97 protein-coding genes, 1 pseudogene and 1 riboswitch (1 of these 99 running past the window's edge) are annotated in these 103,415 nt (G+C 74.7%); of the genes and pseudogenes, 42 read left to right on the forward strand and 56 right to left on the reverse strand.

The window, feature by feature from the left end:
* The 3 genes in view from BMZ50_RS02285 to BMZ50_RS02295 are tightly spaced (at most 14 nt apart) and all read left to right on the forward strand, a layout consistent with a single transcriptional unit that may run on beyond the window.
* Positions 1 to 388: the 3' portion of an ABC transporter substrate-binding protein gene (locus BMZ50_RS02285; RefSeq protein WP_218146053.1), read on the forward strand. The gene continues 500 nt to the left of window position 1, outside the view; only the last 388 of its 888 coding nucleotides appear in the window; the start codon falls outside the window, past its left edge; the stop codon is at positions 386 to 388.
* Between the two features lie 14 nt (positions 389 to 402).
* A complete protein-coding gene (locus BMZ50_RS02290; RefSeq protein ID WP_091320775.1) occupies positions 403 to 1,374 on the forward strand; it encodes an amino acid ABC transporter permease in 972 nt (323 codons plus the stop codon).
* The gene (locus BMZ50_RS02295; protein WP_425431984.1) at positions 1,371 to 2,168 is read left to right on the forward strand and encodes an amino acid ABC transporter ATP-binding protein; all 798 of its coding nucleotides are present in this window, start codon (positions 1,371 to 1,373) and stop codon (positions 2,166 to 2,168) included. The genes BMZ50_RS02290 and BMZ50_RS02295 overlap by 4 nt, the downstream gene beginning before the upstream one ends.
* A 28-nt stretch (positions 2,169 to 2,196) precedes the next feature.
* Here BMZ50_RS02295 and BMZ50_RS02300 read toward each other — a convergent pair whose 3' ends face one another.
* Positions 2,197 to 3,228, reverse strand: a complete 1,032-nt coding sequence (locus BMZ50_RS02300; protein ID WP_091320778.1) for a zinc-binding dehydrogenase — start codon at positions 3,226 to 3,228, stop codon at positions 2,197 to 2,199.
* 1,130 nt (positions 3,229 to 4,358) lie between these two features.
* On the opposite strand from BMZ50_RS02300, the gene BMZ50_RS02310 reads away from it, so the two are divergent.
* The 5 genes from BMZ50_RS02310 to metX all read left to right on the forward strand — a co-directional run bounded on the left by BMZ50_RS02310 (position 4,359) and on the right by metX (position 9,600).
* On the forward strand, positions 4,359 to 5,186 hold the full coding sequence (locus BMZ50_RS02310) for an ICP22 family protein (RefSeq protein ID WP_091320782.1): 828 nt from the start codon (positions 4,359 to 4,361) through the stop codon (positions 5,184 to 5,186).
* Between the two features lie 114 nt (positions 5,187 to 5,300).
* A complete protein-coding gene (locus BMZ50_RS02315; RefSeq protein WP_091320784.1) occupies positions 5,301 to 6,290 on the forward strand; it encodes an iron-siderophore ABC transporter substrate-binding protein in 990 nt (329 codons plus the stop codon).
* 23 nt (positions 6,291 to 6,313) lie between these two features.
* Complete coding sequence (locus BMZ50_RS02320; RefSeq protein ID WP_091320785.1) at positions 6,314 to 7,006, forward strand: hypothetical protein; 693 nt, start codon at positions 6,314 to 6,316, stop codon at positions 7,004 to 7,006.
* A gap of 54 nt (positions 7,007 to 7,060) precedes the next feature.
* A riboswitch (SAM riboswitch) is annotated at positions 7,061 to 7,175 on the forward strand.
* A gap of 44 nt (positions 7,176 to 7,219) precedes the next feature.
* Entirely contained in the window at positions 7,220 to 8,512 is a 1,293-nt protein-coding gene (locus tag BMZ50_RS02325) for a bifunctional o-acetylhomoserine/o-acetylserine sulfhydrylase (RefSeq protein ID WP_091320787.1), read from the forward strand.
* Positions 8,513 to 8,523: 11 nt separating this feature from the next.
* A complete protein-coding gene (gene metX / locus BMZ50_RS02330) occupies positions 8,524 to 9,600 on the forward strand; it encodes a homoserine O-acetyltransferase MetX (RefSeq protein WP_091320788.1) in 1,077 nt (358 codons plus the stop codon).
* Positions 9,601 to 9,672: 72 nt separating this feature from the next.
* On the opposite strand, the gene BMZ50_RS02335 is transcribed toward metX, so the two are convergent.
* The gene (locus BMZ50_RS02335; protein WP_091320790.1) at positions 9,673 to 10,251 is read right to left on the reverse strand and encodes a gamma carbonic anhydrase family protein; all 579 of its coding nucleotides are present in this window, start codon (positions 10,249 to 10,251) and stop codon (positions 9,673 to 9,675) included.
* Between the two features lie 56 nt (positions 10,252 to 10,307).
* On the opposite strand from BMZ50_RS02335, the gene BMZ50_RS02340 reads away from it, so the two are divergent.
* Both BMZ50_RS02340 and BMZ50_RS02345 read left to right on the forward strand, forming a co-directional pair.
* Positions 10,308 to 11,342 (forward strand): uroporphyrinogen decarboxylase family protein, encoded by a 1,035-nt coding sequence (locus BMZ50_RS02340; RefSeq protein ID WP_091320792.1) that lies wholly within the window; start codon positions 10,308 to 10,310, stop codon positions 11,340 to 11,342.
* Between the two features lie 61 nt (positions 11,343 to 11,403).
* Positions 11,404 to 12,387 (forward strand): glycoside hydrolase family 26 protein, encoded by a 984-nt coding sequence (locus tag BMZ50_RS02345; protein ID WP_218146054.1) that lies wholly within the window; start codon positions 11,404 to 11,406, stop codon positions 12,385 to 12,387.
* 94 nt (positions 12,388 to 12,481) lie between these two features.
* On the opposite strand, the gene gdhA is transcribed toward BMZ50_RS02345, so the two are convergent.
* From gdhA to BMZ50_RS02370, 5 genes are all read right to left on the reverse strand, one after another.
* A complete protein-coding gene (gdhA, locus tag BMZ50_RS02350) occupies positions 12,482 to 13,831 on the reverse strand; it encodes an NADP-specific glutamate dehydrogenase (RefSeq protein WP_245753266.1) in 1,350 nt (449 codons plus the stop codon).
* Between the two features lie 175 nt (positions 13,832 to 14,006).
* Positions 14,007 to 15,005, reverse strand: coding sequence for a C40 family peptidase (locus tag BMZ50_RS02355; RefSeq protein WP_091320797.1), 999 nt, complete (start codon positions 15,003 to 15,005; stop codon positions 14,007 to 14,009).
* 200 nt (positions 15,006 to 15,205) lie between these two features.
* Positions 15,206 to 15,508, reverse strand: a complete 303-nt coding sequence (locus BMZ50_RS02360; RefSeq protein WP_091320799.1) for a hypothetical protein — start codon at positions 15,506 to 15,508, stop codon at positions 15,206 to 15,208.
* A 266-nt stretch (positions 15,509 to 15,774) separates the two neighbouring features.
* A complete protein-coding gene (locus BMZ50_RS02365; RefSeq protein WP_091320801.1) occupies positions 15,775 to 17,163 on the reverse strand; it encodes a TldD/PmbA family protein in 1,389 nt (462 codons plus the stop codon).
* Between the two features lie 67 nt (positions 17,164 to 17,230).
* Complete coding sequence (locus BMZ50_RS02370; RefSeq protein WP_091320804.1) at positions 17,231 to 18,745, reverse strand: TldD/PmbA family protein; 1,515 nt, start codon at positions 18,743 to 18,745, stop codon at positions 17,231 to 17,233.
* 92 nt (positions 18,746 to 18,837) lie between these two features.
* Between BMZ50_RS02370 and BMZ50_RS02375 the strand changes: the two genes are divergently transcribed.
* The gene (locus BMZ50_RS02375) at positions 18,838 to 19,653 is read left to right on the forward strand and encodes an MBL fold metallo-hydrolase (RefSeq protein WP_091320807.1); all 816 of its coding nucleotides are present in this window, start codon (positions 18,838 to 18,840) and stop codon (positions 19,651 to 19,653) included.
* A gap of 42 nt (positions 19,654 to 19,695) precedes the next feature.
* Here the strand turns inward: BMZ50_RS02375 and BMZ50_RS02380 are convergent, their stop codons facing one another.
* Positions 19,696 to 20,994 (reverse strand): amidohydrolase family protein, encoded by a 1,299-nt coding sequence (locus BMZ50_RS02380; protein WP_091320809.1) that lies wholly within the window; start codon positions 20,992 to 20,994, stop codon positions 19,696 to 19,698.
* Positions 20,995 to 21,058: 64 nt separating this feature from the next.
* On the opposite strand from BMZ50_RS02380, the gene BMZ50_RS02385 reads away from it, so the two are divergent.
* The 3 genes from BMZ50_RS02385 to BMZ50_RS02395 are packed head-to-tail and all read left to right on the forward strand — an operon-like array spanning position 21,059 to position 23,036.
* The gene (locus tag BMZ50_RS02385) at positions 21,059 to 21,745 is read left to right on the forward strand and encodes a DedA family protein (protein WP_091320812.1); all 687 of its coding nucleotides are present in this window, start codon (positions 21,059 to 21,061) and stop codon (positions 21,743 to 21,745) included.
* Positions 21,742 to 22,413 (forward strand): HAD-IA family hydrolase, encoded by a 672-nt coding sequence (locus tag BMZ50_RS02390; protein WP_091320814.1) that lies wholly within the window; start codon positions 21,742 to 21,744, stop codon positions 22,411 to 22,413. The genes BMZ50_RS02385 and BMZ50_RS02390 overlap by 4 nt, the downstream gene beginning before the upstream one ends.
* Positions 22,410 to 23,036 (forward strand): alpha/beta hydrolase family protein, encoded by a 627-nt coding sequence (locus BMZ50_RS02395; RefSeq protein WP_091320816.1) that lies wholly within the window; start codon positions 22,410 to 22,412, stop codon positions 23,034 to 23,036. The genes BMZ50_RS02390 and BMZ50_RS02395 overlap by 4 nt, the downstream gene beginning before the upstream one ends.
* 27 nt (positions 23,037 to 23,063) lie before the next feature.
* Here the strand turns inward: BMZ50_RS02395 and BMZ50_RS24935 are convergent, their stop codons facing one another.
* From BMZ50_RS24935 to BMZ50_RS02415, 4 genes are all read right to left on the reverse strand, one after another.
* Positions 23,064 to 24,017: an SRPBCC family protein gene (locus BMZ50_RS24935; RefSeq protein WP_091320818.1), complete on the reverse strand. Its 954-nt coding sequence runs from the start codon at positions 24,015 to 24,017 to the stop codon at positions 23,064 to 23,066.
* A 97-nt stretch (positions 24,018 to 24,114) separates the two neighbouring features.
* On the reverse strand, positions 24,115 to 24,972 hold the full coding sequence (locus tag BMZ50_RS02405; RefSeq protein ID WP_091320820.1) for an FAD binding domain-containing protein: 858 nt from the start codon (positions 24,970 to 24,972) through the stop codon (positions 24,115 to 24,117).
* Entirely contained in the window at positions 24,969 to 27,464 is a 2,496-nt protein-coding gene (locus BMZ50_RS02410; protein ID WP_091320822.1) for a xanthine dehydrogenase family protein molybdopterin-binding subunit, read from the reverse strand. The genes BMZ50_RS02405 and BMZ50_RS02410 overlap by 4 nt, the downstream gene beginning before the upstream one ends.
* The gene (locus BMZ50_RS02415; RefSeq protein ID WP_091320824.1) at positions 27,461 to 27,955 is read right to left on the reverse strand and encodes a (2Fe-2S)-binding protein; all 495 of its coding nucleotides are present in this window, start codon (positions 27,953 to 27,955) and stop codon (positions 27,461 to 27,463) included. The genes BMZ50_RS02410 and BMZ50_RS02415 overlap by 4 nt, the downstream gene beginning before the upstream one ends.
* Before the next feature lie 333 nt (positions 27,956 to 28,288).
* Here BMZ50_RS02415 and BMZ50_RS02420 point away from each other — a divergent pair, with 333 nt between their 5' ends.
* A complete protein-coding gene (locus BMZ50_RS02420; protein ID WP_091320826.1) occupies positions 28,289 to 29,287 on the forward strand; it encodes an iron-siderophore ABC transporter substrate-binding protein in 999 nt (332 codons plus the stop codon).
* A gap of 3 nt (positions 29,288 to 29,290) precedes the next feature.
* Here the strand turns inward: BMZ50_RS02420 and BMZ50_RS02425 are convergent, their stop codons facing one another.
* The 3 genes from BMZ50_RS02425 to BMZ50_RS02435 all read right to left on the reverse strand — a co-directional run bounded on the left by BMZ50_RS02425 (position 29,291) and on the right by BMZ50_RS02435 (position 32,715).
* On the reverse strand, positions 29,291 to 30,523 hold the full coding sequence (locus BMZ50_RS02425; RefSeq protein WP_091320828.1) for an MFS transporter: 1,233 nt from the start codon (positions 30,521 to 30,523) through the stop codon (positions 29,291 to 29,293).
* A 129-nt stretch (positions 30,524 to 30,652) separates the two neighbouring features.
* On the reverse strand, positions 30,653 to 32,152 hold the full coding sequence (gene mftF, locus BMZ50_RS02430; RefSeq protein ID WP_245753268.1) for a mycofactocin biosynthesis glycosyltransferase MftF: 1,500 nt from the start codon (positions 32,150 to 32,152) through the stop codon (positions 30,653 to 30,655).
* 20 nt (positions 32,153 to 32,172) lie between these two features.
* Positions 32,173 to 32,715 carry a cysteine hydrolase family protein gene (locus tag BMZ50_RS02435; RefSeq protein WP_091320831.1) on the reverse strand — a complete coding sequence of 181 codons (543 nt, stop codon included), beginning with the start codon at positions 32,713 to 32,715 and terminating at the stop codon, positions 32,173 to 32,175.
* Positions 32,716 to 32,765: 50 nt separating this feature from the next.
* On the opposite strand from BMZ50_RS02435, the gene BMZ50_RS02440 reads away from it, so the two are divergent.
* Positions 32,766 to 33,533, forward strand: a complete 768-nt coding sequence (locus BMZ50_RS02440) for a DUF427 domain-containing protein (protein ID WP_091320833.1) — start codon at positions 32,766 to 32,768, stop codon at positions 33,531 to 33,533.
* A gap of 9 nt (positions 33,534 to 33,542) precedes the next feature.
* Here the strand turns inward: BMZ50_RS02440 and mftE are convergent, their stop codons facing one another.
* Both mftE and BMZ50_RS02450 read right to left on the reverse strand, forming a co-directional pair.
* The gene (mftE, locus tag BMZ50_RS02445) at positions 33,543 to 34,238 is read right to left on the reverse strand and encodes a mycofactocin biosynthesis peptidyl-dipeptidase MftE (protein ID WP_091320835.1); all 696 of its coding nucleotides are present in this window, start codon (positions 34,236 to 34,238) and stop codon (positions 33,543 to 33,545) included.
* Between the two features lie 14 nt (positions 34,239 to 34,252).
* The gene (locus BMZ50_RS02450; RefSeq protein ID WP_091320837.1) at positions 34,253 to 36,196 is read right to left on the reverse strand and encodes a mycofactocin system FadH/OYE family oxidoreductase 2; all 1,944 of its coding nucleotides are present in this window, start codon (positions 36,194 to 36,196) and stop codon (positions 34,253 to 34,255) included.
* A gap of 45 nt (positions 36,197 to 36,241) precedes the next feature.
* On the opposite strand from BMZ50_RS02450, the gene BMZ50_RS02455 reads away from it, so the two are divergent.
* The gene (locus BMZ50_RS02455; protein ID WP_091320838.1) at positions 36,242 to 36,622 is read left to right on the forward strand and encodes a YchJ family protein; all 381 of its coding nucleotides are present in this window, start codon (positions 36,242 to 36,244) and stop codon (positions 36,620 to 36,622) included.
* Positions 36,623 to 36,695: 73 nt separating this feature from the next.
* Here BMZ50_RS02455 and BMZ50_RS02460 read toward each other — a convergent pair whose 3' ends face one another.
* From BMZ50_RS02460 to mftA, 5 genes are all read right to left on the reverse strand, one after another.
* The gene (locus BMZ50_RS02460; RefSeq protein WP_091320840.1) at positions 36,696 to 37,532 is read right to left on the reverse strand and encodes a mycofactocin-coupled SDR family oxidoreductase; all 837 of its coding nucleotides are present in this window, start codon (positions 37,530 to 37,532) and stop codon (positions 36,696 to 36,698) included.
* Between the two features lie 130 nt (positions 37,533 to 37,662).
* Positions 37,663 to 39,609, reverse strand: a complete 1,947-nt coding sequence (locus tag BMZ50_RS02465) for a mycofactocin system FadH/OYE family oxidoreductase 1 (protein WP_342708004.1) — start codon at positions 39,607 to 39,609, stop codon at positions 37,663 to 37,665.
* Entirely contained in the window at positions 39,570 to 40,814 is a 1,245-nt protein-coding gene (gene mftC / locus BMZ50_RS02470) for a mycofactocin radical SAM maturase (RefSeq protein ID WP_091320842.1), read from the reverse strand. The genes BMZ50_RS02465 and mftC overlap by 40 nt, the downstream gene beginning before the upstream one ends.
* A complete protein-coding gene (gene mftB / locus BMZ50_RS02475) occupies positions 40,811 to 41,209 on the reverse strand; it encodes a mycofactocin biosynthesis chaperone MftB (RefSeq protein ID WP_245753271.1) in 399 nt (132 codons plus the stop codon). Before mftB ends, mftC begins: the two co-directional genes overlap by 4 nt.
* The gene (mftA, locus tag BMZ50_RS02480) at positions 41,194 to 41,310 is read right to left on the reverse strand and encodes a mycofactocin precursor MftA (protein ID WP_091320844.1); all 117 of its coding nucleotides are present in this window, start codon (positions 41,308 to 41,310) and stop codon (positions 41,194 to 41,196) included. Before mftA ends, mftB begins: the two co-directional genes overlap by 16 nt.
* A gap of 35 nt (positions 41,311 to 41,345) precedes the next feature.
* Here mftA and mftR point away from each other — a divergent pair, with 35 nt between their 5' ends.
* Positions 41,346 to 42,032 (forward strand): mycofactocin system transcriptional regulator, encoded by a 687-nt coding sequence (gene mftR, locus BMZ50_RS02485; protein WP_245753273.1) that lies wholly within the window; start codon positions 41,346 to 41,348, stop codon positions 42,030 to 42,032.
* A gap of 36 nt (positions 42,033 to 42,068) precedes the next feature.
* Here the strand turns inward: mftR and BMZ50_RS02490 are convergent, their stop codons facing one another.
* The 3 genes from BMZ50_RS02490 to BMZ50_RS02500 all read right to left on the reverse strand — a co-directional run bounded on the left by BMZ50_RS02490 (position 42,069) and on the right by BMZ50_RS02500 (position 46,634).
* Entirely contained in the window at positions 42,069 to 43,733 is a 1,665-nt protein-coding gene (locus BMZ50_RS02490) for a multicopper oxidase family protein (protein WP_218146055.1), read from the reverse strand.
* A 194-nt stretch (positions 43,734 to 43,927) separates the two neighbouring features.
* Positions 43,928 to 45,130 carry a cysteine desulfurase-like protein gene (locus BMZ50_RS02495; protein WP_091320846.1) on the reverse strand — a complete coding sequence of 401 codons (1,203 nt, stop codon included), beginning with the start codon at positions 45,128 to 45,130 and terminating at the stop codon, positions 43,928 to 43,930.
* A 49-nt stretch (positions 45,131 to 45,179) separates the two neighbouring features.
* Positions 45,180 to 46,634, reverse strand: a complete 1,455-nt coding sequence (locus tag BMZ50_RS02500) for a bifunctional 3-(3-hydroxy-phenyl)propionate/3-hydroxycinnamic acid hydroxylase (RefSeq protein WP_091320848.1) — start codon at positions 46,632 to 46,634, stop codon at positions 45,180 to 45,182.
* A gap of 150 nt (positions 46,635 to 46,784) precedes the next feature.
* On the opposite strand from BMZ50_RS02500, the gene BMZ50_RS02505 reads away from it, so the two are divergent.
* The 3 genes from BMZ50_RS02505 to BMZ50_RS02515 all read left to right on the forward strand — a co-directional run bounded on the left by BMZ50_RS02505 (position 46,785) and on the right by BMZ50_RS02515 (position 49,966).
* Positions 46,785 to 47,912: an NDMA-dependent alcohol dehydrogenase gene (locus tag BMZ50_RS02505; protein ID WP_218146056.1), complete on the forward strand. Its 1,128-nt coding sequence runs from the start codon at positions 46,785 to 46,787 to the stop codon at positions 47,910 to 47,912.
* Between the two features lie 129 nt (positions 47,913 to 48,041).
* A complete protein-coding gene (locus BMZ50_RS02510) occupies positions 48,042 to 48,935 on the forward strand; it encodes an AAA family ATPase (protein WP_091320852.1) in 894 nt (297 codons plus the stop codon).
* 230 nt (positions 48,936 to 49,165) lie between these two features.
* Positions 49,166 to 49,966, forward strand: a complete 801-nt coding sequence (locus BMZ50_RS02515; protein WP_245753275.1) for a vWA domain-containing protein — start codon at positions 49,166 to 49,168, stop codon at positions 49,964 to 49,966.
* Between the two features lie 104 nt (positions 49,967 to 50,070).
* Here BMZ50_RS02515 and BMZ50_RS02520 read toward each other — a convergent pair whose 3' ends face one another.
* From BMZ50_RS02520 to BMZ50_RS02540, 5 genes are all read right to left on the reverse strand, one after another.
* The gene (locus BMZ50_RS02520; RefSeq protein WP_091320854.1) at positions 50,071 to 50,754 is read right to left on the reverse strand and encodes a ClpP family protease; all 684 of its coding nucleotides are present in this window, start codon (positions 50,752 to 50,754) and stop codon (positions 50,071 to 50,073) included.
* Positions 50,754 to 51,020: a helix-turn-helix domain-containing protein gene (locus BMZ50_RS02525; protein WP_091320856.1), complete on the reverse strand. Its 267-nt coding sequence runs from the start codon at positions 51,018 to 51,020 to the stop codon at positions 50,754 to 50,756. The genes BMZ50_RS02520 and BMZ50_RS02525 overlap by 1 nt, the downstream gene beginning before the upstream one ends.
* Before the next feature lie 79 nt (positions 51,021 to 51,099).
* Entirely contained in the window at positions 51,100 to 52,221 is a 1,122-nt protein-coding gene (locus BMZ50_RS02530; RefSeq protein WP_091320858.1) for an XdhC family protein, read from the reverse strand.
* 65 nt (positions 52,222 to 52,286) lie between these two features.
* Positions 52,287 to 53,390, reverse strand: coding sequence for a vWA domain-containing protein (locus BMZ50_RS02535; protein WP_177212599.1), 1,104 nt, complete (start codon positions 53,388 to 53,390; stop codon positions 52,287 to 52,289).
* 58 nt (positions 53,391 to 53,448) lie between these two features.
* The gene (locus tag BMZ50_RS02540) at positions 53,449 to 54,363 is read right to left on the reverse strand and encodes an AAA family ATPase (protein ID WP_245753277.1); all 915 of its coding nucleotides are present in this window, start codon (positions 54,361 to 54,363) and stop codon (positions 53,449 to 53,451) included.
* Positions 54,364 to 54,515: 152 nt separating this feature from the next.
* On the opposite strand from BMZ50_RS02540, the gene BMZ50_RS02545 reads away from it, so the two are divergent.
* A complete protein-coding gene (locus tag BMZ50_RS02545; protein WP_091321051.1) occupies positions 54,516 to 55,325 on the forward strand; it encodes a DUF3097 domain-containing protein in 810 nt (269 codons plus the stop codon).
* 49 nt (positions 55,326 to 55,374) lie between these two features.
* Here BMZ50_RS02545 and BMZ50_RS02550 read toward each other — a convergent pair whose 3' ends face one another.
* Both BMZ50_RS02550 and BMZ50_RS02555 read right to left on the reverse strand, forming a co-directional pair.
* Positions 55,375 to 56,202 carry an aldo/keto reductase gene (locus tag BMZ50_RS02550; protein ID WP_425431985.1) on the reverse strand — a complete coding sequence of 276 codons (828 nt, stop codon included), beginning with the start codon at positions 56,200 to 56,202 and terminating at the stop codon, positions 55,375 to 55,377.
* 73 nt (positions 56,203 to 56,275) lie between these two features.
* Positions 56,276 to 57,535 carry an MFS transporter gene (locus BMZ50_RS02555; RefSeq protein WP_245753279.1) on the reverse strand — a complete coding sequence of 420 codons (1,260 nt, stop codon included), beginning with the start codon at positions 57,533 to 57,535 and terminating at the stop codon, positions 56,276 to 56,278.
* A 168-nt stretch (positions 57,536 to 57,703) separates the two neighbouring features.
* Here BMZ50_RS02555 and moaA point away from each other — a divergent pair, with 168 nt between their 5' ends.
* From moaA to BMZ50_RS02570, 3 genes are all read left to right on the forward strand, one after another.
* A complete protein-coding gene (moaA, locus tag BMZ50_RS02560; RefSeq protein WP_218146057.1) occupies positions 57,704 to 58,756 on the forward strand; it encodes a GTP 3',8-cyclase MoaA in 1,053 nt (350 codons plus the stop codon).
* A gap of 1 nt (position 58,757) precedes the next feature.
* On the forward strand, positions 58,758 to 59,027 hold the full coding sequence (locus BMZ50_RS02565; protein WP_091320864.1) for a MoaD/ThiS family protein: 270 nt from the start codon (positions 58,758 to 58,760) through the stop codon (positions 59,025 to 59,027).
* 80 nt (positions 59,028 to 59,107) lie between these two features.
* A complete protein-coding gene (locus tag BMZ50_RS02570; RefSeq protein ID WP_091320866.1) occupies positions 59,108 to 59,338 on the forward strand; it encodes a hypothetical protein in 231 nt (76 codons plus the stop codon).
* 45 nt (positions 59,339 to 59,383) lie between these two features.
* On the opposite strand, the gene BMZ50_RS02575 is transcribed toward BMZ50_RS02570, so the two are convergent.
* From BMZ50_RS02575 to BMZ50_RS02600, 7 genes and pseudogenes are all read right to left on the reverse strand, one after another.
* Positions 59,384 to 59,806 (reverse strand): molybdenum cofactor biosynthesis protein MoaE, encoded by a 423-nt coding sequence (locus BMZ50_RS02575; RefSeq protein ID WP_218146058.1) that lies wholly within the window; start codon positions 59,804 to 59,806, stop codon positions 59,384 to 59,386.
* Positions 59,803 to 60,384, reverse strand: a complete 582-nt coding sequence (locus BMZ50_RS02580; RefSeq protein ID WP_091320868.1) for a nucleotidyltransferase family protein — start codon at positions 60,382 to 60,384, stop codon at positions 59,803 to 59,805. The genes BMZ50_RS02575 and BMZ50_RS02580 overlap by 4 nt, the downstream gene beginning before the upstream one ends.
* Positions 60,385 to 60,461: 77 nt before the next feature.
* Positions 60,462 to 60,917: a TOBE domain-containing protein gene (locus BMZ50_RS25180; RefSeq protein WP_425431987.1), complete on the reverse strand. Its 456-nt coding sequence runs from the start codon at positions 60,915 to 60,917 to the stop codon at positions 60,462 to 60,464.
* 120 nt (positions 60,918 to 61,037) lie between these two features.
* Positions 61,038 to 61,460 (reverse strand): annotated as a pseudogene (locus BMZ50_RS25185) (ATP-binding cassette domain-containing protein); the annotation flags it as partial.
* Between the two features lie 53 nt (positions 61,461 to 61,513).
* Positions 61,514 to 62,314 carry an ABC transporter permease gene (locus BMZ50_RS02590; RefSeq protein WP_245753280.1) on the reverse strand — a complete coding sequence of 267 codons (801 nt, stop codon included), beginning with the start codon at positions 62,312 to 62,314 and terminating at the stop codon, positions 61,514 to 61,516.
* 11 nt (positions 62,315 to 62,325) lie between these two features.
* The gene (gene modA, locus BMZ50_RS02595) at positions 62,326 to 63,123 is read right to left on the reverse strand and encodes a molybdate ABC transporter substrate-binding protein (protein WP_091320872.1); all 798 of its coding nucleotides are present in this window, start codon (positions 63,121 to 63,123) and stop codon (positions 62,326 to 62,328) included.
* A gap of 99 nt (positions 63,124 to 63,222) precedes the next feature.
* Complete coding sequence (locus BMZ50_RS02600; RefSeq protein WP_091320874.1) at positions 63,223 to 63,618, reverse strand: TOBE domain-containing protein; 396 nt, start codon at positions 63,616 to 63,618, stop codon at positions 63,223 to 63,225.
* Between the two features lie 284 nt (positions 63,619 to 63,902).
* Here BMZ50_RS02600 and BMZ50_RS02605 point away from each other — a divergent pair, with 284 nt between their 5' ends.
* From BMZ50_RS02605 to BMZ50_RS02630, 6 genes are all read left to right on the forward strand, one after another.
* Positions 63,903 to 64,112, forward strand: coding sequence for a hypothetical protein (locus BMZ50_RS02605; RefSeq protein WP_091320876.1), 210 nt, complete (start codon positions 63,903 to 63,905; stop codon positions 64,110 to 64,112).
* Positions 64,113 to 64,197: 85 nt separating this feature from the next.
* Positions 64,198 to 65,424: a DUF2786 domain-containing protein gene (locus BMZ50_RS02610; RefSeq protein ID WP_218146059.1), complete on the forward strand. Its 1,227-nt coding sequence runs from the start codon at positions 64,198 to 64,200 to the stop codon at positions 65,422 to 65,424.
* Positions 65,425 to 65,486: 62 nt separating this feature from the next.
* Positions 65,487 to 67,232, forward strand: a complete 1,746-nt coding sequence (locus BMZ50_RS02615) for a RecQ family ATP-dependent DNA helicase (protein ID WP_091320878.1) — start codon at positions 65,487 to 65,489, stop codon at positions 67,230 to 67,232.
* A gap of 103 nt (positions 67,233 to 67,335) precedes the next feature.
* The gene (locus BMZ50_RS02620; protein ID WP_091320880.1) at positions 67,336 to 68,979 is read left to right on the forward strand and encodes a carbamoyltransferase family protein; all 1,644 of its coding nucleotides are present in this window, start codon (positions 67,336 to 67,338) and stop codon (positions 68,977 to 68,979) included.
* A gap of 149 nt (positions 68,980 to 69,128) precedes the next feature.
* A complete protein-coding gene (locus BMZ50_RS23555) occupies positions 69,129 to 69,440 on the forward strand; it encodes a hypothetical protein (protein WP_143087057.1) in 312 nt (103 codons plus the stop codon).
* A 69-nt stretch (positions 69,441 to 69,509) separates the two neighbouring features.
* On the forward strand, positions 69,510 to 70,721 hold the full coding sequence (locus tag BMZ50_RS02630; RefSeq protein ID WP_091320884.1) for an acyl-CoA dehydrogenase family protein: 1,212 nt from the start codon (positions 69,510 to 69,512) through the stop codon (positions 70,719 to 70,721).
* 22 nt (positions 70,722 to 70,743) lie between these two features.
* Here BMZ50_RS02630 and BMZ50_RS02635 read toward each other — a convergent pair whose 3' ends face one another.
* Together BMZ50_RS02635 and BMZ50_RS02640 are read right to left on the reverse strand one after the other, a co-directional pair.
* A complete protein-coding gene (locus tag BMZ50_RS02635) occupies positions 70,744 to 70,944 on the reverse strand; it encodes a hypothetical protein (RefSeq protein WP_091320886.1) in 201 nt (66 codons plus the stop codon).
* A gap of 168 nt (positions 70,945 to 71,112) precedes the next feature.
* The gene (locus tag BMZ50_RS02640; RefSeq protein WP_091320888.1) at positions 71,113 to 71,304 is read right to left on the reverse strand and encodes a hypothetical protein; all 192 of its coding nucleotides are present in this window, start codon (positions 71,302 to 71,304) and stop codon (positions 71,113 to 71,115) included.
* Positions 71,305 to 71,358: 54 nt separating this feature from the next.
* Here BMZ50_RS02640 and BMZ50_RS02645 point away from each other — a divergent pair, with 54 nt between their 5' ends.
* A complete protein-coding gene (locus BMZ50_RS02645; RefSeq protein WP_091320890.1) occupies positions 71,359 to 71,625 on the forward strand; it encodes an ArsR/SmtB family transcription factor in 267 nt (88 codons plus the stop codon).
* Between the two features lie 32 nt (positions 71,626 to 71,657).
* The gene (locus tag BMZ50_RS02650) at positions 71,658 to 72,041 is read left to right on the forward strand and encodes a VOC family protein (protein ID WP_091320892.1); all 384 of its coding nucleotides are present in this window, start codon (positions 71,658 to 71,660) and stop codon (positions 72,039 to 72,041) included.
* A gap of 16 nt (positions 72,042 to 72,057) precedes the next feature.
* Here BMZ50_RS02650 and BMZ50_RS02655 read toward each other — a convergent pair whose 3' ends face one another.
* On the reverse strand, positions 72,058 to 73,527 hold the full coding sequence (locus BMZ50_RS02655; protein WP_245753282.1) for an LCP family protein: 1,470 nt from the start codon (positions 73,525 to 73,527) through the stop codon (positions 72,058 to 72,060).
* A 352-nt stretch (positions 73,528 to 73,879) separates the two neighbouring features.
* On the opposite strand from BMZ50_RS02655, the gene BMZ50_RS02660 reads away from it, so the two are divergent.
* Both BMZ50_RS02660 and BMZ50_RS02665 read left to right on the forward strand, forming a co-directional pair.
* Positions 73,880 to 74,815: an acyl-ACP desaturase gene (locus BMZ50_RS02660; protein WP_091320895.1), complete on the forward strand. Its 936-nt coding sequence runs from the start codon at positions 73,880 to 73,882 to the stop codon at positions 74,813 to 74,815.
* Between the two features lie 55 nt (positions 74,816 to 74,870).
* The gene (locus BMZ50_RS02665) at positions 74,871 to 75,662 is read left to right on the forward strand and encodes an exodeoxyribonuclease III (RefSeq protein ID WP_091321061.1); all 792 of its coding nucleotides are present in this window, start codon (positions 74,871 to 74,873) and stop codon (positions 75,660 to 75,662) included.
* Positions 75,663 to 75,683: 21 nt separating this feature from the next.
* On the opposite strand, the gene fdhA is transcribed toward BMZ50_RS02665, so the two are convergent.
* A complete protein-coding gene (gene fdhA, locus BMZ50_RS02670) occupies positions 75,684 to 76,907 on the reverse strand; it encodes a formaldehyde dehydrogenase, glutathione-independent (RefSeq protein WP_245753284.1) in 1,224 nt (407 codons plus the stop codon).
* Positions 76,908 to 77,124: 217 nt separating this feature from the next.
* On the opposite strand from fdhA, the gene yaaA reads away from it, so the two are divergent.
* From yaaA to BMZ50_RS02685, 3 genes are all read left to right on the forward strand, one after another.
* The gene (gene yaaA, locus BMZ50_RS02675; RefSeq protein ID WP_091320899.1) at positions 77,125 to 77,883 is read left to right on the forward strand and encodes a peroxide stress protein YaaA; all 759 of its coding nucleotides are present in this window, start codon (positions 77,125 to 77,127) and stop codon (positions 77,881 to 77,883) included.
* 99 nt (positions 77,884 to 77,982) lie between these two features.
* On the forward strand, positions 77,983 to 80,640 hold the full coding sequence (locus BMZ50_RS02680) for a SpoIIE family protein phosphatase (RefSeq protein WP_091320902.1): 2,658 nt from the start codon (positions 77,983 to 77,985) through the stop codon (positions 80,638 to 80,640).
* Positions 80,641 to 80,718: 78 nt separating this feature from the next.
* A complete protein-coding gene (locus BMZ50_RS02685; RefSeq protein ID WP_091320904.1) occupies positions 80,719 to 82,140 on the forward strand; it encodes an amidase in 1,422 nt (473 codons plus the stop codon).
* A 75-nt stretch (positions 82,141 to 82,215) separates the two neighbouring features.
* Here BMZ50_RS02685 and BMZ50_RS02690 read toward each other — a convergent pair whose 3' ends face one another.
* Both BMZ50_RS02690 and BMZ50_RS02695 read right to left on the reverse strand, forming a co-directional pair.
* Positions 82,216 to 87,189 carry an NAD-glutamate dehydrogenase gene (locus BMZ50_RS02690; protein ID WP_091320906.1) on the reverse strand — a complete coding sequence of 1,658 codons (4,974 nt, stop codon included), beginning with the start codon at positions 87,187 to 87,189 and terminating at the stop codon, positions 82,216 to 82,218.
* 54 nt (positions 87,190 to 87,243) lie between these two features.
* Positions 87,244 to 87,612, reverse strand: coding sequence for a phage holin family protein (locus BMZ50_RS02695; protein ID WP_177212600.1), 369 nt, complete (start codon positions 87,610 to 87,612; stop codon positions 87,244 to 87,246).
* 192 nt (positions 87,613 to 87,804) lie between these two features.
* Here BMZ50_RS02695 and BMZ50_RS02700 point away from each other — a divergent pair, with 192 nt between their 5' ends.
* Both BMZ50_RS02700 and BMZ50_RS02705 read left to right on the forward strand, forming a co-directional pair.
* Complete coding sequence (locus tag BMZ50_RS02700; RefSeq protein WP_091320907.1) at positions 87,805 to 88,989, forward strand: ATP-binding protein; 1,185 nt, start codon at positions 87,805 to 87,807, stop codon at positions 88,987 to 88,989.
* A 58-nt stretch (positions 88,990 to 89,047) separates the two neighbouring features.
* Positions 89,048 to 89,983 (forward strand): alpha/beta fold hydrolase, encoded by a 936-nt coding sequence (locus BMZ50_RS02705; protein WP_091320909.1) that lies wholly within the window; start codon positions 89,048 to 89,050, stop codon positions 89,981 to 89,983.
* 3 nt (positions 89,984 to 89,986) lie between these two features.
* On the opposite strand, the gene BMZ50_RS23560 is transcribed toward BMZ50_RS02705, so the two are convergent.
* Positions 89,987 to 91,762, reverse strand: coding sequence for a SpoIIE family protein phosphatase (locus tag BMZ50_RS23560; protein WP_143087058.1), 1,776 nt, complete (start codon positions 91,760 to 91,762; stop codon positions 89,987 to 89,989).
* Between the two features lie 232 nt (positions 91,763 to 91,994).
* Here BMZ50_RS23560 and BMZ50_RS02725 point away from each other — a divergent pair, with 232 nt between their 5' ends.
* Together BMZ50_RS02725 and BMZ50_RS02730 are read left to right on the forward strand one after the other, a co-directional pair.
* Positions 91,995 to 93,695, forward strand: coding sequence for a SpoIIE family protein phosphatase (locus tag BMZ50_RS02725; protein ID WP_091320910.1), 1,701 nt, complete (start codon positions 91,995 to 91,997; stop codon positions 93,693 to 93,695).
* Positions 93,696 to 93,774: 79 nt separating this feature from the next.
* A complete protein-coding gene (locus tag BMZ50_RS02730) occupies positions 93,775 to 94,233 on the forward strand; it encodes an ATP-binding protein (protein WP_091320912.1) in 459 nt (152 codons plus the stop codon).
* Between the two features lie 146 nt (positions 94,234 to 94,379).
* On the opposite strand, the gene BMZ50_RS02735 is transcribed toward BMZ50_RS02730, so the two are convergent.
* From BMZ50_RS02735 to BMZ50_RS02780, 10 genes are all read right to left on the reverse strand, one after another.
* On the reverse strand, positions 94,380 to 94,880 hold the full coding sequence (locus BMZ50_RS02735; protein WP_091320914.1) for a hypothetical protein: 501 nt from the start codon (positions 94,878 to 94,880) through the stop codon (positions 94,380 to 94,382).
* Positions 94,877 to 95,239 carry a response regulator gene (locus BMZ50_RS02740; RefSeq protein ID WP_091320916.1) on the reverse strand — a complete coding sequence of 121 codons (363 nt, stop codon included), beginning with the start codon at positions 95,237 to 95,239 and terminating at the stop codon, positions 94,877 to 94,879. Before BMZ50_RS02740 ends, BMZ50_RS02735 begins: the two co-directional genes overlap by 4 nt.
* Positions 95,236 to 95,745, reverse strand: coding sequence for a chemotaxis protein CheX (locus tag BMZ50_RS02745; RefSeq protein ID WP_091320919.1), 510 nt, complete (start codon positions 95,743 to 95,745; stop codon positions 95,236 to 95,238). The genes BMZ50_RS02740 and BMZ50_RS02745 overlap by 4 nt, the downstream gene beginning before the upstream one ends.
* Positions 95,742 to 96,125 carry a response regulator gene (locus BMZ50_RS02750; RefSeq protein ID WP_091320921.1) on the reverse strand — a complete coding sequence of 128 codons (384 nt, stop codon included), beginning with the start codon at positions 96,123 to 96,125 and terminating at the stop codon, positions 95,742 to 95,744. Before BMZ50_RS02750 ends, BMZ50_RS02745 begins: the two co-directional genes overlap by 4 nt.
* 1 nt (position 96,126) lies before the next feature.
* On the reverse strand, positions 96,127 to 96,951 hold the full coding sequence (locus BMZ50_RS02755) for a CheR family methyltransferase (protein ID WP_091320923.1): 825 nt from the start codon (positions 96,949 to 96,951) through the stop codon (positions 96,127 to 96,129).
* Positions 96,948 to 98,060, reverse strand: a complete 1,113-nt coding sequence (locus BMZ50_RS02760; RefSeq protein WP_091320925.1) for a protein-glutamate methylesterase/protein-glutamine glutaminase — start codon at positions 98,058 to 98,060, stop codon at positions 96,948 to 96,950. Before BMZ50_RS02760 ends, BMZ50_RS02755 begins: the two co-directional genes overlap by 4 nt.
* A 385-nt stretch (positions 98,061 to 98,445) precedes the next feature.
* Positions 98,446 to 99,330, reverse strand: a complete 885-nt coding sequence (locus BMZ50_RS02765) for a hypothetical protein (RefSeq protein ID WP_245753288.1) — start codon at positions 99,328 to 99,330, stop codon at positions 98,446 to 98,448.
* A gap of 329 nt (positions 99,331 to 99,659) precedes the next feature.
* The gene (locus tag BMZ50_RS02770) at positions 99,660 to 100,112 is read right to left on the reverse strand and encodes a chemotaxis protein CheW (RefSeq protein ID WP_218146060.1); all 453 of its coding nucleotides are present in this window, start codon (positions 100,110 to 100,112) and stop codon (positions 99,660 to 99,662) included.
* A 1-nt stretch (position 100,113) separates the two neighbouring features.
* Complete coding sequence (locus tag BMZ50_RS02775; RefSeq protein WP_091320929.1) at positions 100,114 to 102,477, reverse strand: chemotaxis protein CheW; 2,364 nt, start codon at positions 102,475 to 102,477, stop codon at positions 100,114 to 100,116.
* A 386-nt stretch (positions 102,478 to 102,863) separates the two neighbouring features.
* Positions 102,864 to 103,415, reverse strand: a 552-nt coding sequence (locus BMZ50_RS02780; RefSeq protein WP_245753290.1) for a methyl-accepting chemotaxis protein, incomplete at its 5' end; no start/stop codon positions are given.

A 103,415-nucleotide genomic window follows, 5' to 3' on the forward strand; every position in this document is an offset into this window, starting at 1 on the left:
GGGCACCGTGCAGGTCGACGACATCACCGCCCGCTCGGAGGCCTGCACGGCCGCCGGCAACGAGGCGATCACGATCGACCAGTACGACGCGCAGAGCGACGCCACCGCCGCGGTCGTCTCCGGCCGCAACGTCGCCGTGCTGGCCGACTCCCCGGTCATGGCCTACGCCGTCCAGCAGACCCGCGGCCAGCTCGAGCTGCTCGGTGACATCTACGACTCGGCCCCCTACGGGTACGTGATCCGGCAGGACCAGCCCGAGTTCGCCGCGGCCGTCCGCGACGCCGTCCAGTCGCTCATCGACGACGGCACCTACACCGAGGTGCTGCAGCGCTGGGGCGTGGAGGACGGCGCGATCACCGACCCCGCGGTGAACCCCACCGTCGGCTGACCCCACCCGCGGCCATGGCCTCCCCGCCCGGAAGCACCGACACGGCGACCCGGCCGGCACCGCCCGAGCAGATCAAGGCGGTGCCGGTCCGGCACCCCGGCCGCTGGGTCGCCACCGCGATCATCGCGGTGCTGGCGGCGATGTTCGTCCACATGCTGGTCACGAACCCGGTGTTCCAGTGGGACTTCATGCTCGACAACATGTTCACCCCCGCGGTCCTCCGCGGCGCGCGAACGACGTTGATCATGACCATCCTGGCCATGGTGCTGGGCGTGCTGCTGGGCATCGTCCTCGCGGTGATGCGCCTGTCGCCCAACCCGATCGTCTCGGGTTCGGCGTGGACCTACATCTGGTTCTTCCGCGCGATCCCCCGGATCGTGCTGCTGTTCTTCATCGCCAACCTGGGCGCCCTCTACGCCAGCTACGACCTGGGCATCCCGTTCGACCAGCAGCTGATGGACTTCTTCGGCTTCGAGGCGGACTGGCGCTTCCTCAGCCTGAACGGGAACCAGATCTTCGCCGGGTTCACCGCCGGGCTGCTCGGGCTGGCGCTGTCCGAGGGCGCCTACATGGCCGAGATCGTGCGGGCCGGCATCCAGTCGGTGGACCCCGGTCAGGCGGAGGCGGCCAGCGCCCTGGGGCTGAGCCGCGGCAAGACGATGCGCCGGATCGTGCTGCCCCAGGCGATGCGGGTGATCATCCCGCCGACGGGCAACGAGACGATCGCGATGCTCAAGGACACCTCGCTGCTCATCGCGGTGCCGGTGACCACCGAGCTGAACTTCCAGCTGCGGGCGATCGGCAGCCGGACGTTCCAGATCATCCCGATGGCCGTCGCCTCGATCCTCTGGTACCTCGCGTTGACCAGCCTGCTGATGATCGGGCAGTACTTCCTGGAGAAGCGGTTCAGCCGCGGGGTCGGCACCCGCGAGACCCGGGCGCAGCGGGCCGCGCGGCGGGCCCGCGGGGTGGGGGGGTCCACGTGAGCGAAGCCGTCCCGTCCCCCTTCCCCCTGTCCACCACGCCGATGGTGCGCGCCGAGGCGGTCTGCAAGTCCTTCGGCCACGTCGACGTCCTCAAGGGCATCGACCTGGAGGTCGCCGCCGGCGAGGTGGTGTGCGTCATCGGCCCCTCCGGCTCCGGGAAGTCGACGTTCCTGCGCTGCATCAACCACCTCGAGAAGATCAACGCCGGCCGGCTGTGGGTGGACGGCCGGCTGGTCGGCTACCGCGAGCGCGGCGGCAAGCTGCACGAGCTGCGCGACCGGGACGTCGCCGCGCAGCGGCGGGACATCGGCATGGTGTTCCAGCGGTTCAACCTCTTCCCGCACATGACCGCGCTGGAGAACGTCGTCGAGGCGCCGACCCAGGTGAAGGGCGTGCGCAAGGACGCCGCCCGGGCGCGCGGGGTCGAACTGCTGGAGCGCGTGGGCCTCGCCGAGCGCGTGCACTCCTACCCGAATCAGCTCTCCGGCGGGCAGCAGCAGCGGGTGGCGATCGCCCGGGCGCTGGCCATGGAGCCCAAGCTGATGCTCTTCGACGAGCCGACGTCGGCGCTGGACCCCGAGCTGGTCGGCGAGGTGCTCGACGTGATGCGCGGCCTGGCCGAGTCCGGGATGACGATGATCGTGGTGACCCACGAGATGGGCTTCGCCCGGGAGGTCGGCGACACCCTGGTGTTCATGGACGACGGAGTGATCGTGGAGTCCGGCGACCCGCGCCGCGTGCTCAGCGACCCCCAGCACGCGCGCACCCAGGCGTTCCTCTCCAAGGTGCTCTAGCAGCACGGTCCTCTCGCAGCACCGCGCTCTAGAAGCTGGTCACCACCGCGATGCCCGGCGTCCGGCCGACGTCGGCCAGCGCGGCGCCGGCCTCGTCGAGGCCCAGCTCCCGCGTGACCAGCTCCTGCGGCCGCAGCCGCCCGGCGGCGATCAGCCCGAGCAGCTCCGGGTAGGCGTGCGCGGCCATGCCGTGGCTGCCCAGCACCTGCAGCTCCAGGGCGATCACCCGCTCCATCGGCACCGCCGGCCGCCCCTGGGCCGGGGGCAGTAGCCCGACCTGCACGTGCCGGCCGCGCGGGCGCAGGCTGCGGACGGAGTTCTCGCAGGTCGCGGCGGCACCCAGCGCATCGAGGGAGACGTGCGCGCCACCGCCGGTCAGCTCGGTGACCCGATCCGCCACCCCGTCGCCTCCGCCGGCCACCGTGTGCTCGGCGCCGAACTGCCGGGCCAGCGCCAGTGCGCCCTCGGCGACGTCGACGGCGACCACCCGGGCGCCGGCCGCCGCCGCGATCTGCACCGCCGACAGCCCGACCCCGCCGCAGCCGTGGACGGCAACCCACTCACCGGCCTGCACGCGGGCGATCTGCACCACGGCACGGAAGGCGGTGGCGAACCGGCACCCCAGGGCCGCCGCGGTCGCGAGGCCCAGCTCGTCGGGCAGCGCGACGAGGTTGACGTCGGCGGCGTCGAGGGCGACGAACTCGGCCAGCGAGCCCCAGTGGGTGAAGCCAGGCTGGGTCTGGTGCGGACAGACCTGGGGATCGCCGGCCGCGCACTGCGCGCAGGCCCCACAGGCGTTGACGAAGGGCACGGTGACCCGGTCCCCCACCCGCCACCGCCGGACGTCGCGTCCCACCGCGGTCACCGTGCCGGCCAGCTCGTGCCCGGGGACGTGCGGCACGACGACGTCGGGGTCGTGCCCCTGCCAGGCGTGCCAGTCGCTCCGGCAGATCCCGCTGGCCCCGACTCGCACGACGACCCCGCCGGGCGCCGGATCGGGCGCGGGCACCTCCCTCACGGTCAGCGGGCCGCCGAAGGTCTCGAACACCAGTGCGCGCACACCCGCAGCCTCTCCCACGGCATCCGGTGACCGAGCGTCACCCTCCGGCCACGTCTCCACCCCATCGGAGGACCCGTTTGGCGCTGCGGGCTGCGCGCGCCTCCCTTTCCATCGGAAGGAGGGACCGCGAGCCGGGAAGGGGGACGCGATGTCCGACGGCGCGATGTCCGACGGCGCGACGGCGGACGACGTCCGCCCCGGTCACCGGCGCGCACGCCTGGCGCGACTCACCGCACGGTCCCTCGCCGTCGCGGGCCTGGGGGCGGGGCTCTGGCTGGCGGGCCAGGCGACCGCGTCGGCCGGCACCGGCCCGGCGGAGTCACCTCCCGTCCCGCCGCTGACCAGGCACCTCGAAGAGCTGGTCGCCCCGGCGGCCGAGGTCCTCACCCCGCTCACCGAGACTCTCACTCCGGTCACGGAGACTCTCACCCCCGTCACGGACGTCCTCACCCCCGTCACCGAGGTCCTCACCCCCGTCACCGAGGTCCTCGCCCCGGCAACCGAGGTCCTCCTGCCTGTCACCGACGTGCTCCCGGCCCCGGCAACGGCCCCGACGCCGCTCCCGCCGGCCGCCGGCGCGCCGGTCGATCTCCTGCCCGTGGATGAGGCGCCTGCCCCCTCGGTCACCGACCGCCCCGCCCTGGTGCCGGCCGCCGCCGCGACGCCCCGGCCGGACGCCTCCGCGGCCGTTCCCTCCCCGCCCGAGCCGCCCGCCCCGCCGCGGGGGGGGGGGGGGGGGGGGGGGGGGGCGTCCCGAGCGGGGCCGGCGGGCCGAGCACCGGCGCGGAGGGGGGGGGGGGGGGGGGGGGGGGGGGGGGGGGGGGGGGGGGGGGGGCCCCCCGGGGGGGGGGGGGGGGGGTGGCCGGGGTCCGGCACGCACTGCGCCGGGTCGGGCGGCCGCGCCGGCGGGGACCAGCCGGCCGGGGCGGCTCCGGCCATGGCCCCCAGCGCCCTCATCCCGGCTCCGGGTACTGCCCCCGACGATGCCCGCGTCGCCGTCCGGCTCGCGGTCGGCGACCCCTCCTACTCCCCCGACTGAGTGCGGCGCCGCCGGCCCCGAGCCGGCCGAGCGCACCACCCCGTGCCCCTCCCGGGCCGCGGGATCTCCGCATCCAGTCAGGAGTCACGCCATGAACACCTGGGTCGCACGCGGCCTGCAGACGGCACTGTTCACCGGGGGCCTGCTGGCCGTCGGCGCCGGTGTCGCCTCGGCCTCGGACAGCCTCGAGCTCACCGTCCCGGTCACCGTGACCGGCAACGCCATCGGCATCCTCGGGGACGCCGCCACGGCAGCACCCCCACCCGCGGCCGCGCCGGGCGACGCCGAGGGAGACGCTCTCCTCGACGTGACCGTCCCGGTCACCGTGACCGGCAACGCGATCGCCGTCCTCGGGAACGCCACCGCACCCGGCGGAACGCCCGCACCCGCCCACGCCGCGGACGCCGATGGCCTTCTCGACGCCGACGTGCCGCTGACCGTCTGCGGCAACGCCGTCGGCGTCCTCGGCGACGCAGCGGCCGACTGCGCCGGCACGGGTCCCGATGGCAACCCGGCTCCCGGGGAGGGCTCCGACGGTGGCGTGCTCGAGGTCGACGTCCCCATGACCGTCTGCGGCAACGCCGTCGGCGGCCTCGGCGACGCCTCTGCCGGCTGCACCATCGGCAGCGCCCCGGCCCCCGGCGACGGTGGGGCTCCCGGCAACGGCCCGGACGGGGGTGATCGCCCCGACACCCGTCCGGCGGCGTCGGCGGGGGAGCACGCCGCCGACCCGCGCGGGACCGTTCTGGCGGGCCGGTCGTCCGGGACAGCGGACCTCCACGCGGACACCGTCGGCGGCGCGCTGGCCTACACCGGTGCCGGCGTCGCCGTCCCGGCGCTCGCCGGCCTGCTCACGCTGGCTGTGGGCCTCGGGCTGACGGCGGCCGGACGGCACCGGGCGGGACGCCGCCTCGGGTGATGCCGATTGCTGTGGGCCCCGGATGCTCCGCGCATCCGGGGCCCACAGCACCGCCTCGAACGGTGAGCGACGAAACCTCTGGTCAGGTGGGTTAGGTAAGGCTAACCTGCGTCGGTGCTGACGCGACGTCTTCTCCCTCTCGCCACCCTCGCCCTCGGTCTCGGACTCTCCGCCTGCGGTTCGGATGATCCGGGGCCCCGGGAGGCCGCAGCCGACACCGGCGGCACCTTCCCCGTCGTCCTCGAGCACATGTTCGGGACGACCGAGATCCCCGAGGCGCCCGAGCGTGTGGTCACCGTCGGCTTCAACGACCAGGACTTCGTCCTCGCGCTGGGCATCACGCCCGTGGGCACACGTGAGTACCTCGGGTACGACTACGACGCCCGGCCGTGGGCGGCCGACCTCCTGGACGGCGACGTGCTGCCGACGGTGGGTGGCGAGGAGATCGACATCGAGGCGGTGGCCGCCCTCGAGCCGGACCTCATCGTCGGCGTCTACTCCTTCATGGACGAGGCGACCTACGACCTGCTCTCCGGCATCGCCCCCGTCGTCGCCCAATCCGACGAGTACGAGGTCGGCGGAACCCCCTGGCAGGAGCAGACGCTGCTGACCGGCCGGGCACTGGGCCGGGAGGAGGAGGCCGAGCAGCTCGTCGAGGACGTCGAGGCCCGCTTCGCCGAGGTGCGGTCGGTGCACCCCGAATTCGCCGACCGCGCCCTCGCCGTCGACTACGGCTCGGTGGACAGCCACTTCGTCCTCGAGGAGCAGGACCTGCGCAACCGGTTCTTCGCCGACCTCGGCTTCGCGCCCCCCGCCGAGACCGGAGAGGTCAGCCTCGAGCGGATGGACGCGCTCGACCAGGACGTCCTGGTGGCCGGGGGGTACACCCGGGAGGAGATCAGCAGGGAACCGCTCTTCTCCGGGCTCGCCGTCGTCCGCGAGGACCGCACCGTGTACATCGGCACCTTCGACGGCGAGGTGACCGCGGCCCTGGGCTTCGGCAGCCCGCTGTCCCTGCCGCACCTGATGGACCTCGTCGTCCCGGCGCTGGCCCAGGCCGCGGACGGCGACCCCGCGACGGCGGTGGAGCAGCCGGCCGCCTGACCGGTGCTCCCTAGGCTGCGGGCGTGACCTCCCTGACCGTCCCCGCCCGTTTCTGCGGTCCGCCCGGCACGGCCAACGGCGGCTACCTGGCCGGCTCGCTGGCTGCCCGGGTAGCCGCCCCGGCGGTGAGTGTCCGGCTGCGCCGGCCGGTGCCGCTGGACCGGGAGCTCACCCTGCGCACCGGGGACGCGCTGGAACTGCTGGACGGCCAGGAACTGCTGGCCCGGGCCGAGCCGGCCGCCCTCGACCTCGAGGTCCCGGAACCTCCGACCGTCACCGAGGCCGCCGCGGCGGTGTCCGCGCTGCCGCCCTGGGACGACCACCCGTTCCCGGGCTGCTGGGGCTGCGGCACCGAGCGCGCGGCCGACGAGGGGCTGCGCTCCCGGGTCGGCCCGCTGCCCGACCGGCCGCAGGTGTGGGCCGGCGTCCTGCAGCCGGCCGGGGACGTCCCCTCCTCCGGCGGCCAGGCGGCGCCGGAGACGGTGTGGGCGGCGCTGGACTGCCCGTCGTTCCAGCCGCTCGCCGGCTCCGGCCCGTCCGTGCTCGGCACGATGACCGCCCGGCAGGACCGGCCGGTCCCCCTCGGTGCCGACCTCGTGCTCATGGCCTGGGTGCTGGGCCGCGACGGTCGCCGCTCGGTCACGGCGTCCGCGCTGGTCGGGCCCGACGGGCAGGTCGCCGCCCGCGCCGAGGCGATCTGGTTCGCCGTGGGGTGACCCCCGGGACCCCTGTGGCGGATGGGACGGAGGGTCACTCTAGGATCACCGCTGGCTCACGAGAGGCAGTGCAAAGCACCTGGCTGGCTGCCCGGCAACCTCAACTCCGTCTGAGGTGCTCCAGGGGAAGAGCCGGCCGGACGGCGCCCGCTGCCGGCAAGGACGGAGCTCCCTGCGCGCCGCGGGGTCTCCCGATCGAGAGGAGCCCGGCGCATGACCGACCCGCAGAGCTGGAGTTTCGAGACCCGGCAGATCCACGCCGGCACGAGCCCCGACCCCACGACCGGCGCGCGCGCCCTGCCGATCTATGCCACGACGGCCTACCAGTTCCGGGACACCCAGCACGCGGCCGACCTGTTCGCACTGGCCGAGCTCGGCAACATCTACACGCGGATCATGAACCCGACGCAGGACGCACTCGAGCAGCGCGTCGCATCGCTCGAGGGCGGGGTCGCTGCGCTGGCCGTCGCCTCCGGGCAGGCGGCGGAGACCCTCGCGATCCTCAACGTCGCCGAGGCCGGTGACCACGTCGTCGCCTCCGCCTCCCTCTACGGCGGCACCTACAACCTGCTGCACCACTCGCTGCGCAAGCTCGGCATCAGCGTCTCCTTCGTCGAGGACCCCGACGACCCGGAGAACTGGCAGTCCCTGGTCCGCGAGAACACCAAGGCCTTCTTCGCCGAGTCGATCGGCAACCCGAAGGGCGACGTGCTCGACATCGAGACCGTCGCCGGCGTGGCCCACCGCAGCGGCGTCCCGCTGATCGTCGACAACACGATCGCCACCCCGTACCTGGTCCGACCGCTGGAGTGGGGCGCGGACGTCGTCGTCCACTCGGCCACCAAGTATCTCGGCGGGCACGGGACGGCCATCGCCGGCCTGATCGTCGACGGCGGCGGCTTCGACTGGCGCGGCGGCAGGCACCCCGGCTTCACCACCCCCGACCCGACCTACAACGGCGTGGTCTACGCCGACCTGGGGGCACCGGCCTACGCGCTCAAGGCGCGGGTGCAGTTGCTGCGCGACCTCGGCCCCGCGATCTCCCCCTTCAACGCCTTCCTCGTCGTCCAGGGCATCGAGACGCTGTCGCTGCGCATGGAACGGCACGTGGCCAACGCCCAGCGGGTCGCGGAGTTCCTCGAGGGCCACGACGCCGTCGACCGGGTGAACTACCCTGGCCTGCCGTCCTCCCCGTGGCACACCGCCCAGCAGAAGTACGCCCCTCGCGGCGCCGGCGCGGTGCTGACCTTCGAGCTGCACGGCGGCGTCGAGGCCGGGAAGCGCTTCGTGGAGGCGCTGGAGCTGCACAGCCACGTGGCGAACATCGGCGACGTCCGCAGCCTGGTCATCCACCCGGCGTCGACCACGCACTCGCAGCTGACCCCCGAGGAGCAGCTGACCACCGGCGTCACGCCGGGCCTGGTGCGGCTGGCGGTCGGCCTCGAGGGCATCGAGGACATCCTCGCCGACCTCGAGGCCGGCTTCCGCGCGGCCAAGAGCGCCTAGGTCGTCCGGCGATGGGCGGGTGGGTCGAGGGGGATCCGGTCGGTGACCGGCTCTTCCTCGACCTGCCCGGACCCTTCCGGCCCGAGCGCGGGGGCGTGCTGCCCGCGGTACGGATCGCCTACGAGACGTGGGGGACGCTCGCGCCGGACGCCTCGAACGCCGTCCTGATCGAGCACGCGCTCACCGGCGACAGCCACGTCGTCGGCCCGGCCGGGCCCGGGCACCCCACGCCGGGCTGGTGGGACGGCCTGGTCGGTCCGGGCGCGGCCCTCGACACCGACCGGTTCTTCGTCGTCTGCGCCAACGTGCTCGGCGGCTGCCAGGGGACGACCGGGCCGTCGTCGCCCGGACCGGACGGCGGCCACTGGGGGTCCCGCTTCCCCGAGGTGACCGTCGCCGACCAGGTGCGGGTCGAGGCGGCGCTGGCCGACGCCCTGGGCATCGACCGGTGGGCCGCGGTGCTCGGCGGCTCGATGGGCGGCATGCGGGCGCTGGAGTGGGCGGTGGCGCTGCCCGAGCGGGTGGCGGCGCTGCTGTTCCTCGCCTCCGGCGCCGCGGCCACCGCCGACCAGATCGGCACCCAGACCACCCAGCAGGCCGCCATCCGCGCCGATCCCGCCTGGGCCGGCGGCGACTACCTGCCCGGCCCCGGGCCGGTCGACGGGCTGGGCATCGCCCGGCGGATCGCCCACCTGACCTACCGGAGCCGGCTCGAGCTCGACGAGCGGTTCGGCGCGGCGGTGCAGGACGACGGCCGGTACGCCGTCGCCTCCTACCTCGACCACCACGCCGGCAAGCTCTCCCGCCGGTTCGACGCCGGCAGCTACGTGGTGCTGACCGAGACGATGAACTCCTGGGACGTCGGCCGCGGCCGGGGCGGTGTCGCGGCGGCGCTGTCCCGGGTCACCGCACGGGCCGTGGTGGCCGGCGTCGACACCGACCGGCTGTACCCGCTGGAACTGCAGCGGCGGGTCGCCGACGGCCTCGGCGTCCCCCTGCAGGTGATCGCCTCCCCGTACGGGCACGACGGCTTCCTCATCGAGGTCGACGCCGTTGCCGCGCTGGTCCGCGAGCTCCTGGCGACCTGACTCCCCGCGGCTCCTGCCCGGACGGCCCGGTCCCGAGGCCCGCCCTCCCCGGACAGGAGCCCGCGGCGGCGCTCAGTCCATCGCGTCGCCGGGCACCTCGCCGGCCGGGGGCAGCGGCTGACGGAGCACCGGGCGGACCTTGCGCGCCGCGGGCAGCCGGTCGGTGTAGCTGGCCGCGTTGCCCCGGATGTGCGCAAGGTCGTCGTCCCCGGTCTGGCGGATCACCTTCGCCGGGACGCCGGCCACCAGCGAGCCCGGCGGCACCTTGGTGCCCTGGGTGACCACCGCGCCGGCGGCGACGATCGAGCCGGACCCGATGTGCGCCCCGTTCATCACCACGCTGCCCATGCCCACGAGCACGTCGTCGTCGACCCGGGCGCCGTGGAGCACCACCCGGTGGCCGACGGTGACCCCGCGGCCGACGATCAGCGGGAAATCGGGATCGGAGTGCAGGGTGCAGCCGTCCTGCACGTTCGAGCCCTCCCCGATCTCGATGACCTCGGCGTCGGCCCGCGCCACCGCGCCGTACCAGATGCTCGACCTCGGCCCCATCGTCACCGCGCCCACCACCACCGCCGTAGGGGCCACGAAGGCCTCCTCGTGGATGCGTGGTGCGCCGAACGGGAGCTCCGCGATGTAGTTCTCCGCCACGCCCCCACCCCAGCACAGTGACGCCGGCTGCGCACTCGTCCGGCAGACTGGCGGGCATGCCCGCGCCTCTTCCGTCGCTGCCCACCTCGATCGTCGGAAGCCTGCCCCAGCCGGAGTGGCTCATCGACCGGGAGAAGCTGGCCCACCAGTTCCCACCGCGGGTGCGGGCCCGGGAGCTGTGGCGGGTGGCCCCGGAGTTCCTCGCCGAGGCCCAGGACGACGCGACCCTCCTGGCCATCCGCGCGCAGGAGGAGGCGGGGCTGGACATCCTGACCGACGGGGAGATCCGCCGGGAGTCCTACTCCAACCACTTCGCCACCGCGCTCGACGGCATCGACCTGGACATCCCGGGCACGGTCATCAACCGCTCCGGCAAGCCGATCCCGGTGCCGCGGGTGGCCGGCGACCTCGCCCGGCGGCGGCCGATCCAGGCCGCCGACGTCCGGTTCCTCCGGGCGCACACCGACCGGACGGTGAAGATCACCGTGCCGGGCCCGTTCACCATGGCGCAGCAGTCGCAGAACGACCACTACGCCGACGACCGCGCCCTGGCGCTGGCCTACGCCGACGTCGTGCGCGCCGAGATCGCCGACCTGTTCGCCGCGGGCGCCGACATCGTGCAGATCGACGAGCCGTGGCTGCAGGCCCGGCCGGACGTCGCCCGCAAGTACGGCGCGGAAGCGGTCACCCGGGCCGTGGAGGGCGCCCCTGGGCCGGTGCACCTGCACCTGTGCTTCGGCTACGCCGTGATGGTCGCCGAGCGGCCCGAGGGCTACTCGTTCCTGTCCGAGCTGGCCGACACCCCGGTCGACACGGTGTCGGTGGAGACCGCGCAGTCGCACCTGGACCCGGCGACCCTGCGCCCGCTGCGCGGCAAGGGCGTCGCCCTGGGCGTCCTCGACCTCTCCACCCCGGAGGTGGAGACCGCCGAGGTGATCGCCGACCGGGTGCGCCGGGCGCTGGACGACGTCGACGTCGAGAAGCTGGTTCTCTCCAGCGACTGCGGCCTGAAGTACCTGCCCCGCGCCTCGGCCGAGGGCAAGATGCGCTCGCTGGCCCGGGCCGCGGAGATCGTGCGCGCCGAGCTCTGACCCCGGCGCGGATCACCGGTCCGGGCTCCAGTTCCCGGCCCGGACGGTCGATGGAGATCAGGTGAGCGCACAGCCCCGCCGGATGGCCGCCGTCCTCCTCGCCGCCCTCGCCCTCGTGGGGGCCGCCGTGACACCCGCCGCGGCGGCTCCCCGGGCGAGCGGGGACCCGGCGGCCCGCACGCAGCTCCTGCAGTTCGGCGTCACCACGCCCGGCGGGCCGGCCGCCACGGACGAGCTCGACGGCGTGGCCGCGTCCGCCGGGACGCAGCCGGCGATCGTCCTCTTCTACGCCGACTTCACCACCCCGCCCCCGATCGCCGGCCTCGACGCGGTCGCCGCCCGCGGCGCCACGCCGCTGGTCACCTGGGAGCCGTGGCAGTGGGGCGCGACCGACCAGGCGCGGTTCTCGCTGGCGAGCATCGCCGCCGGCCGGCACGACGGCTACCTCCGGCAGTGGGCCGACGCGCTGCGCGCGTGGGGCCGGCCGGTCCGGCTGCGGTTCGCGCACGAGCAGAACGGCACCTGGTACCCGTGGGCGGTCGGCAGCGGGGGCACCACCGCGGCCCAGCACGTCAGCGCGTGGCGGCACGTGGTGCAGCTGTTCCGAGACGCCGGGGCGGCGAACGTGACCTTCGTGTGGAACCCGAACGTCAGCTTCCCCGGCTCCTCGCCGATCGGTGCCACCTGGCCCGGGAAGCGGTACGTCGACGTCGTCGGTCTCGACGGCTACAACTGGGGGACCTCGACGAGCTGGACCGCCTGGCAGACGCCGCAGCAGCTCTTCGACGCCAGCCTGCGCGAGCTGCGCGGCCTCGCCCCCCGCACCCCGATCCTGATCAGCGAGGTGGCCTCGGCGGAGGCCGGCGGGGACAAGGCCGCCTGGATCCGGGCGCTGGTCGCCCACCTCGACGCCCAGTCAGACGTCACCGGGTTCGTCTGGTTCGACCACGACAAGGAGACCGACTGGCGGATCGCCAGCAGCCCCGCGTCGGCCGAGGCCCTGCGCGCCGCGCTGGCCGCGCGCACCGCACCCACCCTCCGGTGAGCGGCGAGGACGAGCCCCGGCGAAGCCCCGCGGCCGGACCCGGCCGGGCGGCGCCGCGTCGTCCCCGGCGGCCGGGGACGACGCGGCGGGAGCCTCAGATGAGGCCGTGCGCGTGCACCGCCTCGGCCACCCGCAGGAAGCCCGCCACGTTGGCGCCCAGCACCAGATCGCCGGGCCGGCCGTACTCCTCGGCGGTGGTGTGGCAGCTGTGGTGGATGTCCCGCATGATCTCCTCGAGCCGGGCCTCGCTGTGCTCGAAGGTCCACCGGTCGCGCGAGGCGTTCTGCTGCATCTCCAGCGCGGAGGTGGCCACACCGCCGGCGTTGGCCGCCTTGCCCGGGCCGAAGGAGACCCCCGCCTCCTGGAACACCTTCACGCCCTCGGGCGTGGTGGGCATGTTGGCGCCCTCGGCGACGGCGATGCAGCCGTTGCGCACCAGGGTGGCCGCCGCGTCGCCGTCCAGCTCGTTCTGCGTGGCGCAGGGCAGGGCCACCTGGCACGGCACGTCCCAGATGCAACCGCCCTCGACGAACCGCGCGCCGGGCACCCGCTCGGCGTACTCGCTGATCCTGGTGCGCTCGACCTCCTTGACCTGCTTGAGGACGTCGAGGTCGAGGCCCTTCTCGTCGACGATGTAGCCGCTGGAGTCCGAACAGGCGATCGCCCGGCCGCCCAGCTGGTGCACCTTCTCGACGGCGTAGATCGCGACGTTGCCCGAGCCGGAGACCACGACGTCCTTGCCGGCGAGGGTCTCGCCGCGGACCTTGAGCATCTCGGAGACGAAGAAGACCACGCCGTACCCGGTGGCCTCCTTGCGCACCTGCGCGCCGCCCCACGTCAGGCCCTTGCCGGTGAGCACGCCGGACTCGTACCGGTTGGTGATCCGCTTGTACTGGCCGAACAGGTAACCGATCTCGCGCGTGCCGACGCCGATGTCGCCCGCCGGCACGTCGGTGTACTCGCCGAGGTGCCGGTAGAGCTCGGTCATGAACGACTGGCAGAAGCGCATGATCTCGGCGTCCGAGCGGCCCTTCGGGTCGAAGTCGGAGCCGCCCTTGCCACCGCCGATCGGCATGCCGGTCAGCGCGTTCTTGAAGATCTGCTCGAAGCCGAGGAACTTGACGATCCCGAGGTTCACCGACGGGTGGAACCGCAGCCCGCCCTTGTACGGCCCGAGCGCGGAGTTGAACTCGACCCGGAACCCGCGGTTGATGTGCACCTCGCCGCGGTCGTCCTGCCACGGGACGCGGAAGATGATCTGCCGCTCCGGCTCGCAGATCCGCTGGACGGTCTTCATCTCCGTGTACTCACGGTGCCGGTCCAGCACGACGGCGAGGGAGTCGAGCACCTCGCGCACTGCCTGGTGGAACTCCGTCTCACCGCGGTTACGACGCAGCACCTCGTCGTAGATGGCCTGCACCGTCACAGGAACCTCGCCGCTCACCCGCAGCCTCCCTTTGGTCGATCGCCGCCCGGGAACGCTACGGAACGGGTCGAAGGCGCCTGCACGGCGGGGGGCGCCGGCGGCCGGCATCCCCGGGGGTGACCGCCCCACGACCCGGCGGATCACCGCCCTCGCGCAGCTGCTGGCCGTGGGCCGTGGGCCGCACCGAGCGCGCTCAGAGGATGCGGCGGGCCCCCGCGTAGCCGCGCATGTCCACGCTGGTCACCGCGACCGGCACGCCGAAGGTGCGGGCGTGCACCATCCGGCCGTCGCCGATGTAGATGCCCACGTGGCTCACCGGCGCGTAGAAGTACACGATGTCGCCGGGCTGGAGCTCGCTGCGGGAGACGGGCACGCCCATCCGGGACTGCGCCTGGCTGGAGTGCGGCAGCGCGCGGCCGGCCGCCCGGTAGGCGAAGCTGGTCAGCCCGGAGCAGTCGAAACCCCCTGGACCGGAGGAACCCCACACGTAGGGCTTGCCGACCTGGGCCAGCGCCGCGGAGATGATGGCGCCGGCGGCCTCGCTGGGGGCGGCCGGGGCGGAGGGCGGCGGCAGCGAGGGGCCGGCCAGCGTCGTGGCGACGGTGGCCCGGTCGGCGGCCGACAGCCGGGCGAGGTCCGCCTCGTAGGCGTCCATGCGGGCCTGCACCTCGGCCTGCTGCTGCTCCAGCGCGGCGAGGGCGGCGGTGGCCTGGGCGGCCGCCTCGGCCGCGGCGGCCTGGGCCTGGGCGGCCGCCGTCTGAGCCGCGCCCACCTCGGCGAGCAGCCCCTCGGTGTGGCTGGCGAGGAGGTCCAGCGTGGTCATCTGCTGAACGACGTCGGCGGCCGAGGCGCCGGTGAGGAAGGCCGCCAGCCGGGACTGCGAGGTGCTGGCGCTCTGCGCGATGGCCCGCAGCTGCGGTGCGAAGGCGTCGACGGCGGCCTGCGCGCCGGCCGCGTCCTGCGCGGCCGCGGCGGCGGTCTGCTGGTGCTGCTCGACGGTGAGCCGGGCCTGGTGCACCTGCTCCTCGAGCCCGGTCAGCTGCTGGCCGGCCTCGGCGACGAGCCGGGCGGCGTCGGCGCTGCTGGTGGGTGTCGCGCCGGCAGTCGCGGGGGCGAGCACCACGGCGATCGCGGCGCCGGCGGAGAGCGCGGCCCCGAGCCAGCGCCGGCACGTCGTCCGGTTGTGCTGCATCCCTGCCTCCCCTCGCCGCGCGCCGCCCACCTCGGGCGACTTCCCGCGCGTCCGTACGGACGGTAGGGAGACGGTGGCGCGAAGTAGGGGTGCCGCGCGGACCGGCCGGGACGGCGTCGTCCCGTTCGTCACAGCCGCCCCAGGAGGCGCCCGGCGCCCCGCCGCGAGCCCGTCCTGTCGGAACCGGCAGGTAGGGCGCGTCAGCCGGCGAGGGGCTCCTGGGCGTCGAGGCCGGAGACGGTGTCGAGGTCGCGCAGCACGGCGCTCAGCTCGTCGGCGGTCCACGGTTCGCAGCAGGTGCAGCCGCTGTCGGCGAAGCTCACCAGCCCGAGGAGGCCCTCGGCCTGGTCCTCGGCGATGGCCAGGTGCCCGGTGGAGGGATGGCGGTGGCAGGCGCAGGCGGCGGCGCACAGCCCCAGGCCCCAGCCCGAGACCACGATCGTGTCGCCGTCGTCCCAGACCTGGCCGATCTGGAAGACGGACGGCTTCTGACTCCTGGTCATCGGGAGTCCTCCCCTCGACGGCCCCGGCAGCGCGGAGCCCGTGTGCGGTGGGGCGAGAAAATTGCCCACACCACGTTTCGGCGGTCTTGCGGGGCGGTACAGCCGAGAGTTGGACTTCACGGGGCCGCCTCTGCGACACCTACGGTATTGAGGCAGACGCATACCGTCACGGTCACCATCCGCCAGAACTGTGACGGACCGGTTGTCACACCCGGACCGGCAGGGCGGCTGCTCGGCGTGGCGAGGGCCCGGGTCAGCTGGCGGCGTCAGCTCGCCGGCGACACCGAGCTCATGTTGAAGTCCGGCACCCGGACCGGCGGCATGGCGGCACGGGTGAACCAGTCGTTCCACTCGCGCGGCAGCGTGCGCTCGGTCCGGCCGGCCTCGGTGATCCGGCCGAGCAGGTCGACCGGCGACTCGTTGAAGCGGAAGTTGTTGACCGCACCGGTCACCTCCCCGCCCTCCACGAGGAAGACGCCGTCGCGGGTGAGCCCGGTGAGCAGCAGCGTCTGCGGATCGACCTCGCGGATGTACCAGAGCGTGGTGAGCAGCAGCCCGCGGTCGGTGGCGGCGACCATCTCCTCCTGGGTCGCGGTCGCGCCAGGCGCCTCGAGGATCAGGTTGTCCACCGCGGCGGTGGCCGGGGCGGTCGTCCGCAGTGCCCAGTAGCGCGGGCGGATCAGGTTGGTGAGGACGCCGTCGCGGATCCAGTCGATCGCCGGCGTCGCCATGCCGTTGTCGAACACCGAGGCGGCGCCCGAGGAGTGGCTCACCGCCTGGAACGGGGTGGCCTCCAGCCCCGGGGCGAAGGGGTCGCTGCGCAGGGCGAGGGGCAGCGCGGCGAGCCGCTCGCCGATCCGGTTGCCGCCGCCGGGCCTGGCGAACACGTTGCGGCCCTCGTCGGCGTCGCGGGCCTCCATCGTCCAGTAGGCGTAGATCATCAGATCGCTGATCGCCGACGGCGGCAGCAGCGTCTCGTAGCGGCCGGCCGGCAGCTCGATGCGGCGCTTCGACCAGCCCAGCTTGCGCTCCACCTCGGCGGCCAGGGCCTCCACCGAGACGTCGGTGAAGTCCCGGGTGCCGGCGCCGGCCCACACCGAGCGGCTCATGTCGCCGCTCTTGCCGTTGAGCTCCACCCGGCCGGTGGGCTGGTCGTGCCGCAGCCGCAGCCCGGTCGAGGTGCCCAGGTACGTCGTCGCCATCGAGTGCTCGGCGAAGCCGAACAGCAGCTCCCCGCGGTCGCGCGCCTCCCCGAAGGCCTGCCCGAGGGCGGGGGCGAAGTCGGAGAGGGTGCCGATCGAGGTCTCCGCGGCGTCGGCGTCCCAGTCCCCGCTGCCCGGCGGGGTCTCCGACACCAGCGGCATCGCGTCCTCGGCGGGACCGGCGTCCCGGGCGGCCCGCTCGCTGGCCGCGACCAGGTCGGCGATGTCCGGGCTGCCGGTGCGCGCGACCGTGCCGGCCGCCATCCCGGCGCCGCCGTCGACGAAGGAGATGACGACGACCTGGCGGGACCGCATGGACCCGTTGGTGGTCAGGCTGTTGTTCGCCCAGCGGAGGTTGGCCTCCGAGCTCTCCACGACGAAGGCGACCTGCCCGTCGGCCGTCGAGGCGGCCAGCGCCTTCTCGACCACCTCCTGCGGACGCGACCAGCTCATCGCTCCGCTCCTCGCTCGCCGGCGCTCGCTGCGGTGCTCACAGCCCGCTCGCTGGCGCTCGCACCGCTCATCGCCCGGCCTCCTGCACCGTGTTGAGGATGTTGACGTTCTGGAACAGGGCCGCCGGGCAGCCGTGGCTGACCGGGGCGGTCTGCCCGGGCTGGGCCTTGCCGCAGTTGAAAGCGCCGGCCAGGACGTAGGTCTGCGGCCCACCGACGACACTCATCGAACCCCAGAAGTCCGTCGTCGTCGCCTGGTAGGCGACGTCCTTGAGCTGCCCGGCCAGCCGGCCGCCCTCGATCCGGTAGAACCGCTGGCCGGTGAACTGGAAGTTGTAGCGCTGCATGTCGATCGACCAGCTCTTGTCGCCGACGACGTAGATGCCGCGCTCGACCCCGGCGATGATCTCCTCGGTCGAGGGCCCGCCGGGCGCCGGCTGCAGCGAGACGTTGGCCATCCGCTGCACCGGCACGTGCCGGGAGGAGTCGGCGAACGCGCAGCCGTTGGAGCGGGGCAGCCCACGCAGCCGGGCCATGTTCCGGTCGACCTGGTAGCCGACGAGCACGCCGTCCTTGACGATGTCCCACTGCTGACCGGCGACGCCCTCGTCGTCCCAGCCGACGGTGGACAGCCCGTGCTCGGCGGTCCGGTCGCCGGTCACGTTCATCAGCGGCGAGCCGTACTGCAGGGTGTCGAGCTTGTCGACGGTGGCGAAGGAGGTGCCGGCGTAGGCGGCCTCGTAGCCCAGCGCCCGGTCCAGCTCGGTGGCGTGGCCGATGGACTCGTGGATGGTCAGCCACAGGTTGGACGGGTCGACGACGAGGTCGTACCGGCCGGCCTCGACCGAGGGGGCCTTGGTCTTCTCCCGCAGCAGCTCGGGGATCTCGGCCAGCTCGCCGTCCCAGTCCCAGCCGGTGCCGGTGAGGTACTCCCAGCCGCGGCCGACCGGCGGGGCGAGGGTGCGCATGCTCTCGAACGCGCCGGTGTTGCGGTCGACGGTCAGCGCGGTGATCTCCGGGTGCAGGCGCACCCGCTGCTGCCGGGTGCGGGTGCCCGCGGTGTCGGCGTAGTACTTCTGCTCCTTGACCATCAGGCAGCTGGTCTGCACGTGCTCCACGCCGTCCGCGGACAGCAGCCGCTCCGACAGCTCGGTGAGCCGGCCGGTCTTCTCGGCGTCGGGCACCTCGAACGGGTCGAGGGCGTAGTCGGAGACGTGGACGGCGGCGGGGTACACCGGCTCGGGGGCCAGCGCGACCCGGTCGCTGTTGACCGCGGCGGAGACCCGGGCGACCGCGACGGCCTCCTCGGCCAGCCGGACGGCTTCGGCGGCGGTGAGCACGACGCCCGCGGCGAACCCCCAGGTGCCCTCGTGGATGACCCGCACCGCCAACCCGAGGTCCTCGCCGTCGACGAGGGCCTCCAGCCGGGCGTCGCGCAGGCTGATCGACTGGGTGCGGATCCGCTCCACCCGCAGGTCGGCGTGCTCGCAGCCGAGGTCGCGGGCGCGGGAGAGCGCGGCGTCGGTCAGCGCATCGAGGGGGAGGGCGAGGAAGGACGCGTCCACGTCATGGGAGGCAGCCACCCGCTCTGTCTACCAGCCCCCGCGGTCCGCCTCCCCTGGTCGGTTTTCGCGATATCCGGCGTTGGGGGTCGGCCCGAGGGGTACCCGCAGGCATGGCCTCGTCCCCGCAGTCCCCCGCCGACGACGTCACCCTCACTTTCGGCGGCAACGCCACGACCCTGCTGCGCATCGGAAACTTCACGCTGCTCACCGACCCCAACTTCCTGCACCGGGGGCAGCGCGCGTACCTCGGATACGGGCTGTGGACCAAGCGGCTCACCGAGCCCGCGCTGGAGCCGCCGCAGCTACCGCTGCTGGACGCGATCGTGCTGTCGCACCTGCACGGCGACCACTGGGACCGGATCGCCACCCGGCACCTGGACCCCACCACCCCGCTGGTGACCACCCCGGCGGCAGCCAGGCGGCTGGGCCAGCGGGGCTTCGTCGCCACCGCGGACCTGCGCCCCTGGCAGCGGCACGAGCTCGGCCGCGACGGAGAGACGCTGCGGATCACCTCGGTGCCCGGCGTGCACGGGCCCGGGCCGATGGCGAAGCTGCTGCCGCCGGTGATGGGCAGCGTCCTGGAGCTGATCCGCGGCGGTGAGGTGAGCTGGCGCGGCTACATCAGCGGCGACACCCTGTTCCGCCCCTTCCTCGGGGAGGTACTGCAGCGCTGCGGCCCGCTGGACGTGGTCATCCCGCACCTCGGCGGCACGAAGGCGCTCGGCGTCACCGTCACCATGGACGGCCGGCAGGGCGCCGACCTCCTGGAGCTGCTGAAGCCGCCGGTGACCGTGCCCATCCACTACGACGACTACGACCGGTTCAAGTCCCCGCTGGGCGACTTCGTGCGCGAGGTCGCCGCCCGGCGGGCACCCGGAGAGCTGCGCACCGTGGTCCGTGGCGAGACGATCTCCCTGCGCGCCTGAGCGGAGTGGATTCGTCCGCGTCACGCGGACGAATCCACTCCGCTACCGGCCGGCCAGGCGGGCGGCGCGGTTGGCGACGTCGGCCCGCAGCGCCTCGGCGTCCACCGTCGTGCAGGCGCCGTCGCGCACCACCGGCCGGCCGCCGACCCACACGTCGCGCACCAGCCGGGAGGCGCCGGACCAGACCAGGTGGGTGAGCAGGTCGCCGGGGTCCCCCACCGGCTCGAACAGCAGATCGCGGGTGTCGACGTGCACGAGGTCGGCCCGGCGCCCGGCGGCCAGCTGCCCGAGGTCGGGGCGCCCGATCGCGTCAGCGGCCGCCCCGGTGGCCAGCCAGAACGCCTCGGCGGCGGTCAGTGCGGTCGCCGACCGCTCGGCCAGCCGGGCCAGCTGCGCGGCCAGCCGGACGTCGGCCAGCAGGTCCAGCCCGTCGTTGGACGCCGGCCCGTCGGTACCCAGGCCGACCCGGATGCCGCGGTCGAGCATCGCCCGCACCCGCGCCACGCCGCTGGCCAGCTTCGCGTTGCTCGCCGGGCAGTGCGCGACCGCGACGTCGTACTCGCGCCACAGCTCCAGGTCGCCGTCGTCCATGTGCACGCAGTGCGCGGCCAGCACCCGGCCGCCGAGCACGTCGTGCGCGGCCAGCAGCGCGGGTACCGACAACCCGTGGGTGGCCAGCAGGCCGGCGCCCTCGCTCGCGGTCTCCGCGACGTGCAGGTGGAACAGCAGGCCGTGCTCCCGGGCCGCGGCGGCCGCGTCGCGGAGCACCGGGAGCGGCACCGTGTAGGCCGCGTGCGGCCCGAGCCCGTACTCGACGGTGCCGTCCTCGGGGACCCCGGCGGCCAGCGCCACGGCGTCCCGCAGCTGGTCGGCCAGCGGCGGCATCCCGGGCAACGGCAGCAGCGGCGTCGCGATGACCGCCCGGGCGCCGGTGCGGCCCACCGCCGCGGCGATCCGCTCGGGGGAGAAGTACATCTCCACGCTGGTGGTCACCCCGCCGCGGAGCATCTCCGCCGACGCCGCGGTCATCGCCACCTCGACGTCGTCGGGGGTGAGCCGCCCCTCACGGGGCCAGATCACCTCACGCAGCCAGCGCTCCAACGGCAACCCCTCGGCCTGCCCGCGGAACAGCACCATCGGCGCGTGCGAGTGGGTGTTCACCATCCCCGGGGCCAGCACGCCGGGAACGGCGACGGTCGCGGCATCCCCGGCCGGCGGGGCGTCGTCGGCCGGGCCGACCCAGCTGATCCGGCCGTCGTCGACGTCGACCACGGCGTCGGGCACCACGGTGCCCGCGCGGTCCCCGACGACGACAGCCCGGGCGGTGAAGCGCTGCCGCATGCCCGGGCAACCTACCCCCGCCGCCGCCAGGTCCCGCCCGGACCGCGCCGTTACCGTGGAGCCCATGTCGTTCCTCGCCGCCGCCGCATCCGACGAGGGCGGGATCACCGGTTTCCTGCTGAACCTGGTGGAGACGCTGGGGCCGGTGGGCGTGGGCCTGTCCATCCTGCTGGAGACGGTGATCCCGCCGATCCCCAGCGAGGCGGTGCTCGGCCTGGCCGGTGTGCTGATCAACGACGGCCGGATGTCGGTCGTCCCGGTGGTCCTCTTCGCCACCCTCGGCTCGATCCTCGGCGCGATCTTCTTCTACTACATCGGCCGGGCGCTGGGCCCGCGCCGCTCGCACGCCTTCCTCGACCGGCTGCCGCTGGTGGAGACCGCGGACGTCGACCGCACCTTCGACTGGTTCCGCAGGCACGGCCGGGCCGCGGTCTTCTTCGGCCGGATGGTGCCGATCGTGCGCAGCTTCATCTCGGTCCCCGCCGGGGTGGTGCGCATGCCGTTCGGCCAGTTCGTCCTCTACTCGGCCGCCGGCAGCCTCATCTGGAACAGCGTGCTGATCGGCCTCGGCGTGGCGGTCGGCGACATCGTCAACGAGTACCTGCACTACATGGACTACCTGCTCTACGCCGCGGTGGCGCTGGGCGTGGGCTGGCTGGTGTGGAAGCGGGCCAAGGCCGTCCGCCGGCACCGCCGCACGGCCGCCACCGACCCCGCCCCCGGCGGGGACCTCGATCGGCCCGGGGCATGAGCGCCGCTCGGCCCGACGTCGTCGCGTTCGACGTCAACGAGACGCTGCTCGACCTCGCCCCGGTGCGGGCCGCCCTGGTCGAGCTCGGCCAGCCCGCCGACCTGCTGCCCGCCGTGTTCGCCCGCACCCTGCTCACCGGGTTCGCGACGGCCACCGCCGGCACCTGGTGCCGCTTCCGCGACGCGTTCGACGCAGCCCTCGCCCAGGCGAGCCCGCTGCCGGCGGCCGACCGGTCCCGGGTCGCCGACGCCTTCCTCGAGCTGGTCCCGCACGCCGACGTGGAACCGGCGCTGCGGCGGCTGGCCGAGGCCGGCGTGCGGGTGGTGACCCTCACCCACGGCTCGCCCGGGGTCGCCGAGGCGGGGCTGGAGCGCGGGGGCGTGCAGGCGCTGGTGGAGCGGTCGCTGTCCAGCGAGGTGATCCGGACCTGGAAGCCGGCCCGGTCGGTCTACCTCTGGGCGGCCGGTGTGTGCGACGTCGCCCCCGAGCGGATGGCGCTGGTCGCCGCCCACGCCTGGGACGTGCACGGCGCGCTGCAGGCGGGCCTCACCGGCGCCTGGTTCCCGCGCGCCGAGCGGGTCTACCCGCAGGTCTACGACCCGGCCGCGATCGTCGCCGGCGACCTGGCCGGCGCGGTGGACGCGCTGCTGGCCCTGCCGCCCCGGTGACGGCGCTGCAGCTGGAGACCCCGCTCGGCCCGGCCCGGGTCACCGCGACCGAACCGGACGGCGGCCTCCGTGGCGCGCTCGTCCTCGGTCACGGCGCCGGCGGCGGGGTGGAGTCCGCGGACCTGCGCGCGGTGACCGCCGCGGCGGCCGGGGCGGGCTGGCGGGTCCTGCGCGTGGAGCAGCCATGGCGGGTGGCCGGGAAGCGGATCGCCCCGGCACCGGCCCGGCTCGACGTCGCCTGGCGGGCAGTGCTGGACGGGCTGCGCGAGGCCGGCCGGCTGGACGGGGCGCTGGTGCTCGGCGGGCGCAGCGCGGGCGCGCGCGTGGCCTGCCGTACCGCGGGCGAGCAGGGCGCCGCGGGCGTGCTCTGCCTGGCCTTCCCGCTGCACCCGCCCGGCCGTCCCGAGCGCAGCCGCGCCGGGGAGCTGGCCGGGGTGGCGGTGCCGCTAGGCGTGGTGCAGGGCGAGCGGGACGCCTTCGGCAGCCCGGAGGCGGTCGCCGCGGCGCTGTCGGGGCAGGCCGGCGCCTCGGTGTACGCCGTCCCCGGGGACCACGCGCTCGAGCGGAACGTCGAGGTCGTCGCGGCCGCGGCCGTGGACTGGCTGAGCGGGGTCGCCGGGTGAGGGTGCTCCCCGACGACCCCGCACCGCTCAGCTCCGGCGCCGGCGGATGATCCAGGTGATCAGCAGGAGGAGCACCGCGATGCCGGCCGCCGGCTGGGCGTAGCGGGCGAAGGCCGCCCCGCCGGCCACCTCGAGCAGGTCGATCGGCTCGGGCTCGACGACCGCCTGCGGACGGGGTGCGGCGGGGGCCGCGGTCACCGGAGCCACCGGGGTCGCGACCGACGGAGCAGTGGCCGTCGGAGCAGTGATCGACGGGGCCACAGCCGCCGGAGCGGTGGCCCCCGGAGCTGCTGCCTCCGTCGGGGCCGGCTGGGCCGTGGGCTGCGCCGCCGTCGCCTCGACCGTGGACGCCGCCTTGTCCGCGGCGGCCGCGGCGGTCTTCTTGGTGGCGGTGGCGGCCTTGCGGGTCTTCTGGGCGGCCGCGCCCTCCCCGGGCACCTGCTCCGCGGCCGCGGCGGCCTCCTCGACGGCGCCGGCGGCGGTGGCCGCCGCCTTCCCCGCGGTCGTCGCCGGCGACGGCTGCGGAGCGGGGGCCTCCCCGGCGCCCAGCTGCGCGGCGAGCTTGTCGGCGAACTGGCCGAGCAGCTTGTTGCCCACGTCGGTCATCACGCCGCGGCCGAACTGGGCCGGCCGGCCGGTGATGTTGAGGTCGGTCAGGACGTCGACCCGCGTGGCTGCCCCCTCCGGCTTCAGGTTGGCCGTGATCGTCGCTGCGGCCGTCCCGTTGCCCCGCTGGTCCTTGCCCTTGGCGTCGATGACCGCCCGGTGCACGGCCTCGTCCTTCTCCACGAAGGACGCCTTGCCCTGGTAGGTGAGGTTGATCGGGCCGAGCTTGACCTTCACCCGGCCGGTGAAGTCATCGCCCTCGACCGAGTCGAGGGCGGCACCGGGCATGCACGGCGCGATGCGCTCGATGTCCAGCAGCACCCGCCAGGCCTCGTCGATGGGCACGGGGACGGTGAACGAGTTCTCCAACTGCACGGTGCGACCTCCTGGGGTACGTGGCTCGGCCGGTCCGCCCCGGGGAGGGCGGGCCGGCCGAGGGGGACTGGCGGGGACCGGGTGCGGGTGACCGACGCTACAACCCTGCGGCCGCCGTGACCGCCCGGCGAGTCAGCACCTGGGCCAGGTGCTCCCGGTAGTCGGCCTGCGCGTTGAGGTCGCTGCTGGGACTGGTGCCCTCGGCGGCCGATCGTGCCGCCGCGGCGATCGCCTCGGCGCTGGCCTCCGCCCCGGCCAGGGCCGACTCCGCCGCCCGGGCGCGCAGCGGCGTCGGCCCCATGTTGGTCAGCCCGATCCGGGCCTCCGCGATGTGCCCGTCGTCCCGCCGCACCACGGCGGCGACGGCCACGATCGACCAGGCCTGCGCCACCCGGTTGAACTTCTCGTAGTGCATGCCCCACTGGCCGGCCAGCTTGGGGACGCGGATCTCGACGAGCAGCTCCCCCTCCTCCAGCGCGGTGGTGAGGTAGTCGACGAAGAAGTCCGCCGCGGGCACGGTCCGTCGCCCGCCGGGGCCGGCGATGACGAACTCGGCGTCCAGGGCGAGCGCCACCGCCGGCAGGTCACCGGCGGGGTCGGCGTGGGCCAGCGCCCCGCCGAAGGTGCCCCGGGCCCGCACCTGCCGGTCGGCCACCGTCTCCGTCGCCGCGGCGATGAGCGGTGCGTGCTGCGCGATCAGCGGGTCGGTGAGCACGTCGTGGTGCGTGGTCATGGCCCCGATGACGAGGGCGTCCCCGTCGTCCCGGACGCCGCGCAGCTCCTCGATCCGGGACAGGTCGACCACCGTCTCCGGCGCCGCCAGGCGCAGCCGCATGACCGGGATCAGCGACTGCCCCCCGGCGAGGATCTTGACGTCCTCCCCGCCGTCGGCGATGGCCTGCAGGGCCTCGTCGACGGTGGTGGGGCGGGCGTACTCGAACGCAGCGGGGATCACCGGTCACCTCCGAGGGCGGACTGCGGGGTGGAGACGCCGGCGGTGGTCTCGGTCTGCGCCCCGCCGTACGCGTTGGTGCCGGCGGTGGCGCGGTCGCCGCCGTCCCCGCCGTCGTGCAGTGCCCGCCAGACCCGTTCGGGCGTCAGCGGCATCCGGATGTCACGCACCCCGAGGTGCCGGACGGCGTCCAGCGCGGCGTTCACCACCGCCGGGGTGCTGGCGATGCAGCCGGCCTCGCCGACACCCTTGGCGCCGATCGGGTTGCCGGGCGCCTCGTGCACCGTGTTGCCGGTGTCGAAGTGCGGCAGGTCGGCGGCCGAGGGGACCAGGTAGTCGACGAAGGTGCCGGTGGTGAGGTTGCCGTCGGCGTCGTACACGGCCTCCTCGTACAGCGCCTGGGCGATGCCCTGGGCCAGCCCGCCGTGCACCTGCCCCTCGACGATCAGCGGGTTGACGATCGTCCCGACGTCGTCGACGCAGGCGTACTTGCGGATCTTCACCATGCCGGTCTCGGTGTCGACCTCCATGGCGCAGATGTGCGTGCCGTGGGGGAAGGAGAAGTTGACCGGGTCGAAGGTGGCGTCCGCGTCGATCGAGGGCTCGACCCCCTCGGGGAAGTTGTGCGCGGCGAACGTGGCCAGGGCGATCTCCTGGATGCTCACCCCGGCGCCCGGCGTCCCGCGGACGGAGAACGTCCCGCCGGAGTAGTCCAGGTCCTCCTCGCTGGCCTCCAGCAGGTGGGCGGCGACCTTCCGGGCCTTCGCGATCACCTTCTCGGCGGCCCGCACCACCGCGGCGCCGCCGACGACCAGCGAGCGGGACCCGTAGGTGTCCAGCCCGCGGGGGGCCACCGAGGTGTCCCCGTGCAACACCTCGACGTCCTCGAACGGGACGCCGAGGGTGTCGGCGACCAGCTGGCTCCACGCCGTCTCGTGGCCCTGGCCGTGCGGCGAGGAGCCGGTGACGACCTCGACCTTGCCGGTGGGCAGCATCCGGATGGCGGCGTGCTCCCAGCCACCGGCCCCGTAGGACAGCGAGCCGAGCACCCGGGAGGGCGCCAGGCCGCACATCTCGGTGAAGGTGGAGAAGCCGATGCCGAGCTGCACCGGGTCGTTCGCCTCCCGGCGCCGCTGCTGCTCGGCGCGCAGCTCGTCGTAGCCGATGAGCTCCAGCGCCTGCTGCGTCGCGGCGTCGTAGTTGCCGCTGTCGTACTCGAGCCCGGCCACCGTGGTGAACGGGAACTCCTCGGGCCGGATCCAGTTCTTGCGGCGCAGCTCGAGCGGGTCCATGCCGAGCTCGACGGCGAGCTCGTCCATGATCCGCTCGACGGCGAAGGTCGCCTCCGGCCGGCCGGCGCCGCGGTAGGCGTCGGTGGGGGTCTTGTTGGTGAAGACCCCCGAGCAGTCGAACCGGTAGGCCGGGAACTTGTAGATGCCGGCGAACATGAACGCGCCGAGCACGGGGACGCCGGGGCTGACCAGCCGCAGGTAGGCGCCCATGTCGGCGAGGATCCGGCAGCGCAGGCCCTTGACGTTGCCCTCGCGGTCGGCCGCGATGTCGATGTACTGGATCTGGTCGCGGCCGTGGTGGGCGCTCATCAGCGACTCGCTGCGGGTCTCGGCCCACTTGACCGGCTTGCCCAGCCGGCGGGCGACCAGCAGCGAGAGGACCTCCTCCGGGGTCACCTGCAGCTTGCCGCCGAACCCGCCCCCGACGTCGGGGGCGACGACGCGGAGCTTGTGCTCGGGGACGCCGGTGATCATCGCGAGCATCAGCCGGAGGATGTGCGGCACCTGGGTGGCCGACCACATCGTGTAGTTGTCGCCCTGGGGCTGGACGACGACCGCGCGCGGCTCCATGAACGCGGGGATGAGCCGCTGCTGGACGAACCGGCGGCTGACCACGACCTCGGCGTCGGCGAAGGCCTGCTCGGTGTCGGCGCCGGTGCCGGCCTCCCCGGCGTCGAAGACGAACCGGTAGCTCTCGTTGGACCCGATGTGGTCGTGGACCCGGTCCGCGCCGTCGGCGAGGGCCTGCTCCATGTCGAGCACGACCGGCAGCAGGTCGTAGTCGACGTCGACCAGCTCGACGGCGTCGGCCGCGGCGGTCCTGCTGCGCGCGACGATGACGGCCACCGCCTCGCCGACGTGGTTGACCGTCTCGACGGCGATCGACGGGTGGCCGGGGTTGACCATGTCCGGCGTCACCGGCCAGGCGCAGGGGATCGAGCCCTGCTCGTCGGCGAAGTCGCGGCCGGTGAAGACGGCGACCACGCCGGGCGCGGAGCGCGCCGCGCTGACGTCGATGCCGGTGATCCGGGCGTGCGCGACGGGGCTGCGTACGACCGCGAGGTGCAGCATCCCGGGCAGGACCATGTTGTCGGTCCACGTCGTCCGGCCGGTGATCAGCCGGGCGTCCTCCTTGCGGCGGCGGGGCCGGCCGACCTCCCGGGGCGGGGCCTGGGTGACGGCGGGCTCCTCGGTGACGGTCATCGGACCTCCTCGCGGGCGGATGCGGAGCCGGCCATCTCGCCGGCGGCCTGCTGCACGGCGCGCACGATGTTCTGGTAGCCGGTGCAGCGGCAGAGGTTGCCCTCGATGCCCTCGCGGATCTCGGTCTCGCTCGGGTTCGGGTTCTCCCGGAGCAGGTCCACCGAGGCCATGATCATCCCGGGCGTGCAGAACCCGCACTGCAGTCCGTGCATCTCGTGGAAAGCCTTCTGCATCGGGTGCAGGGCGCCGTCCTGCGCGAGCCCCTCGATCGTGGTGACCTCGCCGCCGTCGGCCTGGACGGCCAGCACGGTGCAGGACTTCACCGCCGCGCCGTCGAGGTGCACGGTGCAGGCGCCGCAGTTGCTGGTGTCGCAGCCGATGACGGTGCCGACCTTGCCCAGCTGCTCCCGCAGGTAGTGGACCAACAGGGTCCGGGGTTCGACGTCGTCGGTGTAGGCCACCCCGTCGACGCGCACATTGATCTGGCTCACCAGTCCTCCGCTTCGTTGCAGGCTCGTGGGTGCAGGCGCTCGTGGGTGCAGGGGCTCGTGCGGCTGCCCGCGGAGCGCCACCTACGGCGGAGTCTGTCAACGCTCCGGTGAGTTAGGCCACACTCATTCGCACGGCTCCTGGTTTCGACTCCGCGGAAGCGGAGCCACGCTGCGTGGGCCCTCCGCATACGAGGAAGATCGGTCGCGCGGGCCAACCGGAACAGCGTCGTAGCGCAACGTTGCACGGTCGCACCACCCCACCCCCTGCCCGTGACCCGGTCGTGACCACCATGCGGTTAGGTGAGCCTTACCTATCCGAAGCGAGGAGTTCCCATGCCGCCCCGTCCCGTCCTGCTCGGCGCCGCCCTGGTGGCCGCCGCCGTCCTCACGACCAGCTGCAGCTCCGGCGCCGACGGCCCCGGGGAGGACGGCGCGGCCGCGGCCGGCGGCTCGTCCGAGGCCTTCCCGGTGACCGTCGAGACCGCGTTCGGCGAGGTGACCGTCGAGGAGGAGCCGACCCGCGTCGTGGCCCTCGGCTGGGGCGACGCGGAGACCGCGCTGGCCCTCGACGTGCAGCCCGTGGGCGCCAGCGACTGGCTCGGCTTCGGCGGCGAGGGGGTCGGCCCCTGGTCGGAGGGGCTCTACGACGAGGCCCCGGAGCTCATCGAGACGCTCGAGCCCAGCCTGGAGGCGATCGCCGCCCTGGAACCCGACCTGATCCTCGACACCCGATCGGCCGCCACCCAGGAGCGCTACGACGCGCTGAGCGCGATCGCCCCGACGATCGGCCAGCCCGAGGGCGTGGGCGCGTACCAGACCACCTGGCAGCAGCAGCTCGAGCTGGTCGGCCAGGCCCTGGGCCGCAGCGACGAGGCCGCCGCGCTGGCCGACGAGGTCGAGCAGCGGTTCGCCGACGCCCGCGAGGCCAACCCGTCCTTCGAGGGCACCGAGGTCGCCGTCGGCGCCTACTCCTCGGAAGGCTTCGGCGCCTACGTCCGCGGGGACACCCGGGTCGACTTCATGGAGGCGCTGGGCTTCGTGAACACGCCGGCGATCCAGGAGCTGGCCGGGGAGAGCTTCTACGTCCAGGTCAGCGAGGAGGAGCTGCGGCTCTTCGACGCCCCGCTGACGGCGATCTTCCCCATCTTCGTCGACGCCGCCGAGATCACCGGCAACCCGCTGTGGCAGACCCTGCCGTCGGTGCAGGCCGGGCACGCGGTCGTGCTGGACGACCAGACGCTGATCAACGCCTTCTCCAGCGGCACCGCGCCGGGCACCCTGTACGCGCTGGAGAACGCCGTCCCGGTGTTCGCGGGGGCGCTGCAGCAGTGACGGTCACCGGGCCGGTGCGGGCACCCTCTGCACCGGCCCGGCCCGCCGTTCCCGGCGGCGCAGCACGGCCGACGTGCTGAGCGCGAGCAGGCCGACGGCGGCCAGGCCCGCCCCCACCAGCGCCGGCGCGGTGTACCCGAGGCCCGCGGCGATCACCAGGCCGCCGAGCCAGGCACCCAGCGCGTTCGCCGCGTTCAGCGCCGAGTGGTTGAGCGCCGCGCCGAGCATCTGCGCATCGCCGGCGACCTCCATCAGCCGCATCTGCAGGCACACGACCAGCACCGAGGCGGTCGCCGAGAGCAGGAACATCGCGACGCCCAGGCCTGGCCACCAGCCGGCCACGAGCGGGATCCCGGCGAGCAGCACGCCGACCGTCACCATCGCGCCCACCAGCGAACGGAACAGCGCGACGTCGGCCAGCCGGCCGCCCAGCGCCGTCCCCGCGACGCCGCCCACGCCGAAGGCGAGCAGCACCCACGGCACCGCCCCGCGGGAGAGCCCGGCCACCTCGGTCACCAGCGGCGCGATGTAGCTGTAGACGGCGAACATGCCCCCGAAGCCGACCGTGGCCACGAGCAGGGTGAGCAGCACCTGCGGCCGGCGGAGGGCGACGAGCTCGGTCCGCACCGTGGCCCCGGCCCGGCCAGGCGAGGAGGGGACGACGGCCAGCACCGCGAGCACCGTGAGCACGGCGAGGACGACCACCGCCCAGTAGGCCGCCCGCCAGCCCACCTGCTGACCGAGCCAGGTGGCCGCGGGCACGCCCGCGACGTTGGCGACCGCCAGCCCGAGCATGACCGAGCTGACCGCGCGGCCGCGCAGGTGCGGGGCGACCAGGCCGGCGGCCACCAGCGAGGCGACCCCGAAGTAGGCGCCGTGCGGCAGGCCGCTGACGAACCGGGCGAGCAGCAGCGTCGACCGGTCCGGGGCCAGGGCGCTGCAGAGGTTGCCGACCAGGAAGGCGGCCATGAGCCCGACCAGGAGGGCCCGACGGGGCAGCCGGGCGGCGGAAGCGGCGATCACCGGCGCGCCGACCACCACCCCCAGCGCGTAGGCGGAGATGACGTGCCCGGCCGAGGGGATGTCCACGCCGATCCCCTCGGCGATGTCGGGCAGCAGGCCCATGGTGACGAACTCGGTGGTCCCGATGGCGAACCCGCCCAGGGCGAGCGCGAGGACCGCGACGGCGACCCGCCGGGCGCTCAGGGACGGGACCTCACGGGCGGGAGCGCTCACGTAACGGTGCGAAGGCCGGTCGGGCGGCCGGCATTCCCGGCGGGTCAGGGCTGGGCTCGGCCCGCCGGCCGGCAGGGAGGGCCAGCCACGGTGAGACCGTCACGGCGGGGGTGCGGGCTGTGGGCCATGTCATCCTCGTCGTGGCCGGTCAGGCCGCTTGCCACCAGGCGGGGCCGCGCGCTGCACCGGTGACGGGCGGGTGGGCAGGAGGGCGCGCGGGTCGCGGGCGCGCAGCACGCCCCACCACAGGCCCGCGCCGTAGGCGAGGTCCTCCAGCCGCCGGGCGGCGGCGAACCGGAGCGGGCCGACCCGGCGGCGCTGCGGCCACCAGGCGACGGCGGCGTCGGCGACCGCGGCCGCGGCGACCCACCGCCGGGCCCGCCTCGAGAGCACCCCGACGGCCAGCGCCACCGGCCAGTGGTGCCGGGTGGCCGCGCGGACGAGGGTGCGGCCGGCCGCGGCGGTGCCCCGCAGCACGAGGGTCCCCGCGAGCGCGAGGGGCGGCCGCTCCCCCGGGCGGGCCAGCCGCCGGGCCAGGCGGCCGGTGGCCACCGCGAGCACCCCGGCGGCGGCGCCGCGTCCGGGCCGGCCGCCGGTCAGCGCGAGAACCCAGGCCAGCGCGGACCAGGGCGAGAGCACCACCGGGGCGACCGCGGCGCCGTGCCGGGCGGCCAGCAGGGCGGCGCCGGTGCCGTAGAAGGCGCGGCGCCGCAACCACTCCGCCGTCTCCGACGGGTGCTCGTGGGCCACTGCGGCGACCGGCTCGTAGCGCACCCGCCAGCCGGCCGCGGTCAGCCGCCAGACCAGGTCGACGTCCTCGGCGACGCGCATCGTCTCGTCGAAGCCGATCCCGAGCGCGTCCCGGCGGGCCAGCAGCGCTGCGCTGGGCACGTACGACACCGCCGTCCCGGGCAGCACCGGCGCGGGGTGCGGGCCCATGTCCAGCGCGCTCACCGCCGTCTCGTAGCGATCCACCCACCCCGCGAACGGCCTGTGTGGCCCCGAAGGCCGTTCGGGCCGGGGCAGGGCGGTGATCCGCGGGGCCACCAACGCCAGCCGGGGATCGGCGCAGTGGCGCAGCAGCGGCGCGGCCCAGCCGGGTCGCGGCACGCAGTCGGAGTCGAGGAAGGCGACCAGCTCGGTGGTCGCCGCGCGCAGGCCGCGGTTGCGGGCGGCTGCCGGCCCACGGCTGGTGGCATGCCGCAGCACCTGCGCGTCGTGGCAGGCGGCGGTCGCGGTCACGGCGGCCGGGTCGGCCGAGCCGTCGTCGACCACGACCACCGGGACCGCCGCGGTGGCCGGGTCGGCCCGCAGCGCGGCCAGCAGGCGGTCGAGCGCGACGGGGCGGTCCTTGACCGGGACGACCACGGTGAGCCGGCCGGCCGGCGGCCCGTGCAGGTCGGGGTGGGCGAGACCGGCGTCGAGCAGCCGGGCGGCCAGCGCGGCGGTGGGGGCGTCCCGGACGACGAGCCGGTCACCGCGCAGCAGCTCCCGGGCACGGGGCAGGAGGCGCACCAGCCGCAGCGGCGAGCCGCCGAGCAGCGCCGTCCCGCCGTCCCGGCGCCGGGTCCGGGGGTCCAGCCGGACGGCGAAGCCGTCGGGGAGCCGCGCGGCGGGCGGCTCGGCCACCGTGGGCGCCGGACCGGGCCTCATCCCTCGCCGAGGGCCTCGGCCGTCGTGGTCACCTCGACCAGCGGCGTGTAGGACCCGAGGATCCGCAGCGTGTCCTCGTGCGCCTCGTCGTCGGCCCCCGCGCACGCGTCGGCGACCACCCGAACCGGGACGCCGGCGTCGGCCGCGGGCAGCACGGTGGAGAGGACGCAGCAGTCGGTGGCCACGCCGGCCACGGTGAGCGGCCCGTCGCCGACGAGCGCGGCGACCTCGGGGACCCACTTGCCGAAGGTCGAGGCATCGACCACGGGCGAGCCGCCCGGGTCCTCGGAGAGCTGGAGCAGCGGGAGGGCGTGCGGCTCGCGGAAGTAGGCGTACTTCGCGTAGTAGTCGACCCAGGCGCCGACCGGCTCCTCGGGCACCACGAAGCGGGTGAACACCACCCGGTCCCGGTAGGCCTCCACCAGCGACCGGATGCGCGGGCGGATCTCGTCGAAGCGGGGCGTCGTCCACGGCGACCCCGGATCGCGGAAGACCTCCTGGTAGTCGACGACGAGCAGCCAGCCCGGAGGAGAGCCCATACTCCCGACCCTAACCAGCCACGCCGAGCGCCCAGCCGCGAGGAGGACCCGTGCCGGAGCACCCCGGGCCCATCGTCCCCGTCGACCACGTCGAGCCCGCGCCGCGGCGGGTGCGCGCCGTGCTGGGCGGGCGGACCGTGCTGGACACCGGGGCGGCCCGCTACGTCTGGGAGTGGCCGCACTACCCCCAGTACTACGTGCCCCTGGCCGACGTCGACCCCGCGGTCCTCGTCGACGAGGGAACCACCGAGACGTCGAGCCGGGGGACCGCGCGCCGGCACGGGCTGCGGGCGGGCGGGGTGAGCCGGCCGGGCGCGGCTCTCGTGCACGGCGCCGACGCGCCCGGGATCCTGCGGGACACCGTGCGCTTCGAGTGGTCGGCGCTGGACGCGTGGTTCGAGGAGGACGAGGAGGTCTTCGTCCACCCGCGCAACCCGTACGCGCGGGTCGACGCGCTGCGGTCCACCCGGCACGTCCGCATCGAGCTCGACGGCGTGGTGCTGGCCGAGTCGTCGTCCCCGGTGATGGTGTTCGAGACCGGGCTGCCGCCGCGCTCCTACCTGCCGCGGACGGCGGTCGACCTCACCCACCTGGTGCCCAGCCCGACCCGGACCGCGTGCCCGTACAAGGGCCGCACCAGCGCCTACTGGTCGGTGGCGATCGGGGACGCCGTCCACCCGGACGTGGCCTGGTCCTACGACTTCCCGACCCGCGAGCTGCTGCCGATCGCGGGGATGGTGGCCTTCTACGACGAGAAGGTGGACGTCGTCGTCGACGGGCAGCGCCGGCCCCGGCCGCGCACCCACTTCTCCGACTGACCCGGCGGATCAACCCCGCAGCCGGCCGGCGTCGTCGACGTCCCAGGCCGCGACGGCCCCGGTCAGCCGCCCGGCCAGGCCGGCGAGCAGCCGCGCGCCCTCCTCCGCCGAGGCGCCGGCCGGATCGCCGAGCACGCCGGTCGGGCTGACCGCGCGCACGCCCTCGGCCCGCAGCCGGGGCAGCAGCTCGGCGATCGGGGTGGTCTCGCCCGCCACCGCCCGGTCGGTCCGCACCCGCGCCGGTTCCACGTGCAACATCAGCGACGTCTCGGTGCGCCCGGCGTGCGCGTCCGCGCCGGCCACGCCGCAGGGGAACCAGGCGACGTCCCGCCCCTCCGACCGCAGCAGCGGCACGGCCGTGCGCAGCGCGTCGAGGTTGCCGCCGTGCCCGTTGACCAGCAGCAGCCGCCCGGCCCACCGGCAGGCGGAGCGGCCGTACTCGACCAGCAGCCCGGCGAGCGCCTCGGTGCCGAGGGAGATCGTGCCGGGGAAGCCCTCGTGCTCACCGCTGGCGCCGTAGGCCAGGGCCGGGGCCAGCAGCGCGCCGTCCAGCGCGCCGGCGGCGGCCTCGGCGACCGCGCAGGCGACCGTCGTGTCGGTCGCCAGCGGCAGGTGGTGCCCGTGCTGCTCGACCGCGCCGAGCGGCACCAGCAGCAGCGGGCGCTCGGGCAGGTCCGGCCAGGTCGCACCGGCGAGGGACGTCACCGGCGCAGCGTAGGTCAGAGGGCGCGGCCCACCCGCTCGCCGTCGAGGGTGGCCGCGGACGCCCGGCGGGGGGCCAGGCAGTCGCCGATCCGGTGCACCTCCAGGCCGTCGTCCCGCAGCGCCTGCCAGAGCTCGTCGGCCGGCTGCGGGGGCGTCGCCACCACGACCCAGTCGGCGGTCCGGAGCTCCTCCGCCCCGGTCGGGTGGTGCACCAGCCGCACGCGCAGCCGTGCCCCCGCAGCGACGTCGGCGACGAACCGGTCGGGGCTCTGCCGGATGCCCAGCGCGGCGGCCCGCCGCTGCCAGGCGGGCATCTCCAGGGTGAGCCCGAGGTCCTGGCCGGCGACCATCGCCGCGGTGACCAGCTCCACCGCGCAGCCGCGGCCGGCGAGCAGCTCCGCGGTCGAGGGGGCCGCCGCCGCGCCCAGGTCGTCGACCACCAGCACCGACCCGGCCGGCGTCGCGCGCCCGGTGAGCACGTCGCGGACGTCGACCACCCGGTCGCCGCGCCCGGCCCAGTGCGGGCGCAGCGGGCGCGCGCCGGTGGCCAGGACGACGACGTCCGGGGCGGCGTCCCGGACCATCTCCGCGGTGGCGCGCACGCCGACCCGGATCTCGACGCCGGCGCGCGCGCACTCCGCGGCCAGGTCGGCCACCAGCGGCAGCAGCCCGGACCGGCCCGGTGCCGACGCCGCCGCCCGGACCGCGCCGCCGGTGTCGGCGTCCTGCTCGAGGAGGGTGACCGCGTGCCCGCGCTGGGCGGCGGTGGCCGCCGCCCGCAGCCCGGCCGGCCCGCCGCCGACGACGAGCACCCGCCGGCGCCGGCGCGGGGGCGGCAGCGGCGCCTCCCGGCCGGCCCGCGGGTTGGTGACGCAGCCCAGCGGCCGGTTGAGGCCGACCCGCCCGGCGCACTCCTGGTTGCAGCCCAGGCAGGTGCGGATCTCCGCGGCGCGCCCGGTGCGGACCTTGGTGGCGAACTCCGGGTCGGCGATCTGCGCGCGGACCAGCCCGACGAGGTCGCAGTCGCCGGCGGCCAGCGCCTGCTCGGCCTGCCCGGGGTGCAGGAAGCGCCCCACCCCGATCACCGGCACGTCGACGGCGGCCCGGACGGCGGCGGAGACGTACCGGGCGTAGCCCGGCGGGGTGGTCATCGGGGGGATGACCTGCTCGAGGGTCGCCGTCGCCACGCCGACGGTGGTGTTGACCCAGTCGACGAGGCCGGCCGCCGCCAGCAGCCGGGCGGTCGCCACGGCCTCGTCCAGCGTCGTCCCGCCGGCCACGCCCTCCTCCCCCGCCAGGCGGACGCCGACCGCCAGCGCCGGCCCCACCGCCGCGCGGACCGCGGTGAGCACCTCGACGAGGAACCGTGCCCGGTTCTCCAGCGGGCCGCCGTAGCCGTCGGTGCGCCGGTTGGTGGCCCGGGAGAGGAACTGCCGGACCAGCGAGGACTGCGAGCACTGCACCTCGACGCCGTCGAACCCGCCCGCCGCGCAGCGGGCCGCGGTCCCGGCGTAGCCGGCGACCAGCCGGGCGATCTCGGCGACCGAGACCTCCCGCGGCACCGCGCGGAACAGCGGGTCGGGTACCGGGGACGGCGCGAGGACCGGTACCCGGGTATGGGCGGTGTCGGACTGGCCGCCGTTGTGGTTGAGCTGGGCGAACACCGGGGCACCCGCCGCGTGGACGGCGTCGGTGAGCGCCCGGTAGCCGGCCAGGACGGCGTCGTCGGAGCCGCGGATCAGCTTCTCGTAGGGCCGGTCGGCGGGGTCGGTCGTGGACTCCTCGGTGATGACCAACCCGGCGCCGCCGGCCGCGCGGGCGGCGTAGTACGCGGCGTGCCGGGGCGTCGGGAGGCCGTCCTCGGCGAAGTTGGTGAGGTGCGCCGGGAAGACGATCCGGTTGGGCACCGTGACCGGGCCGAGCCGCAGGGGCGTGAACAGCAGCGGGTAGCCGCTCATCCGCTCCCTCCTCGCCGTCCCCGGGCCGCCCGGGAGACTCGCAGCATGACGCCTCGACGCTGCCCCTGCGGGACCGGCCTCCCCTACGCCGAGTGCTGCGGCCGGCTGCACGACGGCACCGCGCCGGCGGCGACCGCCGAGCAGCTCATGCGCTCCCGCTACAGCGCCTTCGCCGTCGGGGACGCCGCCTACCTGCTCCGGACCTGGCACCCGGCCACCCGGCCGCGGACGCTGGAGCTGGACCCCGCGGTGCGCTGGACCGGGCTGGACGTGCTGGCCACGAGCGGCGGTGGGCTGCTGGCCGGCGAGGGGACCGTGGAGTTCCGGGCCGCGTACCGCCACGAGGGGCGGTCCGGCGATCAGCACGAGGTCAGCCGGTTCGTCCGGGTGGACGGCGCCTGGCGCTACCTGGACGGAGAGGGGTGAGCACGTCACCGCCTCCGGCCGTCCGCAGTGAGCGACCGGGTGCGGCGGCCGGGCGGCCGCCGCACCCGACGCCTCACCGCACGGTGTAGCCGGCGTCGACCGGCAGCGTGACACCGGTGATGTAGCGGGCCTCGTCGGAGACGAGGAAGAGGATCGCGTTGGAGATGTCCACCGGGTCGACGTAGGGGACCGGCAGCGGGTGCAGCGTCTCGAACAGCTCGGTGAACTTCTCCCGGGTGGGCTCCGGGTCGTCGGGCGTGAACAGCCCCCAGGTCTTCGGGTTCTGGATCATCACCGTGTCCACCCCGGTGGGGTGCACCGTGTTGACCCGGATCGCCTGCTTGCCGAACTCGTTGGCCAGCGTGCGCATGATGCCGATGACGCCGTGCTTGGCAGCGGTGTAGTGGATGGTGTTGGGCGTCCCCTTGAGCCCGGCGGTCGAGCTGGTGAGGACGATCGCCCCGCCGCGCCCGCCCGCGATCAGGTGCGGCAGCGCGACCTTGCAGGTGTTCCAGACGCCGGTGAGGTTGATGTCGATCATCTCGCGCCAGGCCTCGTCGGAGAGCTCCAGCGACGGCGCGAGCTCGAACACGCCGGCGTTGCCCAGCACGATGTCGAGCCGACCGAGCTGGGCGACCCCGTCGTCGACTGCCGCCCGCAGCGCCGCCGGGTCCCGGACGTCGGCCTGCCTGGCGATGATCCGGCGGTCCAGCTTCTCGACCTGCCGCACCGTCTCGGCGAGGTCCTCCGGCGTCGACGGCGGGTACATCTGGATGCTCTCGACCGGCCCGCAGAGGTCGACGGCGATGATGTCGGCGCCCTCCTCGGCCAGCCGGATCGCGTGGCTGCGGCCCTGACTGCGCGCGGCACCGGTGATGAACGCGACCTTGCCCTCTACTCGTCCGGTCATGCCTGCTGCTCCCCTCGCACGTCGGTCACGTGGTCGTCGGTCACTTGGTCGTCGGTCACTTGGCGGTGAAGCCGGCATGGACGTGCGATCGCCCCTGCCCGCGCGCGGCGCCGATGACGTGCGCCACAAGCTAGGGGTGGGTGGTTGGCCCGGGCAACGCTCCCGCATCCGCGGTGCCGCCGGCGAGCACGGCCCGCGCGGCGCGGCGGCCCTCGAGCACGGCCTCGAGCACGGTCCGCGGGGCGACGGCGTCCCCGGCGGCCACACCCCCGCCCCGGGAGCCGGCGTCCGGCAGCCAGGGCCCGGCGTCGACCAGCACCGCGCACGGGATGCTGCGCGGCTCGCCGGTCCAGCGGTCGACGAGCACCGCCTCGCCCGCGCCGACCGAGCGCAGCAGCGACGCGGTCTCCCGGCGCACGCCGGCCCGCAGCAGCCGGGTGTTGGCCGGGGCGAGATCCCCGGCCAGCCGGGCGCCGATCACCTCGTCCGGGGTGACGACGGCGACCTCCCGCCCGGCCGCCGCCAGCAGCTCGGCGATCCCGGGCCCGACCGGGCCGCCGGCCGGATCGTGCACGACGATCGGCCCGGCCGGCAGCTCCGCCCCGGCCAGCACCTGCGCGGCGGTCACGACGACACCGCCCTCCTCGACGGCGAACTCCGGGGGGCGCGGGCGCCCGCCGGGAGCCCGGACGTCCCCGCCGTCCGGCGCCTCCGTGCCCAGCTCCACGCGCACCCCCAGCCGGGCGCACTCGGCGGCCAGCCAGTCGGCGAAGGCGGCGAACCGCGCCCGGCCGGGCAGGGCGGCGACCAGGGACAGCGCGCCGCCGAGCCGGTCGCCGCGCTCGACCAGCCGGACGGCGGCCCCCGCGGCAGCCAGCGCACGGGCGGCCTCCATCCCCGCGGGCCCGCCGCCGACGACCAGCACCTCCCGCCCCGCCCCCGGAGGGCAGACATGGCCGGGTCCGCCCTCGTCGGCGGGATCGACCACGCAGTCGACGAGCGGGTTGCGGACGTCGCGCACCTGGCAGGCCTGGTTGCACAGGGTGCAGGGCCGCACCGGCACCCCCGCGCGGGCCTTGGCCACGAGGTCGGCGTCGGCGATCTGGGCGCGGGTCATCTCCACGGCGTCCGCGATCCCGTCGGCCAGGGCCCGCTGCGCGTCGGCGACGTCCACCACCGACCCCTGCAGGGCCACCGGGGTGCCGCCGGCCACCGCCCGCAGCGTGCGGGTGAGCCCGGCGTTGAACCCCGGCGGCGTGTGCCCGTCCGGCCGGTAGGCCGACGGCGCCACGCCGCTGCCCCGGACGACGACCAGCAGATCCACCAGCGGCGCCAGCTCGGCGACGTGCTCCGCGGCGGCCGGCGGGGTGATCCCGGCCCACGGCGCCCGCTCGTCGCAGGAGAGCCGCAGGGCCAGCACCCTGCCGGCGCCGAGCTCACCGCGAACGGCGGCCAGCACCTGCCGGAGGAGGAGCAGCCGGTCGGTGCCGTAGGCGTCGGTGCGGGTGTTGGTCAGGCCGGAGGCGAACTGGCGCAGCAGCGACCGGGCGCCGGCGTCGACCTCGACCCCGTCGAGGTCCGCGGCGGCCGCGCTCCGGGCGGCGGCCGCGAAGCCGGCGACGAGCGCGTCGATCTCCGGCTGCTCCATCTCCATCGGCACCTCGCGGGTGACGACGTCGGGCACCCGGGACGGCGCCCACAGCGCGGCCTGGGTGTGCGCCGAACTGCCCTGCCCGCCGGTGTGGCCGAGCCCGGCTAGGACCAGCGTGCCGGAGGGCCGGCAGGCGGCCACGACGTCCGCCCAGCCGGGCCCGCAGTCGGCGGCCAGCGGCGCCCGCTCGTAGGGCTGGTCGCTGCCGTGCACCGAGGCGGTCTCGGTGACCACGATCCCGCAGCCGCCGGCGGCCCGGCGGGCGTAATAGGCGACGTGCCGCTCCGACAGCGCCCGCCGCCGGCCGAGGTTGGTCTCGTGCGGGCCGAACAGCACCCGTGAGGGCGCCGTCCGGCCCGCGAGGACCAGCGGGTCGGTGAGGCCCGTCAGCGCAGGTCGAGCCCGGCCAGCGGCGACTCGTCGCAGATCCGGGCCGGCGCGGCCTTCGGGATGGAGGGCATGCCCAGCAGCGTGGGCTGCCCGCGGACCGGGCCCTTGTGCGAGTGGTCGATGTGGCTCTTCGGCGTGACGGTCGCGGCGTCGCGCGCGGCCAGCGCGGTCTCGCCGTAGCCCTGCACGCACTCGGGGTCGGGGCCGTCGAGGGGCAGGCCGGTGAAGAACTTGGCCGCCATGCAGCCGCCGCGGCAGGCGTCGAAGTGCGCGCACTTCGTGCAGGCGCCGCCGGTCTGCGGGCTGCGCAGGTCGGCGAACAGCTCCGAGGACTGCCACACCCGCTGGAAGCCGCCCTCGTCGCGGACGTTGCCGGCGAGGAAGTTCTCGTGGATGGCGAACGGGCAGGCGTAGACGTCGCCGACCGGGTCGATCAGGCAGACCACCCGGCCGGCGCCGCACAGGTTGAGGCCGGGCAGGGCCTCGCCGAAGGCCGACAGGTGGAAGAAGGAGTCACCGGTCAGCACGTTGTCGCCGTTGGCCAGCAGCCACTGGTAGAGCTCGCGCTGCTGGGCCTGGGTGGGGTGCAGCTGGTCCCAGACGTCGGCGCCGCGACCGGAGGGGCGCAGCCGGGTGATCCGCAGCTGGGCGCCGTAGCGGTCGGTGAGCGCCTTGAACTCGTCGAGCTGCCCGGCGTTCTCGCGGGTGACGACGACGGAGACCTTGAAGTCCTTCATCCCGGCCTCGGCCAGGTTCTCCAGCGCGCGGGTCGCGGTGGCGAAGGAGCCGGCGCCGCGGACGGCGTCGTTGACCTCGGCGGTGGCGCCGTCGAGGGAGATCTGGACGTCGACGTAGTCGGTGCGGGCCAGCTGCTCGGCGCGGGCCCGGTCGAGCTTCACGCCGTTGGTGGAGAACTTGACGCCGACGTCGTGGCCGATGGCGTAGTCGAGCAGGTGCCAGAAGTCCGGCCGGACGGTGGGCTCGCCGCCGCCGACGTTGACGTAGAAGACCTGCATCCGCTGCAGCTCGTCGATGACCGCCTCGGCCTCGGCGGTGCTCAGCTCGCGCGGGTCCCGCCGGCCCGAGGAGGACAGGCAGTGCACGCACGCCAGGTTGCAGGCGTAGGTCAGCTCCCAGGTCAGGCAGATCGGCGCGTCCAGCCCGTATTCGAACTGGTCGATGAGACGCCCGCCGGTGGGGCGCTCGGGTGCGGGCGTGCGGGACGGCAGGACTGCGGTCATGAATCCTCCGGGGCGGCCTCGTCGCAGGGGCCCGCCGCGAGCTCGCGAGCGGTGGGGGGCGACGAGGTCCTTACTTCGATCATCTGCGAACGTGCGAGGTCGGCCAGCGCGCTGACGTACGCGGGGCGCTGGGCCTCGGGGACTCCGCACGCGACGAGGGTGGCCTCGGCGCTGGGGTGGTCGGCCAGCGTCTCGACGACGGTGACCAGCGTCTTCGACTTCAGGAAGGAGAGCTTCCGGTTGCCGAAGTGGTAGACCAGCGCACCGAACGGCTCGGGGCGCAGGGCCACCGAGCGGGCCCGCCGCCAGGGCAGGGCCGGGTCGAAGGCGGCGCCGGCGTCACTCATCGGCTCGGCCGGCGCCGCGACGGGGGCGTCGATCAGTACACCCCGCACATGCCGTCGATGGAGACCTCCTCGACCAGCGACTCCTCGACGAGCACCTCCTCGACGGCGGTCGTCTCGGCGGCCTGGGTCTCGGTGCTGTTCTCGGGCACGACGCCTCCAATGTGAGGGGGATTACTGGTGCGGGGTGGAGGGTAGTGACACCGAGTGCCACGGGCAACACGGGGTCTACGACACGCCGTGGACCCGCCGCACCGTGGAGTACTCCAAGATGAGCGGCGTGACGGTGGTGGTGGGCGAGGGACGGGCCGAGACGCGTACCCGCGTCGAGCAGGCCGCCCTGGACCTGTTCGGCCGGAAGGGGTTCGAGCAGGTCACCACGGACGAGATCGCCGAGGCCGCCGGGATCAGCCGGCGGACCTTCTTCCGCCACTTCGCCACCAAGGCCGACCCGGTGTGGGGCGACTTCGCCTCGCACGTCGCGCGGCTCGAACGGCTGCTGATGGCCACCCGCTCCGACCAACCGGTGCTCGCCTCCATCTGCGCGGCCTACGTCGAGGTCAACGACTACGCGGCCGCCGACCTGCCGATGCTGCGCCAGCGGATGCGGATGATCCTGGGCGAGCCGGCGCTGCAGGCGCACTCCCAGGTCCGCTACGCCGACGTCGACCGGGTGGTCGCCGAGCACGTGGCCCGGCGCACCGGCCAGCCGCCCGAGGCGCTGCTCCCCAGGCTGGTCGCCACCACCACCCGTGCGGCAGCGACGACGGCGTTCGAGGTGTGGCTGGCCGACGGCACCACCACCCTGGCCGACGACCTCCGGGCGGCCTTCGACCAGCTGGCCGACGGCTTCCCCACCCTGCGCAGGCCCTGACGGCGGGCCCCTGGCGGGATCGGTGACGCCCGTCCGTCAGTCGTCCGGCTCGGTGTCCTCGCGCGCGGCCGCCGCCCGGATCGGGTCCACGTCGTCGGAGTCCTCCCCCACGCAGAACTGGGTCATCATGTCGTGGTCCTCGTGGGTGAGGTTGTGGCAGTGGACCATGTACCGCCCGTGGTCGGCGGGGTACGTGAGCTCCTCCGGCCGGCTGGCGGGGTCGTGCGAGTTCGGGTCGCCGGCGGGGTGGAACCGCATGAGGACGTCGACCTTCTCGTTCTCCCCGGTGTAGATGACGTCCTTCGGGCCGCGCTCGTGCGCGGGCGGCGGCGCGCCGTTGCGGGCGACCACCTGGAAGTCCACGAGGTGGATGTGCAGCGGGTGGAACCAGCCGCCGGACCTGTTCTCGATGGTCCACAGCTCGGTCGACCCGGCCTGCGGGTTGGCGAACTCGAGCGTGAAGCCGGAGTCCTCGATGTCCTTCCAGGTGACGCCGCTGACCTTCCACTCGCCGTTGTCGCGCTCGAGCCGCATCGTCCGCTTGATCGCACCCTGCGGCGTGAGGCTCATCACGCCGCGGGCCGCGGTGGGGTCGAGCTCGCTGGGGACGGCGTTGTCCGTCGTCGGCCCGGTGTCGTCCAGCACCTCGAACTGCATGATCTTGTCGGTGTTGTCGTAGTTCGTGGCGTTGGGCACGCCCAGGTTCTTCAGCTGGATCTTCGCGCCCTTCTGGTACTTCGCGAAGTCGATGACCACCTCGTACCGCTCGGCCATGCCGATCCGGAAGTTCGGCACCGTCTGCGGCGCCGGCATCAGGCCGCCGTCGGTGCCGATGACGGTCAGCGGCGTCCCGTCGCTCAGCGCGAGCTTGAAGCCGCGGGAGACCGAGGCGTTGAGCAGCCGGAACCGGTACTTGCGGCGCTTCACCTGCATGTTCGGCCAGGGGATGCCGTTGACGAGGATGACGTCACCGAACGTGGACGAGTGGCCGTTGTCGTCGAAGAGCAGCGCGCCGGTGGAGGTGAAGGCCTTGTCGCCGAGGACCAGCGGGACGTCGAACTCGCCCTTGGGCAGCGGGAGCGCCCGCTCGACCGGGTCGGTGCTGATGTACATGGCGGCCAGGCCCATGTAGGCGTTCTCGGCCGTGTGGTGCACCCCGTGGTCGTGGTACCAGAGCGTGCGCGCGCTCATCCGGTTCTCGTAGACGTAGTCCTTCCACTGCCCCGGCTGGGTCATGTCGCTCGCGTAGCCGTCGTACTGCGGCCGCGAGGGCGAGCCGTGCAGGTGGGTGGAGGTCCAGTCCCGGTAGGCGAGCGCCGGGTGGGTCTCCGGCAGCTTGTTCGCCTGCCGGACGACGGCGGTCTGGCCCTGCTGCACGCGGATCGTCGGCCCGGGCGTGCCACCGGCGCCGCCGATGGTGTCGAAGTAGCCGAAGATCGGCGTCTTGAAGCCGGGGATGATCTCCGGGGTGAGCAGGCGCTGCTCCATCCGGTAGAACGCCGCACCCGGGTAGGCGGGGTTCGACCGCGCCTGCGCCACCGGCGGGGTCCGGAACGGCAGGGTGTAGGGCTTGGGCAGCTTGCTGGCGGCCAGCTGCGACACCGACCTGGCGCTGAGGGTGGGGACGAACGGGAGGGCCAGGGCAGCGGCGCCGAAGGCACCGACCTTGAGCGCGTCGCGACGGGTGAGGGTGGTGGACACGGTGTCTCCTTCCGGGTCCCCCGCGGAATGTGGTGGAAGGAGGGTCCGCTCGTTGCTCCGCGCAACGTCACCCGCGCGAGGGGGCTGGCCCGATCCCCGGACCTGGGGGCTTGCGCGCGGCTTCCCGTCGTGTCCTCACCGGGCGTGCCAGACCGCTGCCGCGGTGATCATCACAGCGGATTCCCAGGCTCCTCTCAGGTCGCCAGCCACGCCTCCAGCCCGGCCAGCAGCCGGTCGACGTCGGTGTCGTCGTTGTACGGCGCCAGGCCGATGCGCAGCCCGCCGGTGTCGCCCAGCCCCAACCACCGCGACGCCTCGAGCGCGTAGAAGGAGCCGGCCGGCGCGTTGACCCCGCGCCCGGCGAGGAAGCGGTAGGCGTCGGCGGCGTCCCGGCCCGCGAAGGTCAGCAGCAGCGTCGGCGTCCGCCGCCGCGCCCGGGAGCGCACCGTGACGCCGGGCAGCGCCCGGACGTGGTTCTCGATGCGCTCCCGCAGCCGGTCCTCGTGCGCCTCCAACGCCGCCATCCCGGCCTCCAGCCGCGCCCGGCGGTTCCCCTCCGCGCCGCCGAGGCCGGCGAGGAAGTCGACCGCGGCGGTCGTGCCGGCCAGCAGCTCGTAGGGCAGGGTGCCCAGCTCGAACCGCTCGGGGACGGTGTCCGTGGAGGGCAGCAGCTTGTCGGGGCGGAGGGTCTCCAGCAGGCCGGGGGCGGCCACCACGCAGCCGCAGTGCGGACCGAGGAACTTGTACGGGGAGCAGGTGTAGAAGTCGGCACCGAGCGCGGCGACGTCGACGGCCGCGTGCGCGGTCAGGTGCACCCCGTCGACGTAGGTGAGGGCCCCGGCGTCGTGGGCCAGGGCGGTGATCGCGGCGACGTCCGGCCGGGTGCCGATGAGGTTGGACGCCCCGGTGACCGCGACCAGCCGCGTCCGGTCCGACAGCACCGCGCCCACCGCCTCCGGGGCCAGCTCGCCGGTGGCCGGGTCGAACCCGGCCCACCGCACCGTCGCCCCGCGTGCCCCAGCCGCCTGCACCCACGGCCGGACGTTGGCGTCGTGGTCCAGCCGGGTCACCACCACCTCGTCGCCGGGACCCCAGCCGGCCGACAGAACGCGGGAGAAGTCGTAGGTCAACTGGGTTGCGCTGCGGCCGAAGACGACCCCGCCGGGATCCCCGGCGACCACGTCGGCGACCGCCCGGCGCGCGCCCAGGACGACGTCGTCGGCGTTCCGCTCGGCCTGCGTGACGCGGCCGCGGTTGGCGATCGGGGCGGTGAGGGTCGCCGCGACTGCCGCGGCCACCGACTCGGGGACCTGCGAGCCGCCGGGGCCGTCGAAGTGCGCGGCACCGGCACGCAGGGCGGGGAAGCGGGACCGGACGGCATCGACGTCGTAGCGCACCCGGCCAGCATGCCGACTCCCCCGCCCCGTCGCTCCCGGGGTGTGCACGTCAGCGGGCCGCGCGCACGATCCGGTCGGGGCGGACGACGACGCCGGTCGCCCGGCCGCGCCGCAGCCACCCGGCGAGCGTGCCGTCGACGTCGGCCACCTCCACCTCGGGCGCCCCCTGCGGGCGCACCAGCAGGCGCCCCGGCGGGCCGAGGCGCAGTACCGCAGTCCCGGGGCCGAGGACGTCGTCGACCCGGCAGCGCCGGCCGGCCACCCGCACCTCGGCCCGCGGCAGCAGGGTGCCGGCCAGCCGCCGCCCGGCGCGGCCCCGCCGGTCCACCAGCGGGCCGCGGCGCAGCGGCGGCGTCCGGCTGTCGGTGGCGAACGCCGCCACGGCCGGGACGCGCCCGGCCACGGCGAGCACCCCGCGGCGGGCCACCGCCGCCCCCTGCCCGCCACCGGTCATCAGCCGGCCGACCAGCACTGCCAGCCCCACCATGGCCCGCGCGTGCGGCTCCCGCTCCGCCTGGTGCGTGGCCAGCAGCTCCTCCGGGCCCTCCCCGGTGAGGACGGCGGCCAGCTTCCAGGCCAGCTGGTGCACGTCGCGCAGGCCCAGGCCCAACCCCTGGCCGATGAACGGGGGCGTGAGGTGGGCGGCGTCCCCCGCCAGCAGCACCCGCCCGGCACGCCACCGGTCGGCCACCTGCGCCCGGTAGACGTACTCGGCCACCCGGACCACCTCGGCGTCGGCCGCGCCGTGGGGCGCCAGCAGGTCGGGCAGGCACCCGGCGAGCTCCGGCAGTGACTCCCCGGGCCGCATCCGGAACTCCCACCGGTAGCGGTCGCCGGCGACCGGCAGGAAGGTGGCGGGTCGGTGCGGGTCGCAGACCTGATGCGCGCCTGGCCACATCGGCAGGGGTCGCGAGGAGCGCAGGTCGGCCACCAGCCACCGGTCGGGGGAGCCGAGATCGCGCATCCGCGCCCCGATCAGCCGGCGCACCGTGCTGCCGGCCCCGTCGCAGCCGAGCACGGCGGCCGCGGCCAGCTGCGCGTAGCTGCCGTCGGCCCGGGCCAGCACGGTGACGGTGACCGTGCCCGCGCCGTCCTGGGCCAGCCCGACCACCTGGGCGCCGGCGCGCACGGTGATCCCCGGCGTCCGGTGGACGGCGGCGCGCAGCAGCTCCTCCAGGTCCGGCTGGTGGAACAGCGAGCCCTGCGGCCAGCCGTGCACCCCCGCGTCCGCGGAGCGGCCGAACTCGGCGAGCGTGCGCCGGTCGCCGTCCAGCAGGCGCAGCCCGCGCATCGGGCGGCTCCGTCGCAGGAACTCCTCGGCGAGCCCGGCGTCGGCCAGCGCCCGCAGCGCCTCGTCGTCCAGGTGCACCGCGCGGGGCAGGCCGTAGGGCGCCGGCTGCCGCTCGAGGACGACCACCTCGACCCCGCGACCGGCCAGCAGCAACGCCGCGGTCAGCCCGACGGGACCGGCGCCGACGACGACCACCAGCGGGGCGCCCGCCACGGCCGCGCCCTCCCGGCCAGCGGAAACGGGGGTAGCGGGAACCTTGCACCACCCTTCCCATGGTGTGAGCCACGCCATAGCGTGCCCGGCACAGTCATGCAGTGTGCATGCGCGAGCGCCCTCGGTGTCGAGGGCGACGAGGAGGTCTCTGTGCCCACCAACACCCGCGGCGCCATCATCCGGTCCAGCCCCGGTCACTACGAGGTCGCCGATCTCATCGTGGACGACCCGCGCGCCGGCGAGTTGCAGGTCAAGATGGCTGCCTCAGGGCTCTGCCACTCCGACGACCACGTCGCCACCGGCGACATGCCCTTCGGCGTCTACCCGGTGTGCGGTGGCCACGAGGGTGCCGGCGTGGTCACCGCTGTCGGCCCGGGCACGCGAGGCTTCGCGGAGGGCGACCGCGTCGTCTTCTCGTTCCTCCCCGGCTGCGGTCGCTGCGCCTATTGCGCCCGCGGCCACCAGAACCTCTGCGACCTCGGCGCGAACCTGCTCTCCGGGGCCCGCTTCGACGACCCCACCAGCTTCCGCATGTCCCTGCCGGACGGCACCCCCGTGGGGCAGATGCTGGGCCTGTCGACGTTCGCCGAGGTGACCACGGTCGACGTCGCCAACGCGGTCAAGGTCCCCGCTGACATCCCGCTCGACGTCGCCTGCCTGACCGGTTGTGGCGTCGGCACCGGCTGGGGCACCGCGGTCGACGCCGGCCACGTCCAGCCCGGCCAGACCGTCATCGTCATGGGCATCGGCGGCATCGGGATCAACGCCGTCCAGGGCGCGGCCTTCGCCGGCGCCAGCCACGTGATCGCGGTGGACCCGGTCGCCTTCAAGCGGGAGAAGGCCCAGGAGATGGGGGCCACGCACTCCTTCGAGTCCATCGAGGAGGCCGCCGACTTCGCCCGCAGCGTCACCAACGGCCAGGGCGCGGACAAGGTCCTGATCACCGTCGGGGTCACCCGCAGCGAGCACATCGGCCAGGGCTTCGCGGCGGTCGGCAAGCGCGGCACCGTCGTCGTCACCGGGCTGGGCCCGGCAACGGATGTCACCATCCCCATCTCGCCGATGGAGCTGACCCTCTTCGAGAAGCGGCTGAAGGGCGCGCTGTTCGGGTCGCAGAACCCCAGCGCCGACATCCTGAAGATGCTGCGGCTCTACCAGGAGGGCAGGCTCAAGCTCGACGAGCTCATCACGACCCGCTACAAGCTGGACGAGATCGGCCAGGGCTACGAGGACATGAAGAGCGGGAAGAACATCCGCGGCGTCATCATCTACGACTGAAAAACACCCCCTGCCCCCCACCACTCGCGAGCTCGCGGCGGGGCCCTGCAGGGGGCCGGCCCGACCGGGGCGTTCCCTGCGGGGAGCGCCCCGGTCGCACGTTCCACCGACCCGAGGAGCACCAGACCAGTGAGCACCACCAGCACCGCCCGGCGCCTCGATGTGACCGGCATGGTCCGGGTCGCGCGGGAGCGAGTGGTCGCCCGCATCCGCGAGGCCGAGGTCGTCGCCGCCGCGCTGTCGGCCGGCCGCAACGTCCTGCTCGAGGGCCCGCCCGGCACGGGCAAGACGACCTTGCTGCGCGCGCTGGCCGACGGCGCCGGCGTGCCGCTGGTGCTCGTGGAGGGCAACGCCGAACTCACCCCCACCCGGCTGGTCGGCCACCACGATGCCTCGCGGGTGCTCGTCGAGGACTATCGCGCCGAGAACTTCGTGCCCGGACCGCTCACCCGGGCCATGACCGAGGGCGCGATCCTCTACGTCGAGGAGTTCAACCGGGTGCCCGAGGAGACGATGAACGTGCTCCTCGGCGTCCTCTCCGAACGCGAGATGCACGTGCCCCGCTTCGGCCGGGTGACCGCCCGGCCCACGTTCCGGCTCGTCGCCGCGATGAATCCGTTCGACGCCGTCGGGACCGCGCGGGTCACCCCGGCGCTCTACGACCGCTCCTGCCGGGTGGCGATGGGCTACCAGGACGAGGAGTCCGAGCTCGCCGTCGTCACGGCGGCGACCGAGGGGCCCGCGGACCTGGTCGCGCGGGCGGTGCGGACGGTGCGCATCACCCGCGACCACTCCGAGCTGCGGATCGGCTCCTCGGTGCGCGGCGCCATCGACACCGTCCTCATCGCACGGGAGCTGGCCACCGTGCGCGGCCACGAGGGGATCGAGGACGCCACCGGCGTCGACGCCGCGCTCGCCGCCCTCACCGGCAAGGTGACCCTGGCCGACGGCGCGGCCCGCCCGGTGGAGGACGTCGTCACCGACATCTGGCGCCGGGCGGGTGAGGAGCTGGGAAAAGCCTGACGCCCGAGGAGACGGGCGACCCCGAGGCACCGCCCCCGCCGTCGAACGGGGGGCTGCACGACCCGCCGGGCCGGCGACCGCCGCAGCCGGCGCCGCTGGAGAACGCCGACGACGTCGAGCAGGCGCTCAGGGAGCACGCCGCCCGGCGGGCCGGGCGGGACGAGCTCCAGCGGGCGCACCCGGAGTTCCAGCAGGTCTCACCGCAGCTGGGCGAACTCGACGAGGAGGCGATGGCCGACCTCGCCAAGCGTGACCCCGATGCCGCGACCCGGCTGCTCACCGCCCTGGGCCGGGCGTTCGACCCGAAGCTCCGGGCCGCGGCCCGCGCCCTGGCCTGCCGGCTGCCGGTGGCCGCCCCGCGCGCCGGCGTCCCCGACCGCCCGGGCACGCGCCGGATGGTCACCCGGCGGGACCCGACCGGCACCGACATCGACCTCGACGCCACGCTCGCTGCCCGCGGCGCGGAGCCGCACTGGCGCGCCGAGCACCTGCACACCCGCCGCTGGCGCTCCACCGGGCGGGCGTGCGTGCTGCTGGTCGACGCCTCCGGCTCGGTGGCCGGTGACGAGCTCGCCGTCGCCGTCCTCACCGCCTCGGCGCTGGCCCAGCGGATGCGGCCCGAGGACGAGCTCGCCGTCGTCGCGTTCTGGTCGCAGGCGGTCGTGCTGCGGCCGATGTCGGCCGATCCGCGCGCCGACGTCGTCATCGACCGGTTGTTCGACCTGCAGGGCGGCGGCACCACCGACCTCGACCTCGGCCTGCGCACCGCCGCCCAGCAGCTGGCCCGGTCCCGCGCGGCCGCCCGCGACGTGCTGCTGCTGTCCGACGGCATGCCGACCGACAGCCCGGATCCACTGCCCGCCGCGGCCGCCCTGGCCCGCGCGGGCGCACACCTGCACGTGCTGTCGCTGTCCGACGCCCCGGAGTCGACCGCGAACTGCGCCGCCCTGGCCGCGGCCGGCGGCGGCCGGGTGGCTCCGCTGCACCGGCCGACCCAGGCCCCGGCCGCGGTCCGCACGCTGCTCGGCTGAGCGCCCCAGGCCGTGCGAGGCGGTCGGCGCCCGCCCCCGTGACCGGTGGGCCGGGGAGACGAGCAGGCCCACCACCTCGACGTCGTACCGGAACGCCGGCGACGTCAGCGGATCGGCCCGCCGGCCGGCTCGGGTGCGTCGACCAGTCCGTACTCCCGGGCCTCGTTCGCCGTGAACAGCCTCCCGGTGCGCATGTCCGCGGCGACCTGCTCGGCCGGCCGGCCGCACGCGGCCGCCAGGCGCTCCTGCAGGCGGGCGAGTTGCCGGGCGAGCTCTGCCGCCCAGGACCCGACGTCCCGGCCCGGCCCGCTGTGCGGGGCCCGCGGCTCGCAGAGGTACAGCGTCGCGGACGGCCCGGCGATGCGCCGGTCGGCCACGGCGAGGACGGCGACGGCGGGGCCGGTGAGCCTGCCCAGACTGGTGGCGTGCACCGGCACCCCCATGAGGTCCAGGGCGTCCACCAGCGTGAGGACGGCGTCGAGGCCGGCGCTCACCCCCGACAGCTGCAGCCGGACCGGTCCGTCACCGGTCGCATCGAGCAGCGCCAGCTCGGCCACGGCCCGGTTCACCGCATCGGCGTCCAGCTCGCCGGCCAGCGTCACGACCCGCTGGTCGAGAAGCCGTTCGGCCAGCCTGTCCTGGCCGACGACGAGGGCCGCCGACGACGAGACCGCCCCCGGCCCGGGCGGCCGGGACTCGGGCTGCCAGGGGCTTCGCGGGAACCGCGGCGGCTGAGGCGGGAACGGCTCGGGCGGACGTGGCGGAATGGTGCCGCCGGGTCGGCTCATCAGGACTCCTCGGAGGGTCGGACCCTCCAATCGACGGTGCGGCCGAGGGCGGCCGCGTAACGCTCGAGCGTGGACAGCCGCGCGTCCAGCTCACCGCTCTCGAGGCGCGCGACGGCCGACTGCGACGTACCCATCCGCGCCGCGATCTCGGTCTGGCTCAGCTCGCTCTCCCGGCGGGCCCGGACCAGCTCATCGATGAGCGCGCGCCGGCGTTCGGCCAGGCCCTGCAGGCCTGGGAAGTTCGTCCGGCGCGACGACGGCGACATAGCGGAAAAGCTATCGCCTTCCCGCTATACCGGGAACCCCTCGGCCGCCAGAGCGGCCACAAAGCCCGCCTCGTGGCGGTCAGCGCTCCGCGGTCTTGTGGATCGGACCCTCGATCCCGGTCAGCCGCTCCCCTGAGCCACCCCAGCGCCCGGCGATGATCTCGGCGGCGATGGAGATCGCGGTCTCCTCCGGCGTGCGGGCACCGAGGTCCAGGCCGATCGGCGAGGACAGCCGCGCCAGCTCCTCCTTGGCCAGGCCGGCCTCCTCCAGCCGGACCAGCCGCTCGTCGTGGGTGCGCCGCGAACCCATCGCGCCGACGTAGGCCACCGGGATCCGCAGCGCGACCTCCAGCAGCGGGACGTCGAACTTCGGGTCGTGGGTGAGCACGCACAGCACGGTGCGCTCGTCGATCCGCCCCGCATCGACCTCGGCCTGCAGGTAGCGGTGCGGCCACTCGACGACGACCTCGTGGGCGTCGGGGAACCGCTTGGGCGTGGCGAACACCGGCCGGGCGTCGCACACGGTGACCCGGTAGCCGAGGAACGCCCCGACCCGGGCGACGGCGGCGGCGAAATCGATCGCGCCGAACACGATCATCCGGGCCGGCGGGGCGAAGGAGTTCACGAACAGCGACAGGTCGTCGCCGCGGCGCTCCCCGTCGTGCCCGACGTGCAGCATCCCGGTGCGGCCGGCGACCAGCATGCCGCGGGCGTCGGCGGCCACGGCGTCGTCCAGCCGCTGCAGGCCCAGGGTGTCGGAGACCCGGTCGGGCCAGACCACCAGCCGCCGCCCGACGCGGTCGTCCGGGCCGGCCACGCAGGTGACCACGGCGACCGGCTCGTGCGCCGCGACGGACTCGGCGATCTCCCCGAGCTCGGGGAAGGACTCGCGGGAGATCCGCTCGACGAAGACGTCGAGGATGCCGCCGCAGGTCAGCCCGACGGCGAAGGCGTCGTCGTCACTGACGCCGTAGCGCTCCAGGGTGGGGACGCCGCTCTCGACGACGTCCTTGGCCTCCTCGTAGACCGCGCCCTCCACGCACCCGCCGGAGACGCTGCCCACGGCGGTGCCGTCCGGGCCGACCAGCATCGAGGCGCCCGCCGGGCGGGGCGCGGAGCGCCAGGTGGCGACGACCGTCCCCATCCCGACGGTCTCGCCCGCCTGCCACCAGCCGATCAGGTCCTCGAGCACGTCACGCATGGCAGCCCCCTCTGAGCGGAGTGGATCGGTGCAGGTAACGCGGACGGATCCACTCCGTCAACGTCTCAAACACGGGAGATCACTCCCGCAAGCTCCTCGAACGCGGCCATGCTGTGCCCGGCGACGAAGTGGTCCACCGAGGGCAGGGCCGCCTGCATCCCGCCGGTGAGCGGCTGGTAGCCCTCCCGGCCCTTGTGCGGGTTCACCCACACCACCGCGTGCGCCAGCCGCCGCAGCCGTGCCATCTGCTCGGCGAGGACCTCGGTGCCGCCACGCTCCCAACCGTCGCTGCAGATGACGACCACCGCCCCGCGCGCCGTGCCGCGCTGTCCCCACCGGTCGAGGAAGGCCTTGAGCACCTCGCCGAGACGGGTGCCGCCGGACCAGTCCGGGATGGCGGTGCCGCTGGCCGCCAGCGCCCGGTCCGGGTCGCGCAGCCGCATCTCCCGGGTCACCCGGGTCAGCCGGGTGCCGATGGTGAACACCTCGGTGGCCACCGGGTGGGCCTGGACCGCGGCGTGCGCGAAGCGCAACAGCGCGTCGGCGTAGGGGCCCATCGAGCCGGAGACGTCGATCAGCAGGACGACGCGGCGCGGGCGGGGCCGGGCCCGCCGGTGCAGCAGCCGGGTGACCTCGCCGCCGTCGTGCAGGGCGCGGCGCACCGTGCGGGAGGCGTGCACCGTCCCGTGCGCGTCCGGCCGCCGGCGCCGGGACGGGCGCATCGGCGACGCCGGGACCAGCAGCGCGAACAGCCGCCGCAGGTGCTCCCGCTCGGCCACGGTCAGCTCGGCGACGTCCCGGTGCCGCAGCACCTCGTCGGGGCTGGCCCGGCCGGCGACGTCCGGGACGTCCTCCGACTCCTCGCCGGCAGCGGACCCGGCCTCCAGCGGTGCCATCGCCGCCAGCTGCGGCTTCTCCTCCTGCATCGGCCGGGTCCGGCGCGGCACCTCCCCGCCGAACCACGCGGTGAAGGCGGCGTCGTAGCGCTCCAGGTCGTCGGGGCTGCCGCACAGGGTGAGCCGGCCGGCCCAGTAGACGGCCGTGGCGTCGAGGACGTCGAGCGCGCCGACGGCGGCCAGCATCGCCTCCACCCGGTCCGGCGAGGCGGCCACCCCGGCGTGGCGGAGCGTCCGGGCGAAACCGAGCACCGTGTCGACGACGTCCCGCACGGCCCCGTTTCGGCCCTTCTGCTGAGCGTGCGAAGGGTGAGAGGAACAGGGTCCTTTCTCAGCCACCGAAGAGCGCCCCCCTGTCCATGGCGTGCACCCGCTCGGTGTCCTCGCGGTACTTGAGGACGGCGCCGAGCGTGCGGGCGGCGACGTCCGGGTCGAGGTCGCGGGCGCCGAGGGTGTGCAGCGCGGTCGCCCAGTCCATCGCCTCGGCGACCCCGGGCGGCTTGAGCAGGTCGAGGGTGCGCAACGTCGCCGTCGCCCGGGCCACCTCGCGGGCCAGCTGCTCGGTCACGTCGGGCAGCCGGCGGCGCAGGATGGCCACCTCGCGGTCGAAGTCGGGGTGCTGCAGCCAGTGGTAGAGGCACCGGCGCTTGAGTGCGTCGTGCACCTCGCGCGTGCGGTTGGAGGTGAGGACCACCAGCGGCGGCGTGACCGCCCGGATCGTGCCGAACTCGGGGATCGAGATGGTGAAGTCCGAGAGCACCTCCAGCAGGAAGGCTTCGAACTCGTCGTCGGCGCGGTCGATCTCGTCGACCAGCAGCACGCTCGGGGAGTCCTCCAGGGCCTGCAGCAGCGGGCGGGCCAGCAGGAACCGGCGGTCGTAGAGCGAGGCCTCCAGCTTCTCGGTGTCCCCGGTGGCGTGCGCCGCCTCGGCGGCCCGCAGGTGGAGCAGCTGGCGGCCGAAGTCCCAGTCGTAGAGCGCCTGGCTGGCCTCGAGGCCCTCGTAGCACTGCAGCCGGTAGAGCGGGCGCCCGGTGATCTGGGCCAGCGCCTGCGCCAGGGCGGTCTTGCCGACGCCCGCCTCGCCCTCCAGGAACAGCGGCCGGTGCATGGCCAGCGCCAGGTAGGCGGCCGTGGCCAGGCCCTGGTCGGGCAGGTAGCCGGTGGACTCCAGCGCGGCGGCCAGCTCGTCGGGGCCGGCGAAACCCACCTCGGCGGCGGCCACCGTGGGCAGCATGCTTTCGGTCACGGACCGAGCATCCCACCCGCCGGAACCCCCGGACGGCGGGTGGGATGCTGGGCGACGGAGAGTGATTCCCCGACCGCCGGGTGTGTCCCGATCCCGCCGTCCCCGGCGCGTCGGACCGATCCCCGCGGAGCCGTCTGCTCATGCTGGGGGGCGTGCCTCCCCGTTCGCCGTACGACAACCTGGTCCACCCCCGCACCGTCAAGAAGCCCACCCCGCAGGTCGAGGCCGAGCGCGACCTGGTCGTGGAGGACCCGAGCTCGGGTTTCGTGGGCGCGGTGGTGCGCTGCGAGAAGGACGTCGTCCACCTCGAGGACCGCAACGGGCGTGTGCGCGCCTACCCGCTGGGGCCCGGGTTCTGGGTCGACGGCCGGCCGGTGGTGCTGGTGCGCCCGAAGCCGCAGGCGCCGAGCGGGCCGGCGCGGAGCGCGTCCGGCTCCACCTACGTCGCCGGCGCCCGCGCGCGGGTCGCCCGAGAGGGGCGCATCTACGTCGAGGGCAAGCACGACGCCGAGCTGGTCGAGAAGGTCTGGGGCCACGACCTGCGGATCGAGGGCGTCGTCGTCGAGCCGCTGCACGGCGTCGACGACCTGCCGGCGATCGTCCGCGACTTCCGGCCGTCGTCGGGACGGCGGCTCGGCGTGCTGGTCGACCACCTGGTGACGGGCTCCAAGGAGTCGCGGATCGCCGAGCAGGTCACCGGCGCACACGCCCTCGTCGTCGGCCACCCGTTCATCGACATCTGGCAGGCGGTCAAGCCGTCGGTCGTCGGGATCAGGGCGTGGCCGACCGTGCCGAAGGGCGAGTCGTGGAAGGAGGGCGTCTGCCGCCGGCTGGGCTGGGAGGACGACACCGGCTACGTCTGGGCGCAGCGGATCCTCGCCCGCGTGCACACCTGGACCGACCTGGAGCCCGCGCTGATCGGCCGGGTCGAGGAGCTCATCGACTTCGTCACGACCGACTGACCGGAGTGGATCCGTGCGGGTCACCCGCACGGATCCACTCCGGTCCGCCTCAACTCGGGATGTAGTCGAACTCGTCCGGGTCCGGGCCGGTGCGCTCGCCCCGGTCGAGGCCGCTGATCGTGGCCATCGCCGCCTCGTCGAGCTCGAAGTCGAAGATCGCGAAGTTCTCCTCCACCCGGCTGCGGGTCACCGACTTCGGGAAGACGACGTCGCCGCGCTGGACGTGCCAGCGCAGCGTCACCTGGGCCGGCGTGCGGCCGACCTGCCGCGCGATGTCCTGCAGCACCGGGTCGTCGTTGACCTTGCCCTTGGCGATCGGCGCCCACGCCTCGGTGACGATCCGGTGCTCGGCGTCGAACGCGCGGACGTCGTCCTGGGTGAGGTACGGGTGCGCCTCGATCTGGTTCACCGCCGGCACGACGTCGGTCTCGTCCAGCAGCCGGCGCAGGTGGTGCGGCTGGAAGTTCGAGACGCCGATCGCCCGGACCCGGCCGCTGGCGTAGATCTCCTCCAGCGCCCGCCAGCGCTGCACGAAGTCACTCACGGCCGGCAGCGGCCAGTGGATGAGGAACAGGTCGAGCTGGTCGAAGCCGAGCTCGCCGAGGCTCTGGTCGAACGAGCGCAGGATGTCGTCGCGCTCGAGCCGGTTGTTGTTCAGCTTGCTGGTCACGAAGACCTGCTCGCGCGGGATGCCCGAGCTGCGGATCGCCTCGCCGACGCCCTTCTCGTTGCCGTACATCTGCGCGGTGTCGATGTGCCGGTAGCCGACCTCCAGCGCGGTGCGGGTGGCCTCGGCGGTCTCGGCCGGTGGGATCTGGAAGACGCCGAAACCCAGCTGCGGGATCTCGACGCCGTTGTTCAGCCTGATCGTCGGCACGGGGGCCACGATGTTCCTCTCGTTCTGCGGGATGCCGCGCGCGATCCGGTCGCGCACGGCCTGCGGGGCACGACTACCCGGCGGCCTCGGGCTCAACCCGCTCGCCCACCACGGGGACGACGACCGGATCACGGTGTCGCCGCAGCAACGGGGCGCCCAGGAGCGCCACGACCGCCGCCATCGCGGCGGCCAGCGCCGGGACGGCGAACGCCTCCTCCGCCCCCCACGCGTCGATCGCCGCACCGGCCAGCGCCGAGCCGACGGTCACCCCGAGCGTCAGTCCGGTGGTCGTCCAGGCCAGGGCCTCGGTCAGCGCCGAGCGCGGCACGCGGGACTCGACCAGGGACGTGCCCGAGACGAGCACGGGGGCGATCGCCAGCCCGGCGACGAAGCCGCTGGCGACCAGCACGACCAGCGAGCCCACGCCCCACAGCAGCTGGGCGGCCAGGCCGAAGCCGACGGCGGTGACCAGGAAGCGGGTGGTCAGCGTGCCGGGCAGCCGGACGACGCCGTAGACCAGCCCGGCGATCAGGCTGCCGGCCGAGTAGACGGCCAGCGCGACCCCGGCCAGCGCGGGCGCCCCCTCCTCGTCGGCGAACCCCACCACGACGACGTCCAGCGCCCCGAACACCGCACCGACGGCCAGGTAGACGGCCGCGATGACCAGCACGGTGGCGTTCAGTGCGGCCCACCGCCGCACGGGTGCCGACGGGTCGACCGGCTGGACCGTCGGCTCGGTGGCGCGCTGCCGGGCCAGCCACAGCCCGCCGACCGACCCCAGGACGATCCCGGTGAGGAAGCCGACCGGGGGCGCGATCAGCGTCGCGAGCAGCGTGACCAACGGCGGGCCGACGACGAAGACGACCTCGTCGACCACGGCCTCCAGCGCGAAGGCGGTCTGCCGGCGCTCGGCGTCCGCCAGTGCCTCGGCCCAGCGGGCGCGCACCAGCGAGCCGATGTTGGCCCCGGTTCCGCCGCAGAGGACGGCGAGGACGAACCACGACCAGCGCGGCGCCCCGGCGGTGACCGCGACGACGAAGGCCACCCCGAAGGCGAAGTACCCCGCGATGAGCCGCTGCAGGACCACGCCCTGCCCGCGCCGGTCCATCACCCGGGCCCACTGCGGGCCGGCGATCGCGGAGCTCAGGGCCAGCGCGCCCGAGACCGCACCGGCCAGGCCGTAGCTCCCGGTCTCCCCGGCGACGAGGAGCACGGCACCGAGGCCGAGCATGGGGAGGGGCAGCCGGGCGACCCACCCGGCGAAGGAGAACGCCACCGAGCCGGGCACGGCGAAAAGGCGGGCATAGGGGCCGAAGACGGTGCGGGGGGACACGGGCTTCTCGCGCTTCCTGGTCACAAGCGAGTGCGGGACCGCCCGCAGGGCTCTCGGGTGACGCGGCGACCGTAGCAACGCCCCTGCCCGGCGGCGCGGTCCCCTCGGCCGGCCGGGCGGGAGGACGCGCAGGAGCGCATCGGGCCCGCGCGCCACTACATTCGGGGCGTGACCTCGCCGAGCCCGCTGCCCGACCCGGTGGTGCGCCGTCCGGACGCCGCCCCCGGAAGCGGCGGGCTGGTCGACCGGCACGGCCGCGTGGCCACCGATCTCCGGGTGTCGCTGACCGACCGCTGCAACCTGCGCTGCACCTACTGCATGCCACCCGAGGGCCTCGACTGGCTGCCCAAGATGGAGGTGCTCACCGACGACGAGATCGTCCGTCTGGTGCGCATCGGCGTCGAGCAGCTGGGCATCCGCGAGGTGCGGTTCACCGGTGGGGAGCCGCTGCTGCGGCCGGGCCTCGTCGGGATCGTGGCCGCCACGACGGCGCTGCGCCCCCGGCCGGAGGTCAGCCTCACGACCAACGCCATCGGGCTGTCCCGCGTCGCCCCCGCGCTCGCCGCGGCGGGGCTGGACCGCATCAACTGCAGCCTGGACACCGTCGACCCGGCCCGTTTCAAGCAGCTGACCCACCGCGACCGGCTGGACGACGTCCTCGCAGGCCTGGCCGCGGCGCAGGAGGCCGGGCTGACGCCGGTGAAGGTCAACGCCGTCCTGCTGCACGGCATGAACGACGTCGACGCGGTCCCGCTGCTCGACTTCTGCCTGGAGCGCGGCTACGAGCTGCGGTTCATCGAGCAGATGCCGCTGGACGCCCACCACGCCTGGACCCGCGGCCGGATGGTCACCGCCGAGGACATCCTGGAGCGGCTGTCCGCTGCGCACACGCTCACCCCCGACACCGAGGAGCGCGGGTCGGCGCCGGCCGAGCGCTGGCTGGTCGACGGCGGCCCGGCCACCGTCGGGGTGATCGCCTCGGTGACCCGCTCGTTCTGCGGCACCTGCGACCGCACCCGGCTCACCGCCGACGGGCAGATCCGCAACTGCCTGTTCGCCCGGGAGGAGTCCGACCTGCGCACCCCCATGCGGGACGGCGCCTCCGACGCCGAGCTGGCCGACCGCTGGCGGATCGCCACGCTGGCCAAGCTGCCCGGTCACGGCATCGACGACCCGAGCTTCCTGCAGCCGTCCCGGCCGATGTCGGCGATCGGGGGCTGAGTTGTCCACCCCCCCGCGCACCCCCGCCGGCCCCGTCACGGTGCGCTACTTCGCCGGGGCGCGGGCCGCCACCGGCATCGAGAGCGAGACCCGGTCGGCGGCCACCCTCGAGGAGCTGGTCGGGCAGCTCGTCGACGCCCACGGCGAGCGGCTCGAGCGGGTACTCACCGCCTGCTCGTTCCTCGTCGACGGCACGCAGACCCGGGACCGCTCGCTGCCGCTGGCCCCGGGGGCGGTCGTCGACGTGCTGCCCCCGTTCGCCGGTGGGTGATCCCCCGGGGAGATCGGCGGTCCGGTCCGTCGTTAGCAGCGCAGGAGCCGCGATCGGCCGCGGCCGGGTGAGGAGGAACCGTGAGCATCTGGGGCAAGGCCAAGGCGAAGGCCGAGGAGCTGCTGGGGCGCGCCGAGGAGGTGTACGGCGAGTCGCACGGTGACGAGGCGGCCCGGCTGGGCGGCGAGGCGCTGCGGGTGGAGGCCGAGGCCGAGGAGAAGGCCGAGGAGGAGAAGGCCGACGAGCACCGGACCGGCGAGGCCCGGCGTGACCGCGGTTCGGACGACGACGGGCTGGCCGGCGTCGGCTGACCCAGGTCCCACGACCGGACGCCGCGCCCCGGGGACCGACCGCCCTCAGGGGCAGGCGACCCACTCCTCCGCGCCGTCGGTGAAGACCTGCCGCTTCCAGATGGGCAGCCGCTTCTTCACCTCGTCGACGAGCTCGGCGCAGGCGGCGAACGCCTGACCGCGGTGCGAGGAGCTGACCGCGCAGGCCAGCGCGACGTCCCCGAGGCCGAGCATGCCCACCCGGTGGGAGACGGCGACGGCGTGCACCTCGGGGCGGGCGGCGAACTCCCGGGCCAGTTCGACGAGCACGTCCTGCGCCGTGGGGTGGCCGACGTACTCCAGCTCGGTCACCGAGCGGCCGCCGTCGTGGTCGCGGACGACGCCGGCGAAGGAGACGACCGCTCCGGCCGCCTTGTCGGCCACGGCGTCCTCGTGCTCGGTGACCGACAGGGGCGTGTCGACGACTCGCGCGATCAGCGGGCTGGTCACGGCGCCGACGGTACCGCGCCCGGCGGCACGTCGAGGTCGGTCGGATCGGCCAGGCCGGTGCAGTCCACCTGGGTGACCTGGTGGGCGGCCAGGTAACGACGGGCCCCCTCGTCACCGGTCGCCGTCTCCACGACGCCGGACCAGTGGTCGCGACCGAGGAGCACCGGGTGCCCGCGGACGCCGTCGTAGGTGGCCACCGCCAGCGCGTCGGGGGCGGCGTGCGCGGCGACCGCGCGCAGCGCCTCCGGCGTCATGCCCGGCATGTCCACGAGGGTGACCAGGGCGGCGTCGACCCGGCCCGGCCAGCCGCGCAGCCCGTCCAGGCCGGTGCGCAGCGAGGAGGCCATTCCGGTCTCCCAGTCCTTGTTGGCCAGCACGGTGGCGCCGTCGAGGTCCGCCGCCCGCCAGACGTCGACCGCCTGGGCACCGAGGACGACGAGCACCGGGTCGCACACCGCCCGCGCCGTCCGCACCGCCCGCTCCACGAGCAGGCAGCCGCCGTACTCGACCAACGCCTTGGGCATCCCGTAGCGGCGGCCGCCGCCGGCGGCGAGGACCAGCCCCGCGACTGCGCTCATACCGTCACCCTGTCAGGAGCGGCCTTCGTGGCCACGAAGGCCCTCGGACACGCGGCCTTCGTGGCCACACAGGCCGCTCAGCGGGCGTATACGGCGACCTCGGAGGCCTTGACCGCGGCCCACACCGCCGAGCCCGGGGCCAGGCCGAGCTCGGCGAACGCGGCGGCGGTGACGTCGGCGATCAGCTGCACCTCCCCGTCGAGCTCGCAGCGCACGGTCGACCCGTGCGGGGTGGCCGACACCAGCCGGGCCGGCCAGACGTTGCGCGGGCTGCCGTGCGGCGGGTCCAGGTAGAGGGCCACCGACTCCGGCCGGACGGCGATGAACACCGGCCCCACGGTCTCCTCGGCCACCGCGACCGCGCCCCCGCCGTCCAGCCTGACCGTCGTCCCGGCGCCCGTGCCGGGCAGCAGCGCCAGGCCGACCAGCCGGGCGACGTAGTCGGTGCGCGGGTGGCGGCTGACGTCGGCCGGCGTCCCGGCCTGGGCGATCCGCCCCTCCTCCACGACGACGACCCGGTCGGCCAGCGCCATGGCGTCCACCGGGTCGTGGGTGACCAGGACCGTGCTGCCGCCGAAGTCGGCCAGGTGCCGGCGCAGCTCGGCGCGCACGGTCAGCCGGGTGCGGGCATCCAGGGCCGACAGCGGCTCGTCGAGCAGCAGCAGCGCCGGGTCGCCGACCAGCGCCCGGGCCAGGGCGGCCCGCTGGGCCTGCCCGCCGGAGAGCTGGCCGGGCCGCCGGTCGCCGAGGCCGGCCAGCCCCACCCGATCGAGCCACCCGAGGGCCGCCGTCCGGGCCGGAGTGCGGGGCACGCCCCGGCTGCGCAGCCCGAAGGCGACGTTGTCGGCCACCGACAGGTGCGGGAACAGCAGGCCGTCCTGGAACACCATGCCCAGCCGGCGCTCGTGCGCGGGAAGGTGCCGGCCTTGGCCGACGTCGTCCCACACCTCGGTGCCGTCGACCACCACCCGGCCGTCCTCGGGGGGCAGCAGGCCGGCGAGCACCCGCAGCAGCGTGGACTTGCCGGCGCCGTTGGGGCCGAGGACGGCGAGCACCTCGCCATCGGCGACGGCGAGGTCGAGCTGCACGTCCAGCGGTCCCCGCCGGACGGCGACCGAGGCGTCGAGGCTCATGTCGCGACGCTGCGCCCGAGCCACCGGTCGCGCAGCAGGAGCAGCGTGGCCAGCGAGACGGCGAGCAGCACCAGCGAGAGCACGATGGCCGCCTCGGGGTCGCGCTGCAGGGCGAGGTAGACGGCCAGCGGCATCGTCTGCGTCGTCCCCGGGAAGTTGCCGGCGAAGGTGATCGTCGCACCGAACTCCCCGAGCGCCCGCGCCCAGCAGAGCACCGCGCCGGCGGCGATCCCCGGGGCGACCAGGGGCAGGGTCACCCGCCGGAACGTCGACCAGCGGCCGGCGCCGAGGGTGGCGGCGACGTCCTCGAAGCGGGCGTCGGCGGCCCGCAGCGCCCCCTCCACGCTGATCACCAGGAACGGCATCGCGACGAAGGTCTCGGCGATGACCACGGCGGTGGTGGTGAACGGGATGGTGAGGCCGAAGGTCTCGTCCAGCCAGCGGCCGACCAGCCCCTGCCGGCCCAGCACCAGGAAGAGGGCCACGCCGCCGACCACGGGGGGCAGTACCAGCGGAACGGTGACCAGGGCCCGCAGCACCGCCCGGCCGCGGATCCGCGAGCGCGCGAGCACCCAGGCCAGCGGCACCCCGAGGAGGAGGGAGAGGGCGGTGGCCGCGGTGGCCGACACCAGGGACAGCCGCAGCGCCACACCGACGGCGGGCTGGGTCAGGTGGTCGGGCAGGTCCGCCCACGGCGTCCGGACGACGAGGCCGATCAGCGGCAGGACGAGGAAGGCGACGGCCAGGGCCGCCGGGACCATCAGCGGGACGGGGACACCGGCCTCCCGCCTGCTCACGGGGGCCCTGCTCACGGGGCGCGGAAGCCGGCGTCGGCCAGCGCCTCCTGCCCCTCCTCCGACCGGACCAGCTCGACGAAGGCGGCGGCTGCTGCCGGGTTGGGGGCATCGGCGAGCGGGGCGATCGGGTAGTCGTTCACCCCGTCCTCGGCCTCGGGGAAGTCCAGGCCCTCGACGGCGTGCCCGGCCGCGGTCACGTCGGTCGTGTAGACCAGGGCCGCGTCGACCTCGCCGAGCTCCACCTTGGTCAGCGCGGCGCGGACGTCCTCCTCGAGCGTGTCCGGGCGGGGGGTGACGCCGGCGGCGGCGAAGACGTCCTCGGCGGCGGCACCGCACGGCACCTCCGGCGCGCAGACCGCCAGCGCGAGGTCCTCCCGCGCGAAGTCGGCCAGCCCGGTGACCCCGGCCGGGTTGCCCGCGGGGACGGCGATCTGCAGGACGTTCGACGTGAAGACCACCGGGTCGCCGTCGGCCAGCCCGGCGTCGGTCACCACGGTCATCTGTGCCTGGTTGGCGCTGGCGAAGACGTCGGCCGGGGCCCCCTGGGTGATCTGGGTGGCCAGCGCCGCGCTGCCGGCGAAGCTGAACTGCACGTCGAGCCCGGGATTGTCCTCCTCCAGGCGGTCGCCGAGATCGGTGAAGACGTCGGTGAGCGAGGCGGCGGCGAAGACGGTCAGCGTGCCGGTGGGGTGGCCCCCCGTGCCGGACGTCGTGCCCGCGGCCCCGCCCGCCTCGTCCGCCGGGCCGCCGCAGGCGGTCAGGACGAGCGCCGCCGCGACGGACAGCACCAGGGGGGCACGCCTGGGCATCGGGCCTCCCGCTCGACTGGCATCCGCGACTGCGGAACAATAGCCGAACTTCACCCGAAGGTGCGCAATTACTCCGCGAGCTCCGTCCGACAGTGCGCCTCAGGGGACGTCGACGCTGACCTGCGTGGCCTTGACGGTCGCGACCGCCCGGGCGCCGACCTCGAGACCCAGCTCGTCGGCGGCCTCGCGGGACATCAGCGAGACCACCCGGAACGGGCCGGCCTGGATCTCGACCTGGGCCATCACCGTGTCGCGGACCACCCGGGTGACGATGCCGGTCAGCCGGTTGCGCGCCGAGGAGTGCCGCGTGGCGCCGGGTTCGGGAGCGTCGTGCAGCCGGGCGGCGACGCGCGCGAGATCGGCGCCGTCGATCTGGGCCGGGCCACCACGCTCGCGGCGGGCCACCAGCCGGCCGCTGTCGATCCAGCGGCGCACCGTGTCGTCGCTGACGCCCAGCAGCTCCGCAGCCTCGGCGATGCGGTACGACGTGGACACGGAGGCGGACCCTACGTCCGCACCTGCGGAGGCCTCAACGTGTCGGCCCCGCAACCGCGCATCGTCGGGGTGAGCCGCTGCGCGCCGGCGCACGATCGGTGGGGAACCGGAAGGGGGGCGTGGCGGCGCGCGGTGCCACCAGGAACGCAGGCAGACGACCCGCCGCGCCGCCGGGGCAACCGGACTGGATTCGCGTCGCCGGATCCGGCCTACCGCCCTGCAGCCCGGGCCACCATCGTGGCGACGACCTGCGGAGTCGCGGCCGCGCGGGCGCTCGTCCGCCGATGCACCACAGTGCGTTGCCGGGAGCGGCGGATGCCCGGGAATCGGCCCGGCTCTTCCGCCAGGGGAGCTTCGGCTACCGCCAGGGGGGCGAACGCCGGTACCGCAACGCCGAACACGACTACCGCCGCGGGTACGACGAGGGCTGGAACGCCGCCTGGCAGATCGCCTACGACCGCAACGTGGCCAACTGGTGCCCCGAGAGGATCTGAGGAGCGGCGCTGCCGCTGTGGACGGGCCGTCGCTGTCCACAACGGCGGCCCGGCGGTGCCGGCGGGGCGGGAGAGCATGCCGGGCATGGGAACCACGACCGCGGACGATGCCTGGCTCCGCGAACTGCTGCTCTCCGGCGACTGGCTCTCCGAGCTCCGTGACGCCGACCAGATGGCCGCCGTCCTGGCCGCGCGCGACCCCGCGGTGGACCACAGCGGCGGGGCGACCCGGGTGCTGCTGTCCGCCGTCGCCGAGGCCTGGGAGCGGGGGTGGCAGCCGGCCGATGTCGTGCACCCGGTCCGCCGCCAGGCGGCCTCCCGCCCGGCGCGGCTCGCGGTCGCGCTGATCGCGGAGGACGCCCGGCGGAGCGACGCCGCCTCCCGCGCGCCCGGGGTCTGGGTCGACCAGTTGCGCGAGCTCGACGCCCTCTCCCCCGGCGACCGGGCTGTGGTCGCCGCCTGGCACCGGGCGGAGGGTCGGCCGGCGGTCGAGGCGTGGCGGGGAGTGCTGCTGCTGGCCACCGCGCTGCGCTCACTGGCCCGGATCGACCACCTGGTCCCGCCACCCTCCCGGTGGGACGCGGCAGCACCACGCGCGGACGCCGTTCCCGCCGCCGATGACGCACGTCTGCTGCGGCGCATCCGGGGCCTGCTGGCCAAGGCGGAGTCGACGGAGTTCCCCGAGGAGGCCGAGGCCCTCACCGCCAAGGCGGCGGAGCTCATGGCCCGCCACTCGGTCGATGCGGTGCTCCTGGCCGGCGGCGGCACCACCCCGGACCGTGCGGCGGTGGGCACCCGTCGGGTCCACGTCGACGCCCCCTACGTGCGGGCCAAGATGCAGCTGCTGGGCGCGGTCGCGGATGCCAACGGCGTGCGGCTGGTCTGGTACCGGAGTCTCGGCATCGCCAATCTGGTCGGCGTTCCCGCCGATCTCGACGCGGTGGAGCTGCTGTTCACGTCGCTGCTGCTGCAGGTGAGCCAGGCCCTCGCTGCGGCCGAACGTGCGGCCGGGCGGCGATCGGCCTCCCGCTCGTTCCGCCGGGCGTTCCTGCTGGGCTACGCGATCCGCATCGGCGAGCGGCTGCAGAGCGCCCGGGAACGCGCCACGGCGACCGCGGCGGCGGAGCGGGGCGTGGACCTGCTGCCGGTGCTGCGGTCGCGTCAGGAGGCGGTCGACGACGTCTTCGCCGAGCTCTTCCCGCGGGTGCGGGGCAGCCGCGGGAAGAGCCCGGTGGATCCCACGGGCTGGCACGCCGGCCGCGCCGCCGCCGAGCGCGCCGACGTCGGGTCGCGACGAGAGCCGCTGCGCTGACCCAGCGGCTGCGATCGTGCGCGCGTTCCCGCGGGAACGCGGCCGGTAGTGCACGACACCGTTTGCCCGCCGCTGGCGCCGGGCAGCGGGAGCCGGCGCCTCCCGAGAACCAGAACGATCCCGCGGGTGCGTCGGCCGCCGCCCGCACCCGCCGCATCCGGGAGGTCGCCCGCGATCTGCTCGGCTTCGAGCACTTCCGGCCGGGCCAGGAGGAGGCGATGCGGTCGGTCGTCTCCGGGCGGGACACCCTGGCCGTGCTGCCCTCGGGTGCCGGCAAGTCCGCCGTCTACCAGGTCGCCGGCCAGCTCGCCGCCGGGCCGGTGCTCGTCGTCTCCCCGCTGATCGCCCTCCAGCGCGACCAGGTGCAGCGGCTCGACGAGCTCGACGCCCTGAAGGGTGAGGCCGCCCAGCTGAACTCCGCGCTGTCCGCCGCCGACCGGCGCGCGGCGCTCGACGGGCTCGCAGACGGAACGGTCCGCTATCTGTTCCTCGCGCCCGAGCAGCTGACCAAGCCCGAGGTGGTCGACGCCATCGCCGCGGCGCACCCGGCGCTGTTCGTCGTCGACGAGGCGCACTGCGTCTCCGCGTGGGGGCATGACTTCCGGCCCGACTACCTGCGGCTGGGCGCGGTGATCGAGCAGCTCGGGCACCCCACCGTGCTCGCGCTCACCGCCACCGCGGCTCCACCGGTCCGCGCCGAGATCGTCGAGCGCCTGGGCATGCGCGAGGCCCGCACCGTGGTCGCCGGCTTCGACCGCCCGGAGATCCGCCTGGAGGTCGAGCACCACCCCGACGCCTCCGCCAAGCACGAGGCGGTGCTCCACCGGGTGCTCGCGCTGGTCGGGGACGGTCACGTCCCGGGCATCGTCTACAGCGCCACCCGCAAGGGCACCGAGGAGCTGGCCGCCGGGCTGGGCGACCGGGGGCTGCGCACCCGGGCCTACCACGCGGGGCTGAGGAAGTCCGACCGCGAGGACACCCAGCGGGCCTTCATGGCCGACGAGCTGGACGTCGTCGTCGCCACGACCGCCTTCGGCATGGGCATCGACAAGCCCGACACCCGGTTCGTCGTCCATGCCGAACCCGCCGACTCCGTCGACAGCTACTACCAGGAGATCGGCCGCGCGGGGCGCGACGGGCAGCCGGCGCTGGCCGTGCTCGTCTACCGCCAGGAGGATCTCGGGTTGCGCCGGTTCTTCGCCGCCGGCGTCCCCGCCGAGGAGGAGCTGCAGCAGGTCGCCGGCCTGGTCGCGGCCGCCGAGGCGGCCGGCATCGCGGACGGCGTCGATGTCAAGGCCCTCCGCGAGGAGACCGGCCGCGGCGCGACACCCCTGGCCCGCGACCTCAACCTGCTCGAGCAGGTGTCGGCCGTCGTCCTCGACGAGGACGGCGCCGCCCATCCCGCCCAGGACGCGCCCGCCCCCGGCGAGGCCGCCGCGGCCGCGCACGAGCTGGCCGAGCACCACGAGCAGGTCGACCAGAGCCGCGTGGAGATGATGCGCGGCTACGCCGAGACCACCGACTGCCGGCGGCAGTTCCTCCTCGGCTACTTCGGCGAGCAGCTCGAGCAGCCGTGCGGCAACTGCGACACCTGCGACGCCGGCACCGCGCAGGAGCAGCCCGGCACCGCGGACGAGGACACGCCCTTCCCGCCGCAGACGCCGGTGGTGCACGCCGAGTGGGGACCGGGCGTGGTCATGCGGGTGGAGGACGACCGGGTCGTCGTCCTGTTCGAGGAGGTCGGCTACAAGACCCTCGGGCTGGCCGCCGTCGTGGAGAACGACCTCCTCGAGCGCCGGGACAGCTGAGCGGCGTCGGTTTCACGGGAAACCGGCGTTCGCCCTGCGAGCCGAGGTCGACGGCTCGATGATCACAGACGGGGCGGCCCCCTCCGGCGGAAGGAGTGCACGCGTGAAGGTCCTCGGCATCAACGCGCTGTATCACGACCCGGCCGCGGCCCTGGTCGTCGACGGCACGGTCGTCGCGGCGGCGGAGGAGGAACGCTTCAGCCGCCGCAAGCACGGGAAGCGCCCGCTGCCGTGGAGCGCGTGGGAGCTGCCCGAGTTGTCGGCCGCGTGGGTGCTCGCCGGGGCCGGCCTCACGCCGGCCGACCTGGACGCCGTGGCCTACTCCTTCGACCCGCGGCTGATGCCCTCCCCGGAGGGGTCCGGGCTCTACGACGAGGGCGACGTCATGCGGAAGATGTACGCCGAGAAGGCGCCCGCATTCCTCGCCCACCACCTGCCCGGGCTCCGCGAGGAGAAGGTCCGCTTCGTCCCCCACCACGTGGCGCACGCGGCGAGCGCCGGCCTGGCCGCGCCCTACCCGACCAACTCGGTGCTGGTCCTCGACGGCCGCGGCGAGGCCGTCAGCCACCTCGCCGGCCGCTACACCGACGGGCAGCTGGAGGTGCTGGCCAGCCAGCCCCTCCCCCACTCGCTGGGCCTGCTGTACGAGGACCTGACCGACCACCTGGGCTTCCTGCGCAGCTCCGACGAGTACAAGGTCATGGCGATGGCCTCCTACGGGAAGCCCCGGTTCGCCGCCGAGCTGGAGCCGTTCATCCAGGCCACCGGGGACGGCGGATACCGCACCGAGACGGTCGACTTCGCCGAGTTCGCCCCACGGCTGCGCACGGGCGCCGAGTGGACCGAGGCGCACGCCGACCTCGCCGCCAGCGTCCAGCTACGGCTGGAGGAGACGATGCTGGACCTCGTCCGCTGGCTGCACGGCCGCACCGGCGACACCGCGCTCACCCTGGCCGGCGGCGTCGCCCTCAACTGCGTGGCCAACAGCCGCATCCACGCCGAGGGCCCGTTCGACCAGGTCTGGGTGCAGCCCGCCGCCGGCGACGCGGGGACGGCGCTCGGCGGCGCCCTCGCCGTCTCCGAGGACCTCGGGGACCGGACGCAGCCCATGCCCGGCGCCGACCTCGGCCGCGGCTGGACCGACGAGGAGATCGAGGCCTGGCTGACGACGGCGGCCATCGCCTACGAGCGGCCGCGCGACGTCGCCGACGCCGTCGCCGAGGTGCTCGCGAACAACGGCATCGTCGCCTGGTTCCAGGGCCGCAGTGAATTCGGCCCGCGCGCGCTCGGGCACCGCAGCCTGCTCGCCCACCCCGGGTTCGAGGCCAACCTCGAGCGGATGAACAACGTCAAGGGCCGGGAGCAGTTCCGGCCGGTCGCCCCGATGGTGCTGGCCGAGCGGGCAGCTGAGATCTTCGGCCGCGGCCCGATCCCGTCGCGCTACATGCTGTTCGTGCACGACGTCGCCCCCGACTGGCGGGACCGGATCCCCACCGTCACCCACGTCGACGGGACGGCGCGCATCCAGACCGTCGACCGCGCCGAGGAGCCGCTGGTCGCCCGCATGCTGGAGTGCTTCGAGCGGCGCACCGGCCTGCCGGTCGTGGTGAACACCAGCCTGAACACCGCCGGCCGGCCCATGGTCGACGACCCGCGCGACGCCCTGGAGTGCTTCGGCTCGGCCCCGGTGGACCTGCTGGCGATCGGCCCGTTCGTCGTCCGCCGTCCCCGCTCAACCCTGGGCTGACCGGGGCAGGGCACAGGGTCCCCCGGCCGTCGGGGACCTGCGGCTCTGGACGGCGACCGGTCCCCGCTGCTCACTGGGGACCGGGCGCGGCGACGCGCCCGGGCGGAGAATCCCGTCCGACCGGCCCTCCGTGGAGGGAGGACGGCGCCGTGGACGACGACCCCGAGCTCCGGTGCCTGGGCGCCGAGATCGAACGCGACGACCCCGAGCTGGCCGCCCTGCTCAACGCGGGCCCCGGAGCGGTGGCCTACGGCGCGCTCCCGGACGATGCCGTCCCGGCCGGCCGGCGGTGGCCGTGGTTCCGGCTCGCCTGCTGGTGGCTGGCCTTCGCCAGCATCCCCCTGGCCATCGCGGCGACCGTGCTGATCGGCCCGGTCGCCTTCGGGGTGATCGGCATCGCCTTGGCCCTGGCCAGCCCGCTCGTGGTCTGCTGGTGGGCCGCGCCCCCCGAAGAGCCCTGATCCGGGGAAGCCGCCGAGAAACCAGCCGCCGGGCTGCGAGCCAGGTCACCCGGCCGTTACGTTGCGGGCATGGACTTCGCCCTCTCGGAGCGCGCCGAGGACGTCTGTGGCCGGATGTGGGACTTCATGCGCGAGCAGGTCTTCCCCGCCGAACCGGTGTACGAGGCCTGGCGGGCCGAGCGGGGGCACGACAACCACGACCATCCGCCGGTGCTCGAGGAGCTCAAGGTCGAGGCCCGCAAGCGCGGCCTGTGGAACCTGTTCCACCACGAGCTGGGCGGGCTGACCAACCTCGAGTACGCCTCGGTCGCCGAGATCATGGGCTGGTCCCCGGTGATCGCGCCGGAGGTCACCAACTGCGGTGCACCCGACACCGGCAACATGGAGACGCTCATGCTGTTCGGCACGGCCGAGCAGAAGGAGCGCTGGCTGGAGCCGCTGCTGGCGGGTGAGATCCGCTCCGGTTTCGCCATGACCGAGCCGGACGTCGCCTCGTCCGACGCCCGCAACATCCAGACCTCGATCGTCCGCGACGGCGACGAGTACGTGATCAACGGACGCAAGTGGTGGATCACCGGCACCGCGGACGAGCGCTGCCAGATCTTCATCGTCATGGGCAAGACCGACCCCGACGGAGCGCCGCACCGCCAGCAGTCGATGGTGCTGGTGCCGCGCGACACCCCCGGGTTCGAGATCGTCCGGCACCTGCCCGTCTTCGGCTACCAGGACCAGCACGGGCACTCCGAGTTGCGGTTCACCGACGTCCGGGTGCCGGCCGGCAACCTGCTGGCCGGTGAGGGCGACGGTTTCATGATCGCCCAGGCGCGGCTGGGCCCCGGCCGGATCCACCACTGCATGCGCGCCATCGGCATGGCCGAGCGGGCGCTGGCGCTCATGGTGGAACGGGTGAAGTCGCGGGTGGCCTTCGGCCGGCCGCTGGCCGAGCAGGGCACCGTGCGGGAGCAGATCGCGCTCTCCCGGATCGAGATCGACCAGGTCCGGCTGCTGGTGCTCAAGACCGCCGACCTGATCGACAAGTACGGCGCCAAGGGCGCCCGCACCGAGATCGCGGCCATCAAGGTGGCCGCGCCGAAGGTGTGCCTCGACGTCATCGACCGGGCCATCCAGGTGCACGGCGGCGCCGGGGTCAGCGACGACACGCCGCTGGCGGGGTTCTGGGCGCACGCCCGCACGCTGCGCATCGTCGACGGCCCGGACGCCGTCCACATCCGCTCGGTCGCCAAGGAGGAGCTGGCCCGCGAGCGGCCCTACGCCGGCTGACCGGCCGGGCCCGCGGCGGGCGTCAGGGCGCGATCGTCCCGCCCAGGCCCCCGCCGGCCAGCCTGGCCATGAGCTGCGTGCGGTCCAGACCCACCGCGGCCAGCGCGTCGCCGTCCCGGTCCGTGTCGATCTCGTCGGGGAGCTGGGCCGCCACCCGATCGGCCGTGTCGTTGTCCCCCTCGGTCCGGAGCACCTTGAGCAGCTCCTGCTTGTTCAGCTTCACGCCTGACCTCCGTCCGGTCGCCCTCCGGTGGGCCACCAGCGTGATGCGCGCCCTCCCCGCGTGCAACGTCAGGCCCCGCGGGCGTCGTAGAGGGTGACGCCACGGAGGACACGGGTGGGATCGCGAACCCGAGGCCCGTTCCACCGGACGCAGTCGCGGCGGCGCCGCTCAGCGACGCTGCGCGCGCCGGTACAGGAAGACCGCCACCCCGGCGAGGACGGCAGCGAGGAAGAGCTGAGCCACCCCCACGACCGTCTGGTCGCTGGCGAACCAGGTGGGCGAGGAGACCAGCAGGACGACGGCGATGCCCGCCACGAGCAGGGCGACCAGCCGCTCGCGGCGGTCTCGGGGTGAGGTCACGACGACGACCCTAGGTCCTTGTCATGCAAGTGGGTACTTGCGTATCGTTCGGCCGTGGGCGACGTGTTCAAGGCCCTCGCGGATCCGACCCGGCGGGCGATCCTCGACGAACTCCAGGAGCGGACCGGCCAGACGCTGTTCGAGCTGTGCACCCGGCTGATCACCAAGCACGGGCTCACCTCGTCCCGTCAGGCCGTCTCCCAGCACCTGGACGTCCTCGAGGCGGCCGGCCTGGTCCGGACCCGGCGGGAGGGCCGCTACAAGTTCCACGACCTGGACACCTCGCCGCTGCGGACCATCACCGACCGATGGCGGCTGTGACACCGAGCAACGCACCCCTGAGGAGGGCGAGCATGCGGATCAACCTGGCCAGCATCCACGTCGACGACCAGGAGAAGGCCCTGCGCTTCTACACCGAGACGCTCGGCTTCGTGACGAAGAACGACATCCCGATGGGCGAGCACCGGTGGCTCACCGTCGTCTCCCCGGAGGACCCGGACGGCGTGGAGCTCGTGCTCGAGCCCAGCGACCACCCGGCAGTGGGCCCGTACAAGCAGGCGCTGGTCGCCGACGGCATCCCGTTCACCTCGTTCGCCGTCGCCGACGTGCACGAGGAGCACGAGCGACTGAAGGGGCTCGGCGTCACCTTCACCCAGGAGCCGACGGCCATGGGCCCGGTGACCACGGCGGTGCTCGACGACACCTGCGGCAACCTCATCCAGCTCGCCAGCATGTGAGCCGCAGCGGCCGGGGTCAGTCCGCCTTGTTCGGCGGCTCACCCTCCGCCCGCGCGGCCCGGGCCTGGGCACGGTCGTAGGCGCAGGCGTCGCCGGCCTCGGTGACCGGGGTCGGCCCCGCCTCCGGCACCGGCGCACCGGCCGTCGGCGGCGTCCTCGGAGCCGTCGACGGCGCCTCGGCGCCCGGCGGCGTCCCGTCCGGCGGGGCGTCGTCGGCCGCCGGGGCCGGGTTCAGCGCCTGCCGGACGATCGCCCGCATCTCGTCGTAGTCGGGATAGGCGGGGTCGATGAGGCTGGTGTCGAACACGACGCTGCGCAGCTCGGTGTCCTTGACCAGGAACGCCAGGTCGACGAAGTCGTCGAGGGCCGACTGCGGGATGTCGGTGCTCACGATGTCCTGCGTGGTGGCCGCCAGCTCCTGGTACTGCTGCAGGAGCGTGACCGGGTCGGCGGCCTTGATGATCGCGTTGATGGTGCACCGCTGGCGGGCCATCCGGTCGTAGTCGGTGAGCCCGAACCGCCCGCGGGCGAAGTCCAGCGCCCGCTCGCCGTCCATGCGCTGGTTCGGCCCGGGCTCGATGTAGTCGTCGGGCAGCTCGCCGGTGCCGGGGTCGCCGTTGATCGGCACGTAGTAGTTGACGTTCACCGTGATGCCGCCGAGGGCGTCGACCAGCCGGCTGAACCCGTCGAGGTTGACCAGCACGAAGTAGTCGATGGTCAGCCCCAGCGCCTCACCGACGCCGAGCTTGAGGAAGTCCGCCCCTGGGTCGTCGGTGCGGCCGAGGATGTCCGGGTGGTCCGCGGGGCCGTTGCGGTACACCGCGTTGAGCAGGCTCTCGCTCTCGCTGCCGGCGTCGAACCCGTCGGGGTAGACCTCGGCGAGCGGGCTGTCGGCCGGGAAGGGCAGCTCCTGCAGGTTGCGCGGCAGGCTGAACAGCGTGGTCTGCCCGGTGTCGGTGGCGATGCTGGCCACGAGGACGGTGTCGGTGCGCACGCCGTCGCGCCCCTGCCCGCCGTCCCCGCCCAGCAGCAGCACGTTGACCCGGTCCTGGTCGCCGAACGGGTCGGCGGTGACGTCCACGGTCGCCGACTCCCGTTCGGCGAACAGGCCCTCGATCAGGCCGCGCTGGGCCAGCCCGAGGCGGGTGGCGTAGAAGGCCGGCAGGGCGATGCCGGCCAGCAGCGCGAGCACCACGATCCCGCCGAGCACCTGCCGCAGCGCGGTGGTCCGTTCCGGCAGCAGCATCCGGTAGCCGGCGACGACGACCGCCATCCAGAGGACCGCCACGGCGAACACCCCGCCGATCAGCCAGATCAACCAGTTCGCGTCGACGGCGATCTGCACGGCGGTGCGGCGGCCGGCCGTGGCCAGCCAGGCCACACCCCCCACCATGAGGAGGAACAGGGTCAGGACGACCGAACCGAGCACCCTCCGCCCGGCCGCGAGGAACGCGACACCGGGGACGACGGCGCCCGCCACGGTCATGGCGAGCGCGGAGCGGAAGTGCCGTCGCTCGCGGCGCCGGGCGCGGGGAGAGGGCTCCGGCAGCGGAGGAAGGGGCCGCCGGGGCCCGATGGGACGGGTTGCGTCCCAGTGCTCGCTCACGCGCACGCCCCCGCTGGACGGATGCCGGTCATCCGGCCATGGTCCCACTCCCGGGCGCGCCGTACCGCGAGGGCGCGACCGCCGACCTGCGGGGACGCGGCGGGGACACGCCGTCCATGCGTGGTGCGGGCCGTCCCGGGGAACCTCCAGGGGATGACCCTGGTTACGGGAACGTAGGTTACGCAGTCGTAGGTCCAGGCAGACGTTGGTCGACCGCACCCCGGAGGTCCGCATGCCCTCGACGTCCCCGCACGCGGCGGTGCTCCACGAGCTCGAGCCCGTGGTCGCGCAGAATCTCGACCGCCACCTCGGCGTCGCGAAGGAGTGGCACCCGCACGACTACATCCCCTGGTCGCAGGGGCGGGACTTCGCCTTCCTCGGCGGCGAGGACTGGGCGCCGGAGCAGTCCCGGCTCTCCGAGGCGGCGAAGGCGGCGATGTTCGTCAACCTGCTCACGGAGGACAACCTGCCCAGCTACCACCGGGAGATCGCCACCCGGTTCGGCCGGGACGGCGCCTGGGGCCAGTGGGTGGGCCGCTGGACGGCGGAGGAGAACCGGCACGGGGTCGCGCTGCGCGACTACCTCGTCGTCACCCGCGGCGTCGACCCGGTGGAGCTGGAGCGGGCGCGGATGGACTACATGACCACCGGCTACGACTCCGGCGACAAGACCCCGCTGGAGGCGCTGGCCTACGTGTCCTTCCAGGAACTGGCCACCCGTGTCTCGCACCGCAACACCGGCCGGGCCACCGGGGACCCGATCGCCGACCGGCTGCTGGCCCGCATCGCCACCGACGAGAACCTGCACATGATCTTCTACCGGAACCTCATGGCCGCGGCGTTCGACATCGACCCCGACCTCGCGATGCAGGCGGTGACCAAGGAGGTCGTCGGTTTCGAGATGCCCGGCGCCACGATGGCCGGCTTCCGGAAGAACTCGATGACCATCGCCAAGGCCGGCATCTACGACCTGCGGCTGCACCACGACGAGGTGGTGAGCCCGGTGCTGCGGGCCTGGAAGGTCTTCGAGCGCACCGACCTCGGCCCGGCCGGCGAGAAGGCCCGCGAGGAGCTGGCCGTCTTCCTCGCCGGCCTGGACGCGCAGGCGACGCGGTTCGTGGAGAGCCGCGAGCGGATGCGCGCCCGCGAGGCCGCCCGGAACGCCTGACGGAGTCGCTGGAGCGCGCAAACCGCTCGCGAGCTACTCCGTAAGCTCGGTGCACGTGCGACTGGCCACCTGGAACGTCAACTCCATCCGCAGCCGTGCCGACCGGGTGGTCGCCTGGCTGCAGCGGCGCGACGTCGACGTCCTGGCGCTGCAGGAGACCAAGTGCCGCGACGACCAGTTCCCCGAGTCCCGCTTCACCGACCTCGGCTACCAGGTCGCGCACGTGGGCCACTCGCAGTGGAACGGCGTGGCGATCCTCTCCCGCGTCGGGCTGGCGGACGTCGAGATCGGCTTCCCCGGCCAGCCCGGCTGGGGTGAGGATCCGGCCGCGGAGGCCCGCGCGATCGGCGCCACGTGTGGCGGCGTGCGGGTGTGGAGCCTGTACGTGCCCAACGGCCGCACGCTGACCGACCCGCACTACGACTACAAGCTCCGCTGGCTCGAGGCGCTGCGGACGACGGCGGCCGGCTGGCTGGACCGGGACGCCGACACCCCCGTCGCCCTCGTCGGCGACTGGAACATCGCCCCGCAGGACGAGGACGTGTGGGACATGAGCGTCTTCACGCACTCCACCCACGTCTCCGAGCCCGAGCGGGCCGCGTTCCGCGCCTTCCTCGACGGCGGGTACGCCGACGTCGTCCGCCCGCACGCCCCGGGCCCCGGCGTCTACACGTACTGGGACTACACCCAGCTGCGCTTCCCGCGCCGCGAGGGCATGCGGATCGACTTCGTGCTCGGCTCCCCCGCCCTCGCCGCGCGCACGACCGGCGCGCTCATCGACCGCGAGGAGCGCAAGGGCAAGGGCGCCAGCGACCACGCCCCCGTCGTGGTCGACCTGGCGCCCTGAATCCGGACGGCTCCCCGGCTGTCAGGTGGGGATCAGGTTGTTCGGGTTGAGGATGTACTTGCGGGCCGCTCCCTGGTCGAACTCCGCGTAGCCGCGCGGCGCGTCGTCCAGCGAGATCACCGTGGCACCGACGTTCTTCGCGATCTGCACCCGGTCGTGCAGGATCGCCATCATCAGCTGGCGGTTGTAGCGCATCACCGGGCACTGACCGGTGAAGAAGGCGTGCGACTTGGCCCAGCCCAGGCCCAGCCGGATCGACAGCGAACCCACCTTCGCCGCGTCGTCGGCCGCGCCGGGGTCACCGGTCACGTAGAGGCCGGGGATGCCCAGCGCCCCGCCGGCCCGGACGATCTCCATCAGCGAGTTGAGCACGGTCGCCGGCAGCTCCTGCTGCGCCTCCGCCCCCTGACCGTGCGCCTCGAAGCCGACCGCGTCGACGCCGGCGTCGACCTCCGGCTCGCCGAGGATCTGCTCGATCTGGTCCCTCGGGTGGCCCTGGGTCACGTCGACGGTCTCGCAGCCGAAGCTGCGCGCCTGGGCGAGCCGCTCCTGGTTGAGGTCGCCGACGATGACGACGGCAGCGCCGAGCAGGAACGCCGAGGTGGCCGCCGCCAGACCCACCGGCCCGGCCCCGGCGATGTAGACGGTGGAGCCGGTGGTCACACCGGCCGTGTAACAGCCGTGGTAGCCGGTCGGGAAGATGTCCGAGAGCATCGCCAGGTCCTGGATCTTCGCCATCGCCTGGTCGCGGTCGGGGAACTTCAGGCAGTTCCAGTCGGCGTACGGCACCAGCACGGACTCGGCCTGCCCGCCGACCCAGCCGCCCATGTCGACGTAGCCGTAGGCCGAGCCGGGGCGGTCGGGGTTGACGTTCAGGCAGACGCCGGTCTTGCCTTCCTTGCAGTTGCGACAGCGGCCACAGGAGATGTTGAAGGGCACGCTGACCAGGTCGCCGACCTCGAGGAACTCGACGTCCGGGCCCTTCTCCACGATCTCCCCGGTGATCTCGTGCCCGAGCACGAGACCCTCCGGGGCGGTGGTCCGGCCGCGGACCATGTGCTGGTCGCTGCCGCAGATGTTGGTGGCGACGGTCCGCAGGATCACGCCGTGCGGCACCTTGCGGCCCACATTGGCGGGGTTGACTCCCGGACCGTCGTGCAGTTCGAAATCCGGGTAGTCGAGGTCGGCGACCTCTACCTTGCCCGGGCCCATGTACCTGACACCCCTGTTGCCATTGCCTGCCACGGCGTCCTCCTCGTCGTCCGGCCGGTTCGGTCGGCTGCTTCGTCCTCACCCGCGCCGATCGACGCGGACGTCCCTCTCGGCCGGGCTACGGGGCCACGACCTCGCCCTTGATGCCCTGCGCCGGTTCGCCGAGTCTCGACCCGATCGCGGATCGTCGACCGCGGGTGGCCGTGCCCGGTGGCGGGGCCCGGCCTGTCCCGACGTAGCGTGGCCCGTCGTGCTCGTCCTGCTGCCCCCCTCGGAGACCAAGGCCCCGGGCGGGGACGGCGCCCCGCTCGACCTCGCCGCGCTGAGCACCCCCGAGCTGACGCCGGTGCGGACCGAGCTCGCCGAGGCCCTGGTGAAGCTGGCCGGCGACGTCCCCGCCGCCCGCACCGCGCTGGGCCTGTCGCCCGCGCAGGACGCGGAGATAGAGCGCAACGCCGTCCTGTTCGACAGCCCCACGATGCCCGCGCTCGAGCGCTACACCGGCGTCCTCTACGACGCCCTCGATGTCCGGTCGCTGACCCGCGCGCAGCGCGCCCGCGCCGACCGCCGCCTCGCCGTCGGCTCGGCGCTGTTCGGCCTGGTGCGCGGCGCCGACGCGATCCCGGCCTACCGGCTGTCGGCCGGCGCGGCCCTCCCCGGCCGCCCGACGCTGCGCGCGGTGTGGCGGCCGGCGCTCGGCCCGGTGCTGGCCGCCGTCGACGACCTCGTCGTCGACCTGCGCAGCGGCTCCTACGCGGCGCTGGCCCCGGCGCCCGGGGCGGTCACCGTCGACGTGCTCAGCGAGCGGCCGGACGGGACCCGCGCGGTGGTCAGCCACTTCAACAAGGCCCACAAGGGCCGGGTCGCGCGCCTGCTGGCCACGACGACCGGCGAGCCCGGCGACGTCGTCCGGCTGCGGGCACTGCTCCGGCGGGCGGGGTTGCACGTGGAACACGACGGCGGGACGAAGCTCACCCTGGTGGTGCCCGCCGACGCCGTGACCCGCTGAGCGAGTACTCAGCGTCACCGAGAAGGTGATTTACGTCAGGCGCGTTGCGCACGATCGAGCGGGCATGACATAACAGCAGTGACGCGCGTGATCCGAACAATGCGGTCACGCGCCTCGCACACCCCCCGGCCGCGGGCCGGCAGAAAGGTTTCGGTGGAGGAATCCCCACGGCGGGCTGACGCCGTGCGCCCGTCCAACGCTGACCGCGCAGCCGACCAGTTGCGCAGTGATCCGGCCCGCGTCCGAGCGGCCCGCCGGCTGCGCCCCCCGTGCGGCGGGACCGCCGCCCTCGACCGGCTGACCGAACTGGCGGCCCGGCTGCTCGGCACGGCGACCGCGCAGATCTCGATGCTGGACGACGTCCAGACCATCGCGGGGGCCTCCGGGCTGCTTCCCGGCGAGGCCCTCGGCGAGACACCGCTGCCCGAATCGCTGTGCACCCTCACCGCGACCGCCGGCGCTCCGCTGCTGGCCGGCGACGCCCCGTCCGACGAGCGGCTCGCGGGCCTGCCACCGGTCGCCTCCGGCGCCGTCGGCGCGTACCTGGGCGTCCCGCTCACCGACGACGAGGGCCACGTCGTGGGCGTCCTGTGCGTCACCGACCCGGCGCCCCGGGAGTGGTCCGGCACGGACGTGGCCACCCTGCGCCAACTGGCCGCCGCGGTGGTCACCGAGCTCCAGTACGCCGCGCTGACCAGCGAGTACGAGCGGCAGCACCTGCGCTGGCGGCTGGCGATGGACGCCGGTGGGGTCGGCACCTTCGACTGGGACCTGCGCACCGGCGAGCTGACCTGGGACGAGCCGCTGATGGCCACGTTCGGCTATGCCGCCGAGGACTTCGACGGCACGATCGACGCCTTCAACCGGCGGCTGCACCCCGACGACCTGCCCCGGGTCAGCGAGGCGCTGCGCGCCTGCATCGAGACCCGCGGCGAATTCGAGGCCGAGTACCGGGTGGTGCGCCCCGGCGGCGGCACCCGCTGGGTGCAGGCTCGCGGCCGGGCGCTCGCCGGGTCGGACGGACCCGCGGCGCGCATCCTGGGCGCGGCCTACGACACGACCGAGGACCGCAGCGGGGACGTCCGCGTGGCCCGGGTGCTCGAGGCCATGCCGGCCGGCTTCTACTCACTCGACCACGAGTGGCGGTTCACCCACGTCAACGCCGAGGCCGAACGGCTCCTGGGCAGCTCACGGGAGGAGCTGCTCGGCCAGGTGATCTGGACGGCGTTCCCGTCGACGGTCGACAGCGTCTTCGAGGAGGGCTTCCGCAGCGCCGTCCGGACCGCGCAGCCGGTCAACTTCGACGCCCACTACCCGGCGCCGCTGAACGGCTGGTACGAGCTGCGCGCCTGGCCCAGCCCGGAGGGCCTGTCCGTCTACTTCATCGAGGTCACCGAGCGCAAGCAGTCCCGCGAGCGCGCCGAGCGCTCGGCCCAGCAGCTGGCCCTGCTGGCCCAGGTCAGCGCCGAGCTCGCCGGCACGCTGGACGTGGAGGCCGCCACCGCCCGCCTGCCCCGCCTCGTGGTGCCGGCGCTGAGCGACTTCTGCGTCCTCACCGTCATCGATGCCGACGGCCGGCCCCGCGACGTCGGGACCTGGCACGTGGACCCGGCGAGCCGCCCGGTCCTCGATCGGTACGCCGAGGTCCGGCTGGACGTCATGCCGGTCACCGCGCCGGTCGCCCGGGCGCTGCACACCGGCGAGCCGGTCGCCTTCACCGGGAACGACGTCCTCGACGTGCTGCCGCCGGGCCGCGCCAGGGACCTCCTCGCCGTCCTCGCCCCCGCCAGCGAGGTGGCGCTGCCGCTGCGCGCCCGGGGACGGACCGTCGGGCTGCTGACCCTCTTCTACCGCGAGGGCCACGCCCCCAGCGAGGACGACGTGGCCACCGCGCAGGACGTCGCCGACCGCGCCGGGCTGGCGCTGGACAACGCCCGGCTCTACGCCCAGCAGCAGCAGCTCGCGGAAGGGCTGCAGCGGAGCCTGCTGACCGAGCCACCCCAGCCCGACCACGCCGAGATCGCCGTCCGCTACCTGCCGGCCGCCGAGGCGGCACGGGTCGGCGGCGACTGGTACGACGCGTTCCTGCAGCCGGGCGGGGCCACGATGCTGGTGATCGGCGACGTCGTGGGCCACGACACCGAGGCCGCGGCCGCCATGGGCCAGCTGCGCGGGCTCCTGCGGGGCATCGCCACCTACAGCGCCGCCCCGCCCGCCGAGGTGCTGCGCGGGCTCGACGCCTCGATGGCGGTGCTGGAGACCCGGGTGCTGGCGACCGCGGCGGTGGCCCGGTTCGAGCAGACCGACGACGACCGTCGGCGCGGCATCACCCGCATGCGATGGACCAACGCCGGGCACCTGCCGCCGCTGGTGGTGCACCCCGACGGCAGCGTCGCGGAGCTGTCCACGTGGAAGGGCGACCTGCTGCTCGGTGTCGACCACGAGGTCGTCCGGCAGGAGTCGGTGATCACCCTCGATCAGGGGTCGACGGTCCTGCTGTTCACCGACGGCCTCGTCGAGCGGCGCGACGCCGACCTCGACGCCGGGATGGTGCGGCTGCGGGAGGCCCTCACCGAGCTCGCAGACCGGCCGCTGCAGGAGCTGCTGGATGAGCTCATCGACCGTCTGGTCGACGGCCGCCCCGAGGACGACGTCGCGCTGGTCGCCGTCCGGCTGCACCAGCCGGACCTGCCGCGGCCGTCCGAGGCGGGCCCGACCGCCGTCCCGGACGTCCTCCGGCCGAATCCCGCTTCCTAGGGGGCTCGACCGGGCCGGGGAACGGCACGTGGCCGCGGTGTCGTCCGGAGGACGACAGAGTTATGGCAACCTCGTACGGTGACCGCCACCACTGACGAGCTCTGCCTGCGCCCGGCCACGGAGCTGGCTGCGCTGATCCGCTCCCGGCAGCTGTCGGCGCGCGAGCTGACCGACGCCTGCCTGGACCGGATCGAGCGACTCGACCCCCGGGTCAACGCGGTGGTCACCGTGGACGCCGAGGGTGCGCGCGCCGCGGCCGATGCCGCCGATGCCGCGCTGGCCGCCGGCGAGGAGATCGGCCCGCTGCACGGGCTGCCGGTCGCGCACAAGGACACCCACGCCACCGCCGGGATGCGCACCACGTGGGGCTCCCCGCTGCACGCCGAGACGGTGCCCGAGCAGGACGAGCTCGTGGTGGCGCGGTTGCGGGCGGCCGGGGCGGTGCGGGTCGGCAAGACCAACACTCCGGAGTTCGCGGCCGGCTCGCACACCTTCAACACGCTCTTCGGCGTGACCCACAACCCGTACCGGCACGGGCTCTCGGCCGGCGGCTCCAGCGGCGGGGCCGCCGCCGCGCTGGCCGCCGGGTTCGTGCCGGTGGCCGAGGGCAGCGACATGGGCGGCTCGCTGCGCAACCCGGCGGCGTTCTGCAACGTCGTCGGGCTGCGGCCCACCCCGGGGCGGGTGCCGACCTGGCCGGCGCCGATCGGCTGGTCGCAGCTGTCGGTGCAGGGCCCGATGGGGCGGACGGTGGCCGACGTCGCGCTGGCCCTCTCCGCGATGGCCGGGCCCGATCCGCGGGTGCCGATCGCGCTGGGCGACCCGGGCGCCGGGTTCGCCGCGCCGCTGCCCGAGCGGCTCGACGGGGTGCGGGTGGCCTGGGCGCCGGACCTCGGTGGCCGGATCTCCGTCGACCCGGCGATCACCGAGGTGCTGGCCGGGTCGGTGCGGGTCTTCGAGGAGCTGGGTGCGCGCGTCGAGCTCGACTGCCCGGACCTGTCGGGTGCCGACGACGTGTTCGGCACGCTGCGCGCCTGGCTGTTCGACGCCGCCTTCAGCGACCTGGCCCAGCAGCACCCGGAGCAGGTGAAGGAGTCGATCCGCTGGAACGCCGAGATGGGCGCCAAGCTGTCCGGCTCCGACCTCTCCCGGGCCGAGACGGCGCACACCGCCCTGTACGAGCGCGTCGTCGGCTTCTTCGACCGCTACGACGTCCTGCTGGCGCCCACCACCCAGGTGCTGCCCTTCCCGGTCGAGCAGGAGTACCCGACCGAGATCGGCGGCGTGCCGCTGGACAACTACCTCGAGTGGATGCGGGCCTGCACGCTCATCACCCCCACCGGCTGCCCGGCGCTGTCGGTGCCCGGCGGGTTCACCCCCGACGGGCTGCCGGTCGGGCTGCAGGTGATCGCCGCGCCGCGGGCCGACCGGCGGGTGCTCGAGGTCGGGCACGCGTTCGAGCAGGCCACCCGGTTCGGCGAGCGCCGTCCGGCCCTCTGACGTGCTCTACGGCTCTCTGGCTCCAGCGCTAGAGAGCCGTAGAGATGGCGAGATCAGTCGCGGATCGGGCGACCGTCAGGCGGAGCGGCGGAGGCCGCGCAGGGTGCGGACGGCGACCAGCAGCTCGGCCAGCTCCTGCCGGTCCCCCGCGGCGATCTCGGCCAGCTGGGCGGCCGCCCGCTGCTGGGTGCCGTCCCAACCGCCCGCCCAGCGGGCCACCAGCTCGGCGGCGGGCTCGGTGTCGCCGCGCCGCCCGGCGAGCACCTCGGCGGTGAGCGCGGCCTGCTCGGCGGCGAGGTCGTCGCGCAGGGTCGCGCGGGCCATCGAGGGCCAGCGGCGGTCCCGCGGCAGGGCGATCACCAGCTCGCGCAGGGGCACCAGCGCGAGCCGCTCGGCCACGCACTGCTGCACCCGGCCGACGAGCGCGATCGGGGCGCCGGTCCGCTCGGCCACGACCGCCAGGTCCAGGGCGACCGGCAGCAGCGGCGCGGCGGCCACCTCGCCGGCCAGGGAGTCCGGTACGCCGACCTGCCGCAGCCGGTCCGCGCGCTCGGCGTATGCGGCGGCCTCGGCGCCGAGCAGCCAGGAGGGCAGGCCGGCCCGCACCGCGGCGACCGAGGGGGCGAACCGGTCCGTCACCTCACCGATCGGCGCCGGCTTCGCGGCGGTGAGTTCGGGCAGGCGGAGCAGCCAGCGCGCCGCCCGCTCGGCCAGCCGGGTGGCCTCGGTCCGCAGCTCCACCTGGGTGGCGGCCGGCACCCGGTTGTCCAGCGGCCGGACGGCGTCCCACAGCCGGTCGACCTCGAACACCGCCCGGGCCACCGCGTGCGCCCGCACCACCCCGGCCAGCGGCGCGCCGGTCTCCTGCACCAGCCGGAACAGCCCGGTGACCCCTGCGACGTTCACCGACCGGTTGGTCAGCGCGGTGCCGATGATCTCCCGGCGCAGCGGGTGGCCGGTGACCGCCTCGGGAAAGCGCTCGCGCAGCGCGGCCGGGAAGTAGCCGACCAGCAGGTCCTCCAGCGCCGGGTCGTCGGGCAGGTCGGAGGCGAGGACGGAGTCGCCGGTCTCGAGCTTGGCGTAGGCCAGCAGCACCGACAGCTCGGGGCCGGTCAGCGCGTGCCCGTCCCGGCGCCGCTCGGTCAGCGCGCGGTCGTCGGGCAGTGCCTCGACGCTGCGGACCAGCCGGCCGGAGCGCTCCAGGCTGCGGAGGAACCGCTCGTGCGCGTCGAGCAGGCTGCGGGCCGAGGTGACCTCGGCGGCCAGCGTCGCGTTCTGCGCGTGGTTGTCGGTGAGGACGGCGGCCGCGACGTCATCGGTCATCTCGCCGAGCAGCGCCGCCCGGCCGTCGGCGTCGAGCCGCCCGGCGTCCACGACCCCGTTCAGGGCGATCTTGATGTTCACCTCGTGGTCGGAGGTGTCCACGCCGGCGGAGTTGTCGATGGCGTCGGTGTTGATCCGCCCGCCCGCGAGGGCGAACTCGACGCGGCCGCGCTGGGTGAACCCGAGGTTGCCGCCCTCCCCCACGACCCGCACCCGCAGGTCGCGGCCGTCGACGCGGACCGCGTCGTTGGCCTTGTCCCCCGCGTCCAGGGCGCTCTCGGTGGAGGCCTTCACGTAGGTGCCGATCCCGCCGTTGAACAGCAGGTCGACGGGGGCGAGCAGCACCGCGCGGATCAGTTCGACCGGCGACAGCGAGTCGACGTCGCCGGGCAGCCCCAGCGCGGTGCGCATGGGCGCGCTGACCGGGACCGCCTTCGCCGTCCGCGGCCAGACCCCGCCGCCCGGGCTGATCAGCGCGGGGTCGTAGTCGGCCCAGGAGGAGCGACCCAGGTCGAAGAGCCGCCGGCGCTCGGCGACGGACGCGGCCGCGTCGGGCGTGGGGTCGACGAAGACGTGCCGGTGGTCGAAGGCGGCCACCAGCCGGATGTGCTCGGACAGCAGCATGCCGTTGCCGAAGACGTCGCCGGAGCAGTCGCCGATGCCGACGACGGTGAAGTCCTGGCTCTGCACGTCGACGCCGAGCTCGCGGAAGTGCTGGGTCACCGACTCCCACGCGCCGCGGGCGGTGATGCCCATCGCCTTGTGGTCGTACCCGACCGAGCCGCCGGAGGCGAAGGCGTCACCGAGCCAGAAGCCGCGCTCGAGCGCCACCTCGTTGGCCAGGTCGGAGAAGGTGGCGGTGCCCTTGTCCGCGGCGACCACCAGGTAGGTGTCGTCGCCGTCGTGCCGGACGACGCGCTCGGGCGGGACCACCCTGCCCTCGACCAGGTTGTCGGTCAGCGCGAGCAGCGCCCCGATGAACAGCCGGTAGCAGGCCTGCCCCTCGGCGAGGAGCGCGTCGCGCCCCGCGCTCTCCGGCGGGGGGTGCTTGACCACGAACCCGCCCTTGGCGCCGGTCGGCACGATGACGGTGTTCTTCACCATCTGCGCCTTGACCAGGCCGAGCACCTCGGTGCGCAGGTCCTCGTGCCGGTCGGACCAGCGCAGCCCGCCCCGGGCGACGGCGCCGAAGCGCAGGTGCACGCCGGTCACCCGCGGGGAGCTGACCCAGACCTCGCGCTCCGGCCGCGGCTGGGGCACGTCGGGGACCTCGGCCGGGTGCAGCTTGAGCGCCAGCGGGGTGGGCCGGTCCTGCGACATGGCGTAGTAGGTGGTCCGCTGGGTGGCGGTGACGGCGGCGAGCAGGGCGGTGAGGACGCGGTCGGCGTCGAGCGAGTCGACCGCGCCGATGGCCTCCTGCAGTGACTCCACGAGCTCCTGCTGCCGGGCGGCGCGGCCGGCGTCCCGGCCCGGGGAGAACCGCGCCTCGAACAGCGCGACCAGGCGGGCGACGACGTCGGGGTGAGCGGCCAGCGTCGTCTCCACGTACCGCTGGCCGAAGGGCAGCCCGGCCTGGCGCAGCCACTGGACGTAGGCGCGCACCACCGCCACCTGCCGCCAGTTCAGCCCGGCCAGCAGCACGAGCGCCCCCAGGCCGTCGTCCTCGGCCTCCCCGCGCCACACCGCGCTCACCGCCTCGGTGAACCGCTCGGGCAGCGAGCCCGGGAACGGCAGGTCCCCGGCCGGGGCGGTGAGCCCGAAGTCGTAGATCCAGGCCAGCGGCGCGCCGATCCGGTCGATCTCGTAGGGCCGCTCGTCGACGACGTCGACGCCCATGTGCTGCAGCATCGGCAGCACGTCGGAGAGCAGCAGCCGCTCCCCCACCCGGTAGACCGCCAGCCGCGGCTCGGTGGTCAGGGCGCCGGCCGGGCGGCGCAGCACCAGCGCGATCTCGCCCTCGCTCAGCGCGTCGAGCCGTTCCAGGTCCGCGACGGCGGTCGCGGCCGGGAAGTCCTCCTGGTAGCCGACGGGAAAGGCGTCGGCGACCCGGGCCAGCCGCCGCTCGGCGTCGGCCCCGTAGCGGGCGGTGAGCGCGTCGGCGAGGTCGTCGGTCCAGCTGCGCGCCAGCGCCGCGAGCTCGTCCTGCAGGGTGGCGACGTCGACGTCGGGCAGCGTCGGCGTCCCCCGGCGGGGCACCGGCGGCCGGACGACGAAGTGCAGGCGGGCCAGGACCGACTCGGTGACCCGCGCGGTGTACTCGATGCTGGACCCGCCGAGCCGCTCGAGCAGCAGCTGCTGCACCGCCAGCCGCACCTCGGTCGTGTACCGGTCGCGCGGCAGGTAGATCAGCGCCGACCAGAACCGGTTGCCGGGATCGCGGCGCAGGAACAGCCGCGTCTGCCGGCGTTCCTGCAGGTAGCGCACGGCCAGCGCGACCGGCAGCAGCTCGTCGGCGCCGACCTGGAACAGCTCGTCGCGCGGGTAGGTCTCCAGGACGGCGAGCAGTTCCTTGCCGGTGTGGCTGTCGGCCGGCACGCCCGAGCCCTGGATCACCTGTTCCACCCGGCGGCGGACCACCGGGACGTCGCGGACGCTGTGCGCGTAGGCCGAGGTGGGGAACAGGCCGGCGAGGCGGTGCTGCCGCGGCGCGCCGCCGTCCGCACCGGGCAGGGTGACCGTCACCAGGTCCAGCCACGCCCGGCGGTGCACGGTGGAGCGCAGATCGGCCTTGGTCACCGTGAGCAGGGGCGCGTCGGGCCGCCCCGCCCCCTCGGGCAGCGCGGTGGCCGGCCCGCTCATGTCGGTGTCGCTGCGCAGCACGCCCAGGCCGGTCCCGGGCACCGCGCGGGCGGTCTCCCGCCCCCGGGTGCGCACCGGCTCGACGTCCCGCGCCCCGAGGAAGACGAAGTTGTCGTCGGCCAGCCAGCGCAGCAGCGCGGCGGCCTCCTCGGGGTCCGCCGACGGGTCGCCGGTGCCGACTGCGGCCGGCGCCCGGTCGAGGCGGTCGGCGAGCTCGAGGGCGCGGGCCCGCATGCGCGCGGCGTCCTCGTCGACCGCCCGGACGTCGGCCAGCACCGTGCGCAGGCCGGTGGCCAGGTCGCCGGTCGCCTCCTCGTCCAGGGGGCCGTCGAGGACGAGGGCCATCCAGGACTCGGCCAGCGCGTCCGGCCCGGCGGCGGCGGGGTCGGCGCTGTCGCAGAAGGCCAGGATCCGGCCGGCCAGGTCGCGGCGGACCACCAGCACCGGGTGCACGACGTGCTGCAGCCGGAACCCCTGCCGCACCACCTCGACGGTGACCGAGTCGACGAGGAAGGGCATGTCGTCGGTGATCACCCGCACGATCGAGCGGGCCGGCGCGCCGGGGCGGCCGGGCAGCGGCTGCACGTCGACGGTGGCCGAGCCCTGCGGGCGCATCTCGGCCAGCCGGAGGTGGCCCAGGGCGAGCGCGGCGAGGTCCTCCGGGGCCTGCTGGAGCACCTCGGCGGCCGGCTCGCTCCAGTAGTAGCGCTGCAGCAGCGCGGCGACGTCGGCGGCCGCGCAGCCGGCGGGTAGCTCGGGCGCCGGGCTGCCTTCCAGCGCGCCCCGCGCGGCGCGTTCCAGGAGGTGACGCTTCTCCGCCTGGGCCGCCTCGAGCGCGGCCAGCTCGGTGCCGGCGCTCCCCGGCGTTCCGCGGTCCCCCGTGGTCGTCGAGGGGTCCGCGGAAGGGGCGCCGGCGGTGCTCACCATGACGCCTGACCGTAGACCGATCCGGTGCGGTGCGTCACAGCGACGCGGCGACGCTCAGCCCCGGTCGACGATCTGGTCCACGAGCCAGTTGCCGATGGCCAGCAGCAGCCCACCGAGGACCGCCGCCCCGAACCCGGCGACCTCCAGCCGGTCGGTGATCGCCGCGGTGAGGCCCAGCAGCGCCGCGTTGACCACGAGCAGGAAGAGCCCGAGGGTCAGCAGGACGAAGGGCAGCGAGAGCAACCGGATGACCGGCCCGATGATCGCGTTGACCAGCGCGAAGAGCAGCGCGATCCAGAGATAGGTGCCGGCCTCCCCCAGCGGCGCGTCGGGGTTGGCATCGATCGTGATGCCGTCCAGGACCTGCGTCACCAGGAAGAAGACACCGGCCATGAGCACGACCTTGATCGCGAACCTCAGCACGGGGCCACGCTATCGGTTGCGTCCCTGCGGCAGTTGATCATGGGGTTGGGGCCGGGCGCCGCGGCGTGTCGCTCCGTGTCGCCGGCAACGAGCCCATGATCACGGCGGGCAGGCGGGCAGGGCGGCGACACGCGCTAGCCCGTTCTACCGACATCTACGGTCCGGGCTAGACGCGGCCATACGGTGCTCGACATGGACCCCGTGCGGAACCCGTACGCGCCCGGCGCCGGCCAGCGGCCGCCGGAGCTGGCCGGCCGGGACGGCGAGCTGTCGGCCTTCGACGTCGTCCTCGAGCGGATCGCGCACGGCCGGCCGGAGCGCTCCCTGGTGCTCACCGGCCTGCGCGGGGTCGGGAAGACGGTGTTGCTCAACCAGCTGCGCTCGGCCGCCATCGGCCGCGGCTGGGGCACCGGCAAGATCGAGGCCCGGCCGGAGCAGTCGCTGCGCCGCCCGGTCTCCTCGGCGCTGCACATGGCGCTGCGCGAGCTGCGCCATCCCGACCAGGACTCGATGGACGCCGTCCTGGGCGTGGTCAAGGCGTTCGCGCTGCGGGAGTCGACCGAGGCGAAGGTCCGCGATCGCTGGCAGCCGGGCATCGACGTGCCCGCCGCGCGCGGGCGGGCCGACTCCGGTGACATGGAGATCGACCTGGTCGAGCTGCTCAGCGACGCGGCCGGGCTGGCGGCCGACGTCGGCAAGGGCATCGCGCTGTTCATCGACGAGATGCAGGACGTCCAGACGCCCGACGTATCGGCGATCTGCGCCGCCTGCCACGAGCTCTCCCAGCAGGGTGCGCCGCTGATCGTCGTCGGCGCGGGGCTGCCCCACCTGCCGGCGGTGCTCTCGGCGTCCAAGAGCTACTCCGAGCGGCTCTTCCGCTACCTGCGCATCGACCGGCTGGACCGGGCCGCCGCCGACCGCGCGCTGCTGGCGCCGGCCGAGCGGGAGGAGGTCACCTTCGACCCCGACGCGCTGGATGCCCTGTACGCGGCCGCCGACGGCTACCCGTACTTCGTGCAGGCCTACGGCAAGGTCACCTGGGACCTCGCTGCCGCCTCCCCCATCACCGCCGCCGACGTCGCCATGGCCGCCCCGGTCGCCGAGGCCGAGCTGGCCGTCGGGTTCTTCGGCTCCCGCTACGACCGCGCGACGCCGGCCGAACGCGAGTACATGCACGCCATGGCTGAGCTCGGCGGGCCCCACGGCGCAGCGGTGGCGACGTCGGACGTCGCCGTCTCCCTCGGCCGCAAGCCGGCGTCCCTCTCCCCCGCCCGGGACTCGCTGATCAAGAAGGGGCTGGTCTACTCCGCCGAGCGCGGGCAGATCGCCTTCACCGTCCCCCACTTCGGCCGGTACCTGCTCGACCACCTGGACTGAGCACGCTGATCGGGCCGGCTGAGCTGCGGGCGCCGCGCCGCCCCGGCAGGGTGGGCACGTGCCTGCCTCCCGGGAACCGCAACCGATCACCGTGCCCGTCGAGGGCGGCGAGCTCGCCGCGCTGCACTGGCCCGCCGACGCCCCCGGCGCCCCGATCGCGGTGCTGGTGCACGGCATCACCGCCAACGCGTTGGCCTGGGCGCCGGTCGCCGAGGCGCTGGCCGGGGAGTTCGAGGTGGTCGCGCCCGACCTCCGCGGCCGGGCCGGCTCGGCCGGGCTGCCCGGCCCCTACGGCATCGGGGCGCACGCCGCCGACCTCGCCGCCCTGCTCGACCGGTTCGGGGCCGACGCCGGCGCCGGCGCGGACGCCACCGTGCTCGTGGGCCACTCGATGGGCGCGTTCGTCGCCGCGCTGGCCACCGCCGGGGTGGCCCGGGACCGGGTGCACGGGCTCGTCCTGGTCGACGGCGGCCTGGCCTTCCCCCAGCCCCCCGGGGCCGACGTCGACGCCATGCTCGCCGCTGTCCTCGGGCCGGCCCTGGACCGGCTGAGCATGGACTTCCCCGACCTGACCGCCGTCCGGGCGTTCTGGGCGCGGCACCCCGCGGTGGGGCCGTGGGTCGACGTGCCGGCGGTCGCCGCCTACCTGGCCCGGGACGTGCAGGCCGACCAGGCCGGGGCGGGCTCGGCCCCGCTGCGCAGCGCGTGCGTGCCGGAGGCCGTGCGGGTCGACGGCGGCGACATCCTGCTCAACCCGCGGCTGCTGGAGGCGATCACCGACCCGCCCGTGCCGACCACCCTGCTCTGGGCCCCGCGCGGGCTGCTCGACCAGACGCCGGGGCTCTACGACGAGCAGCGCCTGGTCCAGCTCGGGGTGGACCCCGACGACATCAGCGCCCGCGAGGTCCCCGACACCAACCACTACTCGATCCTGTGGGCACCGCAGGGGGTCGAGGCCATCACCGGCGCGGTGCGCGCCGCCGCCGGCCGCTGACGGTCAGACGGGACGACCGGCCACCGGCTGCAACTGCCCCGGCGCGATATCCGGCGGCCGGACCCAGCTCTCCGGGTGCGCCCGGACGGCGAGCAGCGCGACGTCGTCCTCGGCACCGTCGGCCAGCATCACGGCGAGCAGCCGGTCGCACAGCTCCGGGAGCGGCTCGCCCGGCGGCCCGGCGGCCACCAGCCGGCCCACCTGCTCGCGGCCCTCGTCGAGGGGGACGCCCCGCCGCTCGAACAACCCGTCGGTGAACAGCAGCAGCGTGCTGCCCTCCGGGACGGGCACCAGGCCGTCGGCCCGCGGGCCCCGCCAGCCCACGCCCAGCGGCGGGCCCACCGACGTCGTCAGGTCGGTGACGCTGCCGTCGGGGTGCAGCAGCATCGGCACGGGGTGGCCGGCCGAGGCCCAGCGCAGCCGGCGCAGGCCCTGCTCCCGATCGGCCGGCCCCTGCTCGATGCGGCAGACCAGCGCGGTCGCCATGGTCGGCACGGCCAGCCCGACGAGGGCGTGGTCGACCCGCCGGAGGACGCCGGCCGGCTCCTCGCAGCGGTCGTAGGCGATGGCCCGCACCAACGTCTTGACCTGACCCATCGCGGCGGCGGCCTCGATGTCGTGGCCCATGACGTCGCCGATGACCAGCACCGTGTCGCCGTCGGGCTGCAGGAACGAGTCGTACCAGTCGCCCCCGATGGACACCCCTCGGGTCGCCGGCCGGTACCGGCCCACCAGCTCCAGGGCGTCCGGCTGCACCGGCGGGGAGAGCAGGCTGTGCTGCAGCCGCTCGGCGACCTGCTGGTTGGCCGCGGCGAGCTGCGCGTTGTCCAGCGCCAGCGCGGCGCGCCGGGAGGCGATCTCGGCGGTCCGCAGCTCGGCCGCGGTGAGCGGGCCGCGCTCGGGGCCGTTGACGAGGGTGAACGCGCCGATGGTCTCCCCGCGGGCGATCAGCGGGAACGTGGCCACCGCGGAGGGCCGCAGCAGCGCCAGCGAGGCCCGGCTGGCCGGGTCCCCGACCATCTGCTCGATGTCGGCGTCGGTGAGCCGCTCGATGACCACCGGCTGCCCGCTGCGCAGCGACGTCGGCACCGGTGCGCTCGGGTTGTTGGTGCGCACCCGGGCGTCGGCGTAGCGGTGCATCGCCTCGACCATCTCCGGGACGCTGTGCGCCCGGCCGACGTCCCGCCGCGTGCCGTCGGGGTCGATCACGCTCACCAGGCACCAGTCGGCCAGCACCGGGACGACGAGGCGGGCGAACCGGGCCACCGCCTCGTCCACGTCGAGCGTCGAGGTCATCGCCAGGTTGATGTCCCCCAGCAGCATGAGGTGCCGGCCGGCCCGCTCGGCGCGTGCCGCGGCCTCGGTGGCCGCACGGGCCGCCTCCTCCCGGGCCACGACGGCAGCCGCCCGCTCCTCCTGGGTGCGCCGCCGCTCGGTGACGTCGTCGTAGGTGACGACCAGGCCGGCATCGGTGAGGAAGGCATCGGCGCGGAACCACACCCCGAGCGGGTCGAACCACGCCTCGGTGCTGCCCGCGGCCCCGGTCGCCCGGACCCGCCGGTAGAGCTCCTCGAAGGAGCTGCCCACCGCCTCGGGGAACTCCTGCCAGATCATCCTGCCCATCAGGCCCTCGACGGTGCGGCGCAGGATCTGCGCCCCCGCGGGGTTGATGTAGCTGAACCGCCAGTCCTCGTCCAGGACGAACAGCGGCCGCTCCATCCCCTCGACGGCCTGCAGCAGCAGGTCTCCCCGTGGGGGCGGGCCGCCGTCGGTGATCACGACGGACACTCTGCCCCATGTCCGGAGCGGAACCGGAGCCGCGCCCGGCGGCCTCCCCCCGATGGGCGTACCCCCGCCCGGCACGGTCACCGGCCGTGATCCTTGGCATCGCGGCCCCGTGCTGCCACGATCCGGGCACCGTCCGCAGTCCCTCCCCGGGAGCCGAGCCTCCCCGGGAGCATGACGGGGGCAGCTCCAGCAGCCGGGCCCGCAGCCTAGGAGGGTGATCCGCGTGGCGGAGGGGAGACCCGGTTCGGAGGACCGGCCGCCGGGGAGCCCACCGGGCGCCGCCCTCCCTCCCGTCGAGCTCCTGCTCGCCGACGTGCTGGCCGGGATGCCCGCAGCGCTGTGCCACCTCGACGAGCACGACCGCATCGGCTACGCCAACGCCGAGGCCGAGCGGCTCCTGGGCCGGCCGATGGCCGACCTCCTCGGCCGTCCGCTCGCGGAGGTGCTCCCCGCGGAGGTCGCCGCGCCCGTCGCGGCGGCCTGCCGGGAGGCCCTCGCCGCGGGGCGCCCGGTCGTCGTCCAGCTGCCACCGCCGGGGGTTCCGGAGGGCTGGTTCGAGCTGCACGCCTGGCCCGTCCCCGACGGGACGGCGTTCGCGCTGATCGACGCCAGCCGGCGCCGCCGCGCCCAGCTGGCGGCGGAGCGGGCCGGGGGGCGCTCGGCGCTGCTCGCCGCGGTGACCGCCGAGCTGTCCGGGGCGCTCGACGGCGAGTCGGCCCTGGGCAGCCTGGCCCGCCTGGTCGTGCCCGGGCTGGCCGACGCCTGCATCGTCACCGTCATCGACCGGGCGGGCCGGCCGCGGGACGTGGGCTCCTGGCACGTCGACCCGGCCCGCCGCGGGCTGATGGCGCGCTACGCCGCGGTGCGCCTGGACACCCTGCCGCCGTCGTCCCCCGTGGGCCGGGCGCTGCGCGCCGGGACCGCCGCCACCGAGTCCGTGGCGGGCGTCCTCGCGCTGATGGCACCCGGGCCGGCCGCCGATCTGCTGCGCGCCCTGGGGCCGGAGACGGCCGTGGTAGTGCCCCTGACCGCGGAGTTCCACACCGTCGGCGTGCTGACCCTGTACCAGGACCCGGGGCGGGTGACGGACGACGAGGACCTGGCCGCCGCCCGCGAGGTCGCCGCCCAGGCGGCCCGGGCGGTCGACCGGGTGCACCGGCAGAGCCAGCAGGCGGCGCTCGCCGAGGGACTGCAGCGCAGCCTGCTGACCGACCCGCCGGCGATCGAGGGGGCCCGCGTCGCGGTCCGCTACGTCCCGGCCGCCGAGGCGGCCCGCGTGGGCGGCGACTGGTACGACGCGTTCGTCCAGCGGGACGGCGCCCCGATGGTGGTCATCGGCGACGTCGTCGGCCACGACACCGCGGCGGCCGCGGCGATGGGGCAGCTGCGGGGCCTGCTGCGGGGCATCGCCCACTACAGCGGCGCCGGGCCGGCCGAGGTGCTCCGCGGGCTGGATGCGGCGGTCGCGCAGATGCACACCGGGACCATGGCCACCGCCGCGATCATCCGCCTGGAGCGCGGCGGAACGGTGCTGCGCTGGGCCAGCGCGGGGCACCCGCCGCCTCTGGTGGCCGACGCCGACGGCACGGTGACCGTGCTCTCCCGCGGCACCGGTGACCTCATGCTCGGCGTGGACCCCTCGGCGGTGCGCCGAGAGTTCGCCGTCCCGCTGCGGCCGGGCGCCACCGTGCTGCTGTTCACCGACGGGCTGGTCGAGCGCCGCGGCCTGGCGGTCGACGAGGGCGTGCGGCTGCTGCGCCGGCACCTGGGCGAGCTGACCGGGCTGCCCCTGGAGCGTCTGTGCGACGCGCTGCTGGCACGGATGCTGCCGCGGACCCCGGAGGACGACGTCGCCCTGGTGGCCATCAGCGTGCAGGACGGGTCGCTGACCATGACTGCGGCACCGCTCACTGCCGGCGGGTGAATCGGCTCCGGCACGGTTGAGTCCGCCGCCGGGTGGGCACGGACTCCCCGTCGAAGACGCCGACGGACGGGAGAGGGCAGTGGGACGACCGGTGTGGCCGCTGCGCCCGCTCCCGGACGGCCGGGGTGAGGTATGGCGCTGGAATCTCGGCGCGGTCGCCGAACTGCCCGCCGCCCGGGCCGGGCTCCGCGCCCGCCTCGACGGCGTCGGCTTCCCCCGCGACCCGGAGGACCAGGCGGCCGAGCGGCTCGTCCTCGCCTTCGACGAGCTCGCCTCCAATGCGCTGCGGCACGGGGAGTCGCCGGTGGTGGCGACGGTCATCGCCGGCAGCGGGGGATGGCTGCTCGACGTCAGCGACCGGGCGGCGGACGCGATGCCGACGCCCGCGGTCGGCCGGGACCCGGCGCAGGGCGGTCTGGGGCTCTACCTGGTGGCCCGCCTGTCGGTCGCCCACGGCTGGTACGTCGACTCCGGCTGCAAGCACGTCTGGGCCTGCCTGCCGACGACGATCCAGGACCGCGAGCCCGCCTACAGCTGAGGCGCGGTGTTCCACGTGCAGCGAGGCCCCGCGGCGACTCGCCGCGGGGCCTCGCTGGGGGTGCGCCCGGGACGGCGGGACGTGGTGGTCCGGCGCCGTCCCGGGGCAGCTGGGACGCGCGGCCCGGTCCGAGCCGCGCGGTGCCGTCAGGCCGTGTGCGGGCCCCCCGGGACAACCAGCGAGAGGGCGCCCTTGCCGTAGCCGGGGACCTCGACGGCGAGGTCGATCCGGTTGAAGGCGGCGACCATCTCGGCCAGGTCGCCCGGCAGGTCCTCGCCGGGCGCGTACAGCTTGTAGAGCTTGGAGTGCGGCGCACCCGGGACGTTGAACAGCGCGGAGAGCACGTTGACGACCTCGTGCAGCGCCTCGGTGAGCATCGTGGTGAGCTCGCCGTCCTCCTCGACGGCGTCCTGGACGCCGCCCGGGGGCAACAGCGCCAGGGCACCGCCGGTGTAGGCCGACAGCCCGAGATCCATGACGCAGAGCGCGCTGACGTTCATCTGCGGGTCGACGTACACCGCCACCGAGGCCGGGCGCTCGCCACTCGGCGTGACGGGGTCGCCCGGCAGGACCGCGACCGGCTTGCCGAGCAGGCCCGCCAGCATGTCGCGGACGTCCTTCGCCGCCGGCAGCGTCAGCGTGGTCATGCGATCACCCCGTCCAGCGCGTCCTTGAAGCTGTCCTCGTTGAACGGCTTGGCGATGAGGAACAGCGCACCGGCGTTGGCCGCCTTCTCCCGCATCTCGGCCGAGCCCTCCGAGGTGACGAATCCGAACGGCACGCTCGAACCCGAGGACCGCAGCGCCTCCAGGCACTCGATGCCGGTCATGTTGGGCATGTTCCAGTCGGACAGGACGAGATCCGGCTTCTCGGCGTGGACCTTGTCGTAGGCGTCGCGGCCGTCCTCGGCCTCGACGATGTCGTGGTCGTCGTAGCCGGCCTGCCGCAGGGTGCGAATGACGATCTGCCGCATGACGCGGCTGTCGTCGGCGACCAGGATCTTCACAGTGGCACCTCGTTCTCTTCCTCGATGTCCGATGCGGGGGTGTGCGGGGGGCCGAGGGCGCCCTGCACGGTGATCGATAGCGGCTGACCGCGCCACAGGGCGTCGACGCGGAGGGTGTCGGCCGGCTGGCCGGCAGCCGGCGGCGTGCCCACCTCGGGCAGGCCGAGGGCGGCAGGCCCGGGGAGGACGGCCTTGACGTTCCCGCCGACCACGTTCGCCAGCTCCCCGAGGGCGTCGGAGACGTCCTCGGCGTCCAGTTCCTCGGGTGCGTGCTCGCGCAGCAGCGCCCGGGTCAGCTGCTCAGCGGTGTCGGTGCCGCAGGTGAGCACCACCGATCCGGTCCAGGGGCCGGCGATTCCCACCCAGGAACTGAGCGTCGCGGCCGGGAGCTCGCCCGGCAGTGGGACGAGCACCTCCTCCTCGCCGACCAGGGCCGACCAGGCCTGCTCGGCGATCTCCTGGATCGTCGACCCGTCGAGCAGCGCGGTGATGACCGGCGTAGTCACAGGGCGGCCTCCTGCGGAAGCAGGCCGAGCAGCGCGAACTTGTCGCGGAGCGCGTCGGCGGTGAACGGCTTGATGACGTACTCGTGGGCACCGGCAGCCAGGGCCCGCACGATCTGGCCGTGCTCGCTCTCGGAGGTGACCATCACCAGCGTGACCGCACGCCAGGCGGGGTTGGCGCGGACGGTGGAGACGAACTGCAGCCCGTCCATCACCGGCATGTTCCAGTCGATCGTGCACACCTCGGGCAACCAGCCTTCGTGCAGCACGTCGAGGGCCTCCTGGCCGTGGCCGGCCTGGCGGGTCTCGTAGCCGAAGCCCTCGAGGGTTCCACCCACGATCCGCCGCATTGCGCGGGAGTCGTCGATCACCAGAGCACGCACGTCATTTCCCCTTCAGCGGGCGGTAAGCGGAGCTGCGGCCGGTCACGACCCGCTCCCAGGAGTCGTCGACGCCGAGGGTCGTTTCTGCGGCGCCGAGGAAGAGCCAGCCGTCGGGCCGCATGAGGGCACGGACCCGCCGGAGAATGGCCTGCTTGGTGGGCAGGTCGAAGTAGATGAGGACGTTGCGCAGGTAGACCACGTCGAACGGGCCCATCGGCGGCAGCGGGGCGGCCAGGTTGCACTCCCTGGCGGTCACCATGCGGCGGAGGGTGGGTGCGACCTCCCACTCGCTGCCGGCCCGGGTGAAGTGCCGGACGAGCATCGGCGCCGGCAGCCCGCGGTTGATCTCGAGCTGGCTGAACCGGCCCGCGCGGGTGCGCTCGACCATGTCCCGGGAGAGGTCGGTCGCGGTGATCGAGACACGTGTCCCCGCGTTGGGCAGCGCGTCCTCGAGCAGCATCGCGATCGTGTACGGCTCCTGCCCGCTGGAGCAGGCCGCCGACCAGATCTGCAGCCGGTCGTGCGGTTTCCGGGTGGCCAGCAGCGCGGGCAGCACCGTGGACGTGAGGGCGGTGAACGGGTCGCCGTCCCGGAACCACGAGGTCTCGTTGGTGGTGAGCGCCTCGACGATCTTCCGGGTGTGCTCGGGGCTCGGCCGGCTGCGGACGGAGTCGACCAGCTGCCCCACGTCGGGCAGCCCCATCTCACGGGCGATCGGCAGCAGCCGGGCCTCGACCAGGTACTCCTTGCCCGGAGCGAGCACGATCGCGCTCTCCCGGTGCACCAGCTGGCGGACCCAGTCGAAGCTGGTGGCGGTGAGGGTCATCGCCGGCCTCCGGCGGTCGCCGGCGCGAGGGCGGTGGTGCGGGGTGGGGCCAGGCGCCGGCCGATCGCCTCGGCGATCCGGTCCAGGGGCAGCACCTCGTCGGCCAGGCCGGCCGAGGCGACCGCGCCCGGCATACCCCAGACCACCGAGGTGGCCTGGTCCTGGACGACGACTGCGCCGCCGGCCTCACGGATGCGACCGGCGCCGAGTCGGCCGTCGGATCCCATGCCGGTGAGCACCACGCCGAGGACGGCACCGTCGTAGGCGTCGACGGCCGACCGGAAGAGCGGATCGACGGCGGGACGGCAGAAGTTCTCCGCCGGCCCCTGGTTCAGCGCGGTGGCCTGGCCGCGGCCGGTGCTTCGGACGGTCAGGTGGTGGTCGCCGGGAGCCAGGTGCACGGTGCCCGGGGTCAGGGAGGTGCCGTCGACGGCCTCGACCACCTGCAGGGCGCACAGCCGGTCCAGCCGCTGGGCGAACTGGCGGGTGAACACCGGGGGCATGTGCTGGACGATCAGCACCGGCACCGGCAGGGCGGCCGGCAGCGCGGGCAGCAGCCGGGCCAGAGCCTCCGGGCCCCCCGTGGACGAGCCGATCACCAGGACAGCGGGGTGCTTGACCGCGCCCTGGCGAGGGACCGGTGGGGCGGCCCGGACCGGAGCGGGCGCCGTGGCCCGCGCGGGACCGGGAGCCGTGACCGGACGCCCGGTCAGGGCCTTGATCTTGGGGATGAGCTGCTCGCGGACGCTCTCCATCGACTGTGCGACGCTGCCCACGTTCGCGGGCTTGGTGACGTAGTCGTTGGCGCCGGAGGACAGCGCGTCGAGCGTGGCCGAAGCACCGCGCTCGGTCAGCGTGCTGAACATGACGATCGGCACGCGGCTGCGAGTGGCGCGGATGGCGCGGACCGCCTCGATGCCGTTCATCTCCGGCATCTCGATGTCCATCGTGACCAGGTCGGGCTTGAGCTGCCCGAGCTTGCCGACAGCGATCCGGCCGTTGACCGCCGTGCCGACCACCTCGATGGCGGGGTCGGCGGACAGGACGTCGGTCACGATCTTGCGGACGACGACCGAGTCGTCGACGACCAAAACCCGAATCGGGTCCATACGTCCTCCGTCTCCCCGCGGGACATACCCCCAGGGGGTGTGCTGATGATCCGTGCTGGCGGCCGCCCGGAGGCCACGCTCGGGTCGTGGGGGCGCGCCGCCGTTGTGCCCGGCGGCGCGTCCGAAGACGGCGCCTGTCCCCCAAGTTGTCGGCCACCCCGGGTCTTCTCTTGAGCCCATTTCGGGGGATTTCGGGCCCCTTTTTGGTGATCATGAATGGCGGTCGTCGACCATTTTTTGCCATGTGTCGACATATCTCCGGCGCAATCGGGGGTCACCGGGCGTCGAGCACCGTCTGCCCTTGTCTAGCTCACTGGCTAGAGAGGCGTAGACCGGCGCAGGGGAGGGATTTACGCGGTCGGGCGGGGACGGGTGAGCGGCGGGGTCAGCGTTCCCCGGTGACCCGCTGCATCGGCGCGCGGAGAACCGCGGCGCAGTCGGCCGCCAGCAGGTCGGCCATGACGATGCCCTGGACGCAACCGGCGACCGCGTTCCAGGCGCCGGCCGCACCGTCGGAGGCGGTGAAGCCGCCGTCGAGGAACGCCCGGACGGCGAGCAGCTGCGCGGTGGCCAGCGTGCGGGTCCGGCCCGACACGTGCGCGGCCCAGGATGCCTCGTGCATCGCAGCCGCCCACGGCCGGCGCTCGGCGCGGCCCTCGTCGACGGCGGCGCGCCAGCGCGCCCGGCCCGGGGCATCCAGCTCGCGGAGGGCGGCCAGCAGGCCGTTGAGCTCGGGGGTGGCCGGACCGAGGTCGACCTCCGGGACGCCGACCATGCCGGCCGCGGCGGCAACCGCCAAGGGGCCGGCGAGCTGGCGATGGACCAGCGGCGGGAGCACCTCGGCGGCCCAGGCGCCCACCGCGGCATCGGCGAGAACCTCGGTCGCGGCGGCGAGCACGTCGGCGTCCACCAGGCCGGTGGCCGGGTGCTCGGCGCCGAGCACGTCCTCGCGGAGCACCCGCTCGAGGGCGGCGGCGTCGCCGATCGTGCTCCGCTCCAGCTGTGCGACGAGGACGGCGGCCCGGTCCGTCCCTGGCAGGTCGGCGGCGGCGTCGCGGACGCGCGGCACGGCCGCCGCCAGTTCCCGGGCGCGGCGGGACCGGACGGCGAGAGCCGCGCGTTCCTCGCGGGCCCGGCCGGCCCCCGGGTGCACCGTGGCGAGCTGCTCGAGCGTGCCGGCGTCGGCAGCCAGGCCGGCGAGCAGGACGTCGGCGACCGCACGGCCGGCCGGCAGGCGGACGAGGTCGAAGCCCAGGGTCGCGGCACTCACCAGCGAATACGGCACGGCGGCGCCTCCCAGATCACTTCCCCCGAGGTGAGGTCACACCATGCTGACGGTGATCACCGGAAGGCGCCATGTCGCGGTCACCCGTTCGCTGGACCCTCCCGCCGGCCGTTCTGCGTGTTCGGAGCGCCCGTGTCACCAGGTGATCGCGCACAGTCACCGAACCCGGCCGTGAAACGCCCCGGCCCCCGGTCCGGCAGCCTCCGAGGAGGACCACCGGCCGGGGGCCGAGGGATTGCGCGGGCGTGGCCGCCGGGGAAGTCCGGCCGCGCCCTGCGGCGCTCAGGCGCCGACAGCAGGGTTCCGGGCTGCTGTCAGGCGCTGACCGCCTTCTGCACATCCAGGGCCAGCAGCAGCTGCCCCTGGAGCTTGAACGCGCCGCGGATCAGCTCACGGGCGGACCCGTCGAGGGTGTCCGGCGGGGCCTCGAAATCGGTCGGGTCGACGTCCACGACATCGGCGATGGCGTCGACGAGCAGGCTGACCGCCTCCCCGTGCAACCGGACGACGATGACGACGGCGTCGGTGCCCTCGGGGCGCGGCGGGCGACCGAGCCGTTCCCGCAGCTCGATCGCGGTGACCACCTGCCCGCGCAGGTTGATCAGGCCGGCGACAGCGGTGGGCGCCAGCGGCACCCGGGTCAACCCCTGGCTCTTCAGCACCTCCTGCACGTGCGCCACCTCGACGCCGTAGAGGTCGCCGTCCAGCCAGAAGGTGGCCAGCTGACCACCGATGGCCGGCGCGGACAGTTCGGTCCCGGCAGTCACGTCAGACCTCCAGCAGGGAAGCGGGGACACCCTCGGCCGCGGTGAGGGAGTCCAGGGGAGTGGAGTAGAAGGCCGGGTCGGCAGCGAGGATCGCCGCCCGGACGTCGAGCAGCTCGGTCACCTTGTCGCCGAGGACGGCCGAGCCCAGCAGGCCGAGGTCGTCGATGTCGCTGCGGATGGCGGCCTCGCCGTCGACGATGTCGAGGATCTCCTCGACCACGATCGCGACGCTGCGCCCGTGGTCGGCGTAGACGATGACCTCGAGCACCTCGCGGTCGGTCTCGCCGTAGGCACCCAGGTGCCGGTCGAGCCGGACGATGGGCAGGATCGCGCCGCGGTACTGCACGACCTCCCGGTTGCCCACCTTCTCGACGGACTCGGCCCGCACCTGCTCGAGGCGGGTCACCGTGTCGAGCGGGATGGCGACCCGTCGTCCCCCGCCGATCGCGGCGAGCAGCATCCGCTGGCGCTCGGTCTCCGCCTGGGCGGCGGAACTCGCGGACTCCCGGGTCTCCTGGCGGTCGGTCGTCTCGGTGCGCAGCGCCCGGCGGGCCAGCGCCTGGACATCCAGGATGAGCGCCACGGTCCCGTCACCGAGCACGGTCGCACCCGAGTACAGGCCGATGGCCTTCATCTGGCCACCGACCGCCTTGACGACGATCTCCTCGGTGTTGATGACCCGGTCGACCACGAGGCCGAAGCGGCGGCCCTCCGAGCGCAGCACGGCGATGACGACGTGGCCGTCGTGCCGGTCCGACGCCAGGCCCAGGACGTCGGTGAGCCGCACGAGCGGGAGCAGCTCTCCGCGCAGCCGGTAGACCGGCGCACCGCCGACCTCCTCGACCGCCGTGGCCGCCTTCTCGGCGTCGAGCGACACCAGCTCCTGCAGGCTGATCTGCGGGATGGCGTAGCGGTCACCGGAGCACTCGACGGTGAGCGCCGGGACGATCGCCAGGGTCAGCGGGATGCGCAGCCGGCAGACGGTGCCGCCACCGGGCACCGACTCGACCTCGATCGTGCCGCCGATGGACTCGATGTTGGTCTTCACGACGTCCATGCCCACGCCGCGACCGGAGACGTTGGTGACCGCCGCGGCGGTGGAGAAGCCCGGCAGGAAGATCATCTGCAGGATGTCGGCCGGACTCATGCGGGCGAGCGCGTCCACGGAGATCAGGCCGCGCTCGACGGCCTTGGCGCCGATCTTGTGCGGGTCGATACCGGCGCCGTCGTCGGCCACCTCGACCACGACCTGGCCGCTCTCGTGCCTGGCGCGCAGGGTCAGCACGCCCTCGGCGGGCTTGCCGGCAGCCTTGCGGGCCGCGGGGGCCTCGATGCCGTGGTCGACGGAGTTGCGGACCAGGTGGGTCAGCGGGTCCTTGACCGCCTCGAGCAGGGTCTTGTCGAGCTCGGTGTCGCGACCCTCCATCTCCAGGCGGACCGACTTGCCGCACTGCAGGCCGAGGTCGCGGACGACGCGCGGCAGCTTCGACCAGATGTGGTCGATCGGCTGCATGCGCGTCTTCATGACGCCCTCCTGCAGCTCGCTGGCGATGAGGTTGAGCCGCTGGGAGGCGCGGACCAGGTCGGTGTCGTTGGAGCGCCCGACGTACTGGACGATCTGGTTGCGGGTCAGCACCAGCTCGCCGACGAGCAGCATCAGCTCGTCGAGCAGGTCGACGTCGACGCGGATGGTGCTGTCGGCGACGGCCCGGCGGGCCTGCCCACCACCGCTCTCCGCGGCCGGGGCGGCCTCGCCGTCGGGCACGTCGGCCACCTCGACGGCCGGCTCCGGCCGGGGGGCCGGCACTACGGGGATCTCGGACACGGGAGCGGACACCTCAGCGACAGGAGCGACAGGGCTCGGGACGGCGGCCGGGGCCTTCTTGGCCGCGGGCTTGCGGGGGGCCTTCGCCGCCGGGGCGGCCTCGGCCGGGGCCTCGTCCGCGACGACCGCGACGGCCGGCTCGGTCACGGCGGGCTCGTCGTCCATCGCGGCGCTGATCGCCGCGACGACGGCGGCGACATCGACCCCGCCCTCCCCGCCGGTGGCCTCGATGGAGGCGAGCAGCGCGCGAACGGTGTCGACCATCTGCAGCAGCACGCTGGTCCGGGTCGGGGTCAGCGCGAGGGCGCCGTCCCGGAGCCGGGAGAGCATGTTCTCTCCGACGTGGGTGACCTCCTCCAGGCGGTTGAACGCCAGGAAGCCGCTGGTCCCCTTGATGGTGTGGATCGTGCGGAAGATGCTCGACAGCCGCTCGCGGGAGTCGGGCTCCTGCTCGAGGGCGACCAGGTCGGTGTCCAGCTGATCGAGGTTCTCATGGCTCTCGACCAGGAACTCCTCGACGATGTCGTCCAGACCGTCCACGTTGCTCTTCTCTCTCGGGTCCGGCGCCGCGAGGCGCTTCGGAAAGGTCATCGGTCGGCCGGCCCGGGAACTGAAGCCCAACGGGTCGGCCGGAACCGCCGGGGATGTCCCCCGATTCGGATCGGGACGGTCGCACCTGGCCTTGGCAGCAGAGCCTGCCCCGGAGAGATGATTACGTCCGGCGCCGTTCCCGGATCGTTTTCCCGGCGCGTGTCGCCGCTCTCGGGAAAATTGATCCGCCATCACCTCGGAATTGTCGACATGACCCCGGCAATGCTGGTGCTCAGCACGTCAGAGGTGAAAGTTCATCCCCTGGCCATGACGCAGCACCGCCGGAACCTGCGGGGTCCTCGCCGGGCGTCGGCGCCGCGCGGGCGAGGCGCACCTCAGTAGTTGAACCGAGCCACGGTGGTGCGCAGGTCCGCGGCCATCCGGGACAGCTCGTCGACCGCGGTGCGGGTCTGGGTCAGCGCCTGGGTGGTGGACTCGGCCGCGGTGGAGACGCCGGTGACGTTGCTGGCGATCTCGGTGGTGCCTCCGGCGGCCTCGGTGACCGACCGGGACATCTCGTTGGTGGTGGCCTCCTGCTCCTCCACCGCCGAGGCGATGGTGGTCTGCCGATCGGAGATCTGCGCGACGATCTGCGAGATCTCCTCGATCGCCCCCACGGCCGCGCCGGTGTCCTTCTGGATCGCCTCCACCCGGCGGGCGATGTCCTCGGTCGCCTTCGCCGTCTCCTGTGCCAGCTCCTTCACCTCGTTGGCCACCACCGCGAAGCCCTTACCGGCCTCCCCCGCGCGGGCCGCCTCGATCGTGGCGTTCAGCGCCAGCAGGTTGGTCTGCTCCGCGATCGAGGTGATCACCTTCACCACGTTGCCGATCTCCGCCGAGGACTCCCCCAGCTTCGCCACCGTCGCCGTCGTCGTCTCCGCGGCCGT

Origin of the sequence: Geodermatophilus ruber, assembly GCF_900114385.1 — a bacterium.
Taxonomy (GTDB): Bacteria; Actinomycetota; Actinomycetes; order Mycobacteriales; family Geodermatophilaceae; genus Geodermatophilus; species Geodermatophilus ruber.

Excerpts from the sequence above, each read along its gene's own strand:
- BMZ50_RS02420 (WP_091320826.1), top strand. The coding sequence starts at position 28,289 with ATGCCGCCCCGTCCCGTCCTGCTCGGCGCCGCCCTGGTGGCCGCCGCC.
- BMZ50_RS02530 (WP_091320858.1), bottom strand. The coding sequence starts at position 52,221 with ATGCGTGACGTGCTCGAGGACCTGATCGGCTGGTGGCAGGCGGGCGAG.
- BMZ50_RS02340 (WP_091320792.1), top strand. The coding sequence starts at position 10,308 with ATGCCCGCGCCTCTTCCGTCGCTGCCCACCTCGATCGTCGGAAGCCTG.
- BMZ50_RS02450 (WP_091320837.1), bottom strand. The coding sequence starts at position 36,196 with ATGAGCGGCTACCCGCTGCTGTTCACGCCCCTGCGGCTCGGCCCGGTC.
- BMZ50_RS02385 (WP_091320812.1), top strand. The coding sequence starts at position 21,059 with ATGTCGTTCCTCGCCGCCGCCGCATCCGACGAGGGCGGGATCACCGGT.
- BMZ50_RS02755 (WP_091320923.1), bottom strand. The coding sequence starts at position 96,951 with ATGACCCTCACCGCCACCAGCTTCGACTGGGTCCGCCAGCTGGTGCAC.
- metX (WP_091320788.1), top strand. The coding sequence starts at position 8,524 with ATGGGCGGGTGGGTCGAGGGGGATCCGGTCGGTGACCGGCTCTTCCTC.
- BMZ50_RS02515 (WP_245753275.1), top strand. The coding sequence starts at position 49,166 with ATGGCCGACCTCGCCAAGCGTGACCCCGATGCCGCGACCCGGCTGCTC.
- BMZ50_RS02390 (WP_091320814.1), top strand. The coding sequence starts at position 21,742 with ATGAGCGCCGCTCGGCCCGACGTCGTCGCGTTCGACGTCAACGAGACG.
- BMZ50_RS02680 (WP_091320902.1), top strand. The coding sequence starts at position 77,983 with ATGCGGTCACGCGCCTCGCACACCCCCCGGCCGCGGGCCGGCAGAAAG.
- BMZ50_RS02660 (WP_091320895.1), top strand. The coding sequence starts at position 73,880 with ATGCCCTCGACGTCCCCGCACGCGGCGGTGCTCCACGAGCTCGAGCCC.
- BMZ50_RS02455 (WP_091320838.1), top strand. The coding sequence starts at position 36,242 with ATGACGCCTCGACGCTGCCCCTGCGGGACCGGCCTCCCCTACGCCGAG.
- BMZ50_RS02325 (WP_091320787.1), top strand. The coding sequence starts at position 7,220 with ATGACCGACCCGCAGAGCTGGAGTTTCGAGACCCGGCAGATCCACGCC.
- BMZ50_RS25180 (WP_425431987.1), bottom strand. The coding sequence starts at position 60,917 with ATGGCGCTGGCCGACCGGGTCGTCGTCGTGGAGGAGGGGCGGATCGCC.
- BMZ50_RS02520 (WP_091320854.1), bottom strand. The coding sequence starts at position 50,754 with ATGAGCCGACCCGGCGGCACCATTCCGCCACGTCCGCCCGAGCCGTTC.
- BMZ50_RS02630 (WP_091320884.1), top strand. The coding sequence starts at position 69,510 with ATGGACTTCGCCCTCTCGGAGCGCGCCGAGGACGTCTGTGGCCGGATG.
- BMZ50_RS02355 (WP_091320797.1), bottom strand. The coding sequence starts at position 15,005 with ATGCAGCACAACCGGACGACGTGCCGGCGCTGGCTCGGGGCCGCGCTC.
- BMZ50_RS02610 (WP_218146059.1), top strand. The coding sequence starts at position 64,198 with ATGGGAACCACGACCGCGGACGATGCCTGGCTCCGCGAACTGCTGCTC.
- BMZ50_RS02605 (WP_091320876.1), top strand. The coding sequence starts at position 63,903 with ATGCACCACAGTGCGTTGCCGGGAGCGGCGGATGCCCGGGAATCGGCC.
- BMZ50_RS02360 (WP_091320799.1), bottom strand. The coding sequence starts at position 15,508 with ATGACCAGGAGTCAGAAGCCGTCCGTCTTCCAGATCGGCCAGGTCTGG.
- BMZ50_RS02650 (WP_091320892.1), top strand. The coding sequence starts at position 71,658 with ATGCGGATCAACCTGGCCAGCATCCACGTCGACGACCAGGAGAAGGCC.
- BMZ50_RS02375 (WP_091320807.1), top strand. The coding sequence starts at position 18,838 with ATGGCCTCGTCCCCGCAGTCCCCCGCCGACGACGTCACCCTCACTTTC.
- BMZ50_RS02290 (WP_091320775.1), top strand. The coding sequence starts at position 403 with ATGGCCTCCCCGCCCGGAAGCACCGACACGGCGACCCGGCCGGCACCG.
- BMZ50_RS02655 (WP_245753282.1), bottom strand. The coding sequence starts at position 73,527 with ATGACCGTGGCGGGCGCCGTCGTCCCCGGTGTCGCGTTCCTCGCGGCC.
- BMZ50_RS02690 (WP_091320906.1), bottom strand. The coding sequence starts at position 87,189 with ATGGTGAGCACCGCCGGCGCCCCTTCCGCGGACCCCTCGACGACCACG.
- BMZ50_RS02700 (WP_091320907.1), top strand. The coding sequence starts at position 87,805 with ATGGACCCCGTGCGGAACCCGTACGCGCCCGGCGCCGGCCAGCGGCCG.
- BMZ50_RS02760 (WP_091320925.1), bottom strand. The coding sequence starts at position 98,060 with ATGGACCCGATTCGGGTTTTGGTCGTCGACGACTCGGTCGTCGTCCGC.
- BMZ50_RS02310 (WP_091320782.1), top strand. The coding sequence starts at position 4,359 with ATGAACACCTGGGTCGCACGCGGCCTGCAGACGGCACTGTTCACCGGG.
- BMZ50_RS02435 (WP_091320831.1), bottom strand. The coding sequence starts at position 32,715 with ATGGGCTCTCCTCCGGGCTGGCTGCTCGTCGTCGACTACCAGGAGGTC.
- BMZ50_RS02580 (WP_091320868.1), bottom strand. The coding sequence starts at position 60,384 with ATGAGCGCAGTCGCGGGGCTGGTCCTCGCCGCCGGCGGCGGCCGCCGC.
- BMZ50_RS02380 (WP_091320809.1), bottom strand. The coding sequence starts at position 20,994 with ATGCGGCAGCGCTTCACCGCCCGGGCTGTCGTCGTCGGGGACCGCGCG.
- BMZ50_RS02410 (WP_091320822.1), bottom strand. The coding sequence starts at position 27,464 with ATGACCGTCACCGAGGAGCCCGCCGTCACCCAGGCCCCGCCCCGGGAG.
- BMZ50_RS02460 (WP_091320840.1), bottom strand. The coding sequence starts at position 37,532 with ATGACCGGACGAGTAGAGGGCAAGGTCGCGTTCATCACCGGTGCCGCG.
- BMZ50_RS02365 (WP_091320801.1), bottom strand. The coding sequence starts at position 17,163 with ATGAGCTGGTCGCGTCCGCAGGAGGTGGTCGAGAAGGCGCTGGCCGCC.
- BMZ50_RS02525 (WP_091320856.1), bottom strand. The coding sequence starts at position 51,020 with ATGTCGCCGTCGTCGCGCCGGACGAACTTCCCAGGCCTGCAGGGCCTG.
- modA (WP_091320872.1), bottom strand. The coding sequence starts at position 63,123 with ATGCCCAGGCGTGCCCCCCTGGTGCTGTCCGTCGCGGCGGCGCTCGTC.
- BMZ50_RS02735 (WP_091320914.1), bottom strand. The coding sequence starts at position 94,880 with ATGACCACGCTGACGCTGCCGGCGGCGAAGGACGTCCGCGACATGCTG.
- mftC (WP_091320842.1), bottom strand. The coding sequence starts at position 40,814 with ATGACCGCAGTCCTGCCGTCCCGCACGCCCGCACCCGAGCGCCCCACC.